The organism is Nonlabens sp., from assembly GCF_051251825.1.
Lineage (GTDB): Bacteria > Bacteroidota > Bacteroidia > Flavobacteriales > Flavobacteriaceae > Nonlabens.
On the sequence record NZ_JBPOGG010000003.1, the window covers coordinates 173,014 to 283,689 of the forward strand.

Genomic DNA, 110,676 nt, shown 5'->3' on the forward strand with positions numbered 1-110,676 from the left:
TCGCTTAACTCATAGGAATTGATTTGTCCTAATATAGGGTCACCAGCGCTATGACTAGGTTCTCCATCATCATTTGCTCGGTAATTATTATCGTCTGCGCCCAGTTTCCATGCATAACAGTGATGTCCAGCCTTAGGATGTTTATTGCGCAACGGTGCAATGAGGTCATTAACATCTTCATCATTTATTAATGGAAAAGCATAGCCGTAGAATTTGCTTCCTCGGTCTTTATAGAGGATTTCTTCGGTAGGCGATATGATGGTTTTATAGGAGTCTTTCATTTTTTTACGCTTTCGCGAAAGCGATCATAACAATAGCTAAAATCGCAACCACAATCCCGATATAATTCTTAGGAATCAGCTTTTCTTTAAAAATTAAAACGCCTAATAATGAGGTGAATAGAACAGTTCCTACGTGGTTAAGTGGATAAACTACGCTGCTTTCCATTCCGTTTTTAAGTGCTTTAATAATAAAGTAAATCGAAAAATAATTAGGAACTCCTAGTATTATTCCGGCAACTATTGATCGCAAATTAAGAAAACGTTTTTGAGTGGCTTCATATATAAGGACAAGAATTCCTATGATAAACGCGGTGGCAAAACACATGGCGCTAAACAATGGTTCTTCACCACTAGGAATTTGAGTTTTCTCTGCATATTTGAGAGTCGTGTCTATTACACCACTACCTATGAATAGTAGAATGGGTAGAAATAGTAGTTTTTTATCAAATTTTAATCCATCTCTAGACTTTACTGAAGTGAGATAAACGGAAACCAGAGCAAGCAAAATCCCCACGATCTTCATCCATCCTACTGATTCTTCATAAAGCCAAAAACCAGCAATAACAGGAATAACCAGCGACATTTTTCCAGCAACTGCAGCGACAGAAAGTCCATTTCTCTGACTCGTGAGCGCCATGATATTAAAAATAGAAATGAATAAGGATCCTAAGAATATGGCATAAAAGAGCCAGTCGGCTGCAATTATTTTTTCAACACTGGGAACACTGCCATAAGCTATAAAACCTGTGGTAAACGCAACGACATAATTTACAATAATCGCATGGAGCGTGTTTACTTTATAAACTTGAAAATACTTGAAAATTACATACAGCAAACTGGATGTTGCAATACTTAAAACTAACCAAATCATAGACTTTTATAGATTTTAAGTACGTCATTTTTAATAATCAATCGGTCTTTAATTATGCAATCTCCTTTAAGCTTAGGAGCTTTTAAACCTTTATGAAACAACATTTCGGTTCCCGTAAATTGGTGTGCTTCATCCCATATTCCTGAATCTATGAAAGATTGAATCGTACGAGCGCCACCTTCAATAATGACTGATTGTATGTTGTTTTTATAAAGTTCTTCTAGAATTTCATCAGTTTGGTCAGCACTCCATTTCAGTTTTAAAGTAGGAGCTTTATGATTCATTACTTGAAAATCTCTAGTGATGCTGTTTCTAGAATCGAGAACAACTCTAGTGGGATGATCTCCATTCCAGTCGCGACATGTAAGCGATGGATTATCATCGAGAACCGTTTTGGCACCTACTAGAATAGCGTGTTCTTCGGCACGCAATTTATGTGAGAGTTGCCTAGAATTTTTATTAGTAATCCAGACAGGTTTTTGTTCGTTTTTAGTTTCAGGAGCCATAAATCCGTCAGCTGTTTCGGCCCATTTTAAAATGATATAAGGACGTCGTTTTCTATGAAATGTGAAGAATCGTTTATTGAGTTCGTCACAATCGTTTTCTAAAACTCCTACCACGACTTCGATTCCAGCTTCTCTTAGTAATGCAACTCCTTTTCCAGCCACTTTTTCATGTGGATCCAGCGTTCCTACGACTACTTTTTTAAAACCTTTTTGCACGATCATAGATGCACAAGGTGGTGTTTTACCGGTATGCGAGCAAGGTTCTAGATTGACGTATAATACCGCTTTCGCGAAAGCGTCTCCATAATAACCATTCTTCTCAGCATCCAGTACTGCATTTACTTCAGCATGCGGTGCTCCAGATTTCAAATGCCATCCTTCACCAAGAATCACATCATTTTCAGACACAATAACACTTCCCACCAGCGGATTAGGATATGTGGTTCCTAAACCGTTTTTGGCCAGTTGCAAGCAACGTCGCATGTATTTCTCGTGAGTAGTCATTGAAAGCAAAGGTAACACGCTTAGAAAACTTAAACTTAAATCTAAACCTAAATTTAAAACCTATTGGCAAAGGCAAGTCGAGAATAGTTTAATGTTCTGAATTATTTAAACCTCGTAAATCATCTTTATTTCTAACTTTGTTCTATGAAAATCCGCAAAATACTTCCTGGAGATAATCAAGCTATTAAAGAAATTATACAAGCCGCTATTATGGAACACGGCGCACCTAAAATAGGAACCGCATATAGTGATGCTGCTACACAAGGCATGTATGAACATTACCAGAAACCACGCAGGACTTATTATGTCCTAGAAGTTAATGGAGTAGTGGTAGGCGGCGCAGGAATCGCACCACTGGATAATTATAATGGCAACGTGAGTGAACTTCAAAAAATGTACTTCAAACCAGAAGCACGTGGAAAAGGCTACGGCAAGAAAATGATGAAGATTTGTCTAGAACGCGCCAAAGAATTGAGGTTTGAAAGCGTTTACCTAGAAACCATGGATAATATGTACGACGCACAAGGCTTGTACAAACACGTAGGTTTTGAATTACTCGACAGTCCGCTAGGTGATACAGGTCATTTTTCTTGTCCGGTACAGATGCTTTTGAAATTTTAGACTAAATCCTAGAAGCTCCTTTCCTCAGATGAGGAAAGGTGGGCAAATTGGAGTTTACGGAAATTTGGTCGGAAAGGTTGAAAAATGTTTTTACTATCTCAAGTTTAAATCCCAATGTCAATTCAAGCGCAGGTCGAGAACAGTTTATAAATCCTTCATTCCTATCTTTACACGCTGTGTTCGAGTACAAATTCGAGTTCAATTTCAATTTCAAAGTATGACTTTAAACCAATTCAAACTCCTTTACCAAGAACAACTCGCACCATTATACCCAGATAATGAGATCCACAGTATGTTGCAAATCGTTTGTGAAGACTTATTAAACTGGTCACGCTCAGATTTCTTGATCAAAGACCGAGAAGAAATGAGTCATCTTCAAGAAGAAATATTACAGAAATCGTTAAGAGAATTGCGCACTTCAAAACCGGTACAATACATTACTGGAAAAGCACATTTCTACGGTCATGAATTTACTGTAAATGAACATACATTGATCCCACGACAGGAGACAGAAGAACTGGTCGATATGATTATTAAAGATCATAAAGCAGAATCTTATTTGAATATTATAGACATAGGAACAGGAACTGGCTGTATAGGTTTATCTCTTAAGTCTGCAAAGCCAGATTGTATTATCACACTTATGGATGTTTCAAAAGAAGCACTTGCAACTGCGCAAGCTAATGCTGATAGCTTAAAAACACCAGTAAAAACGATGTTGCAAGATGTTCTAGAACTAGAAGAATTGCCTGAGAAGTATGATATTATTGTGAGCAATCCGCCATATGTGCGGAATTTAGAAAAGGTAGAGATTCATAAAAACGTTTTAGAGAATGAACCACATCTCGCTCTATTTGTAAAGGATGATGATGCCTTAGTTTTCTATCGAAAAATTATGGAGTTGTCAAAAAATGCTTTACAACCCAACGGTAATCTGTATTTTGAAATCAATCAATATTTACCAGAAGAAATGAAAGCGCTTGCTAGGGAACTAGGTTTTCAGTCAGAAGTTTTTAAAGACTTGAATGGGAATTATAGAATGATGAAGTGTTGGAGAAGTTAGTTAATATGACGGACAAGAATTATTCAGATACATTTAAAACAGAACTTGGGGATTTTAATTTTAATTTTCTTACAGATACAATAGTTGAAAAAGAAATCTCTGAAAATCATACTATTTTCAAGACTGATGCTCATCAAATTGAGCTTTTTAAATTTGACAATTTTCAAACATTGATGAAAAATGATTTGAAAATTGATGACTCTTATGGTTGGATAGTAAGAATTACTAAAACTAGCTCTATTGAAGAAAAACTCTTAATTAGGTGTTGTTTAGAATTAAATGATGAGAATGTTTTTTGGGATTATGATTCTGGAGAATGCCTAGATGCTCTTCGGTTTTATAATAATTCTCATGTTGTTAGTATAGGAACGGAAGATGGCGAAATGATGAAATCCCGATCAGTTCAAAATGATTGGATGCCTAGGAGATTTGAGAAAATATTAGGCTTTCAAAATAATCAGGAAACTTCTTTTACAAAGTATAAGGATAATGGATTTGAAACGGAAGTCCCTAGATTATTTGATAAAGAAAAAATTTATTTTCATTATTTGGTTGCGACTAAATCTTTAAAAGTAAATGAAGAATTTGCGAATGAAGTTGATATTTCAACGCATTTAGCGATTGATATTCCTAAACGAGTATTGATTGAGAAATTGGAAATTGTAGATTGAATAAAATAATTTTTTGTTTCCGCACTCGTTGCGGAATCTGCTAATTTTAATCTCTAAACTTGTTGAATCGTTCTCGTCCTGCCTTCGCCGGCAGGCAGGCTGCGCTCGAACTGACATTTAATTTGAATTACTTGTCACACTGAACCTGCCTGCCGGCAGGCAGGTTTATTTCAGCGTCTCATCTTACAGAGTCGTTAAATCATATAGCATAATTATTTGATTCAGAATGACGGCGTTTAGTTCTCCATCAACCCATTCAATGACTTATACTTAAACTCAGGAATTACATCACTATCAGTTTCAAAAATGATGATCTTTTTAGTATTAGGTTCTAGATTAAAGAAGTTGTCTGTGAAATGGCCTTTTGTATTTGTGTGCAGGAAGACATCTTTTGCAAAAGCATTTGATTCTAGAGTTATTTTAAATCCATTTTCAACTGATTCTGTTGTTATATTTATGGTTACAGGTGGCAGAACCGTATTTTTGGGTTTCTCTAAAAAGGATATCAATTCGTTTTTACCATATTTGGTAACTACATAGACCTCATTAACATTGATATTTATTGAATTCAAGTCAATGGTGTTTACTAGTTCGCTAGAGCCAGCTTCTATAGATGCCGTGCTGCTGTCTTCAAATTCTCTATACAATACCTTACCAAAAAAATCTTTAATCAGTATTTCGTAAACACCGACTTCAGTCTCATGTTTATCATTCACCACATAAGTCTTCAAAGTATCATTCTCCACAACATTACTAATCAATACATTCTCAAAATCACGTTTTACTTGATAATGCAAGGCTTTCCAGTTACCGAAATAATCGATACTGGACCAACTCACCGCTGGCCAGCAGTCGTTCAATTGCCAGTAAAGTGTTCCCATATTGTAAGGTTGTGCACGTCGATGCGCTTGAATTCCTTTAGACATTCCATAGGCTTGCAGTAGCTGACTCACATAAACATAATCTTCATCATTAGTCGGTACAGGGAAATCACGTTCCATGTATTCCCGTATTAATTCGTTACCACGAGCGTGTTTTTGATGCGAGCCATAATCCTCAGAATGGATATTAATGCTTCCATCTTCATTGATATATCGTATTGCCTCATAAGATGGATGCGATTGAAAACCGAACTCACTCATAAATCTTGGCACATGCTCTTCAAAATGCTCAAACGGATACGCATCGTGCCACACGCGCCAGTCATGCGCATCGCCTTCAAATTCATACTGTGGATTCCCACGACCCAATTGTGGCGAGCTTTCCCAGTACGGTTCTTTGGTGAGTTCGCTCACGTATTTAGGCATCGCAATTTGAAAAACAGCACGATAATCTTCCCAAATACTATCACGTTCTGGTTGCGATCGTCCTTCTTGCCAGCCCCAATTATGCCACGCCTCACTGGTTTCATTATTACCGCACCACAGCGCAATACTGCTGTGATTACGCAATCTGGTAATTTGTTGTGTTATTTCGTTGGTTACGCTTTCGCGAAAGCGTGTATCACCAGGATACATAGCGCAAGCAAACATAAAGTCTTGCCATACTAAGATCCCTTTTTCATCACATTTCTCATAAAAGATGTCGTTCTCATAAATGCCGCCACCCCAAACGCGCAGCATATTCATATTAGCCTCTTTTACATCGCTGAGTAGGTTTTCATAATGCTGGTCTGTGACGAGATCCTGCATAGAATTTTGCGGAATATAATTAGCACCTTTCATATAAACTGGTACGTCATTTACCTTAAAGAAAAACGATGTGCCGTGCTCGTCTGGCTCGTTGACTAGTTCTATAGTACGTATTCCTGTTTTGAGCTTTTTTGAATCGATCAAATCTCCGTCTTTTGATACCAAAACTTCAATGTCATATAAATATGGCTCGCCTATGTTATGTGGCCACCAGAGTTTTGCTTCAGGAATTTCAAAGTGAATTTCATACTCATCTTCCTGTGCTTTAGGTTGGTAATCTTGTTGCCAGTACAAGCTATCATTCACTTTAATCTGAAACTGCAATAATTCGGTACGTTTTTCTGATAGCTTTATTTGAGCCGTAAGATTTGCCGTAGAATCTTTTACAAAATTTTGCTTGATATAAAGATCTTCGATTTTAAAATCATCATAGGCCTCAAGATAAACTGGTTTCCAAATTCCCATCGTGTTCAATTTAGGACCCCAATCCCAACCGTATTGATATTGTGCTTTACGTGTGTAAACTCGATTTCCTTCAGGTAGTTGATATGGATTTGCAGCTGCTTTTTGAGCCTCGATTTCTAGAGGTGATTTGATCGTCACATACAGCTCGTTCTCTTTTTCTAAATAAGGTTTTACGTCTTTTTTCCAACTCAGAAAAGAATTATTGGTTTCTAGAATCTCGTGACCGTTGAGTTCAATACTCGCATAAGTGTCTATTCCTTCAAAGTTTAAGGTGATGTGCTCTTTGGCAAGTGTTGCTGCATTGACCGTAAAAACGGTTTCATAAATCCAGTTTTCTTCAGTAATCCATTGCAAACTGTCTTCATTATTTCCTTTAAATGGATGCTTGATCAATGGCAATAATTCTTTATGAACAGTAGATGGAATAGTTACTGAATCTGAAACTAGACTATAGTCTGCTTCCTTATGAAGTGACCAATTGTTCACTAAATACTGTCGTTCTACATTAGGTGCTTTTTCCTGACAAGAGGTAATGAAAATTACTAAAATCAATAAGAAACTATATCTCATTATTCAAGTTTTTAAGGATGGCATCTATGTTCTTTTGGCTGGAAACAACTTCCACGTTTTCTTGAAGAAATTTAGCCGAATTCATCGGTACTTTTTCTTCCGTAGTTTGCACAATAATTTCTGTGGCGCTGGCGTGGATTTCTTTGAAAACAGCTTGACTAAAAGCGGTCTTCGAGTGCACTTCGACAGGCTCAGCGTGACACCTCAGACCTCGATTATGCACATGGTTTGAGCATTGAGGTTCTCGAAATGCGCTTTCTAGTTCTGTAAAAAGATGACAATTACCAGCATTTATCCCACCACCAGGTAATATGATTAGTTCATCTCCTGCTAACTTTTGATACTGTTTTAAGTTTTCTATTCCGTCAATCGCTTTAGCATGTTGACCAGAAGTAAGAATACGTTTTGCACCTAGATTCACTAAATCCACAACAGCTTGTTCTGGATTCACTACATGATCAAAAGCTCTATGAAAGGTAAAAGGTAATGGTCTAGAAAGTTCAATCAACTCACTAGTACGCTTGATGTCTATTTTAAAGTCTTCATTAAGAACGCCCGAAACAATTCCGGCACAACCAAGTTCTTTACACAACTCAATATCACGTTTCATGATGTCAAAATCAGCAGCGCTGTAAACAAAATTCCCAGAACGTGGACGGATCAAAACCATGACAGGAATGGTGAGTTCTTCCATCACTTTTTTGAGCAATCCATAACTAGGTGTAACGCCACCAGTTCCTAGCTCGCTGCATAATTCTATGCGGTGCGCTCCAACTTTTTGAGCGTTGAGAGCACTTTGATAATTTGATGCGCAGATTTCTAGAAGCATGATAAATTCAGTTTTTCAATGGATTTATTTTGCGTGTTGCTCAATAACAGCACTGCGACAGTCGCACCAATTAATGCCAATAGCATATCAGTTTGCGTGTCCCAAACATAACCTTGCATACCTAGAAAAGAATCTGCTCCATCACTTACGAGCATGGAAACAATCGCTTCAATCAATTCATAAGCCGCGCTGATGGCTAGACAAATGGAAATCACTATAAATGCGAGCCACTTTTTACCTTGAACAACATTCTTGCGCAACAATACCTCGCGCACAATTAATGCTGGTGTAAAGCCTTGAATAAAATGACCGAGCTTATCATAATTATTACGAGAATGGTCAAAATATTCTTGAATCCAATCAAACAAAGGAACCTCTGCATAAGTATATTTTCCACCTATGATCAAAATAACACAATGAACAAAAATCCAGAAATAAGTCAAATTACTCAATGGAAAACTTTTATACGTAAAAACTAAAATGAGAACACCCATCACCGCAGGCAATACTTCAAGAAACCAAGTAAACCGCTCTAGTGGATTTATTCCTGACCAAATGAGTAGTGCGGTAAGCGCAACTAGATAGATAATTAAATGTTTAGGGATGTTTTTCATATTATTTGATTATGATTTCGTCTATAAATGTCCAAGAATTATTTCCTGCGCCTTGTTGACCTTGTGGGATGACGCCGTAGTTTGGGATAACAAGGCTCAATTTAGAAAACTTAAGGTCTTCGTAACCCTTAAACCGTTCGCTGTTATAATTTGAAACTACTAGATTTTCATTTTCTTTTGGTATTGAAATTAAGTCGGATATTATACCTTTTTCAGTTTCTAAATGCAGATAATATTTCTCAGGCGCATAAATCCACTGACCAGGCGCATGATAAAACCGTAGTTCAATTTCATTCACTTCAACTTCAGTTTCAAATTCTATTTCAATCTCAATATCATCACCCCAAAATCCTAACCATTCACTATCGCCATAACGAGAATCACTTCCTTTAATTCCGTTGATTAATCCTGCGGCACCGCTTCCAGAATAGGCTTTGTGTGGCGTTTTATTAATAGTGATTATAGCGCCAACTCCTTTATGAAACAATAGCTGCTGCGTAAAAAGGTTGCCTAACAATTTGCCGTCTTTAAAAACGCCAGCTTTTATAGCTAGGTTATCTGTAAAAGGAATCGGTTGCGCGTATAGTTGGGAACCTGCGGTAGGAGCAGAGCCGTCAGTCGTGAATCTTATTTCTTTCCCTAAGGTTTTGGTGCTTAACTCGTACTGTTGCTGATCATTTAGTTTGCCTTGAATTTCATATAAATGATTGGCATAATTGAGATCCAGCGCGTCCATTCTTTTATGGAAATGCTCTAATCGGTTTAGGAAATCAGCATAATCTTTACTTTCTGCTGGACTCCAGGCAACTTCACTCATGGCAAGCATGCGTGGGAACGCCATATACTCTACCTGATCACTGGTTTTCATATATTCAGTCCAAACGTTTCCTTGCGGTCCTAAAACATGTTTAGCTTCTTCCTCAGTTAATTCTGCTGGAATAGGATTGAAATGATAGACTTTTTCTAAAGGAAGAAATCCGCCTATGGCGAGTGGTTCGTTTTCGTTTTCACTTTGGTAGTAGTCAAAATAAGCATGAGAAGTAGGTGTCATGATCACATCGTGACCAGCTTTTGCGGCCTCAACGGCACCATTTGTTCCGCGCCAGCTCATGACCGTAGCATTAGGCGCAAGTCCACCTTCTAGAATCTCGTCCCAACCAATTATTTTCTTGCCTCGAGAATTCACATGTTTCTCTATACGCTGGATAAAATAGGATTGTAATTCGTGCTCATCTTTTAATCCATTTTCTTTAATGACTTTTTGCGCAATCGCACTAGTTTTCCATTGCGTTTTAGGCGCTTCATCACCACCTATATGAATATATTCTGATGGGAAAAGCTCCATTACTTCGTCCAGAACATCTTCTAAAAAGGCAAAGGTTTTCTCACTCGGACAATAAATATTCTCAAAAACGCCCCATTTCATAGCAACTTGTACGTTTTCTCCCGTGCAACCTAATTCTGGATAAGCAGCGATAGCGGCTTGTGCGTGACCAGGTAATTCTATTTCTGGGATGATGGTGACGTGTCTCGCTTTCGCGAAAGCGATAACCTCACGAACTTCTTCCTGTGTATAAAAACCGCCGTATTTCTTGCCGTCATATTGATGTGGTGTGTCGTTATAATGCCCAAGAAGTGTGGAGTCTCGATAAGCAGAAATCTCTTGAAGACGAGGATATTTCTTGATCTCGATGCGCCAGCCTTGATCATCGGTAAGATGCCAGTGGAACGTGTTCATTTTGAGCATGGCCATCGCGTCGATGTATTTTTTAATAAATTCTACATCGTACATATGTCTTGAAACGTCTAAGTGCATACCACGATACGCAAATCGAGGTTCATCTTTAATCGTTACTGCCGGAATGTGGATTGTATTAGAGGTTTCAGGAATTTGCAATGCTGCAGGCATCAATTGGATAAGCGATTGTACGGCATAAAATGCGCCAGCGTCTGAACTGGCTTTAATCGTGATGTTTCTGTCTTTACTGATGATGCTGTAACCTTCTTTTGAGGTGATGCTGGCGTCATATTCTAGAACAATGGCGTTATTATCACTGTATTCTGTTTTCCATTTACGAGCAGTTGCTTTTTCTAAAAATGCTGTAAGAAACTTATAAGAAGCGGTAAAATCATCACCATTACTGATAGTTGTTTGGTTATTAATTGTAAAATGACCAGGATTAACTTGTAGTGATTGTGGTGCAGGAATTATGCTTGGACTCAGTAAACTCACTTTGGGTTCATCACATGAAAACAGTGTTAATATCAAACTGAGAAGAATTAGAAATCTAGCGTTCATTATTGTAATTTAGAATCTTAAAATTTGAGCAGAAGATAGCACATTTTCCATGAGTCCAAAAGAACAAATCCAATCCCTGCGTGACGAGTTGCGCGAGCATAATTATAATTACTATGTTAACGATAATCCTACGATATCTGACTTTGAGTTTGATAAAAAGCTCGAGCAATTAAAAACGCTAGAAGCAGCGCATCCTGAATTTTATGATGCTGCTAGTCCGTCAGTACGAGTAGGTGGTGAGGTGACTAAAAACTTCAATACCGTAAAGCATATCAACCGTATGTACTCGCTGGATAATTCTTATTCGCTAGAAGATTTACAGGATTGGGAAACACGTATTAAGAAGATCGTAGATGGTGATATTCAATACACTTGTGAGCTTAAGTATGACGGTGCGAGTATTTCACTTCATTATGAAAACGGAAAATTTGTCCAAGCTGTTACTCGTGGTGATGGAAATCAAGGTGATGAGGTCACTGCAAATGTGCGTACCATAAAATCGGTACCGCTACAATTAAAGAGTGATGATATTCCTGAGAAATTTGAGATACGTGGTGAGATTGTGTTGCCATGGGATGGATTTCATAAAATGAATGAAGAACGTGAGGCATTAGGTTTAGATCTCTATCGCAATCCTCGTAATACGGCTAGTGGTAGTTTAAAATTACAGGATAGTGCAGAGGTTGCTAAAAGACCGCTTGATTGTTTATTATACCAACTCGCTGGAGATAGTTTACCTATAAAAACACAGTTTGATAGTTTAACGCTTGCGAGAAAATGGGGTTTTAAAGCTCCTAAAGAATCTAAACTGGCTAACTCTATAGAAGAAGTATTTGAGTTTATTAATCAATGGGACATCGCCAGAAAAAACTTGCCTTATGAAACTGATGGAGTAGTAGTAAAGGTCAACTCATTAAGACAACAAGAAGAATTAGGCTTCACTGCCAAAGCTCCTAAATGGGCAATGGCATACAAGTTTGCGGCCGAGCAAGTTTCAACACGATTAGAAGAAATCACTTATCAAGTAGGAAGAACAGGCTCTATAACACCAGTTGCTAACCTTGAACCTGTAGAGATATCGGGAACAACCGTGCGCCGTGCGAGTTTACATAATGCCGACCAAATAGAAAAGCTAGACATAAGAGTAGGCGATGAAGTTTATGTAGAAAAAGGTGGCGAGATTATTCCTAAAATAATCGCAGTCGATTTATCAAAACGACCAGAAAATTCGGTACCTACAGTCTATGCAACGCACTGTCCAGAATGTGATAAAGAATTAATCCGTAACGAAGGAGATGCAAAACATTATTGCCCTAATGAAATGGCATGTCCGCCACAGGTGAAAGGTAGGATTGAGCATTTTATATCCCGTAAAGCCATGGATATCGATGGGATAGGAGCAGAAACCGTAGGTCAACTCGTAGAAGCTGGATTAATTCATAACTATGCTGATTTATACGACCTCACCGTAGAGCAAGTATTGCCTCTAGAACGAATGGCACAAAAAAGTGCCGAGAATATGGTAAATGGAATAGAGGCAAGTAAAAGCGTTCCTTTTGAGCGTGTGTTGTTTGGTCTAGGAATACGCTATGTAGGAGAAACAGTAGCTAAAAAACTAGCCAAGCATTATAAAAATATTGATGCCTTACTCGCCATGCCAGATGAACCAGTAAAAGAAAATTTAGATCTTTTTGCCGATGTTTCCAGTGCTGCAAACAAGAAGATAGAAGAGTTAACGGCAGTCCCAGAAATAGGAATCAGCATAGCGCAATCTATTGTAGAATTTATCCAGAATGAACAGCAAATGGAAATCATTGAGCGATTGAAAGCGTCCGGTCTCCAACTTGCACTGTCTGAAGAACAATTAGAAGGTCAAACAGACAAGTTAGTTGGTAAAAGCTTTGTGATATCTGGAGTTTTTGAAATGTCTCGTCCTGATTTAAAAAAGCTTATTGAAGATAATGGTGGTAAGGTGAGTAGTTCACTTTCTAGTAAAACAGATTATTTAGTGCGAGGAGAAAACATGGGGCCATCTAAACTTGCTAAAGCAGAGAAATTAGGTATAACGATGATTAGCGAGCAGGAATTTCTAGCAATGATATAAAATATGAAAAAGCTATTGGTAATTGTGATCTTGTTGAATTTCGCTTTCGCGAAAGCGCAAACCTATTCTTCAAAAATCATCCCTAATAACACCATGTTATTAAAAGGATATGTAGGTAAATATCCCATAACTATGTATGTGGAAAGTGTCGGCTTTTGTGAGTACGAACAAGAATTTACAGGTTGGTATAAATATGACAAAAGCACAGAGTCTATTCCTATACTTTTCTATTATTCTGTCTATCCTGAAGAAGAGTCTTTTAAAATATATGCCAAATATGATGGTGATTTTGAAACAGAAGTTGATGATGAATATGTCTGTCAAGTGTTGAGCTATGATGAAGTTTTTGAGTCAAAAACCGATACAGGGCTTTTTGTAGACCTTACTTGGCAAAAGGCAGGTTCTACAAAAACGCTCGATGTCAAATTTAATGGTAATCCGCAACAGATGTTGTGGAGTCTAGGCGATCAAAATGTGTATCTAACCTATGACGATAATGTAGTCTTAGATATAGGCGCATTAGGATATGAATACGCTTATGAAATTGATCTCCTAGGTCACAAAACAGTTGATGGAGTTGAGCATTTGTTGCTTAATATAATAGAACCTTCAAAACCAGGTAGTGCTGGTCGCGGTATGTGCGGCGCAGGAGATGAGATTTACATCTTATACTTGCAACTAGACGACCAGTTTAAACTAATATATAGCGATACAGAAAAGGAACAAAGTTGCTTTCAGTACTTAGAGGAATCACCTGTAGAGTACGACATTGCATTTCCAGAAAAAGGTTTTACTCGATTGAATTAACTCACTTCTTCTCCATGCTGGCTAGCATCGAGTCCGCGCTCTTCCTGATCGTCTCTTACTCTTATAGGAATCAAAATATCAACCAGTTTGTAGAATAACAAACTACCACCGAAGGTAAACACAGAAACTCCTATAAGCGCTATAATATGCCACATAAAGGTTTCTGTCTCGCCACTAGTTAGACCTACGTCTTTTGCAAAAACGGCTGTAAGTATCATTCCAACTATTCCACCAACTCCATGACTAGGAAAAACGTCTAATGTGTCATCGATACCTGTTTTAGAAAATAATGAAATTGCTATATTACTTGTTATTGCAGCTGTGAATCCTATAAAAATACTTTCTGAAATAGTGACAAAACCTGCTGCTGGTGTGATGGCAACAAGACCTACTATTGCTCCTATGCAAGCTCCTACAGCGCTCATTTTACGATTGCTGAATCTTTCGTAAAATACCCAAGTTATCATCGCGGTGGCACTGGCAATATTTGTGTTTGCAAACGCTATAGCAGCATCAGCATTTGCAGCTAGAGCACTACCAGCGTTGAATCCAAACCATCCAAACCAAAGAAGACCTGTTCCAAGAATAATATAGGGAACATTTGCTGGATCATGTGTGATTTTTTTACGTTTACCTAAATATACAGCTCCGGCAAGGGCTGCAAATCCAGCGCTCATATGAACTACAGTTCCGCCTGCAAAGTCTAATACTCCTAAATTGCGTAATAATCCGTCAGGATGCCACGTCATGTGAGCTAGTGGTGTGTAAATGAATAGCGTAAACAAGACCATAAATAGAATATAACTTCTAAATCGTACACGCTCGGCGAAACTTCCTGTAATTAATGCAGGCGTGATGATGGCAAATTTTAATTGAAATAAAGCAAAAACTAAAAAAGGAACGGTTCCAGCAAAGTCTGGATTAGGAGCAAGACCTACGTTTTTGAAATTAAAATAAGTCATAGGATTACCTATAATCCCATGCCAGCTCTCACCAAAGGCTAATGAAAAACCAACAATAACCCATAGTATACTTACTACTCCTAATGCTACAAAACTCTGCAACATGGTTGAAATCATAGATTTTTTATTGACCATTCCACCGTAGAAAAAAGCAAGTCCTGGAGTCATTAATAATACAAAAGCTGAAGCGATTAACATCCATGCCGTATCGCCACTATCGATGGCGCTCATGTCTCCATTTTCTGTATAAGATGTGTTAAAAACTAGGCTAATAATTACTAATAAGGCTAAGGCTATAAAGTTGACTTTTCTTCCCATTTTGAAAACATTGATTAACGATTCAAATATAGGGTATGTAAGTTTAAAAACTAATTTTTTTTATTCACCCCTATAAAAAATAGGGTATGATTATGAAAATCAATTAAATTTTGTGTGTATTGTGTAAAATTGATAGGGTTGAATTGTAAATAGTGTATACTATTTTGTTTTCAACTTATATTTAATCTTTGATAGTTTTATAAAAACGTAACTAAAAAAGAGCATGAAAAGAAAATCATTTAGCCCATATAGAGAATAGAATATGCCTGCCACAAGATCTTTGTCATAAACTTCTTGCAAGCTGTTATTAGAGAACCAATATACGTAAGCGATCACATAGCAAAGCTTTTCAATTATAAAAACACCAACGAGCCATTTTACTTGATCATATGTTCTTGCAACCGCTATAAATGCTGCGCCCCAAACCATAATCATTAATAGACCAAAGTAAGACATGACTACTGGATCGGTTTCTGGAATCACATCATTTGTGAAACACTTAGTAAAAAATAATATTCCAATGGTATTCATTAAGCCTGCAGCTATGAAACCTTTTGTGATAGTAGATTTAGTCATGAATATTATTTTAATTGAATTGTTCTATACTTCATAAACCACATCTACACCTCTATCAATTTTACCTTCTTTAAGATAAAAGTCAATACGGCCTAGATTGATTCCATAGCAACCTACTTGGTTCACCATTACATCTTTTCCAGCTGCGTTTTTCACAATTTCTGGAGCATCAAGAAAAGTATGCGTGTGACCACCTATGATGAGGTCTATTCCTGACGTAGCGGCCGCGAGTGATAAATCAGAAACTTTATCTCCATCATATTTATATCCCAAATGAGACATACAAATCACAATATCACATTTTTCTTTTTCACGTAAAATCTTGACTTGATCTTTTGCTACTTCAATAGGATCATTATAAACGGTTTCTTTAAACATTTTAGGATCTACGAGCCCTTCTAGTTTGATTCCCACGCCGAACAAACCAATGCGTACACCATCTTTTACCATTACCTTATGAGACTTAGTATGTCCGTCCATAATCGTGTTTGAGAAGTCATAATTTGAAATGACGAAGTCAAAATCAGCATGCGGTAATTGTTTGTAAAGACCTTCTATACTGTTGTCAAAATCGTGATTACCTATGGTAGCTGCATCATAACCCATCATGGTCATAAGTTTGATCTCTAACTCACCACCATAAAAATTAAAGTAAGGTGTTCCTTGAAAAATATCACCACAATCGAGCAGTAAGGTATTTGGATTTTCAGAACGCACTTTATTAATTATTGCTGCTCTGCGAGCCACACCACCACGACCATCATTACGACCGCCAGAAATGGGTTCTATATGTGAGTGCGTATCATTAGTATGGAGTATGGTAATTTTTTTTGTTCCAGGTTCAAGTTCTGGACCAGTGAAAATACCATTTGCTAGCGCATAATTAGACCATAAAGCTGCTCCAGCTACTATTCCTGCACTTGAATTGCGTATAAATTTTCTTCTTCTCATCATCTCACTCATTAGTTGATTATATCAAATCTATCGTCTCTTTCAAATTTCAAAGTATCTACTTTCTTGAAAAAATCAATCATCGCGTTACGTATTTTATAGTCTGTTTTAGTCTGCGGAGTATCTTTAAAGAAACTCATATTATCGCCTCCATTATAAAGATAATCGTTAGTCGCTACAGTATAGGTTTTATTCATGTCTAGCGGTTGGTTTTGAATAGAAACTGACTTAAGGCTGCCGTCTTTATCGAGTAGGATTTTCATTCCATCTATGGGATGCGCTCGTTTTTTTTCTACTAAGTAAGATATGAGTTGGTTCATTTGTTCTCCAGTAAGTTCAGCAACCGTGATTTCATTATCAAACGGCATGATTTCATAGGCGCGTCTCATCGTTACTGCACCAGCTGGCATGTCTGATCGTATTCCACCATGATTGAGTAGAACGATGTCTATTTCTTTTCCTGTACGTGATTTATAAACTGGAGCGCCTTGGGTTCTTACTATGGCTGCCATCATGTTCCCGATAGGTGTATTGTATTTGAAATCATTTTTATGCATAGAAACTGGATTGTAGCTCAGTTTTTCATCCATTTGTTGATCTACAGACTCTTTATAGGGCGCAATATAATCTTCAATCTCAGTGACTCCTTGAATGGTACTATCTACAACAGTCTGGCCAGCAGTAATTTTTTCTAGTTGTAAAGTACTTGATTTGCAAGAGGTTGTTATTAATAACGCTTTCGCGAAAGCGAGATAGCAAAAAGCCTTTCCCACTTGCCTAAAAATAGATGTTTTCATGTCCTATTGTACTACATTTGTATAGATAGTAAAAGTACATGATTTTTAATGGAATTAAGCGCCGCTGGCTGCGCAAAGAACTTGTAAAGTTGCAAAATGAGCAACAACGGCCATCTATAAAATGGCCTCAATCGCTCGTGGTTTTATTTGACGCACAGGAGACTAAAAATTTTGAACCTTTTTATAAATGGGCACAAGAGATAGGTATTAAAAAAGAGTCTGTAACTTTAATCGCCTATGTAAATGATAAAAAGAAGTCGACGATTAAGGGTGCACACTTGATAGATCGTAAACTCATTAAATGGTCCGGTGGTATTACAGATCTAGAGACTAAAAAACTCATAGAACAATCATTTGATCTTCAGGTAAATCATTTTAAAACTCAAAACGATTTGCTGGAATACCTTAGTCTAGCTTTACCTTCTAGTTTAAAAGCAGCTTATGGGAATGGTGAACAGACTTCGTTTGATCTCGCGATAGGAGTGAAACTTAATGATTATAACGGTTTTATACAGGAATTAAAAAAGTATTTAAAAATATTAACTCAATAAGATGCAAGAATTAATAGGAACAGGTGTCGCTTTAATTACACCTTTTAAAACTACCGGAGAAGTAGATCATACTGCACTTGAAAAAGTGGTGAATTTTCAAATTGAAAATGGAATTGACTACCTCGTTGTGTTAGGTACTACTGGAGAAAGTACTACACTTACTCTAGAAGAAAAAGCTGCTGTAAAAGCAACTATCACAAAGGTAAATGATGGTAGATTGCCTATGGTGTTAGGAATAGGTGGTAGTAATACTGCTGCCGTTGTAGAAGAAATTGAATCTACAGATTTAAGTGATTATATAGCTGTTCTATCAGTGTCTCCTGCATATAATAAACCTACTCAAGAAGGGATTTATCAGCATTTTAAAGCTGTTGCTGCTGCGACTACAAAACCTATTTTGTTATATAATGTACCAGGAAGAACGGCTTCAAACATGGCTGTAGAAACAGTGGTGCGATTAGCTCATGAATGTGAGAATATTATAGGTATTAAGGAAGCTGCTGGTGATCTAGTTCAAGCAATGAAATTGATACAATATTCACCTAAAGAATTCTTGGTCATCTCTGGAGATGATATGATTACGTTACCTATGGTTCTTGCCGGTGGCGCTGGTGTAATCTCTGTGATAGGTCAAGGATTACCGCAGGATTTTAGTGATATGGTGCGTTATGGGCTTAATGGAGATGTGGAAGAGGCTTATGAGTTACATTACAAACTTGCAGCAAGTATAGATTTAATTTTTGAACAAGGTAATCCTGGTGGAATAAAAGCAATGTTGAACTATTTAGGTCTCATAGAAGATGTTTTAAGATTACCTTTAGTTCCTGTGGATAGTGATTTAAGATCTAGGATTGCTGCATTTATGGAGCAATATGATTCTTAAATAAGGTTAAATTAAGATCAGTTTATACCACAATTGTTTTACAAACGTTAGTTGCAAAAGGAGCACAGAAATTATGTTTAAAAATTGTACTTTTGCAAACCATTTAAAATTGAGTATGAAAAATTATTTTGTTTTACTTCTTCTAGCTATTATGGCAGTAAGTTGTGGACCTTATCAAAGTGCGTTAAAGTCCACAGATAATGAGGTTAAACTAGCTATGATTGATACACTTCTTAAAAAAGAGAAGTATGGGAAAGCGGTGAACCTTTTTGACCAAATCATTCCTCAGTATAGAGGTACTGATAAAGCCGAAGAACTTTCTATCAAGTATGCAAAAGCACTCTATGAATCTGGTGATTACTTGAATAGTTCTTATCAATACGAGCGTTTTGTACAATCTCACCCAGCAAGTGAAGACAGAGAATATGCAGCATATATGGGAGCAAAGAGTCATTACAAAATGTCATCTATTTATTCCAAAAGTCAAGTGAATACAGATCGTGCTCTAGCAAAATTACAGGATTATATCAACACTTTTCCTAATGGAAAGCATGCTGATGAGGCAAATGGATTAGTAAGCGAGCTGAGATATAAGTTAGATAGAAAGGCTTATGAAATCGCAAAAAATTATCACCACCGTAATAGATTTATTCCTGCTGTAAAGAGTTTTGAAAACTTTATCATACAGCATCCAGGTTCAGAATTTATGGATGACGCTCAGTTTTACTTACTAGATTCTCAGTTCTTGTATGCAATGAAGAGTAGAGATGAATTGATACCAGAGCGACTAGAGTCTGCTACAAAATATTATAATACCTTTGTATCTCGTTTTCCGACTAGTGAGTACCGTGAAGAAGCAGACGAGATAATGGAAAAGATTACAGAATATAAATCAGATAATAATATCTAATTAAAGTTATGGATACTAAGAATATAAAAGCACCATCTACTACTATTACTTATAATAGGGACAATTTAACTAACCCTACTGGTAACATGTATGAGGCGATTTCTATTATCGCAAAACGTGCTGAGCAAATTAATACAGACGTTAAAGAAGAGCTTATTGAAAAGCTTGAAGAGTTTGCTACATTCAATGATTCTCTTGAAGAGATTTTTGAGAATAAGGAGCAAATTGAAGTTTCTAAATTCTATGAGCGTTTACCTAAGCCTCACCAGATTGCAGTGCAAGAATGGTTAGATGGTAAAATCTACTTTAGAGATACTTCTAAATCAGAAGAAATATAATTAAATGATGTCCGTTTTAAGTGGTAAAAATGTATTGCTAGGTGTTACTGGTGGTATTGCTGCTTATAAAACAACTTACCTTGTGCGCCTGCTTATTAAAGCAGGCGCCACTGTTAAGGTAGTGATGACTCCAGCTTCTAGAGAGTTTGTCACGCCATTAACACTTTCCACACTTTCTAAAAATCCTGTGTTATCTTCTTTTACAAATGAAGATGATGAAAATGACACATGGAACAATCATGTAGATCTAGGCCTGTGGGCAGATTATATGATTATAGCTCCTGCAACTGCAAATACCATGAGCAAAATGGTAGCAGGAAATATCGATAACTTTCTACTAGCTGTGTACTGCAGTGCAAAATGTCCTGTTTACTTTGCTCCAGCGATGGATTTGGACATGTTTAAACATCCGTCCACACAACATAATTTTGAGCAGTTAGCAAGCTATGGTAATAAGATGATTCCTGCAGGAACTGGTGAGCTAGCCAGTGGATTGAGTGGTGAAGGACGCATGGCAGAGCCTGAAGAGATCGTTGATTTTATTGAAAAAGATATCGCTTCTCAATTACCGTTGAAGGGAAAAATATGCCTTATTACAGCAGGTCCTACTTATGAACCTATTGATCCAGTGCGTTTTATAGGGAATCGAAGTAGTGGAAAAATGGGTGCAGCTCTAGCTCTAGAAATGGCTACAAATGGTGCGCAAGTAATTCTAGTTATGGGTCCTAGTCATGTAAGTTCAGACCATCATTTAATAGATAGGGTTAATGTAGAAACTGCACAAGAAATGTATGATACGGTTCACGAGCACATTCATAAAGCAGATTATGCTATATTTAGTGCAGCTGTTGCAGACTACAAACCCATTAATGCTGCTGACCAGAAAATAAAAAAGAAGTCAGATACGTTAACTATTGAGCTTACTAAAAATCCAGACATTCTGGCGAGTGTAGGTGCAATGGATAAAAGACCGTTTCTAGTAGGATTTGCTCTAGAAACAGAGAATGAATTGGAATACGCTTTCGCGAAAGCAAAAAAGAAAAACACAGACTTGCTCGTATTGAACTCTACGAGAGACAAAGGAGCAGGTTTTGGAGTTGATACAAATAAAATAACGCTCATCGATAGAGATAGGAACACGACAGAATTTGAAGTAAAACCTAAATCTGAAGTAGCAAAAGATATTATAAATGAAATTATTAATAGGACTATTTAAAGTCGTTCCACTAGTAGCTTTCTTAATTGTTAGCGCTGCAAGCGCTCAAGAATTTGACGCTGTGGTTCAGGTAAATGCGCAAAATGTTGCGCAACCTAACCAAACTATATTTAGAACCTTAGAAACTTCTATGCAGGAGTTTATCAATAATACTGAGTGGACCGACCAGGATTACAGAGATGAGGAAAAAATAAATTGTTCCATCGTTTTTGTGGTGACAGATTATAATAATGATCGATTTAAAGGAAATATTCAAATTTCACTTTCTAGACCAGTTTATAATTCTTCTTATACAACACCTATTTTCAATTATAAGGATACAAACGTAGAGTTTGAGTACGTTGAATATGCACCATTCTTTTATAACGCAAACCAATTTGAAAATAATTTGACTTCGCTCATTTCCTTTTACATGTACACGATGCTGGGAATAGATGGAGATACGTTTGAACTGAACGGTGGACAAGAGCATCATATCGAGGCTCAACGCATAGTAAGTCTAGCGCAGCAAAGTAATTCTATAGGATGGAAAGCAACTGATGGGCAGGGAACTCGTTTCCAGCTCAATGATGATATGTTATCACAAACCTTTAAAGAGTATAGAGAGGTGATGTATAACTATCACAGAAATGGGATGGACATTTTTGCCGAAGATCAGAAAAAAGCCAAAACCTTTCTTAGTAATGAAATAGTTAAGCTTAAAGTCCTTAACAGTCGCAGACCTAACAGTTTGATACAGCGATTATTCTTTGATGCCAAAGCAGACGAAATAGTAAGTATTTTTACGGGTGGACCTGCCGTGGATATTAGAGAACTTAAAACTGCACTACAGCAACTGGCGCCTAATCAGTCTTCAAAATGGCGCAATATTAAGGTCTAGAACTTTGGTAAGACCTTGAAATTATCTAGATTTAAGTTTTAATTTACAGTATAGTTATTATGCTTGTTAATGCCTTAAAATCAATTGCTTAAACATATTCACATTGAAAATTTTGCTCTTATCGATAGTCTCGATTTAGAGTTGAACAATGGTCTAACCATGATAACTGGTGAGACTGGTGCTGGTAAATCGATTTTACTGGGTGCACTAGGATTAGTTCAAGGTAAAAGAGCAGATTTAAGTGCTGTACGAGATACTTCACGTAAATGTGTGGTTGAGGCTCAAGTTGATATGTCTAATCTATCACTAGATCAACTCTTAGAACAGCATAACCTTGATGTAGAGCCAGTCTGTTTTTTAAGACGTGAAATCCTGCCATCTGGAAAAAGCCGAGCTTTTATAAATGATACTCCTGTAACTCTCGCGACTATGAGTGAAATAGGATATCAACTTATTGATATTCATTCGCAACACCAGACTTTACAACTAGCGTCTGACGATTTTCAAATAGATGTACTTCAGGCTTTTGTTAATAAGGTTACAGAAAATGATAAGGAGCCTGCTGCTGATTTGTTAGAGTCATTCCGCAAAGAGTGGAGTACTTATAAGGCTGTTCAATCACAATTAAAAAAGTGGAAAGAAGAAGAGATTGCTCTAGAAAAAGAAGCCGATTATAATAATTTTCTTCTTGAAGAACTAGATGCTGCAGGCCTTGATCAACTTGATATAGCGGCATTAGAACAAGAGAATGAGCAGCTCAGCAATGTAGAAGAGATCCAGCAAGTTCTTCAAGAGTTTCAATCTATAATGGATGAAGATGATAATGGGCTGCTAGATCAACTAAGATTATTGAAGAATAAGTTTTCTCAAATCTCAAGTTATAATAAGGAATATGATGGTGCAAAAGATAGGTTAAATGCGACTTTATTAGAATTAGAGGACTTAAGTATAGAAGTGTCTCGCAATAGTGAGAATGTAGAAGCAAATCCAGAAAGACTAGAGCTTATTAATGAACGCTTGAGTTTAGTGGAACAATTATTTAAGAAACATCATAAAGAAGATGTTGCTGAATTGATAATCTTTAGAGATGAGCTCGCAGATAAGGTATTTGCGACACAAAACATTTCTAGGAAAATTAAACAAGCGCAGCAACAGCTAGATGATTTAAATAAAAAAATACAATCACTGGGCATAAAGATTCATGAACAACGTATTGCTCAAGCTTCTTTGTTAGAAAAAGAGATGCTATCCACCATTCATTTGTTAGGAATGCCAGACGCGTCATTTAAAGTTCATATCGATAAATCTTCAAATTTCAACTCTTATGGGATGGATGACGTAGAGTTTAGGTTCACTGCAAATAAAGGCTCGGCATTGCTACCTTTAAATAAAGCTGCATCTGGTGGAGAATTATCGCGATTAATGCTAGCGATTAAAGCGTTGCTGTCGAGTTATAAAAATCTACCTACGATAATTTTTGATGAAATAGATACAGGTGTAAGTGGTGCTATTGCAGAGAAGATGGCGCTTATTATGAAAAAGATGAGTGCTAGTTTACAAGTAATAACTATCACACATCTACCACAGATCGCCAGTGCAGGAAATGATCATTTAATGGTGAGAAAAGCGGTGAAAGATGATCAAACTATTTCTAATATTCATAGATTAAACGCTCAAGAAAGAGTAGAGGAAATCGCTCAAATGTTGAGTGGTGGAAAAGTTTCTGACGCTGCAAGAGAAAATGCACGTGTATTACTCAATTAAGAATTTTATATTTGTCACTTATAAATAAGATATGTCACACAACTTACTAAAAGGAAAAAGAGGAATTATATTTGGCGCACTAGATGAAAAATCTATCGCTTGGAAAACCGCAGAACTTGCACATGCAGAAGGTGCAACCTTTGTGCTCACTAATGCTCCTATCGCTATGCGTATGGGAACCATCAACGAGCTAGCAGAAAAAACAGGAAGTCAAATAATTCCTGCCGATGCTACGAGTCTTGAAGATTTAGAGAATCTGGTTTCACAATCTGTTGAAATTCTAGGAGGAAAAATAGACTTTGTACTTCACTCGATAGGTATGTCTGTGAACGTGAGAAAAGGAAAAGCTTATACAGATCAAAATTACGACTGGACTCATAAAGGTTGGGACGTAAGTGCTGTTTCTTTTCATAAAGTAATGCAAACTCTATACAAGCAAGACGCAATGAGTGAATGGGGAAGCATACTTGCTCTTACATACATGGCTGCACAAAGAACTTTTCCAGACTATAATGATATGGCAGATAATAAAGCATATCTAGAATCTATCGCGAGAAGTTTTGGATACTTCTTTGGAAAAGATAAAAAGGTGCGTGTAAATACAATTTCGCAATCTCCTACGCCTACGACTGCTGGTCAAGGTGTAAAAGGATTTGATGGATTTATAAGTTATGCAGAAAAAATGAGTCCTTTAGGAAATGCAACGGCTCAAGAATGTGCAGAGTATTCTATCACATTATTCTCTGACTATACTAAAAAGGTAACTATGCAAAATCTTTTCCATGATGGAGGATTTTCAAATACTGGAGTAAGTCAGGAAGTTATCGAGAAGTTCTAGGAATAAATCATCTCATTATTTTATAAAGCCACTGTATATAGCAGTGGCTTTTTTTGTTCTCGCTTTCGCGAAAGCGAGATTAATAATCTACTTATAAAGACTTTTTAACAACTGTATTTTTAACAGTTAATATTTCATTAAAATTATTACCTTGTCTCCTATAAAATAAACCAAATATTCCTATGTTAAAAAAACTACTTTCAATTGCATTGTTGTTTGCTGCCACTATTGCGGCAGCTCAATGTAATTACTCTCTAGAATTGAGAGACGCATTTATGGATGGATGGGGAAATGGAGCGCAAATGACGGTTACCATTAACGGTAACGCATCAGTGTACACAGTTCCTAATCCGCCAGGAAACATCAATACGGTTACTTTAACCGTTAATGATGGTGATACATTACTCCTTGATTACATTGCCGATGCAGTGACGCCTGGAGATAATGAGTTTACCTTATTTGATTCTGAAGGAATCGTGGTTGTTGATTCTGGTTTCTCACCTTCAACAGGGAATTACTTCAACGGTACAGCTTCATGTCCTACATGTCCTGCTGTAACAAATATTACTTCAAACAACATTACCGCAAACTCTGCTGATATAGGTTGGACTAGCGTAGGTACTGAAACAGAATGGGAGATAGAAGTAGGTCCTACTGGATTTACAATTGGAACTGGTCAGGTAACTACAGTAACTACTAATCCAGGAAATGTAATGGGTTTAAGTGCAATTACTACTTATGATGTATATGTAAGAGCAAAATGTTCTGCAACTGACATTAGTAATTCTCAAGGACCAATCAGTATTACAACAACTGAATCTTGTCCTACGCCTTCAAATTTTGTACCTGTAACTCAAACTGCAACAAGTGCACAGTTTACTTGGGATGCAAATGGAAATCCTAATCCAACATTTGAGGTTGAATATGGAATTTCACCATATACTCAAGGTGGTGGTGGAACAGTAGTGCAGCAATTTACAGCACCTTTTGCTGATGTGACTGGTCTAGCGGCAAATACGACTTATGACTTTTTTATTAGAATCGATTGTGGAATGGGAGATTTCAGTCTTTGGGCTGGACCTTATACTGCAACGACTTCTCAATCTTGTCCAGATATTTCAGGAATTTCATTTGCTAACGTAAGTATGACATCAGTAGATGTTTCATGGGCAGCAGGAAGTACAGAAACAGAATGGAGTATAGAATACGGACCTGCTGGATTTGCTGCAGGGACTGGAACAACAGTAGCAAACATTACTACAAACAATCCATATACATTGACTGGTTTAATGTCTGGTGTAAATTATGACGTTTGTGTAACTGCAGTTTGTGGTCCTATGGATTTATCGACTCCAGTATGTGCAAGTGTTCTAACACCTGCAGATTATTGTAATGGAGATCCGTTAGTGGATTCAGGTGGAGTATCAGGAGATTATGGCGCAAATGAGAATTTTACTTATACAGTATGTCCAGATAACGCAGGTGATGTGGTCTATGTGGATTTCACAGCTTTTGCTTTAGAAACTTCTTTTGCGGGATGTTGGGATAGTTTAACGGTTTATGATGGTCCAGATACATCTTCACCTACTATTAATCCTCCAGGTGGTGGAACTGAATGGTGTTGGGATAATGGAGCAGGAACTGGAGATTTAGTTCAAGAGTTGTTAATAGCAAAATTACCTTCAGGATGTTTCACATTTGTGTTTGAATCTGACGGTGGTGGGCAAAGAGCTGGTTTTGAGGCTGCAGTAACATGTGCCGCTCCACCAACTTGTCCAGTTATTTATGATGAAATGGTTGATTTAACATCTGCTACTTCTTTAGATATTTCATGGACTGCTGGTGGAACTGAGCCAGAATGGAGAGTAGAATACGGTGCTCCTGGATTTACAATAGGTACTGGGACAGTTGTTGCTCCTAATCCTACAGTAACTAATGTTTCTATCCCAGGATTAACGAGTGATACAGAATATGAAATATATATTACAGCTGTTTGTGCTCCTGGTGATGAATCTATCCCAGTTTCATTAACCGCTTCTACTACTAAAGATTATTGTGCAGGTGATGTGTTTACAGATTCAGGAGGAACTGCTGCTGGATATAGCGCAAGTGAGAACACTACTTATACAATTTGTCCAGATAATGCTGGTGATGTAGTTTATGTAGATTTTACAGCATTTGATGCTGAAGAGAATAGTTTTTCAATGAACTGTTATGATGGTTTAACGATCTACGCAGGTTCAGATACTACTTTCCCGATTATAAGTCCTCCTAATGGTACAGGTGATGTTTGGTGCTGGGATCCAGCAAGTACAAATGCTTTCCAAGGTACTGGTGATTTAACTACGATGATGTTGATAGGAAGTTTGCCTTCAGGTTGTATCACATTTGTGTTTACTTCTGACGGATCTGTTCAAGAAGATGGTTGGGAAGCTGCAGTTACATGTGGTCCACCACCAGCTTGTCCAGTTCCTAGTGCATTTGCGGTAGATTCTAGTACAAGTGATACAATTAATTTATCATGGACTGCAGGTTCTACTGAAACAGAATGGGATATTGAATATGGTCCAGTTGGTTTCGTGCCAGGAACGGGAACTGTTATTACAGTTACTACTAATCCTTATTCACTTTCTGGATTAACTGATAATACTGAGTTTGATTTTTATATCACTGCAAACTGTAGTGCAACAAGTGTTAGTTCTCAAGTAGGACCACTAGTGGGAAGAACAACTTGTCTTGCTTTTACAGTTCCATTTAGTGAAGGATTTAATTCTACGAGTTCCACACAAGATTGTTGGACTGTGCTGGATGAAAACGGAGATGGAGATGCATGGGATTTAAATTATGCTTTTAACACAAGTGAAGGAGATCAAGTAGCGGCTATCAATACCGATTTTAATGGTGGAGCAGATGATGACTATTTAATATCTCCAGCAATTACTTTAACAGGTAATGATCGAGTGCGTTATGATTATAGAGTGCAAAGTGCTGGTGAGCCTAATGAAATGGAAGTTTTAATCTCTACAACCACTAATAGTGCTGCAGACTTTACAACTCAGTTATTGCCAGTAACAAGTTATTCTAATGTCGCTTATGTGACTGAAACTATCGATTTATCAGCTTATACAGGTGATGTTTATGTTGCATGGAGAATTCCACCTGGAACAGTTGATGGATGGAGAATGTATATTGATAATGTAAGATTTGAAGCAATTCCTGATTGTGATGAGCCTTTAATGTTAATGACGTCTAACATTACAACCACATCTGCCGATATTTCATGGACGGAACAAGGTACTTCTACATCTTGGGAAATTGAATATGGACCTGTAGGTTTCTTACCTAGTACTGGAGCTGGAACAGTTGTAACTGCTGCAACTAATCCTTTCACCTTAACAGGTCTGATAGCAAATCAATGTTATGATTACTATGTAAGATCTGATTGTGGAACTGGAGGATTTAGCCCTTGGTCTGTAAAAGGAGAATTTTGTACTGCGTGTGTAGCTTTTGATGTTCCTTTCCAAGAAGGCTTTAACTCTGCAAGTACAACTGAGCAATGTTGGTCTGTACTGGATGCAAATAGTGATGGAGTTCAGTGGAATATTGATTATTCTACTAATCCTTTTGAAGGAGATCAAGTAGCTGCTATTACTACAGATTTCAATGGAGGAGCTGATGATGATTATTTAATATCACCACAATTAAACTTAACAGGTGCACAAAGATTAAAGTATCAGTATAGAGTTCAAAGTGCTGGAGAACCTAATAATTTAGAAGTTCTACTTTCTACCACAGGTTCAAATGCTGCTGATTTTACTAATTCTTTATTGCCAGTAACATTGTTGAGTAATACGACTTATGCTGAGCAAATCATAGATTTATCTGCTTATACAGGTCCTGTATATATCGCATTTAGAATTCCACCATCAACAACTGATGGATGGAGAATGTATATAGATGACGTGGTTGTAGAAGATCAGCCTGCGTGTCCAGATCCATTAATGACGGCAATAGACTCATTTGCAAATGATTCAGCTGTTGTTTCTTGGACTACTGAACCATTAGCGACAGCGGTTAATGTAGAGTATGGACCATGTGGATTTACTCCAGGATCAGGTACTACCGTTGTTGCAACTAGCAATCCTTTTACTATCACAGGATTAACAGATAATACTTGTTACGATGTTTATGTAACCTTTGACTGTTCAGGAACAGCAAGTGTGCCATCTGATGTATTGACGTTTACTACCGTATGTAATCCGTTGACAGCTCCTTATAATGAGGATTTTGAAACGTTTACTACTACTACCAATACTTTCCCTGGAGCTGCAGATTTCTTCACCATTGAAAATTGTTGGTCTGCTGTTAATACATCTAACCTTGGTTGGGTTGCTGCACCTGCAACTTTAACAGCTTCTACTGGAACAGGTCCAGCACCGGCTATTAATACAGGAAACTATATGTATCTAGAATCTTCAAGTGGTGTACTAGGTGATATTGCTGAGCTTTATGCTCCTATTGTAGACATATCAGCATTGACTAATCCTGCCTTAACTTTCTCTTATCACATGTTTGGTGTGAATATGGGTAATTTACATGTAGATGTAAATGATGGTACTGGGTTTGTTAATGATGTTCTTGTGATTTCTGGACAACAGCAAGCTACTGAAGGTGATGCATATGCAACTTCAACTTTAGGATTAACTCCTTATGCTGGTGGTACAGTTCAAATAAGATTTAGAGGTGAACGTGGAAACGGATTTGAGTCTGATATAGCTATCGATAATTTCATTATTGAAGAATTTACAGGATGTCTTGCTCCTAACACCTTAGTTCTTAATTCTTTAACAGCAACTACTGCAGATTTCTCATGGAATGCTGGTGGAACTGAAACAGCTTGGGAATATGTAATTCAGGCTGCTGGAACAGGTGTTCCTACTGCTGCAGGTACTGCGGCTACTGCAACTAATGTTATGGAGTCTGGATTAACTGCGGTTACAGCTTATGAAGTTTATGTAAGAGCAGATTGTGGAATGAGTAACTTTAGCGATTGGGTTGGGCCACTAAACTTTACAACACTTTGTGATGTAATACCAGCACCTTATGGAAATGCCACAACACCTGGAAATGACTTTACAACTTTCCCTGGAACATGTTGGGAAGAAGGAAATAGTACAGATGTGGCAACTGGTCCTAACGGTAACAACGGTGACTGGCAAACAGATGATTTTGCAAACGATACAGCAAGTACAAATGGACAAGCTGCAAAAATCAACATCTGGTCAAATGGAGGAGATGCAGACTGGTTAGTGACGCCTGACTTTGATTTAGGTGCTGCTGGACATGGAATGAGTGCATTATTTGATATTGCTTTAACTGAATTCGGTGATAGCACTGGTGTCCAGGCTACACTAGGGTCAGATGATCAAATACTATTCTTAATCTCGACTGATAGTGGTGTAACATGGACCGCAATTGAAACTTGGGACGCTACTACAGTAGTTTCACCGACTGGAGATGATGTGGTTGTTGATCTAGCTGCATATTCTGGTGTAGTGAGAATGGCGTTCTGGGGAACTAATGGTGCCGTTACAGATGCTGCAGATAACGACTTCTTTGTCGATAACTTCACTATCGACACTACGGCTAGTAATGGAGACGCTTTCGCGAAAGCGGATTTACAAATTTATCCTAACCCTTCAAACGGTTTAGTAAATGTTAAAAGCTCTATCACCATAGATAACGTGACGATTACAAACCTTTTAGGTCAACAATTGAAGACTATAGAAGTAAGTAGTAACAATGTAGTCGTGGATATGACTGAATTTGCTACTGGTATTTATTTACTTGAAATCGATTCAAACGGAAACAAAATTACAGAGCGAGTAATCATGAAGTAATATTGTTTATACATTTGATTAAAGGCTGCCTACGGGCAGTCTTTTTTTTGTCTAAATTTTATGGTTTTCGTCGATTATTATAATCCTTCTGTTGTTAATGCTTCCTTAATGCGTATCTTCAAAAACTTAATAAAAACTTAAAATAAAATTATGAAACATTTTTATGCTACAATTCTAGCATTATTTACGGTTTCTTTGATGGCTGCCCAGTGTAACTATTCATTAGAAATGGTAGATAATTTTATGGATGGATGGGGTAACGGATCTCAGATTTCTGTTACTATAAACAGTGGGACACCTACAGTTTATACGGTTCCTAATCCACCAGGAAACATTAACACAGTTAGTATCGCTGTAAATGATGGAGACGTTGTTTCTCTGGACTACATCGCAGATTCTGTGACTCCAGGAGATAATGAGTTTACATTATTTGACTCTGAAGGGATAATCGTTGTCAACTCTGGATTCTCTCCAGCGACAGGTAATTATTACAACAGTGCGGTTACATGTCCTACATGTCCTACGGTTTCGGCAATTACGACAAACAACGTACTTGCAAACTCAGCAGATATTGCTTGGACTGTTGGTGGATCTGAAACTGAATGGGAAATAGAATATGGAGTTAGTCCATATACTGTAGGCTCTGGAGGAACGGTTGTAACGACTATGAATAATCCAGAAACAATTACGGGATTATCATCAGTTACTACTTATGACGTATTCGTTAGAGCTAAGTGTAGTGCTACTGATATCAGTGCATCTCAAGGTCCTGTTAGTTTTACAACTACAGAGTCTTGTCCTTCACCTGGAGTTTTTACTCCTGTAACTCAAACAGCAAATAGTGTTCAATTTACGTGGGATGCAAATGGTAACCCAAATCCAACATTTGAAGTTGAATATGGACCTACGCCATATACACAAGGTAGTGGTGGAACGGTAGTTCAACAATTTACAGCTCCTTTTGCTGATGTTACAGGTTTAGCGTCAGACACGAGTTATGATTTCTTTATTAGAATAGATTGTGGAATGGGAGACTTCAGTCTTTGGGTTGGTCCTTATACTGCACAAACTGCGATTTCATGTCCGGTGATTACTGCATTACAAGCTACAAATATTTCATTTGATAGTATGGATGTAGATTGGGCAGCTGGTAGTACAGAAACTCAATGGGAACTTGAATATGCTCCAGTAGGAACAATTACCACTCCATTTGCTGCTACGCCTCAAGGTACAGTTGTGAATGTTATGACTACACCATCTGTGTCTTTATCAGGATTGACTGCGGCAACAAAGTATGATATATATGTAAGAGGTTTATGTGATCCTGCATTACCAGACTATAGTTCTGCGACTCAAATAGAAGCGACGACTTTATGTACAGCCTTTGCGCCTACTAGTGCAGCTCCATATATAGAGGATTTTGAAAATTTTGCAACTACTACAACTTTTATAGAAGAATTATGTTGGTCTGGAACTGCAGTTGATGCTTATGACTGGAATGTAAGTGGAGCTGGTACTCCTTCTACAGGAACTGGTCCACTTTCTGCATTTTCAGGAACTAATTATTTCTATACTGAAGCAAGTTCAGGTTCTGCAGGTACAAGTGTTGCGACACTAAATGGACCTCAGTTTGATCTTTCAGGTTTAACAAATCCTTCTGTTCAATTCTATTACCACATGTTTGGTAATCAAATAGGAGATTTAATTCTTGAAGTGAATGATTTAAGTGGTGCAGGTTGGGTTGCTGTTAATACCATTTCTGGCGCTCAACAAACAGCACAAGCTGACGCATTTTTATTACAAATAGTAAACATGGCAGCTTATGCTGGTCAAACGGTACAAATTAGATTCAGAGCCGTTTCAGGTGGTACTTTTGAAGGAGATATCGCTATTGATGATGTGATAGTAGGTGAATTACCTCCATGTCCAGATCCTAATTTATTAGCTACAGATGCTATTCTTGATACAAGTGCTATACTGAGCTGGTCTGAAAATGGACTTGCAACATCATGGGAAGTAGAAGTACAGCCTACAGGAGTTGCTCAAGGAACTGCTGGTGCAGCATATGAAAACCTTACAGCTTCAAATCCTGAAACAGCAACTGGATTAATGCCAGAGACTACTTATGATTTTTATGTACGTTCTGATTGTGGAACAGATGGATTTAGTGGATGGGCTGGTCCTTTCACATTTACTACAAAGTGTGCTCCACTAGCAGCACCAATTACTGAAGACTTTGAAATGTTTACAGCAGCAGTTGATTTTACATCAGGAGACTGTTGGGAAGGATCATGGAATTCAACGACTGGTACAGAATGGAATTGGAATGTGGATGGTGCAGGAAGTACTCCTACAGCAAACACTGGTCCTGACTCGGCAAGTAGTGGTTCTAATTACTTCTATGTAGAAGGAAATGGAGGAGTTGCTGGTAATGAAGCTATTTTATTAGCGCCTATCGTTGATATATCTGCTTTAACAGCACCTGCAATGCAGTTCTCTTCACATATGTTTGGAGCAGCAACAGGAATATTACATGTAGATGTAAATGATGGTTCTGGTTTTACTAACGATGTATTAGTTCTTACTGGTGAACAGCAAACTAGTGGTAATGCACCATGGGATGTTCAAGTGGTAGATTTATTACCATTTAATACTTCAGGAACTGTTCAAGTAAGATTTAGAGCAGAAAGAACAGAAACGGCTTTCACAGGTCTTTCTGATATAGCAATAGATGATGTCGTATTTGATGAAATTCCAGCTTGTCCTCAGCCTTCAGCTTTAACTGCTGGTACTCTTACAGATACTACTGCTGAGATTCTTTGGAATGAAAATGGCTCAGCAACAGCTTGGAATATAGAATATGGTCCATGTGGATTTACTCCAGGAAGTGGAACAACAGTAGCTGCTACGATGAATCCATTCACAATTACTGGTCTTACAGCATTTACATGTTATGAATACTATATAACTGCAGACTGTGGAATGGGTACGTTGAGTGCCGCTACAGGTCCTGCTACCTTTACAACAGAATGTGCAACATTTACTGCGCCTTATGTAGATAATTTTGAAGCGTTTACAGCTACTTTATTATTTGTTGAAGAAAATTGTTGGGCAGCAACAGCTGTTGGAGCATATGATTGGAATGTAGATAATAACGCATCTACTCCATCTTCTGGTACTGGTCCGACTGGGGCTTTCAGTGGAACAAACTATTTCTATGTTGAAGCTTCTTCTGGTACAGCTGGTGATGAAGCATTATTAGTGTCGCCTTTAATTGACATTGCAGGACTTACTACTCCTTCTATCCAATTTATGTACCACATGTTTGGTGGAGATATGGGAACTTTGCACGTAGATGTAAACGATGGAACAGGATGGATCAATGACGTAGATATGATCGTAGGTCAACAACAAACTGCGCAAGCAGATGATTGGTTGCCAAGAATAATTGACTTATCTACGGTAACGTTAACAGGAACTGTTATTCAAACAAGATTAAGAGCTGAAAAAGCTGCTGGATCTTGGGAAGGTGATATTTCTATTGACGACTTTAGAGTAGATGAGATTCCTACATGTCCGGCACCTACTATGGTTGCAGTTGATGATACATCTATTACAATTACAGATGCAACTTTTGATTGGACTGAAAATGGTACAGCTACAACTTATGATGTAGAATGGGGACCAGTAGGTTATACGCAAGGAACGCCTCCTGCAGCTCCACTTGGTGGAACAGCATCGGCAGTGACTAAGCCTTACACTGTAACTGGATTACAAGGTAGTACTCAATATGACTTTTATGTAAGAGCTATTTGTGGTGCTAGTGATACTTCTGTTTGGGTTGGTCCAGTGACTTTCCAAACATTATGTGATGCAATATCAGCACCTTACTTTGAAGACTATGAAACTTTTGCTCCATCTACTACCTTTGTAGAAGAATTATGTTGGACGGCAAGTGCTACTTCAGGTTTTGATTGGAATGTGGATGGTGCAGCTAGCACACCATCAACAGGAACAGGTCCTGCAGGTGCAAATAGTGGTGTTAATTACTTCTATACTGAGGCATCAGGTGCTGCAGCAGGAGCGACAGCAACTTTAGTTAGTCCTTTAATTGACTTATCTCCATTAACTACACCTTCAGTAGAATTTTTCTACCACATGTTTGGTGCTCAAATAGGTTCTTTAGATCTTGAGATTAATGATGGTACAGGTTGGGTTAATGTAGTTACATTAGGACCTGGAGCAATTCAAACAGCACAAGCTGATCCTTTTATTGCACAGATTAATGACTTAACTGCTTATGCAGGAGCTACTGTTCAATTCAGATTTATTGCAACAGCAAACGGATCTTTTGAAGGTGATATTAGTTTAGATGACTTTAGAGTAGATGAGCTACCAGCTTGTCCTAATCCTAATTTCTTAACCGCGACTAACATTACAGACTCTACAGCTGATTTAGCTTGGACTGAGAATGGTGCATCAACAGTTTGGTCTGTAGAAGTACAGCCTCAAGGTGTTGCTCAAGGAACTATGCCAGCAGCATATTCTAATGCTGCAGCTACTAATCCTGAAACTGCTACTGGTTTAATGCCAGATACACTTTATGATTTCTATGTGACTTCAGATTGTGGTGGTGGTGCGTTTAGTAACACGATAGGTCCATTCACGTTTAAAACGGAATGTTTACCACTTACGGCTCCTTATCTAGAAGACTTTGAAACGTTTACAGCTAGTTTAGACGTTACAGAAGAAAATTGTTGGAAAGCTACTTTCAATAGTACCAGTTTCACACCATATGACTGGAACCTTGATAATGCAGGTAGCACTCCATCTGCAAATACAGGACCTGACGCGGCATTCAATGGTACTAACTATTTCTATGTTGAAGCAAATGGTGGAGTAGCAGGTAGTGAAGCTGTCCTTACATCACCTTTAGTTGATGTTTCAGCTCTTACTAATCCTTCTGTTCAGTTTAATTATCACATGTTTGGTGCTGGAATAGGTAATTTACATGTAGATGTAAATGACGGATCAGGATATGTTAATGATGTTGTTTTAATACAAGGTCAACAACAAGCAAGTGGTAGTGCGCCATGGGAACTAAGTGTAATAGACTTATCTGCTTTCACTGGTACTACGGTACAAGTAAGATTTAGAGCTGAAAAGGTAGGAACTAACACACTTGGTGATACTTCAATTGATAACGTAGTATTTGATGAGTTACCTGCTTGTGCACAACCTTCTATACTTTCATCAGCAAACGTTACTGATACAACTGCTGATTTATCATGGAATGAAAACGGAATGGCTACTTCATGGAATGTAGAATATGGACCATGTGGATTTACACCAGGAGCAGGTACTACAGTTGTAGCTACTACTAATAGTGGTTTCCAAATCACTGGTTTAACAGGTGAAACATGTTATGATTTCTATATCACAGCAGATTGTGGAATGGGTACTTTAAGTAGCACAGCAGGTCCAGCAACATTCACAACTGAATGTTCTGCGATTGTAGCTCCTTATAATGAAGGTTTTGAAACGTTTACAGTTACAACTGCATTTACTGACCAAAACTGTTGGAGTACACCTCAAACAACTGGTTATACTTGGGATGTGAGTACTGGTGGAACAGGTTCTACTAATACAGGTCCTACAGCTGCGGCTTCAGGAGCTAATTACTTCTTTACTGAGGCTTCTAGTGGAGCTTTAGGTGATGAAGCAGAATTACTTTCTCCATTAATTGATATGTCAGCATTAACTAATCCAGCGTTGACGTTCTCTTATCACATGTGGGGTCCTGATTTTGATACATTACATGTAGATGTAAATGATGGAACTGGTTGGACTGCAGATGTATTTACATTAGTAGGACAACAACAAGCTAATCAGGCTGACGCATGGCAAACTACCATTGTAGGTTTAAGTGCATTTAACGGTAGTACAATTCAAATCCGATTTAGAGGTACTCGTGGTGCTTCATTTGGAGGTGATATTTCTCTAGATGATGTAATTGTAGATGACTTTAATGGTTGTTTGCCTCCTACAAATCTTGCTGCTGCAAATATTACGGCAACTTCGGTTGATATTTCATGGGTAGCTGGTGGATCTGAAACAGTATGGGAATACGCAGTACTTCCTTCAGGATCAGGAGCACCAAGTGGTGCGGGAACTTCTACTATGAATACAGCAGAGTCTGTAAGTGGTCTTGCTTCTTCTTCAAGTTTTGAATTATATGTAAGAGCAGATTGTGGTATGGGTAACTTTAGTTCATGGGTTGGTCCATTAAACTTCTCTACAGATTGTGCGCCTATTCTAGCGCCTTATGGTGGAGCAGTTGCAGGAGCACCAGGAAATGATTTTGCTGCTTATCCAGGAGTATGTTGGTCAGAAGGTGATGATACTTTAGTAGCTGCAGGTCCTAACGGAGCTGATGGTGCTTGGGTAACTGATAACTTTGGAAATGATGTAGCAAGTGCAAATGGGCAATCTGCCAAAATTAATATTTGGAATACAGCAGCTATTAATGACTGGTTAGTAACTCCAGAATTTGATTTAGGTACTACTACTTTTGAAGCGATATTTGATATTGCTCATACAGGTTTTGCTAACTCTAACGCTACAGCCTTTGCCGGTGATCAACAAGTACAGTTACTTATCACTGATGATGCAGGTGTAACGTGGACAGCACTACAGACTTGGGATTCTACAACAACAATCTCTAATACGGGACAAAATGTTGTAGTTGATTTAAGTGCTTATTCTGGAATTGTACAGTTAGCATTCTGGGGAACAAACGGTACTACTGGTGCTACACCAGACACTGAGTTCTTTGTAGATAACTTTACAATTGATACAACAGCTAGTATCAATTCAATAGAATCATTAGGATTCAGTTTCTATCCTAATCCAGTAAAAGATGTATTGAACATTAATGGTGTTCAAAACATTGAAACTGCTACTGTATTAAACATGCTAGGTCAGCAAGTGTTAACTGTTAATCCTACAGTTGCAAATGCTCAAATTGACATGTCCACTCTTAGAACTGGAGTTTATCTAGTTCAAGTAACTACAGACGGTCGTACTTCTACGATCAGAGTTATTAAAGAGTAGATTAGTTTAAATAACTTTTTCAAAAAGGCTGTTCTTAATAGAACAGCCTTTTTTTTATTGCCTATTTTTACCTAATGGATGGTTTGATGTTTTCATTTATAGTTCCCGTTTTTAATCGCCCTGAAGAGGTGGAGAAGCTGCTATTGAGTATCTCAAAATTAGATTTTCAAGATGATTTTGAAGTTGTCATCATTGAAGACGGTTCTACTAGAGACTGTAAGTCTGTTTGTTCTCGCTTTCGCGAAAGCGTAAATATATCCTACTTTTTCAAGCCTAATTCTGGACCAGGAGATTCTCGTAATTATGGGATGCAGCGTGCACAAGGAAACTATTATATCATTTTAGATAGTGACTGTATCCTGCCACAATCCTATCTGAAATCTGCTCAAGCGGCATTAAAAGCTAATTATGTAGATTGTTATGGAGGACCTGATGCTGCACATGAAAGTTTTAGCTCTTTACAAAAAGCTATCAACTATTCCATGACTTCATTTTTTACTACAGGTGGAATACGTGGTGGTGGAGAGAAACTAGATAAATTTCAACCGCGTAGTTTTAATATGGGATTGAGTAAAAAAGCATTTGAAATGACTGGTGGATTTGGTAAGATACATCCAGGAGAAGATCCCGATTTAAGCATAAGATTATGGCAAGCCGGTTTTAAAACACGTTTGATTAAAGAGGCTTATGTATATCATGAAAGACGTATATCCTGGAAGCTGTTTTATAAGCAAGTGAAAAAATTTGGTATGGTGAGAGTTATTTTGAATAAATGGCATCCTCAAACTAAAAAGCTGATTTACCTATTGCCTAGTTTATTTATAACAACTTTCTGCGTTTCTATAATCCTATTGTTAGTAGGTTTTCCGTGGTTATTCTCAATATTTGGGTTATACTTTTTAATGATATTTATTCATAGCTCCATTCTCAACGGAATTAAGATTGGTTTCATGTCCGTCTTTGCGGTATTCATTCAGTTTACAGGTTATGGCCATGGATTTTTAAAATCTTTTTTTCATTTAAAAGTTTTGAGGAAAAAAGAGCAAAAACAATTTCCTTATTTATTTTTTAACTAATCTCGATGATGGAATATAGAAAGTGGTTGACATTTTTGTTTTTTTTGATTGCAGCGGCATTATTGTGGTTTGTTTTTAAATACAATCAAACCTACTCACAACATATTCCGGTAGAAGTGGAGTGGAGTAATATTCCTGCGCGTATTCAAGTAAAAGAATCACAGGATATCCACATAGATGTTGAACTTACTGGAAATGGTTTTAAATTGCTGAATGCAACATTCTTTTCTCCTTCAGTAGTTCTTGATTTTCAAGATTATGTAACTCAAGAAAATGGGCGGTATTATTTTATACCTTCTATAGCAACGGGTAGTATTAAGGAGTATTTAAGTAATGATTTTAAAGTTGACTATGTTACAACTTCTAAAATGGAAATTCAAGTAGTCGAATTTAGCGCAAAGCAAGTTCCATTAATTGCAGATTTTGAAATTAAATATGAAGAGAATTTACAATCTATTTCTACGCCTTATTTTAATCCAGACTCTGTTTTAATCACAGGCAATGACAAACTGATAAGTGAAGTCAAAGAACTTAAAATAAAAATCCCGACGGTAAATATTATAGATACAGTAACTGTAAAACAAATAAATCTCAGTACTATTTTCACAGAATTTAAAACAGCACCTCAAACTATAGATTATGTGGTGAATGCCGCTGTAATGACTGAAGGAAATTTTCAAATTCCAGTAAACGTACTCAATGTACCATCAAATGTGACTCTTAAGATCATTCCGTCTGAGGTGGACGTGGTTTTTAATTGTCAACTTAAGGATTATGATAAGATCTCTGCAGCAGATTTTAAAGTGGAGATCGATTATTTAGAACTGGAAAATGATTTTAACACTGTAGTGCCTCAAGTTATTTATAAAGAAGGTATTATAAGTGCAGTAAGACATGCTCCTAAACAAATTCAATTACTTTCTATACAATGAGAATCATAGGACTAACAGGAGGAATAGGTAGTGGTAAAACCACAGTTGCTAGGGAATTTGAAAAACTAGGGATTCCACTTTATATCGCAGATGATCGATCTAAGGAATTACTTTCTTGTGATAATGAAGTTAAAAAGGCAGTAAAAAATCTATTAGGACCAGATTCTTATATTACTGAAGGAGATCGAGAAGTTGCTAATCGACCTTTTATTGCATCTAAGGTATTTAACGATAAATCCTTGCTAGAAGGATTGAACGCTATTTTACACCCAGCAGTACGATTAGATTTTAAACAATTCTGTAAGACACAGAGTAATGCGCCTTTTATTATCTATGAAGCAGCGATACTTTTTGAATCAGGTGGTTATTTAAATTGTGATGAAGTCATTCTTGTGACCGCGCCAATTGAAGAACGCATTAAAAGAGTAATGGCTCGAGATGGTGTAAAGCGAGAAGAAGTAATTGCCCGTATGAATCACCAATGGGATGAAATTAAAAAACTACAAGGCTCTAATTTTGTAATTATTAATGATAATCTAGAATCAATCCCTTGTAAGGTTAATAATGTTTATCAGTTTTTGTTAATTAATGATTAATTGATAATTCAGCTATTCTTGTTAACATTTGGTTAAACGCTTTTTAACACTTTGCGATAGTGTTAAATTTGTTCATGCAGCAACGCTTACTTTACTTTCTTATTGGGATAATGAGTATTTCTCTAGCAGGAATTATTGCGGTTCAAATTTATTGGATTGTAGATAGTATCAATGGTAGACAGGATCAATTTGATTTTGCTGTGCGTCAATCACTTGTAAATGTTGCAGATGAAATAGAGAACCAAGAGGTTGAATACTATTATAAAGAAGTCAATCGTGCTGTAGATAGTTTAGGTGTGGCACCTGAATCTGTAAACATGAGCTCACTTTTATTAAGATTAAGAGACGCAAATCTCGATGAGTCCATAACGTACTCCAGTAGTGTTTTAGGTCAGAATTATAAACTTAATCCTCAATTACTAGACATTGAGATGGACAGCCTGCTATTTACTAAACTTCTCAATCGTAAGGTTAAAACAATCAAGCAGTCTCAATCCTTAGATGGGAATTCTATCAACAGTGAAGAATCATTTGAGCAGATTAATAAATGGGATGTTTTGGAGCGCAAATTCCTAATGGAATCTATCGCTGGAATATCGTCTAGTTTGCCTATTACTCAGCGAGTCACAAATGAACAAGTGAAAGCGTTAATTACAAGAGAATTAAAACAACGACAAATTAATTCAACATTTGAATTTGCCATCTATCAAGATAATTTCCCAACTCGTATTCAATCTTCAAATTTTGATTTTAGCACAGATAAAAGTTGGGGCGAGCCTCTATTTGAAACAGAGAATAACGATGAACAATCCTATAAACTTTATTTAAACTTACCTGGTCGTCAAAAATTTATCATCTCATCCATTATGGGAATGGCTGGTCTATCCCTAGTTTTTACATTAATAATTGTTATCGCATATTCTAGTGCTATTACCCAACTATTTAGACAACGTCAAATTTCTCAAATTAAGACAGACTTTATTAATAATATGACGCATGAGTTTAAAACACCTATTGCAACTATTAACCTAGCGCTAGACTCGTTAAAACATCCTAAAATAAACTCTGATCCAGACAAAGTAGCTAACTACTTGCGAATGATTAGAGAAGAGAATAAAAGAATGCATGCACAAGTTGAAAATGTATTGCGTATCTCTAAGTTAGAGAAAAATGATTTAGATATTGAAAAGGAACCTCACGACCTTAATGACGTACTTGAAGATAGTATTTCTCATATCATGCTCATACTAGAACAACGTGGTGGTGAATTGCATACTCATTTTGGAGCCTTGAGAACTTTAGTAAATGCAAATGAGAGTCATCTAAGCAATGTGTTTGTTAACGTTCTTGAAAATGCGATTAAGTATACAGATGAGATGGAAGCTCCAGTGATAGATGTATATACTGAAAATATAAAAGACAAAATTGTCATTAAAGTAAGAGATCAAGGAATAGGAATGAGTAAAGCAGCTCAACGTAAAATATTCCAGAAATTTTTTAGAGAACACACTGGTGACATTCACAATGTAAAAGGACACGGATTAGGACTCGCTTATGCATCACGCATAATTGAAGATCATGGTGGAGAAATTTACGTGGAGAGTGTAAAAGGCCAGGGAAGCACATTTATAATTAAATTACCTATAATAACTTAAACTTATGGAAACTATAAACAAAAAAATTCTTCTAGTAGAAGATGACCCGAATTTCGGAACTGTATTAAAAGATTACTTGATGATGAACGACTTTGATGTAGTTCATGCCAAGAATGGAATGGAAGGTTTTGAGAAATTCAAAAAAGACAACTATGATCTTTGTATCCTAGACGTGATGATGCCATATAAAGATGGTTTTACTCTAGCTAAAGAGATCAGAGAAAAAAATGAAGAAGTGCCTATTATTTTCCTAACTGCCAAAGCAATGAAGGAAGATGTTTTAAGAGGTTACAAAGTAGGAGCAGACGACTACTTGAATAAGCCATTTGACAGTGAGGTGCTACTTATGAAAATAAGAGCTATCATTCAGCGTAAAGGTGCTGATAGTGTTGCAGACTCTAAGGAATTTGAATTCCAAATAGGGAATTTCCACTTGAATTCAAAGTTAAGATTCTTAACTCTTGCAAATCAAGATCCTATCAAATTATCACCTAAGGAAAATGAATTGTTGAGATTGCTAGCATTACACCTTAATGATTTAATGCCTCGTGAACTAGCGCTTACTAAAATATGGAGAGATGATAACTACTTTACATCTCGTAGTATGGACGTGTATATTGCAAAACTACGTAAGTACTTAAAAGCTGACGAAAACGTAGAAATCGTTAATATTCATGGTGAAGGTTTCCGTTTGCTTGTAAAAGATCAAGTAGATTTTTAAACCTTAAAACTCCATAAGTTTTTCACTAACTCGCTGCACAATATCAGTGTGGCGAGTTTTATAGTGGAACCACGTCACGCTGTCATCTTTGCGATACCAGGTCATCTGGCGTTTTGCAAACCTGCGAGAGTTGCGTTTCACTAACCTTATGGCTTCCTCTAAGTCATACTCGTTTTCAAAATAAGGCATGAATTCTTGATAGCCTACTGTTTTGAGACTCACTAAATTTTTGTACGATTTTAACTGTTCTACTTCGTTTAAGAGTCCACTTTCCAGCATGACATTTACTCTCGAGTTAATGCGATCATACAATTCCTCTCTAGGTGCATCCAGACCTACTTTTATAATATTGAAATCACGTTGTTTTCTACTTCCTGAACGCAATTCAGTAAATGTTTTACCGGTCGCTCTACATATAGCAATTGCTCTTGTTAATCTTCTCGGGTTTTGGAGATCCACGATATCATAGTAGGACTTATCTAGTAGTTTTAATTCACTCTGCAACGCTTCTATTCCTTCTTGTTCATATAATTGCTCTACAGCTTCATTTATAGAATCTGGAATTTCAGGTAAATCATCAAGTCCATGAGTAACCGCTTTTTCATATAAGGCGCTGCCGCCTACCATAATAACTACATCTTTTTCTGCAAATAATTTTTCTAATATAGAAACCGCATCTCTTTCAAAGTCTCCTACTGAGTATGAATCGTGGATACTTAGGTTTTGAATAAAATGATGTGGTGCCGCAGCAAGTTCTTCCATGTCTGGAACTGCAGTTCCTAAGGTCATTTCTTTGAAGAATTGTCTAGAGTCGCAGGAAATGATTTCTGTTTGATACGCTTTCGCGAAAGCGATACTTAAAGAAGTTTTTCCCACCGCAGTAGGACCTACTATTACGATAAGTGTTTTACTAGACATCTAGAGAGTATCCACATTTATGACAATATTTAGCAGTGTCTTGATGTTTTCTGGCCATGCAATTTTGGCACACTTGAGTATTTACATGTCTATAATTAGGGTCATTTTCAGGAGTCCTTTCCTTTCCTTTTAGTAAATCTTGGGAATACTCTGCGCTTACTATTCCGGTAGGAACTGCGATAATTCCATAACCCATAATCATGATAATGGTAGCTAGAAACTGACCAAGAGGAGTTTGCGGTGCGATATCACCAAAACCTACTGTGGTTAATGTAACGATACACCAGTAAATGGATTTAGGAATACTGTCAAATCCATGCTCAGGACCTTCAACGAGGTACATGAGCGTTCCAAAAATGATAGAAACTATCATTACTGCAAATAAGAATACCGCAATTTTAGGTCCGCTGGCTTTAATCGCCTTACTCAACTTATCTGCGGCGCCTATATATCTCGTAATTTTTAAAATCCTGAAAACTCTTAATAGTCTTAAAGAACGTACAGCTAATAATGCGTTAAGGCCACCAAAGAAGAACGTGAGATATAATGGAACTGTAGATAGGAAATCTATGATTCCATAAAAGCTGAAAATATACTTGGTAGGTTTATTTATAGAAATTATTCTAAGAATGTATTCAATGGTAAAGAATATCGTGACAATCCACTCAGCTGTAATGAACTCATCTGCATATTTAGCTCCTAATCCTGGAACACTTTCCAGCATCACAAGTATAAGACTGATTATGATGATTACTAATAAAACAACATCAAATAACTTTCCTGCAGGAGTGTCTGCTTCATAGATAACTTCATGAAGTTTACGTTTCCAGGCTGGTGCAGTTTTGATAGGTGACATTATGCGTTTTTAGGATACTTAACAGGATTTGCCTCGTTCATAATTTCATAAACTTTATCAAACACATCATCTACACTAGGTTTAGAGAAGTAATCACCATCTGTTCCATATGCTGGTCTGTGTGCTTGTGCAGTAAGAGTTTGTGGCTTACTATCTAAATGCCTCCATGCATTTTGAATATCTACAACTTGCTGTAAAATAAAAGCGCTTGCTCCACCAGGAACATCTTCATCTACTACAAGTAATCTGTTTGTTTTTGCAATACTAGAACTGATTTCATGACTGATGTCAAATGGTAATAAAGATTGAACATCTATTAATTCTATATCTATTCCAGCTCTTTCTAGTTCTACTGCAGCATCTTCAATGATACGTAAAGTTGAACCATAAGAAAGTACCGTAATGTCTTTTCCTTCCTTAAGAACCTCAATCTTTCCTATAGGAGTTCTGAATGATCCTAGGTTGGTCGGTAGTTTTTCTTTTAATCGATAACCGTTCAAGCATTCTATAATTAATGCTGGATCATCACTTTCTAACATGGTGTTGTAAAAACCAGCCGCTTGAGTCATATTACGTGGAACTAGAACGTGGATACCGCGTACGTTATTGATGATTCCACCCATAGGTGAACCACTATGCCATATTCCTTCTAATCTATGACCACGAGTTCTTATGATTAATGGAGCTTTTTGTCTTCCTGCGGTTCTATATTGAACGGTTGCAAGATCATCACTCATGATTTGTAAACAGTAGAGTAGGTAGTCTAAGTATTGAATCTCTGCAATAGGTCTTAATCCACGCAAAGCGAGACCTATTCCTTGACCTAGTATCGTTGCTTCACGTATTCCTGTATCAGAAACGCGCAATTCACCATACTTCTCCTGCATTCCTTCCAGACCTTGATTTACATCGCCTATCTCACCAGCATCTTCACCAAAGATCATCGTATTTGGGCGAGAAGCAAAAATCGCATCAAAATTATCACGCATAATTACACGTGCATCAACTTCCTCAGAATCATCGTTATAACTAGGTGCAACAGCATCAATTTTAGTTGCCGCTTGATCAGATTCACTATATAAATAACTACTGTATTTTCTTTGTATTTCTTTGCTGTAACGGTCTAACCAGTTATTGAGAGCAGTTATGGAATCACTTTTTTCTTTAAGCGTATAACGTAATGTTTTACGCACCGTTTCCAGTATTTCTTTGCGTATAGGTTCTTTAGTAGATCTTAACTTCTCTACCATAGGTTTAATAAAAACACCATCAGCAGATTGATTTGCAACAGCATCTAATAATGGTAAAACTGCGTCACGTTCCTGAACCATAGGTTGAACAAAAGAAGACCAAGCTGCTTTCTTTCCATCACGCACTTGCTTCTTTATATCATTTTCTATCTCAGAAAGTTCATCGTCTGTCGCAAAGTCATTATCAATCAACCACTTGCGGAACTGAACATTACAATCATAAGTGCGTTCCCATTCTAATCGATCTTCATTCTTATAACGCTCATGAGAACCACTGGTACTATGACCTTGTGGTTGTGTTAATTCTTGAACATGAATCATTATAGGTACATGTTCTTCTCGAGCTATTTTGCTAGCATTTTCATAAGTCTCCACAAGAGCAACATAATCCCAACCTTTTACAGTCATGATTTCGTAACCTTTATCATCATTATCACGCTGGAAACCTGCTTGAATTTTTGATATACTTTCTTTAGTAGTTTGATGTCTTGCGTGAACAGAGATTCCATATTCATCATCCCACACACTTATAACCATGGGGACTTGAAGAACTCCAGCAGCATTAAATGTTTCCCAAAAATGTCCTTCACTCGTACTCGCATTACCTATCGTTCCCCAAGCTACTTCATTTCCTTTATTAGAGAAGCCGTTATCCTCAGGGATTAAATCGTTATGTCTATAAACTTTTGAAGCTTGAGCAAGACCTAGTAAACGCGGCATTTGTCCAGCGGTAGGAGAGATGTCAGCACTAGAGTTTTTCTGATCTATGAGTCGCTTCCAACTTCCATTTTCATTTAAACTATGTGTAGCAAAGTGTCCACCCATCTGGCGACCAGCGCTCATAGGTTCTTCTTTAATATCAGTGTTTGCATAAAGACCTGCAAAAAACTGCTCAATAGTTAGTTCTCCTATGGCCATCATAAAGGTTTGATCACGATAATATCCACTACGGAAATCACCATTCTCAAATGCACGTGCCCAAGCCAGTTGTGGCACTTCTTTACCATCACCAAAGATTCCAAACTTTGCTTTACCCGTAAGAACTTCACGACGTCCTAAAAGGCTACATTCACGGCTAGTAACCGCAATTTTATAGTCTTTTATAACTTCATCTTTAAAGTCAGATTTAGCTAGTTTTTGATCTTGGATTTCTTCTGTGTGCATAGGTCTTTTCTATTACTGCAAAGGTAAGGATTACGTGTTGTAGATGCAACAGGTGTAACGGCAATGCTGTACTATAATTAAGTTAAGATAGTTAACTTGCCGGAATGATTAAAGAATTGTTATTGAGCTTAACTAGTTGACAGATTTTTTAATTCACTAAACAAGACTGCCTACTCAATCACTGCCTACTGTTTACTAATCTAATACCATCTTCTAGTAAACAGACCAGTAAGTGTGTTTAAGTCGAGCGTAATTATAAATCTAATACGTTCATCATAATCGCCTTGACCTACTTCCCAGCCATTGCTGCTGTAAACAGGTAAATAGACCTCAAAATAATCTTGCAGTAAATTCAATCGCAATCCAGAGTCATAAACGCCTGCAAGTGGTGTGTTTTTATTCTTCACAAGACCTACGTCTGCATAAGCAAATACATATTTCCAAATGCTGTATGAAGTATTAATAGTGCTTATAAATTGGTTGGCATAAGGTGTTTCTAGTTGGGATTTAAATCCACCTTCGGCAATGATAAGTTGTTGTGAGAAGAAACCACTTTCATCTGAACGACCATAGTAGTTGTAATCAAATAGATAATCAGTAGGTCGATCAAGTGCAAACGAGAAGAAGTTCCCATCATTTTGAGTTTCATTATGTAAAAATGCACCAGTAAAAAACCTGATGTTTAACTGCCTGTTATCTTTAAATAGCTTGCGCCATTGCGTTCTGAAAGTTGCTTTACTGAAACGGGCAGAAATTTCTGTCCCGACATCATAACTAAAATAACGCTTAAAATTACGGTCCTGACTGCTGTAGTTGATGGCAAAAACGTTGTAATCTGGCTCTGCAACTGGATTAGATGGATCTCTATCGCGATTTACGAGCACGTTTCTAAACGTCAAGAAATCACGCTTATTACTACGCAAGTTCTTTGGCCTGAAACCTAGGTTAAGCCATGTACTAGCTCTATTATACAACAAGTCTGGAGCATAAGAGAATCTATTTGCAGATATTCCATACCTCACAAAGTATATATTTTCATCATGCTGTTCCAGGTTGTGCGTGTAAGATAAACCTATAGAGCCTACAACTTTTTTTGAATTTAATCCATAGGTAGGTTTAATAGTATACCTGAACGGTTTAGGCAGCAATGTTCCATTAGAAAATCGACCACCTATAGTAAGACCATCATATACATTAAAGCCCACATCGGGCATTAAAAATACTTGAGCTCGTTCAGGATCTTCTATATCTTTTAATAATCTAAATTCTATAGGGCGATTCTGAGCAAAAGACTTTAAGGTTTTATAGTTGTCATGCATGGTAAACTCAGGAATGAGCTTTTCATAGTTTAATGAGATTCTGTTAGCATGCTTTCGCGAAAGCGTAATTACAGTATCATTCACAACATGATTAATCCATGTTTTTTCAACTATGCTATCGTTGTTCAAGCTATAAAGTGGCACTGGTATATCACGATCTGATTTGTTCTTAAGATACACTTTTACCGAATCGCCCACATTTTTAACTCGCTTGATTTTCCAATCCATGCGAGTACGTTTTGATATATAATCATCAAAGAACCAGTCCGTAGATTTAGAGCTTTTTTCTTCTATAAGTTCTTTAAAGTCTTTGACATGTGCTGTTTGGAGTTTTTTATCATTGTAAAGATCTTTAATGCTCAAGTCAACGGCGTCGTTCTCAACATAATTTTGTAAATATTTTAAACCTACAGCAGCTTTGTTGATGATTCCTAATTGCTGGTTAAATTTTACCAGTGAGTCAGATGGAGTAGTGATACTCTGGTCGAGATTCAAGCGCACACTATTGAGATATAGAAAACTATACTGGTCATTAAAATCCAGCTGTGTTAAATTAAAACTTCTTATTCCCCAAACGTCACTTAATTTTCCAGCGATTTTCAAGTCAGGATAATAAGTGTCGTGATATTGCTGTAATAAATACACCATCATACCATCTTGTAACCAGTTCTCATCTCGTGGATGCAGTCGTGCGCCACTTTCTAACCACTTGCGCGTCATTGTTTTAACCACTTTTATCTCATAAGTGAAACCAGCAGGAAAAGGATTCATAAAACTAGGTAGTGAGCTCAAGCCATAGACTGGATCTTCCCTATAATAGCGTTCTGTCACCAGCATATTAGGATAAGCATAAGGTCCTAGTTTTTTATTCAGAAAACCTGCGATGCGGTCGACAAATAACGCCTTCATCTCTGGTGGTAAATCCGTGTCCTCAAGGTCTGTTACTACATCAAGTTGTGGAACACCATAATTCTTAAAGGTGCTTAAATCTTTTTTAATATAGAGTTCTATTCCAGCTTGTTGGGTTCCTTTAAGCAAATAACTATTTCTAGTACTAGTGAGTGCGGCAGTAGAAATCGGCAAGTTTGAGACTACCTTGTGAGAAGTAGGTAAGTGCAGTGAAATGGAATAATCTGCCAGTGCTGGGTAATAATCGTTGAGGTTTTTATGGGAGAAGTACTGCCATTCACCAGCATCATAAACAGCTGGAGTTAAATACCAGTATCTCAAAGCATAATTACCAGTGCTACTTTTACCATATCCTGTGAAATCGTCTTCGGGAATAATGACCTCATATTCCCAAACGATAGTTTTAGAATCTCCTGGTAATAAAGGAGTTTGTAATACAAGCTCAACAATATCCTGGTGTCCAGCTAATCGTTTTATGGAAAAATCCAAGTTATCAGTTCCTGACTTAAAAACGGTTTTACCACGGTGATCATCAGGTGCAAACTGAAATTTATTCTTGAAATCTTCAGCAAAGCGATTTGCAAGTGGTGTATCTTTTGAGCTAAAAGCATGTGCCCAATCCAACATGATAATTTTATCCCATGAATGATCACTTGTATTCCTCACAACCATAGAATCTCTAACCTGTAAAATGTCAGACTCTGGTTTTAAATGAGCAATGATGTTATGAGAGTGCTGTCCATATGACAGAGCACTTATCATTAAAAGCAAAATAAACGCAAGTTTTTTCAAATCGTTATGTGTTTTGCTTTGGTAGGTTAGTGGTGATACAATGATTAACGAATAAATATATGCTTTGGTTTGCTTAAGTCTAGAAATTAGGACTTAAGTCATATTTCTTGTAGAATTCATTGATGATATCTACAGCTTCATCTGCGGTATCTACCACGTGCAGTAAGTCGATATCTTCAGGACTTATGGTAAAGAATTTTTTATCTAGTGTGCTTTTAATCCAGTCCATCAAACCACTCCAGAATTCAGTTCCTACAAGTATGATAGGGAATTTACCAATTTTATTAGTCTGTATTAAAGTAATCGCCTCAAATAATTCATCTAGTGTTCCAAAACCACCTGGCATTACTACAAATCCTTGAGAATACTTTACAAACATTACTTTACGAGCAAAGAAATAGTCAAAGTCTAAACTTTTATCGTGATCGATATAAGGATTATCGTGTTGCTCAAAAGGTAAAGCAATATTCAAACCTACTGATGTACCACCATTTAAATGTGCTCCTTTATTACCAGCTTCCATAATTCCAGGTCCACCACCAGTGATGACTCCATAACCGTTATCAACTATTTTACCTGCAATCTCAGTAGCTAGTTTATAATACTCATTGTCTGGCTTTAAACGTGCGCTCCCAAAAATAGACACACATGGACCGATACGACTCATGCGCTCAAATCCCATTACAAATTCAGATAATATTTTAAAAGTTGCCCAACTGTCGTTAGTCTTCTTCTCATTCCATCCTTTTTCTCTTGCTTCTTTTCTCATAACTTATTTAAAATTGTTACTATTCATACCAGCAGACTAAAGTCTGCCTCTGTGAATTTAAAGTGTCGCCTGCGGCGTTCTTTTTATTTACGCCGACTGAAGTCGGCTTTTTACATATAAAATTAAAACCATATCTCGACTTTCGCTCGATATTACATTTTATAAATTAAATTTCTCTTAACTCTTAACTCTTAACTCTTAACTCTTAACTCCTAACTACTTCATCCCTAACTCTTTCTTCAAGAATCGTGCTGTATGACTTGTTTTATGTTTTGCAACTTTCTCAGGTGATCCTACTGCTAGAATCTCGCCACCACCGCGTCCACCTTCAGGACCTACATCTATAATATGGTCGGCAATTTTAATCACGTCCATATTATGCTCAATAATTAATACGGTATTTCCTTTATCTACTAATTTATTAAGAACTAACAATAATACTCTAATATCTTCAAAGTGCAATCCTGTCGTAGGTTCATCAAGGATATAAAATGTGTTACCGGTATCACGTTTCGATAATTCGCTCGCAAGCTTGATACGTTGCGCTTCTCCACCAGATAGGGTAGTGGATTGTTGTCCCAATGTTATGTAGCCTAAACCTACATCCTTAATCGTTTTTAACTTGCGATATATTTTTGGAATAGGTTCAAAGAAATCGGTCGCTTCATTAATGGTCATGTTAAGCACGTCGCTAATTGACTTTCCTTTATAACGTATTTCCAGCGTTTCTCTATTGAAACGTTTTCCTTGACAGGTCTCACAGGTTACATAAACATCTGGTAAAAAGTTCATTTCTATAACGCGCAATCCGCCACCTTTACAGGTTTCACAACGACCACCGACTACGTTGAAGCTGAATCTTCCTGGTTTATAACCACGTATTAATGCTTCGGGAGTTTTTGCAAACAAGCTTCTTACTTCGTCAAAAGTCTTGGTGTAAGTTGCTGGATTTGAGCGTGGTGTTCTACCTATAGGACTTTGATTAATGTCAATTACTTTATCAACCGCATCTATATTTTTAATGCTTTTATAAGGCATGGGTTTTTTAACGCCATTAAAGAAATGAGCATTCATAATAGGGTAGAGCGTCTCATTAATCATGGTAGACTTTCCACTACCAGAAACACCAGTCACCACAATCATTTGGCCTAGTGGTAAGTCGATAGAAACGTTCTTCAAATTATTTCCAGTACAGCCTTTTAAAGATATCTTCTCGCCATTTCCTTTACGACGTTTTTTAGGAACAGCTATTTCCATTTTACCATTCATGTACTGAGCAGTAAGCGTGTCGTGTTTTAAAATCTCTTGAGGTGTTCCTTGAGAGATAATTTCACCACCATATTTCCCGGCTCGCGGACCTATATCTATCACGTGGTCAGCACGTTCAATCATGTCCTTATCATGCTCCACAACTATGACACTATTTCCAGTATCGCGCAAAGATTCTAAAGAGTTGATCAACTTCTCATTATCACGTTGATGCAATCCTATACTAGGTTCATCGAGGATATAAAGCACACCTACAAGTTGCGAACCTATTTGCGTGGCCAGTCTTATGCGTTGTGCTTCTCCACCAGAAAGTGATTTTGCACTTCTATTTAAGGATAAATAATCCAGCCCTACATCGAGCAGGAACTGTAATCGTACGCGTATTTCTTTAAGTAGTTCAGTTGCTATTTGTTCTTGCTTTCGCGAAAGCGTGTTCCCCAAACCATCAAACCACTCCACAAGTTCTGCAATGTCCATATTTGCTAACTGCGCTATGTTCATCTCGTTCACCTTGAAGTACAATGATTCTTTACGTAATCGAGCGCCTTCACAAGATGGACAGTCGATATGATCCATAAATTCCTTTGCCCAGCGCTGTAATGATGTACTATCATTATTTGTAAAAGTTTGATCTATGAAGTTTGCAATTCCTTCAAAATCAATTTTATACTTACGCTTAACGCCTAGATCTTTGGAATCTACTTCTAGCGATTCACTGCCACCATAGAGAATCATCTTAATAGCTTCGGCAGGGATTTTATCTAGAGGATCTGTAAGTTTAAAGTCAAATTTTTGAGCGATTAAATCGAGTTGCTTAAAAATCCAATCCTTTTTCATGGTAGGATAAGGAGCAAGTCCACCTTTTGAAATGGACAGGCTTTTATTAGGCATGATCTTATCTGGATTCACCTGATATAGTTTGCCTATTCCGTTACATTTTGGACAGGCACCTTTAGGCGAATTGAAAGAGAAATTATTAGGCTCAGGTTCAGGATAAGAAATACCAGTCTCGGGACACATTAAAGTTCGCGAGAAATAACGTCCTTCCTTTTCACCAGCTTTTACAAGCATTAAGATGTCATTACCATGATACATAGCGGTGTTAATAGACGCATCAAGTCGCTTGATATCTTCTTCGCTATCTCCTGGAACAATACGGTCTATGACTATTTCTATATCGTGCGTTTTATAACGGTCCAGTTTCATTCCTTTTTGAATGTCTAGAATAACGCCGTCCACACGCACTTTTACAAAACCTTGCTTTGCAATAGATTCAAATAGCTCGCGATAATGTCCTTTACGGGAATTAATAACTGGTGCAAGTATGTTGATGCGTTCTCCTTTATATTCTTCTATGATCAGGTCACGTATTTGCTCATCACTGTAGCTCACCATTTTCTTACCAGTATTGTACGAGTAAGCATCACTGGCACGAGCAAATAGTAATCTCAAAAAGTCATAAATCTCTGTAATTGTCCCAACCGTACTACGCGGACTTTTACTCGTCGTTTTTTGCTCAATGGCAATTACAGGAGAAAGGCCATCGATTTTATCTACATCTGGTCGCTCAAGTCCACCGAGAAATTGTCTAGCATAAGCGCTAAAGGTTTCTATGTAACGACGTTGCCCTTCGGCATATATGGTGTCAAAAGCCAGCGACGATTTCCCAGAACCAGAAAGCCCAGTGATCACCACGAGTTTCTCACGCGGTATATCAATATCTATATTCTTAAGATTATGGACTCTAGCTCCTTTTACTTCAATAAATTCTTGGGGTCTCGACATAGTTTTTTGCAATCTTGCGAAGTTACTTAAAGGACATCTAAAATAGAATTAAAGTGAGCTTAAAATTGTGAGGAAGGTTTGGGTTGTTTATGGAGTCTCAAGATAAGAGAATCAAGAAACAAGTTACAAGAGTTAAGACAAAAGACGAAAGACGCTCGCGTTTGCTTGGCAAACTCTCGTGACTTAAGACAAACGACGCTTGTGTTCACTTAGTGAATTCTAATGACAAAAGATATAAGACTTTTATAATTTAAATCCGGTCATTTAGTTGCTAATTATAGAGTTACAACAATAAGATGATGCAATACCTGAAGTACTGTCTTCCTTTGAGGCCTGCCTACCGAAAGGTATGGGAAGATAAGAGATGGGTGTTTGCAGAGTTTGTGGAATAAGAGATATTGGTCAAGAAACAAGAGTCAAAATAAAAGACGCTTGCGTTTGCTTCGCATACTCTCGTGATTAATAAAAATGTAATTCTTAATATTTTGAATTTAATTTCAAAATAAATTAAAATACTTAGTTTGTTTTCCATAATGTAAAGTATATTTGTCATTATTATAAATAAACTTTACGATATGAAAGATTCTAATCAATCAATATGGTGGAAACTAAAAAATGATAAAAGTTTCTTTTTTTTGCTTCCGTCTTATTTCAAATTAGCGGGAATAGCACTAGCCGTCATTTCAATACTTACTGTGGTTTTATTGAATAATTTAGATCATAAATTTCAAAGAATTGAACTCCTCAATGAAATTCTATACAGTCTCGTTTTGGTAGGTTTAACTTTTATTTCTTTTTCAAAAGATAAAGATGAAGACGAGCGAATTACTAATTTGCGATTTAGGTCTTTTAGTTTTGCTTTTGGATTGATGGTGCTATTATTTGTGTTCCAACCACTAATTGAATTATTGTCTGATTTTGCCTTCACAGATTTAAATCACGAAGAAGGCTACTATAGCGGTTTTTCAAATCACATATTTATAGCCTTAGTAATAATCGCTCAACTAATGTATTTCTATAAGTTTAAAAAAGAACTATAATGAAAAACACCGTCCATGTACAGCGTGCCATTCATAACATGAATCAGTCTGAACTGGCCGATGCTATAGGCGTTTCTAGGCAAACTATAAGCTCCATTGAGAAAAATCGATACGTTCCGTCTACAGTGTTGGCCTTGAAAATCGCAAGACTTTTTAAAGTTCCTGTAGAAGATATTTTTGAGTTAGAAGCGAGTGATGAGTAAGGCGTGAACTCTCGCGACATAGAACAAAAGACTTTTAAACTTGAGTACTATTGAATTACTCTCGAGATATCCAGCTACAGCAATAACATAATGCAATACTCAAGAACCGTCTTCCTTTGAGGGAAGATAAGAGATGGGTGTTCGTAGAGAATCAAGACTTATAACAACCACTTAACTAAGAACCTCAAACCTAAAGCTTTAAACTTTGAACTAAAAGCTTTGAACTAGGAACTACTTCACCACCTTAACATCACTCACCGGAATCTCAATCCCATACATACTACGTGATGTAGCCATAGGGAAACCACCAGCGGTCATTTTCCAGTCGTTCCATTCGGCTTTTATGCCGTCTAATGGAATAATACTTACCCACATTTTAAAAGATGTAGGTCTGTTGTTTTCATCTACTTCCCAGACATAAACATCTCCTGGAGTTGTTCCACCAGATTTGTAGCGCACGAGTAGTTTCTTTTTTCCGTCTTCTTCGATGAGTTCGCGCTCTGTTCCTATGTCCATAATCTTGTGCGGCGCAATTAACCAAAAGCTATCATTGTTAAAGCTCTTTCTAGCATGATCTATAGCTTCTTGAAGCTCTTCACCTTCTAACTTTACTCCATTTTCCCAGGCAAAGCTGATTTGCGGATAAGTGGTCACATAAGCGACTTTATAGTCATCCCAAAAAACATCAACCGCATTTTGCTGTGGTTTCCACACATAGCGGTTGATACCTGCAAAAGTCCAGTGGATTTCTTTTACCTCGGTAAATTGTTTATGATTGATGGCTTCTAAAATTTCGTATCCTAGCGCATCGGATGGAGCGCCTTTTTGTCCTTGAGGTATGTCTTCACTAAAAACTATTTTTAAAACTATAAAACCGACCAATAGCAGTGCAAGAAGCCCGAGGACGATTTTCAGTAAAATCTTAAATATTTTTTTCAAAGCTGGATGTTTTTATAGAAATTAGGCTCAAAGATAATCAAGCAAATTTTACACAAATGAAATTATTAGGAATAGGTTCAAGAATTAATCATGCAAACTATGGTTTTGGCGTAGTGACTAACGTTACTGCAAAACATTATTGGGTCACTTTTCAAAAAGATGGTTTAGAAACTATAGATATAGACGAAGAAATGGAAGTTATAGAAGCGTGCGAAGATGACGTGGATACCATAAGTTTTTATGAAGTAGAAAAAAGCCTCAAGGAAATTCTACAGCGCTACTCAGACGTTACGCAAATCGTTCCCATTGCAGAGAAGTATAAGAATGGAACCTTAGTTTTAAAACCAGCAGACCCTAATCTGTCTGAAAAAGAAATTCCTATCAATACCTTTTGGCATAAAATAGTCATGCTTCGTGATCGACTGCGTGTCATGGAACAAAAAATTAATAGCTCAGACCTTGATGACCAGACTAAGGTTGACTTACAGCAGTACATCACCAGAATTTATGGAAGCCTGACTACTTTTAATGTACTTTTTGCAAGTAAAGACCAACAGTTTAAAGGAAGCGGCAAGTAGTTCTTCTCATACGAATTTATTGATCTAACGGTACCGAGCATTGAGGCTCTCGAAATGCGATTTATATCAAGTAGGCAGTCTTTTAGTCCTCAGTTTTTAAGTTGAGCATGCCTAAGTAAGGTTGCCTTTTTACTAGAACTCTTACCCTTTAAGGATTGGGAAAAGATTTCATTTCAATAGTAATTCACGATTCTAAACTCACATTCACAGGTGCGGACTTAAGTCCGCACCTAAGAATAAAATAGTTTAAACCAAAAAATCCAGCTCTACAAAGAGCTGGATTTTTTAAATATGGACTGCAGACTGTGGACTAAAAGACTGATTACTAAAACCAGACTGCCTACTATCGTTTTTAAGCGAAGCGCATAAAACGAACCTGCCTACTGCCTACTAGTTCTTAGGGAACTTCTTCTTATAATCCTCAATAGCTTGTTGAACGATTTCCATAGCTTTTTTACGACCTTGGAATTCTTCAACTTCTACCGTTTTCTTTTCTAGTTTTTTATAATCTTGGAAGAAATTACGCATCTCTTTTTTCCAGTATTCTGGTAACTCGCTTACATCGTTAACGTGAGCTACAGACATATCGTTTGCAGCAACAGCGATAATTTTATCATCCATCTCTCCACCATCCAGCATTTGCATCACACCTATCACTTTACACTCTACCAGACACATAGGGACAATCTCGATTTGAGATAATACCAGTATATCTAGTGGATCATTATCATCACAATAGGTTTGTGGTATAAATCCATAATTAGTAGGGTAGTACATTGATGAATAGATCACACGATCAAGTAATAACATTCCAGACTCTTTGTCCAGCTCATACTTTGCTCTTGTGTTTTTTGGGATTTCTATAATTCCCATTACTTTCTCCGGCGCATCGTCGCCATAACTTACATCATGCCATGGATGTTGTCTCATAATTCCTTTTTTTACAGGGCTGCAAAAATAGTGTGGTTTACGCTTTCGCGAAAGCAAAAACCTATTAACTTATTGCTAAATTCCCTACTATATCGTTTTCAGTCACTCATTTAAATGTTTTAATGCATTAAAGCGATGTTAAATAGCACTTTTAAGGAAGGAAATGCGATTCTTCACGACTATCTTTAACCTATGATGCAAGAAAGAGCTGGTTATAAATTTGAATTTTTCAATCCTGAGGACGTAGATCCATTTGATAAACTATTTGGGATTTTTAAGGAACTGATTACACACACATCGGGAGATTTTGATGAAGCGATTGACTGGTTGCGTGAGTTAGATAAGGAATATAAACTGACCACGCCAGACTATACCATTGAAGATTTTATCAATGACTTGCTGGAGCGCGGTTTTATCAAACAAGAAATAGATCCAGATGCTGGTGGCGACGGAACAGGAGATGATGAAAATCCATCGAGCTTTTCCATCACTGCCAAAACGGAGCAATTACTCCGTAAACACGCCCTGGAACAAATCTTCGGGAACATGCGTAAGGGAAATTCTGGGAATCATAAAACCGGCAAACTAGGTCAAGGAGACGAGCATAGTGGAGATTACAGACCGTATCGTTTTGGCGATGGACTAGATCGCATTTCTATGACTGAGAGTTTGCGTAATGCCCATATCAATCATGGGATGGATAATTTTAACCTGACTGAAGATGATTTAGTTGTCGAGGACACGCAGTTTAAAGCACAAATGTCCACGGTATTAATGATAGATATTTCGCATTCCATGATTTTATATGGAGAAGATCGTATCACACCTGCCAAAAAAGTAGCCATGGCGCTGGCAGAATTAATCACTACGCGTTACCCTAAGGATACACTGGATATTATCGTCTTCGGGAATGATGCATGGCCCATAAAAATAGCCGATTTGCCTTATCTCAAAGTAGGTCCATATCATACTAATACAGTGGCAGGATTGCAACTTGCGATGGATATTTTGCGTCGCAAGCGTAATACAAACAAGCAAATCTTTATGATCACAGACGGAAAACCGAGCTGTTTAAGATTAAAAGATGGACGATATTATAAAAACAGTAATGGACTCGATGAGCATATTGTAGAGAAATGCTACACCATGGCATCACAAGCAAGAAGATTACATATTCCTATTACGACATTTATGATTGCAAACGATCCGTATTTGCAACGATTTGTAGATGAGTTTACCGAGGCTAATCAGGGAAAAGCATTTTTCACAGGACTGCAAGGTCTAGGTGAAATGATTTTTACAGATTATGAAGCAAATAGGAAGAAACGGTTGAAATGATGAACTTGAACTCGAACTCGAACTTGAACTCGAAATTGAACATGTATAATATGGAAGAAAATCTTTCAAAAACAAAAACAAAAACAAAAACAAGCTTTTAAATGTGAATTCAGATTTTTTTGATACAAAAACAACTCAATGACTCACAAACTCACAGCTCACAGACTCACAAACTAATAACATGAACATAGAAAAAATAAACACTTTAGGCCAACTCAAAAAAGCAGGATGGAAATCCAAATCTATTAAAGATGAATTGAGAGATAACCTAATTGAAAATATTAAAAACGGAGTCGACTCTTTCACAGGAATTCATGGTTATGAAAATACGGTGATACCAGAGCTAGAAAGAGCCATTTTATCCAGACATAACATCAACCTTCTAGGATTGCGTGGTCAGGCAAAAACCCGACTTGCGAGATTAATGACTGGATTACTAGATGAATACATTCCTTATGTGACAGAAAGTGAAATCCATGATGATCCACTGGCACCACTATCAAGAACAGCTCGCGAACTTATCTCAGCACATGGAGATAAAACACCTATCTCATGGTTACATAGAGATGATCGATTTTATGAAAAACTCGCCACACCAGATGTTACCGTCGCAGATTTAATAGGAGACATCGATCCTATAAAAGCCGCAAATCTTAAACTTAGCTATGCAGACGATCGAGTGATTCATTATGGAATGATACCACGTGCTAATCGTTGCATATTTGTAATCAATGAATTGCCCGATTTACAAGCACGTATTCAAGTTGCCTTATTTAATATTTTACAAGAAGGCGATATTCAAATACGTGGCTTTAAGTTGAGGTTGGAACTTGATATGCAGTTTTTATTCACTGCAAATCCTGAAGATTATACCAATCGTGGTAGTATCGTGACACCATTAAAAGATCGTATAGGTTCACAAATCTTAACGCACTATCCTGAGACTATAGAAATTGCCAAAACTATTACCCAGCAAGAAGCACTTAAAGATGAACGTACAGCAAACACAGTTGCTGTTCCAGAACTTGCCAAAGACTTGTTAGAACAAATCAGCTTCTGCGCTCGTGATAGTGAATATGTAGATGAGAAAAGTGGAGTGAGTGCACGTATGAGTATTACGGCTTATGAAAATCTATTGAGTACCGCTGAGCGTCGCGCTTTAATGAATGGAGATGAGAAAACCACATTGCGTTTTTCTGATTTTACAGGAGTTATTCCTGCCATTACAGGTAAGATAGAATTGGTTTATGAAGGTGAGCAAGAAGGAGCAGCATTTGTAGCAAACGAGCTATTAGGTGATGCGACTAAAAAGTTGTTCCCAGAATATTTTCCAGAGATTAAGAAACTGGTCAAACCAGACGAAGAAACACCTTATGATATACTTGTAGAGTGGTTCTTTAATAATGATGGGCTGGAACTACTAGACGAGCTCAATGACGTAGATTATAAAGCACTGATTGATCAAGTAACACCATTAACAGATCTCGTTGAAAAGTATCAACCGGAGTTCCCTATGGAAGATCGTTATTTCCTAAAAGAATTTATCCTATGGTCACTCGTAGAATTTGATAAACTGAGTAAAAAACGATTTACTGAAGGTTATCAATTTAATGATTTATATAGTAGTTTTATAAAAGGGATTTAATCGGCATTTAACAGAGTGATTAATTCCTCGATAATCCCAGTAAACTCATTATTTTTCTCAGCTCTCCTTTTTGCTTTTTTGGCAATTTTGAGAGCTTTTTTATGGTCACCATTTTTTGCAAGTAAATGAGCATAAGTCTCTAGATTTGAGGTAAATTCTTCTAGCTCTATGGAACGCTGGATTAAAATTAAAGCACATTCTATGTCCTTAGGATCATTTAATTGCTGGTACACTTTCCAGGATATCGCATTTAATATATGTGCGTCATACCATGCGCTTTCTAGGTTTTTAACGCTTAATTTATTGTGAGCTCCTGCAACGATTTCAAACTTTGAAGGTTTACCACGATAAGCTAGCAAATCACTTTTTATGGTCATTTTATCATGTCGCTCAATCATTTTAACCATTTCGTCACGGCGCATGGTGCTACCTGTACGACCTAATAAGCGACCGTTTTTAAGGAAAAAATAAGCTGGAATAGAATTTACTTTAAGAATATCATCAGCAACATTAAGGTCAGTATCCATAAAATATACAGTCACATCTAGACTTTCATCTTTATCTATATCCTGCATGATTGGTTTCATGTAACGGCATGGACCACACCAGGACGCTGTGAAGTAAAGCACTTTAATTTGGTCATCTTCCAGCATTACAGTGTCTTCCATGGTTTCATCAGTGACCCAAATTTGAGCCATTGCAGGAATGGTTATAACAAGTGCAAAAAAGCTTAAAAGTATCTGTCGCATATCTGGTTCTTTGTAAGAATAGGAACTAATTTTATAGCACAATTATTGTGTGAGTGATGAGGTGTTATTACGCTTTCGCGAAAGCGATACAAATATAATCTCTACCCTTCACAAATAAATCACGTTATAGACCTACAATCGATGAATAATAGAAAAGAACAACTTGCGTCACTGGATCGTTTACTGACCATTATGGATGAATTGCGTGAAGGTTGCCCGTGGGATCGCAAGCAAACACTTGAGTCATTGCGTCATTTGACTATTGAAGAAACCTACGAGTTAGGCGATGCAATTCTCGATAATGATCGCGAAGAAATCCCTAAAGAGATAGGAGATTTATTATTACACATCGTTTTTTATTCTAAAATAGGATCTGAAACTGAGGAATGGGATATAGGCACGGTTGCAAACGGGATTTGTGATAAGCTCGTTTCTAGGCATCCGCATATTTATGGGGACGTTGAGGTAGCAAACGAGGAAGAAGTCAAGCAAAACTGGGAAGCACTCAAACTTAAAGAAGGAAAAAAGAGTGTTCTTGAAGGAGTTCCTAAATCATTGCCAGCACTCGTGAAAAGTTCACGTATTCAGGATAAAGTGGCTGGAGTAGGTTTTGACTGGGAAAAACCAGAACAGGTAAAAGAAAAACTTGAAGAAGAACTAGCAGAACTGCAAGTTGAGGTAGATAAAGGCGATAAAGACGCAATGGAAGCAGAGTTTGGCGATGTTTTATTTTCATTAGTCAATTATGGAAAACACCTAGGTGTAAATCCAGAAGATGCCCTAGAAAGAACTAATAAAAAATTCATCAAAAGATTTCAATACCTAGAATCCAAAGCCAAAGAAATAGGCAAACAGCTCAGCGATATGACACTGGCAGAGATGGATGTATATTGGGATGAAGCAAAAAAAGCCTCACTTTAAAGTGAGGCCTTTTTCTAATTTGTAACTCTAATATTATTTTGAAGTCACGTAAAATGCGTGAATGACTCCAGGAACAAAAAATAATAGGGTTAAGATTAAATTGATAATAAAATCTTTACCGATTCCTTTGTTCATAGCTACACCTACTGGTGGAAGAAAAATATTGAGTATAATGGTAAGAATTGACATTTGGTTAGGTTTTTAAATTCATACAAAAATAACAGAATCGTCAAGTGATTTTCTTAAAATTCTTCCAAATTATCTGTGTATCGTTATAATTTTAACATTTGTTGTAATTCTGAACTATTTGAGATAAAAAAAATGCACTTCGTTAAGAAGTGCATTTTTTTTGATTTGTATGATAACTGAGTCTTATAATAATAATCTAATAAGCTTGATTCCTTTGAGCGGTTATATAAAACGCATGAAGTACTCCCGGTATATAAAATGCCAAACAACATAAAAGGTTAATAGCAAAATCGTTTCCTATTCCTCTTCTCATAAGAATAGCAACTGGTGGCGCAAATATGTTTAATAAAATTGTAGATGTCTTCATGGCTGTTTATTTCTTTTTCCTACAAATTTAGAGATGCTTTATCTTAACTTATGTTAATATTTTACAAATAATAAGTCAATTAGTTAATGCGTTGTATTTATTGGTTCAATAACAGTTTTTTGTGGAATTGTTTAACTTTGGTAAGAAGAATTATCCCTTCAAATATGCAGAAAAATCAATATTTAGATGGATTCGTTGAGTTATTCTAAAAAAAATAAAAGTAAATTATATATATGTCGTTAGTAGCAAACATTAAAAAATGGGATATATGGAACGACAAAAGGTATTTTCTACTGAAGGACAAAAGAAGTAAACCTGTTATTGGATCTCCATTACTAACTGCATTAATGGCAATTGTAGTTGTATTCTACTTTTGGCACGACATGGATATAACTAAGATGGTACTTGTTTATGTAGGTATAAACGCGTTATTCACCATTTATGATAAAATGACTTATGAGGAGCCATATAATATCGAGGAATTTATAGTTCAAATTGATGATGAGAATGAAAAATATAAATGGTGGCAAATTTTAATGAGGTTTACATCACCTGCTATTATCTTATTTATGGCGGTTTATTTTTATTATTTGACCTATGAGCGATGGTTAAATGATGAGATAGGCAGTTATGAAATATGGATATATATTATTCCTGTTATCGTTTTCATAATAAGTTTGCTTGCTCCTTCAAGACCTATTAGATTAATATATTTTCAAGGTGGATTTTTAAAATTCACACATCAATCGATTACTTTTTATGAACGTATCGATCGTTTTCAAGAGATAAGAATCAGTAATGAAATGATCAGTATGAAATCCACTACAGGAAAAGTAGATCGACTTTTTGGTTATGATTGGACAGATTCTCAAATGGAACAATTCAAAGCTTTTATAAACAAAAAAGCACCTCAAATAGAAGTGCTTATTTTAGAATAAAATGAAAGATTTAAATTCCAGTAAAAGTAGCTGGCGTGATGGCTTTCATTTCTGTTTTAAGAGCATCGCTTACATCAAGTCCATCGATAAATCTTGAAATACTGTCGCCTGTGATTTTCTCATTTGTTCTAGTAAGTTCTTTCAGTGCTTCATAAGGATTAGGATATGCTTCACGTCTTAAGATAGTCTGAATAGCCTCGGCCACAACAGCCCAATTGTTTTCAAGGTCTTGAGCAATTTTTGCCTCATTTAATAAAAGCTTACTCAATCCTTTCATAGTTGCTTTAATCGCAATGATCGTATGTGCAAATGGAACTCCTACATTTCTTAGAACAGTAGAATCTGTTAAGTCACGTTGCAATCTAGAGATAGGCAACTTTGCAGATAGGTGTTCAAAAATTGCGTTTGCAATCCCTAAGTTTCCTTCACTGTTTTCAAAGTCTATAGGATTTACTTTGTGTGGCATAGCACTAGATCCTATTTCTCCTTTTTTAATTTTTTGCTTGAAATAATCCATGGAAATGTACGTCCATATATCTCTATCTAGATCTATAAGAATGGTATTGATACGTTTTAACACATCAAATAATGATGCCATGTGATCATAGTGCTCGATTTGCGTCGTCGGGAAACTGTGCGTTAAACCTAGTCTGCTTTCCACAAAATCTTCACCGAAGTTTCTCCAGTCTATTTGAGGAAACGCCACGTGATGTGCATTATAATTACCCGTTGCTCCACCAAATTTTGCTGCGTGCTGCACTTGATCCAGCATGTTTAATTGCTCATCGATACGCACCGCAAACACATAAAACTCTTTTCCTAAACGAGTAGGAGATGCTGGTTGTCCATGAGTACGCGCCAGCATAGGGATATTTGCCCAGTCTGCAGATAGTTTTTCAAGGTTTTCCTTAAGTGATTCAATCTCTGGACGGTAGATTTCTTCTACAGCGTCTTTAATAGATAATGGTATTGCCGTGTTATTGATATCTTGAGAAGTCAGTCCAAAGTGGATGAATTCTTTATGTGCTTGCAAACCTAGTTTATCAAATTCTTCTTTAATAAAATATTCTACAGCTTTTACGTCGTGATTTGTAACTTTCTCGATGTCTTTAATCTTCTGAGCGTGCTCATCATTAAAGTTGCGGTAAAGGCTTCTTAATTGTTCTTGAGTTTCTTCAGGAAAAGGTTGGAGTTGTTTGATTCCGCTTTCGCTTAAAGCGATAAAATACTCAATCTCAACCAGTACACGATAACGTATCAATGCAGATTCTGAGAAGAATGGAGCGAGTGTATCGACTTTTGAACGGTAACGACCGTCTATAGGAGAAATAGCTTGTAAAGCACTAGGCATAATTATGTCTTTAAAGCGCGCTAAATTACGATTTTAAAAGCTGATTAGCTTAAAATTTGCTGTCTAATTTAGCAATGATGCGACGAGCGCTAGACTTAAAACCGTTTCCGTAATCTTCATCTAGTTTTTGGGAAAGTATAGGTTGCAGCTCTGGATAAATCCAGTCAAATTCTTTTCCAAATTCAAAAAGGGAATACACGGCATAAGCCATGTTTGCTGTTTTATCAGTAGAAATAAATTCTTCAAAACAGCCTTCTACCATGCTTTCTCTCATAGAAGTGGTGAGGAGTTTTTGAACAGTAGATGGTTTTTTGCTGTAATATTTTTTAGAGAGTATGGATGACATTTTTAATAAGGAACGCATTCCAGATGAATTGATATTCAGTTCATGCAACGCGCAAATTTCTTCCAGAAAAGGATAACAAGATTCCTCGTGCAGTAGAAAGGATTGCTCGAGACTCCAGCAAGCTTGATGAGAAACACCACTTTCTGGGCGGCATAACTCGATAAGCTCAGGTAGTAATTGATACTCAACGGTAGCAACGCCTAGTCGTACTCTTTCGGCTTTATAAGCTTTGAGGTTTTTAAGGTCTGATTTGAGTTGGGTTAAGTTCAAACTACTTTATGGCTTCTTTAAAAATAGGATATTCTGTTAAGTGATGTGGGAATTTAGTTAATGACGATATTCCATAAATCGCATCTTCATTACCACAGGCGATGTCTAGGATTTGTCTAGCCTTTATAGTTGTAACATCTTTATCTCTAGTAGACCATACGGGTTTTTCAATAGTGTGGTCGTTGCGTGAGAATTCTTTGTATGCTGTTTCACTAATTAAACTAGATCCATTGCATAGTGAATCTTTATCATCACTGTTAGTTAAAAATATGTATCTAGTTTGTGTCATATCACTGGCATTTTCTTGTATGCCATTTGATATAACTACCGTCCACATGTATGGTTCTGTGGTTATCGTTTTTTCTGATATCTCACTTTTTGGTTTGCAAGAAATGAAACTTAATATTACTATAAAAATGATAAGAGGTTTCATGTTTTATGATTTTTATAAAGCTAAGAAATAAAATTTATTCAAATCCCAACAAATCCGCCACCTTTTGAACACCAGTACTCGCGTTCTCTGCATATACTTTTAATCTTCCATGACTTTCTAGCGATGGATGTGGATCTACAAAGTAAATAGGGCAGTGCTGTGGTGCATAGTCTTTTAAACCAGCTGCTGGATAAACTTGAAGTGATGTTCCTACTATGAGTAACACGTCTGCTTTTGCGGTGATTTCTATGGCTTGATCCATCGCTGGAACTTCCTCGCCAAACCATACAATATGTGGTCGCAACTGTGAACCGGCATCACATAAATCGCCTAAATGGATATCATCTTCCCAGTGTTTCTGGTCGTTATAGTTTTTACTACTACGTACTTTGCGCAACTCACCGTGTAGATGTATCACGTTTGATGAGCCAGCGCGCTCGTGTAAATCATCTACATTTTGAGTGATGACATGAACGTTAAAATTGCGTTCTAGACCAGCGATACAGTGATGAGCAGCGTTAGGTTCAACTTCTTTTAATTGTGCTCTACGCAAGTTATAAAAGTTGAGCACTAACTCTGGATTTGCGGCAAAACCTTGTGGTGAAGCAACTTCCATCACATCATGTCCTTCCCATAAACCACCAGAATCTCTGAAAGTTGAAATACCGCTTTCTGCACTTACTCCAGCGCCAGTTAATACTACTAAGTTTTTCATGTTAGAAATTTAAAGCTTTTTAGCTTCTATCACAATAGATTTCCCCATAGAACTAGTGAAGAATAAGTAATCAGTCTCGTGTTCTTTGAGTTGGTATTTCTGTCTTAGTTGGTGTACGCTTTCGCGAAAGTTTCTCGTCACAACACCTCGATGACTCTTGCCGTAGGAACGTTTAATATCTTTGGGCTTGTAGGCTTTAATGTCTTCGATACGAAATATTCTTCCCGGAAAATCGATGCGTTCATCGCTCGTGAAAAGATGTGCGTCATGGTCTATTTTTGAAATACCATATTGCTCACATATAAATCCAAAACCTTGTGATTTCATTACAGCAGCGTTAGGTTCATAGAGATAGGTGAGTGGTTCACTGAGCTTTACATCACTTGACTTATTCCATTTAAATGCAAGTTCTGGTTGCTCGGTTTCTAGATTGATACAATTAATAGTGACTTTGCTAGCTTCTTTTTCTAGAATCCACAATAGTTCTTTTACTTCGTTTTTTACAGCAACTACATGAATGGCGCTCACATTTGTAAGCTGTTTTAATCCTGCAGTAATATCCAGCATGGGCGATGTTTTTATCATCACACGATGGGACTTTTCTAGTAATACATCGAGATTTTTAATCACATTAGGCTCATAATCTTCCAGCAGTACCGCTTTATTACTGGCTGCCGTTTTACGACTGGGATCTAGGTAGATAAGGTCAAAATGCTGGTCTGTGCTATTCAAGAATTCCATGCCGTCGCCACAATAACTTATTGTGGATAGTTCTTGAGCTTTAAAAGATTGAGCAGCGAGCTGTTGTAAATCGGGATTTAATTCTATGTGTGTGGTTGTTGAGTACGCTTTCGCGAAAGCGGATACATCAATACCGAATCCACCAGTCAAATCCACCATGTTTTTACCAGGATACATACTAGCTTTATGTTGAGCAGTAATCCAAGAACTGGTTTGCTCTAAATTGATTTTGGGCGGGAAAACGATGTTTTTGTTTTCAAAAAGCTCAGGAAATTTTAAACGCGATTTTTGAAAGCCTATAAGTTGTTGTGTTAATTCTTGCGCAGTGATATCTTGAAAAGGATGCGATTTCATTAAAAATGAGGCCGCATTTTCATGAATATGCTCCATGAGGTAATCGCGCACAGCTTGCTGTAACAGCAGTAAATTCATCTATAAATTGCGTGTGAGTTTCTGGACGATTTTATACTCGCTTAAAAACTCTTTGGAAATTACTTTAATTGCCGTGTAAGTAGGAATGGCAAGCACCAGCCCAAATATTCCAAACAGCAATCCTGCAATTAAAATAATAATAAAAATCTCTAACGGATGCGATTTTACACTAGCTCCAAAAATGAGCGGTTGATTCACAAAATTATCAATGAGTTGAACGATAGAATAACCTATGGCAACTATGATCAATTTAGGTAAAATGATATCTGTAAAATCTGCTTGAAGGTTATCGCTTATTACAAAACCCATCATTAAAAAGGCACCTATTGCTGGTCCTAAATAAGGTACGAGGTTCAATAATGCACAGAAAAAAGCAATGAGTATAGCGTTTTCAACACCTACTATTAAAAGGATAATACTATAAAGAACAAATAAAATAAAAACTTGAAATACTAAACCGATGAAATAACGAGAAAGTAATTTTTTAATTTTATTAAATGCTCTAAGAAACTGACCTTCAGTACCTTTTTTAGAGAAGACGAGAACGCCTTCTACGAGTAATCTACTGTCCTTGAGGAGAAAGAAGGCTATGAATACTATTGAAAATACTCCAATTAATATATTACCTAAAGTTCCAAAAATCCCATTCACAAATTGAGGGATCAACTCCATACTGAAATTCTGTACATATTCAAGTTCTTGAACACGTTCATAAAGATTGATTCTCTCTATGCCTAAAAATTCACTGATTTGCGTATTTAAAACTTCAATATTTCCTTTTACCTCTTCAATCTCTATTTTACCTAGATTCTCACTTTGCTCAAGTACAATAGGAATGATCATATAAGTAACACCAGTGAGTACTATCAACAACAATACTATTGTAATAATTACTGCGAGTGTGTTGTGAAATTTTAATCGATCTCTCAAGAAAAGAACTATAGGTCTTCCTATTAATGAGATAACAGCTGCAATGCCTACGTAAAGGATTACAGATTGAATTTGCCATAAAAACCAGAGCAACACAAAAACACCACCTATAATAAGTAGGGCTCTTAATATTCCATATGCGATGGACTTAGAATTTAGTTCTGAATTAGTCATTAATTAGTTCGTAAAAACGTATTTGATAATATTTGCTCCCATGTCAAGTGCTTTCTTGCGCACTGCTGGTGGATCATTATGTACTTCTGGACTTTCCCAGCCGTCACCTAAATCTGCTTCAAAGGTAAATAATAAGACCAGTCTTCCTTCATGAAAAATACCAAGTGCTTGAGGTCTTTCTCCATCGTGCTCATGTATTTTAGGCAATCCTTGCGGGAATTGAGCAAAATTGTTGAATATCTCATGATTTGCAGGTAATTCTATGAGTTCTTTATCTGGAAATAGTTTGATTAATTCCTTTTCTAGATATGGACGCATACCATAATTATCATCTATATGTAGAAAACCACCACTAAGCATATAGTTCTTGAGGTTTTCCATATCATCTTCACTGAAAACTACGTTTCCATGGCCAGTCATGTGTACAAAAGGATATTGAAATATATCAACACTATTTGCCTCTACAGTTGCGATGTCTTCATTAAGCGTGGTTCCTATTTCTTCATTGCAGTAAGTGACCAGATTAGGTAATGCAGTGGGATTTGAATACCAGTCGCCACCGCCATTATATTTTAAAACGGCGATTTCTTGTGCGGTCATCAGGTATCCAAAACAAAAAAATATAAAAAGAAGCTGCTTCATAAAATCAAATATCACACAAACTTAGTAAGTCTAGTTCTACTATTAACAATTAATTGTTACTTAATGTTTAAATAAATATTAAAAAGTTACGTTAAATTATATATATTTCAGTCCCCTTAAATCAATAATCATGCAAATCAACAACACTCTAAGAAAGGTCATTCCTATATGTTCCATGTTACTAGCCCTAGGAACAGTTGCCTTTCAAACTTCAGAGTATTCTTCTAAGAAAGAGAAAGAGCAGGAAACTGAAAAAATTGAAATTCAAAAAGTCAAGAGTGATCATCAAGTTATAGATCTAAAAAAGTCATAGAGATAAACGCAATCGGTTTTTATCTCTTCTAACTATTCAACATATTTAAAACTGCCACGGTGTAAATCCCAGCGGTTTCTGTACGCAATCTAGTATTTCCTAAGCTTACTGGAGTGAAATTATTTTCAATAGCTAGATTTATTTCTTTATTTGAAAAATCACCTTCTGGCCCTATAAGAATCACTGCTGATTCTTGAGGATTTACTACATCTTTAAGATGTCTTTTATCTAATTCCTCGCAGTGAGCGATGCATTTAGTTGCTGCTATATCCAGTCCTATAAAGTCATTAAAAGTCATCAAATCATCTAGTTGCGGTTTGTGAAACTGTAAAGATTGTTTCATGGCGCTCACTATTATTCTGTCAAATCGTTCCAAATTTATTTTTTTACGCTCGCTGTGATCGCATATAATAGGAGTGATGCGTGTGATTCCCATTTCAGTAGCTTTTTCAAGAAATAGCTCCATGCGATCATTCATCTTTGTGGGCGCTATGGCTATGTGAAGTTGGTAGGGTAGTGGTGGATACGCTTTCGCGAAAGCGATATCTAAATCACATCTATTACTCGTCACATGATTGATAGTTCCTGTATAAAGATTTCCACGACCGTCAGTTAGTGAGATGGTATCTCCTATGTTCTTGCGTAGCACTTTAAAGACGTGCTTGCTTTCCTCACGATCAAGTGTGAAACTCGATGAGTCTTGTGTAAGTTGAGAATTGTAAAATAATTGCATTACATGTGAATTCTAGGTGCAGCTGTTACTTCTAGACCAGCAAAATCCTTTTCTAAATACTTGAAATATCCTGCGATTCCTATCATCGCTGCATTATCTGTAGTGTACTCAAATGGTGGAATAAATGTTTTCCAACCTTTTGCTTCCATGGATTTAAGATGTGCTCTTATTCCAGAGTTTGCACTCACGCCACCACCTATCGCCACTTGTTTTATACCAGTTTGTTTGACTGCTTTCTCAAGTTTTTTAAATAGTATTTTAATAAGTGTGTATTGTACACTAGCGCAAATGTCTTTTAGATTGTTTTCTATGAAATTTTCATCTTTTTTAGTTTCTCGTTGCAGGAAATAAAGCACGGCAGTTTTAAATCCGCTGAAACTGTAGTTGAGATCTGGAGCTTTAGGTACGGGAAATTCAAAGGCTCGTGGATTTCCCTGTTGAGCCAGTTTGTCCAATTGAGGTCCTGCAGGATAGCCTAATCCTAGCAGTTTTCCTGTTTTATCAAAAGCCTCACCTACGGCATCATCTTGAGTAGTACCTAACACTTTCATATCACTCGCGCTGTTTAATTGAACAATTTGAGTATGTCCACCACTTATAGTGAGCGCAAGAAAAGGAAATGTAGGTTTCGCCTGGCCATCATCTATAAAATGAGCGAGAATATGGCCGTGCATGTGATGTACGTCTATTAAAGGAATGTTTAAAGAAAGCGCCAGTGATTTTGCAAAACTGGAACCTACTAATAAACTTCCCATAAGTCCAGGACCTTTAGTAAAGGCAATGGCACTTAATTGATTTTTGGTGATATTTGCCTGGGCAAGTGCTTCATGAACAACCGGAATAATATTAGACTGATGAGCTCTAGAAGCTAGTTCTGGAACAACACCACCGTATTTTTCGTGGATTTTTTGATTTGCGATAAAGTTAGATAGTACACGATCATTTTCTAATACGGCACATGCGGTATCATCGCAGGAGGACTCAATTGCAAGAATGTAAGTATTTTGTGGACTCATTATGATACTAAGGCATAAAAATTGGTGACATTTGCAAAAGTAAATTATCTACCGCTATTAAAAGGATTTTAAAAATATTACTCAGGATACTGCTAGTACTGCTAGTACTATTTGTCATTCTAGTAATCGCATTTAGTTTTCCTTCTGTACAAACTAAAGCAGCACAGTGGACCACATCTTATCTTAACGATACCTATGATACTGATATCTCCATTGAAAAAATTCATGTAAGCTATTCAGGAAATGTGGTACTAGAAAATGCTCTTGCACTAGACCATAGGAAAGACACTGTTATTTATGTCAAAAATCTTGAAACTTCTATCCTTAGTTTTGGAGATTTAATTGATGGTCAACCCGATTTAGGTGATGTTGCTCTAGATGGATTATACCTGAATATACATAGATACAAAGAAGATGCTAGAGATAACTTGAGTTTGTTCATTGATAAATTTGGTAGTAGTGATTCTAGCAGTTCTGCGCCGTTTATACTTGAAGCTGACGAGCTAGATGTGACTAATTCTCGCATCATGGTTTATGATGAGACGTTAAAGTATCCTGAATCCTTCAATGCTAGGAATCTTAATATGGTTGCTAGTGATTTTAAGATTGATGGATCAGTCATTACAGCAGATATTGAAAAATCTGACTTCTTAATGCATACTGGTGTTATGAAAGAGGAAAATGGAGTGGTGGATTTAATCGTCAAAAATTTATCGACTCAATTTAAATATTCACCTACTCAAATTCATGCGGCAAATCTGGAAATAGAAACTGCTGGTTCTATGTTAAATGGAGATTTAAAATTGAATTATGAGATTAAGGATTTTGCTGATTTTACTAATAAAGTAAATTGGGATTTTCAAATCGATGAATCTTCCATCGCGACTAACGAGTTAAGATTGTTTTACAATGAACTCGTGAAAAATGAAACCGTAGATTTAAGCGGTCACATGACTGGGAATCTCAATGATTTCAGGGTTGAAAATATGAATGCCACAGCTTTAAGTGATATCGCTATTGATGGTGATATGCATTTTGTAAATGTGGTAGATAATCTTGATGACTTCTTTATAGAAGGAACATTTAATAAACTGCGAGTAAGTAATAAAGACCTCAAGACCTTTTTACCTAATGTGCTTAATGCTTTACCAGGAGAGATAAATGCGTTAGGAACCATAAATGCCAGTGGTTATGCATCAGTAAATGCAAATACAGTGGTCTCTAGATTGAAAGGTACAACTCGTAAAGGAGCATTTGACACTAACCTAGTACTTACTGAAATTCAAAGCGCTCGACCTGGTTATAAAGGTAAAATCATTGTAGAAAATCTTGATATAGGTTCGCTTCTAGGTGTTGCCTCATTAGGAAAAACAACACTCAATTTAAATGTCAACGGTCGAGGTTTTAATCCTGAAGATTTAAATACAAACATTAACGGTGGCGTAATCAATATAGAGTTCAACGGTTATACTTATCGCAATATAAAAATCGACGGAACACTTAAAAAGCCTTTGTTTGACGGTAAATTATCTATTAATGACCCTAACATTAAACTGACCTTTAATGGACTAGCAGACTTATCTAAGCAAATCAATAAATACGACTTTAAAGCAAGTATAGAATATGCAGATTTAAATGCAATCAATATTTTTAAAAGAGATTCTACGGCTATTCTTAAGGGTGATGTGCAAATGGCCATGCAAGGAACTAACATAAATGATGCTTATGGTTTTATAGAGTTTAAAGACGCTAGCTATAAGAATGATAATAATGAATACGTCTTTGAAGATTTTAAAGTCGTTTCTTCTTCTGATAATGAGGTTCGCAAAATCACCATTAACAGTAAAGACATCATAGAAGGTGAGTTGTCAGGTGTTTTTAAAGTAGAAGAAATACCTGAGCTGTTTAAAAACGCAATTGGGAATGTTTACACTAATTATCGCTCAAATACGGTTACAAAAGATCAATATTTAGATTATGAATTTCAAATCTATGATAAGATTGTAGATCTTGTTTTTCCTGATATCGCTCTAGGCGAAAACACAACTCTTAAAGGCCAGGTTGCTTCAAACGAAGCTCAATTTAAAATGACCTTTAGGACACCAGAAATTAAATTATTTGATGATATTAAGTTAGATAAAGTAAATGTTCAAATAGATAATCAAAACCCATTATTCAACACTTTTATTAAAATTGATAATGTAAAGAATGGTGTGTATGATGTGAATGATTTTAAACTTATTAATATAACAAATAGGGATACTTTATTTTTCAGGACTGAGTTTAAAAGTGAACAACGAGAAAGTGATAAATATAACTTGAGTTTTTACCATACGGTAAATGACAGCAGTCAGTCTGTGGTGGGAATAAGAAAAAGTGATGTAAGATTTCAAGGAAAAAAATGGTTTTTAAATAATGATGATAAAAAAGTACAACTCACTTTTAATCATGATTTCAAGAAATTCAGTTTAGACACCTTAGTAATTAAGCATGCTCAAGAATCCATAACTCTTGCAGGAGATATAAGCGGTAAGGATAATAAAGATTTACACCTGGATTTTAAAGATGTTCGTATTTCTAGTTTAACATCGCCCATAGATAGTCTTAAAATGCGAGGACTCATTAATGGTTCCCTTGAATTGAGTCAAAAAGACGGGAATTATGCACCTACCAGTGATTTCACCGTATCAGATTTTGAAGTAAATGATACACCGCTTGGAGATTTTGAAATGATCATTGCTGGTAATGAGAACCTCACTAAGTATAAAGTAAATGCTCAATTAAAGGACGACATTAAAAGAACCTTATGGGCAAACGGAACTGTTAACACCTCTGGAGAGCAGTCGAGAATAAATGTTGATGTGAATTTCAATGATTTCAATCTTGTTGCTTTGAGTCCGCTGGGTGGAGAAGTCATAGATAATATAAGAGGATTTGCGACAGGTGAAATAGGTTTAACAGGATTACTTGTAGAACCCAACTTGAGTGGTGGATTACGATTGAAAGATGGTGGTTTAAACATTCCATATCTGAATACTGATTTTGACTTTGAACAAAATAGCGAGATTACCATTGCCACAGATCTATTTGATTTCAATACCATTGAACTCACAGATACTAAATATGGCACTAAAGGAAACCTTTCTGGAGTCATTAAACATAAGAACTTTGGATTTTGGGAACTGGATCTTAATCTAGATTCAAATCGATTACTCGTTTTGGATACAGAGTTGACAAATGAGTCCTTGTACTATGGAACGGCTTTCATAGATGGTAAAGCAAGAATTTCTGGACCTACAGATGAGTTGTTCATAGATGTTAACGCAACCACTGGTGAGGATACAATATTTAAAGTACCACTTAATGATGCAGAAAGTATAGGAGACAATTCAGTGATTTACTTTTTAAGTCCTGAAGAGAAAGCTGCACGTTTATCTGGAGAGAATATTGAAATTGAGAATATCTCAGGACTTGAGTTACGATTTAACTTAAAAGTTACTCCAGCCGCTGAGGTAGAAATTACCGTTGATCAAGAAAACGGAAGTTATTTAAGAGGTCGTGGAGCTGGTAATTTGTTACTTGAAATAAATACCTTGGGTAAGTTCAACATGTATGGAGATTTCATCGCTTATGAAGGAATTTATAACTTTAAATATGCAGGAATAGTAAATAAGGAATTTACCATTCAACCAGGAGGAACCGTGGACTGGAATGGTAGCCCGACTGAGGCAAGCATAGATGTAGGAGCAACTTATCAAACACAAGCAAATCCGGCAATATTGTTAGATAACCCTAATATTAATTCCCAAATACCTGTTGAAGTTGTTACTTCACTACAAGGTAAACTGTCTTATTTTGATCCTGAATTTGAGATTAATTTCCCTAATGCAAACTCTGTAGTAACCTCAGAGTTACAATATCGATTAGAGGATAAAGCGCAGCGTTATTTGCAAGCCATGTCACTGATAACTACTGGAACCTTTTATAATCCTAACAGTATAGGTCAAAATGCTGTGACAGGAAATCTAGTAGAGAGTCTTTCTGGTCTAGTAAATGATATCGTAGGAAACAGTGATGGTGATATTCAATTTGGAATAGACTATGATGCTTCTGAACGTAATCCTAATAGTGATTTACAACGCTCAGACCGATTTGGTGTTACAGTAAGTACCCAAATTACAGATCGTGTTTTAATCAATGGGAAACTAGGAGTTCCTGTGGGAAGCACCAGCGCAACAGAACGAGCAGTTATAGGTAATGTTCAAATAGAGTTTTTACTTAATGAAGATGGCTCGCTAAGGCTTAAGATATTTAATCGTGAAGATAATTTACAGCAAATAGGGCAAGAAGGATATGCTCAAGGAGTAGGACTTTCTTGGTCTGTTGACTTTGATACTATTAAAGAATTATATCAAAAGGTTTTCAAGAAAAAAATGGAGATAGAAACTAAGGTGGAGAAAAAAGCCGAAACTGAAGAACTCAATAAAGGACCAGTAAGCTTTTAGGTAATTTCGTTAATATAAATAATAAGAGTTTTTAATTCCTACTTATAAAAATCTACTACAATTATCTCAATACTAATTTCTCAATCATCTCACTACCTAGATAATCGTTAAGGTTCTTTAAAATTTTAGTTCTCCCATAAAGCAATTCTTCTCTCAATACAGAAGAAGAAAGACTTATAAAAAGTGTGGTACCACTATATTTTACTTGAGTAGTATAAGCCATAATTCCAGCGCCCATAACTTCTTTCCATGCGTTATCTACATCCACACGAGCAAAACCTTTTTGCAGTTTGTTTTGAGCTTTAAAATCATTTAAAGCCTCGCTCATGTTTAGGAAATCGTCCTTTTTATTCTTGCGCATTCTCGTGAGCTTTATAAATGTATTCTGTTCCGTTTTCATGTAATAAAACTAGTGTGCTTTCATTACATTTTTTTAAGGTTTGCTGGTGTCTACCTTCACCATCTTTAAATGTTAAAACGACCTTACCATCTACTGTTTCCCATGTAAATGGAACTGGACTACCATAATTAACAAACTGACCATCATAAGTAGGGCTTACTCTATTTTTCACACCCATAGAACCTTCTATTTCAAAATGATCCATGTGATTAGAAAACGGAAATTCTCGTTCAGTCCCATCGGGTAACGTAACCGTTTCTATATTCCAGTAACCTTCCATGGAATTCACCATTTCAGTAGCATTATTGCTGCATGAAGTGATGGTGATAAATGCTATTAATAGAATGAGTTTTCTCATAACTTAAATATTTTATACGATTGATGTATCTCTTTAACAACTTGCTCGGTACGATCGGGATGCGTATCACTTATAAATAACTGACCAAATTGCTCATCATTTACCATATTAATGATTTGAGAAACTCGATTTTCGTCTAGCTTATCAAATATATCATCGAGCAATAAAATAGGAACCGTACCGCTTTGTTCCTTTATAAATTCAAACTGCGCTAATTTAAGAGCGGTGAGATAGCTTTTTTGTTGCCCTTGACTTCCATATTTTTTAATCGCATGATCGTCCAGTAAAAAGTACAGATCGTCTTTATGAGTTCCAGCACTGCTATACTGCAATTGCATATCTTTTTGTAGAGCATTTTCAAACACTTCTTTAGCAGGCGTATCGTTTAAATCAGACTTATAATAAATGTTTACATCTTCTTCACTTTGAGATATGTAAGCATAATATTTTTTAAAAATAGGAGTGAAGACTTTAAGAAAATCTACACGAGTTTTATGAATAAAGGTTGCGAGTATCACGAGTTGCTCATCATACACTTCAAGTCCAGCTCTATCAAAAGTACGATTTGCCTGGAAGTATTTTAACAACGCATTGCGCTGTTGAATCAGCTTATTATATGTGACTAGTTTGTTGAGATATTGCTGGTTATCTAGCGATATAACGCTGTCCATAAAACGCCGACGAGTATCACTACCTTCAATAATTAAATCACGATCTGCAGGAGAAATTATTACCAGCGGTATGAGCCCTATATGTTCACTTAGTTTTTCATAAGCTTTACCATTACGTTTAATGACGCGTTTATTACCACGTTTTGCACTTACGACTACTTTCTCGCTATTTTCATTTTTGGTAAAATTTCCATTTATTACAAAAAAGTCTTCATCGTGCTTGATATTTTGCACCGTGATAGGATTAAAGTAACTTTTTGCAAAGGCAAGGTGATAAATCGCATCCAGAACATTGGTTTTTCCTACACCATTGTTCCCGACAAAGCAATTTATCTTCTCATCCAGCTCAAATTCCGCTGTAGAGAAACTTTTATAATTTACTAAGCTCAAAAAATTCAGGTGCATAGATTTACTTTAATGTTTTGTATAGCAGTTAGTTGTGGTTATTTCGCTTTCGCGAAAGCGAGATAAAGACACCTCTTTTTCACTCTTCACAAAGGTATGGTTTGAAACTAAGAAGAATAAAGCTTTAAACACATTTTTAATTATGGATAAATATTATATTTTTGCGCGTTCAATAAAGAAACTATGGCAACCTATAATAAACGAGGATACAAACCTAAAACGAAAAAAGAGAAAGAAGAAGTAGAAGAGATTCTAGATTCTGAATCAACTACCGCTGAGGTGTTTAGCTCACTAGATGAAGGAGCAAATAAAACAGAGGAATGGGTAAGTAGAAATCAAAACACCATTCTATATATCATAGGTGGACTTGCTGTTATCGCTTTACTGTGGTGGGCTTACACTCAATTTATCTTAGGTCCTAAGTCTGAAGAGGCTGTGGCAGAGATGACACAATCAAACATTTATTATAACGAGGCAATCACTGCAACAGGTGAAGCGCAAGATTCATTATACACTCTTGCACTTGAAGGTGGAGAAGGAAAATTTGGTTTATTAAAAATCATAGATGAATATTCTGGAACTGATGCTGCAAACCTTGCAAACTATCAAGCTGGAATGGCTTACCTAAATCTAGGTGGAACAAATTACCAGAAAGCAATCGATCACTTAACAGCTTATAAAGGTGGTGACTCTGTACTTGAGTCTATTTCACTTGCTGGAATAGGTGATGCTCTTGTTCAAGTAAATCAAACTGGTGATGCAGTTTCTTATTACATGCAAGCTGCTGAAACTAATCCTAACGATTTTACTTCTCCTAAGTATTTATTAAAAGCGGCAAACGCTGCTCTTGCAAGTGGAGATAAATCTACAGCTGTAAAAGCTCTAGAAACTATCGAATCTAAATATGCAGATGCTGATGAAGCTAAAACTGCGATGGTTCTTTTAGGTCAAGCACAGGCTGCAGGAAACTAATTCTATGGCGACACAAGGAAAAGACTTATCACATTACGATAAAAACGATATTCCCGATGCTGCAGCGATGCGCATCGGGATTGTTGTTTCTGAATGGAATGATGATATTACAGAAAACCTTTTTAAAGGTGCTCTAGACACTTTAAAAGATTGTGGTGTAGCAACTGCAAATATTCATAGAATGAACGTTCCTGGATCATTTGAATTGATCTATGGATGTAGAACTATGCAATTGAGAAACTATCCAGTGGCAAGTAGAAGAACTAAAAAACCACTTGATGCTATTATTGCTATAGGTAATGTAATACGTGGTGAGACAGCTCATTTTGACTTTGTATGTCAAGGAGTAACTCAAGGAATAAAAGATCTTAACATTAACAAGACTCGCATACCTGTAATCTTTTGTGTCTTAACAGATGATACTCATGCACAGTCTGTAGCTCGTAGTGGAGGAATCCATGGTAATAAAGGAGCTGAGGCGGCAATAGCAGCAATAAAAATGGCCGCTATTAAAAATAGCGACCACTAGATATATTCCTATATTTTAAGAACTTACTAAAAGCTGATTATTTAATAATCAGCTTTTTTGTTGTTTGTAAATTTCCTGATTGGATAGATACAAAGTATAAACCGGTGCTATAATCATTCACATCAACTTTGATAAGATTATCGTTCTTTCTAGCCTCAAGATTATGGATTACTTGACCTAGGCTATTCATTATTTGAATATTTAAATCCTCCTGAAGGTTAGAATTATCTATTTCTAAGTATACCATATCACTCGCTGGATTAGGATATAAAGAAATTGCTTGAGCTAGTTTGTTTTCTTTACTCGATAATGTGCTAGTTAATGCTATATTATCTATAAAAGTACTGTTGCTATAATCATTCTGATTATTAAATTTTAATAGAATATCGTTTCCTACGTAGGCAGTTAAATCGATAGTCTCTGTTCTCCAGTCTGCAGCAGAACTAGGTACAAATGTAGAAGCCGTGTATCCTACAGTAGCAAGCGTAAGTCCATCTTTAAAATAAATTTCAGTAAACGTAGCACCACAGTCTGTAGAAATATCTACACTCAATCCGTCATTATAAGAAGCAGACCACTGAGCTTTTGAAAGATCAAAGGTTAATACAGCAGTGCCATTAAAATTTAAATCATAATAATTTGTCGTAAAACTATCCACTTGTCCACGTGCACTGTACGCAACACCATCAAGGAACACCACTGTAGTAGGTGAGCCATTAATCCCGATGATATTTGTTTGTTCTACCCAAGTTCGAGCACCATCTGGATTGCTGACATTCCATCCTTCTGGTACAAACCCATTAATGTCAAATGGCTCAGCAACATCCAAAACTACTGCACTTACAGCCGCATAGAAATCAAGTTCTTTTTCATCATTCACAATTTGTTCATCACCATTTATACTTACCCAAACTTTGAGAGTATCAGCTCCGTTTGTAGTGACTGTGACAGGCGTTGAAAAATTGTAGATGATGGAGCCTCCAGAATTAAGAGTTCCATTATAAGTTTCTTGAACAACAGCATTATTTCCTATTTGATAAGATACCATAAAATTAGATTGTGCTTGAGAACCTAAATTTTCAATATTTGCTGATATAACTATGGGACCTGAATTACAAATCGTTTGAAAATCAGATGCAGTATTTAGAATACTCGAAACTGAAAGGTCGTCACTTAGAGAACAGTTGAGCAATCCACTACCATCATATTCAATAGCATTTGAGCGTAAACTGGTCCAGCCACTTCCTCCTTTTGCTTGCACGGCAATCCATTGTACATCGCTAGGATTTGTAATAGGAATGCTATAGCTCAAAGTATTACTTGTCCCCACAACTTCCATGAATTTTTGCCCCAAAGTATAAATATCATAAGAGGTTGCTCCAGCCACTGGGTTCCAGGATATCGTTATGTAAGTAGGACAAACTTGTGATATGGTTATTCCATTAACTCTTTCGGCAATAGAAAAAAGAGCGTCACTAGTGTCACTCATTCCACTGCTATTTGATATTCTAACTAAACATTTTCCAGAAACATCATTAGGAACTGTCCATTCATATAGACGATCATTGCTACCTACAATTGCAATCGTATTCCACGATGCACCATCATTTGAACTGTATTCTAAGGTGTGATTTCCAACAGTGTTCACCGCATCCCATTGTATAAATTCTGTACTACCAGGAGTAAATGACTCGCCTCCATCTGGAAAGGTGATTGTTAAGTTATCTTGAATTACTTCATATACTATAAAATAATTTTGAGCACCCATAGGAATATTAAAACCATTTACGTTAATGTTATAATTTCCAGCCGCAGGATTATTAATAAGGACTTGTTCCATGTTGTTAAGTCGATCTACACCTGTTGTTGCTGGTTGATTTAAGGTAATGGTACTGGCATTACTGTTAAGAACCCATGGATTATTTGTTGTTCCATCAGGCTGAGTGACTGTTAAATCTAGATCATTAACTAAGGCAGTAGTAGCTCCTGCAGTAGCTGCTGGATCATTCCAGTATAACATTACTTTTAATTGAGTCGTATTTGCTGGAATAGCAATCATTCTATTTTGAGTAACACCTTGACTTATCGATCTATTAAAAAACCTTCCATCTTCAAGCAACTTAACTGCTCTTAGACCATTTACTATTCCCCAGCCATATCTAAAATCGGGACCTATATTACCTGCATCATTTGCAGTGTTCAACATTATAGCCTTTATTAAAGCAGACTCTGGAGCGACAGCAAACTGCCCACCTAAACTTATGTAAGCGCTATATAATTGTGCAGCTACACCAGCAATTCCTGGAGCAGCACCTGATGTACCTCCAAATGATAGATAATCATTATCCTCATCAGTCGAGATATGACCTTGCCCGTGTGCCGTAATATCTGGTTTTATCCTTCCATCAGTAGCAGGACCTTTACTGCTGCTTGTTGCAAGTGTTCCATCTTCGTTCACGTTTGCTGTTGCAATAACATTTTTACCTTGTTTATGACCACCCGTAATATTTCCCCATCCACTAACTCCATAACCACAATCAGCAGTACCTGAGTTACCTGCAGAGAATACATGTAATAAACTCGTGTTAGAGTTAATTTGGGAATCGACGGTTTGTGCTGTTGTTGTATAACCACCGTTACAGCCATTTCCATAGGAAGAGTTTGTAATTTGAACACTTCCGTTTGCTATGAGTGAAGTAGTTGGTAAATCCAGAAACGACGATGCATAATTTGATACAAATACATTTGATCCAGCCGCCATTCCTCGATTCTCTGGATTTAAATTTCCAGCTCCAGCAAGTATTCCAGCAACTCCATCACCGTGAGTTTGACCAGTTCCATTTGCTTGAGAGTTATCTATTCTACCTTCAAAATCTATGTGCGGACCTACAATACCATCATCTCTAACCAGAACACCTATTCCAGCGCCAGTATAATTTCTTCCACCTACTTGCTGCGTATCTAGATTGCTAGATCTGTGTAAACCTCTACCATCAGTATCTTCCTTAACAGATGGTGGCGTGATTACTTCCATGTATTGTACAAAATTTTGAGAAGCTATATGTTGAATGCGGTCATTTTCTATGGCTGCTATCGCAAGCTGTCCGGTAGAAAAAATTTCTATCACTTCTACATTATTATTTTTAAGAATAAGATGGATATTCTCAGGAGTAAGCATGTCAAAGTAACGTATCTGAACGAGTGTTTTATTTCCTCGTGATGCCCAGTCACCTATAGTTTCATTTTTTAATTCATGCGACATTTTCATGCTTGTGTCATATGGAGCAATCGTAATAACACCTTTTTGTTTTAAAAACGTTGGGCTTATTCCTTGTGGCGCAGTAAACGCATAGGTTCTATGTGGAATATATGCATCGAGCGTGATTCCAGCAGCTTTTAATTCTTCTTGAATCGCTAGAGTAGGAGTTTGAGCAAATTGCATCCAGCCTGTATAGCGATTATTAAGAACGCTATTTGACGGATATTCGCTCCACTGAAAATTATCAATGTTTGAATTCATTGCAATGACATCACCTTGAAAGTCGATTGGGTAGGCGTCTTGTGCATTACTCATTAAACTTATAAGTAGCACATTAACAGCTATTAGTAGTTTAATTTTACTTAAAATTTGTAACTTAGAATTCATCTTGTTTTATTTATAATAAATAATAGGCTTTAAATATAGGCCCTAAACTTCACAATTAGATAACAGTTCTATAGAATCTATTTATGGTTTAAGATCACGCTTTCGCGAAAGCGTTTTCATTAAACAAAACAAGAGTTCAAACTGGCTTTTTAAATTTTAATCACATTGTTAATAGTCGGTATAGTGTTTGCGATAAGTACTTGAGCATATTTATTAACTTTGTATTAAACCATAATTATGGGAATTCTATCACGTCGCAAAAACAAAAAGTACAGTTACGAGCCTCGCTATTTTAAGCAAGAGGAAGGAAGACGACCGTTTGAGATGAAAAATAAATTTGATGAACACCGCACTACTATTGATGCTGGTGGCATTAAAAATAGATTTCATACGGCAATGAATGATTATAAACAAGGTATCGATGCTGCTGTTAAAATGCGTCTATATATAATAATTGCGATTTTATTGCTGGTATTCTTATGGTTGATTGACTTTGATTTATCCATTTTTAAAATCTAGATTGACTGCATGTCTGACATTATAAGATTACTGCCCGACCATGTGGCAAATCAGATTGCTGCTGGAGAAGTAGTACAACGACCAGCTAGTGTAGTAAAAGAATTACTAGAAAATGCGATCGACGCAGGAGCTAGCCAGATTACGCTCATTATTAAAGACGCTGGTAAAACGGTAATCCAAGTCATAGATAATGGTAAAGGAATGAGCATGACTGATGCTCGCATGGCGTTTGAAAGACACGCTACTTCCAAGATTACAAACGCAAACGATCTTTTTAATCTACACACTAAAGGTTTCCGTGGAGAAGCACTTGCCTCAGTAGCGGCGATTGCTCATGTTACTTTGAAAACGTGTAGGGAAGAAGACGATTTAGGTACCATACTGGAAATAGAAGGAAGTAAAGTTACTAATCAAGAACCTGTGGTCACGCCTAAAGGAACCATGATAAGCGTGCGCAACTTATTCTTTAATGTTCCGGCACGTCGCAAATTCTTAAAGTCAGATAATGTGGAACTACGTAACATCACTGACGAGTTTCATAGAGTTGCCATGGCGCATCCTCAGGTAGGATTGAAATTTACAAGTAATGATACAGAGCTTTTCAATTTACCTATTTCAAATTATCGACAGCGTATCGTTAACATAATGGGCGCAAAGACTAACGAGAAGCTTGTTCCTGTTGAAGAAGAAACGGAATTAGTAACTATTACAGGATTTGTAGGCAAGCCAGAGTTTGCCCGTAAAACTAAAGGATTACAATACTTTTTTGTGAACGATCGCTTTATCAAGCACAATTATTTGCATCATGCGGTAACGAGTGCGTTTGATGGTTTACTTAAGGATAAAAATAATCCAACCTATTTTTTATTTCTAGACGTTCCTAAGGATAGTGTAGATATCAATATTCACCCTACTAAAACGGAAGTCAAGTTTGACGATGAGCACAGTCTGTACGCCATAGTAAGAGCAAGCGTGAAGCACGCGCTTGGACAGTTTAGTATTAATGCCATAGACTTTGATAAAGAACCACAATATGAGGTTCCTTATGAATATACTAAGAAGAACTCGAGCTCACCAAAGATTGAAGTCAATCCTGATTTCAATCCGTTTTCTAGTAATAACAGTAGTTCTAGAAAGGAAACACCATCTTATTCTAAGCCAGCTCCACAAGCCTGGGAATCACTTTATGCAGGTTTAGAAGATTCATCTGAGCTTATAGATGAGACCGAGGAAACTTCTATGTCACCTTCTTTATTTGAAGATGATCATGCGTCACGCAATATTTTTCAATTGCAACGCAAGTTCATTATAAGCACCTTAAAAAGTGGTATGCTCGTCATTCATCAAAATCGTGCTCACGAGCGTATTCTTTATGAGCAATTATTAAAACACATCACGGTTCAACGAGGAACGAGTCAGCAATTGCTTTTTCCATTACGATTAAATTTACCAGTAGATGAGGTTGCTATTTTAACACAATTACAAGAACAGCTGGAGCAGACTGGTTTTATCTTTAAAACTTTGGAAAACAATCTCGTTGAAATCGACGGATTGCCTATCCAACTAAAAGAAAAAGATGTTCCTCAAGTCCTGGAAGCAGTGATAAGAGATAGTGAGCTGGATTTACCAGAAGAAAGTTTTTCCCAGTCCGATAGACTTGCAGCTACCATGGCGCGAGGAATGGCAATTAAATCAGGAGAGTCTATGAGTCAAGAGGCGATGGAGCATCTCGTAGATGAGTTGTTTGCTTGTAAGGAATGTGAGCTTACGGCTCAGGGAAAAAAGGTTTTTATAAATATTACAGGCGACAGCCTCAATTTAAAGTTTAATTAAAAATGTTTAATAACATCACGCCTGTAGTAAAAGGCATTATCATACTTAACGTAGTATTCTATATAGGAACTGTTTTTATAGCTCCTGATTTATACGATACGTTTGCACTTCACTTCTTCAATGATCCTAGATTTCATTTTTGGCAACCTATCACGCACATGTTCATGCATGATGATAGTAATTTGCTGCACTTAATTATGAATATGTATGTGTTGATGATTTTTGGTCCACCGTTAGAAAAATGGATGGGAAATAATAAATTCATTTTCTTTTATTTAAGTTCTGGAATAGGAGCTTACTTGTTAACCACGGGAATAGATTATTATCATTATATATCCATGTCGCAAGAATGGATAGAAGCAGGAATGTCTCAAGAAATGGTGTCTGAACGTTTATATGGAACGGCTATAGATCCTAATTTTTGGGGTGTGATGGTAGGAGCCAGTGGTTGTACCTTTGGTGTACTTGCTGGTTTTGCTTACTTATATCCTAATATTAAATTACAAATCTTATTTATACCATTTCCTATCGCCGCAAAATGGTTAATAGGTGCTTACTTCCTTTATGAAACTATAGCAACACTTGGCCTTACAGGAGTTCAAGATAATATAGGTCATGCTGCTCACGTAGGTGGCGCCATCATAGGATTTATAATAACATGGTACTGGAAAAGAAATAGCATGGATCAATACCGCTGGGATTAATGAACTTTATAGATGATTTAAAAAGAAAGTACGCTACTCAATCTGCTTTAGGGCAATTGATTGTAATTATAGTTGCGGTAACTTTGGGAACTTGGTTGCTAGGCTGGATTGTTCCTGCGGCTTATAAATGGTTTTCATTACCTGCAGGATTATGGGCAACATTGCTGCAACCATGGTCTATTTTAACTTATGGATTCCTGCATTCAGATATTATTCATTTGTTTTTTAATATGTTGATTCTGTGGAGTTTTGGTGGTATGATGCTTAATTTTTTCAACACTCGACAGCTCTTTACTTTATTCTTTGCTGGTATTTTAAGTGGTGCTGCGTTTTTTCTACTTGGTGTAAGTTTATTTCCAAGTTTTGTAGGTCTAGCATCATTAATAGGTGCTAGTGCTGGAGTCTATGCCGTTGTGATTTTTATGTGCGCTTACCAGCCAGAAACTGAAGTGAGATTGATTTTTTTCAATTTAAAACTTAAGTATATAGGTTATGCTTTAATCGTTATTTCACTTGCAGGAATTTTTGGAAGATTGAATGTAGGTGGAAACCTTGCTCATCTAGGTGGAGCAGCTATAGGATACTATGCAGCGATTAAAATGAAAGAAGGAATCGATATTCTTAAAGGTTTAGCTTCCATGGGTGATTCTTTTATGGGCTTGTTCAAGTCTTCTCCTAAGAAGGAGAAAAAGGCCAAAATGAAAACCGTTTATCGCAACAAGAACACAAAGAAAAGCACACCTTCAAATAAATCTGAGCAGCAAGTTAAAATAGATAGTATTCTCGATAAGATTTCGGCAAGTGGTTATGAGAGTCTTACGAAAGCAGAGAAAGATTTCTTATTTAAGGCTGGAAAGGACTAGATTATCATTGTTAATGACGCTTTCGCGAAAGCGTATTAAAAAGTAGTCTTCTCATCATCCTCTGGCAAGTATGGTCGTGGTAATTGCCATTTAAACCTTACAGCGAGTAATCTTATAGCTATAACGCAAGATCCTGCGATAACAAAAATTAAGTTCTCAAGAATTTGAAATTCCATTAATATAAAATAAACAGATCCACCAGCAATACATGCTGTGGCATAAATATTCTTGCGGAATATTACTGGAATCTCGTTGACTAGAATATCTCTTATCACACCACCGAAACATGCTGTAATACAACCTAGTGTGATGCAAACTAATGGATGTAATCCTGCCACAAGTCCCATTTCTAGACCTACTACAGTATAAAGACCTATTCCTATGGTGTCAAAAAGGAATAACGTTTTACGTAATTTGAGTAGTCTTTTACTGAATATAAAGGTGACCAATACACAAACTAGAATCGTATAAACTAAATTCATATTTGTCATCCAGGAAACGGGACTTACTCCTAGAAGTATGTCTCTTAATGTACCACCGCCAGCAGCGGTGACAAATGCTATAATGGCAACACCAAATGCGTCTAACTTTTTATTAATTCCCGCTAGCGCTCCAGAAATAGCAAAGGCTATAGTTCCAAGAAAATCAACTACTTGTATAAAATCCATCTAGTGTCCTTGAGTAAGATAAGTGTAGTCTTTTAAAACTGTACGTATAAAAATACCATCGCGTAGCTCTGATTTTATATGAAGTAATTCTTCTACCTTATCACGCAATTGATTGAGCGCTTTAAAATCACGACTCTCTGCAGCAAGTCTGTAGATTTCTTTAATCTCATTCACGTCGTTATCACTTAAATTGTTAACCATTAAAAAAGTAGGTTCATAATGTTCATCTACATCTTCAAGAATGGTATGGCTTATTTTAGTTTTCTTGCGAGCATCAATCACTATAGTGTCTGATGCTGAGTCGCCCAAACGCTGTTTTTTCTCTGTAAAAATAATAGACATGATTCCTACACTACCTGAGGTAAACCATATATCAATAGGTCTTAACAACCAAGAAACTAAATAATCGGACCAGCGCGCTGGAGAACCGTCTATTTTTACCACTTTCATTTTCATGATAAACTTACCTGGTGTACGACCACCAAAAACGATATTAAAGAACAAACTATAGAAAGCTATAGGTAATAATAGAAATTGTGACACTCCAAAAAACGTATTATCATTTACCATAGATTCAAATCCTAAGCCTATATAATTGATAATGGTTTGATATAAACCCATGATTACTAGGTCTATCAATAACGCAACTATGCGATGTCCCAGACTGGATACATTATAGTTGATATTAACATTTTGAGCAGTATTTACATTTGTGTTGGACATGCTGAATTTAGTTTTTATCTTAGCCAAAAATCGTGCTATGCGTGAAGCAGCTTTTGTGAAGCAAAATAAAGAAAAATGGATGGCTTTTGAGAAGGCTCTTGACTCAAATTCAAAAATAGATCCAGATTATCTCGCAGAACTTTACATACAATTAACTAACGATTTATCGTTTGCCCAAACTTATTACAAAAAAAGCAAAACTCTGTTGTATTTAAATTCTTTGGCAAGTCAAGCGCATCAAAAAATTTATATCAATAAAAAAGAAAGTGGGAACACGATTCTTGAATTTTGGAGAAAGGATTTTCCGCTCTTTTTTGCAGATCATCAACGTACTATGTTTTATGCATTTTCCATATTTATGATCGCTGTCGCAATAGGAGCTATAAGTACCATTTATGATGATTCATTTACACGATTGATTTTAGGAGATGCTTATGTAAATAAAACACTTCAAAATATAAGAGAAGGAAATCCAGCAGGAATTTATCAGTCTGAAGGTGCACTGGGAATGTCTTTATGGATTACCATTAATAACATAAGAGTAGGAATGATTTGCTTTGCCGCAGGATTGCTTACCTCTGTAGGATCGGGATATATCTTATTTAATAATGGAGTAATGGTGGGAACCTTTTTTGCTATGTTCTCAAATGAAGACGTGGCCTTAGAATCCTGGAGCGTGATTATGCTTCATGGAACGATTGAGCTTTCTGTTATTGTAATTTGTGGAGCGGCAGGAATGATTATGGGAAATTCTATTTTATTTCCAGGCACTTATTCCAGGCGAGTTTCTTTTGTTAAAGGCGCAAAAAAAGGTCTCAAAGTTTTAATCAGCACCATACCTTTGTTTATTGTAGCTGGTTTTATAGAAGGTTTTGTAACGCGATATGCGTTCATGCCAGCTATTTTAAAGTACAGCATCGTGTTAGTGAGTGCTGCGATTATCATAGGATATTACGTTATTTATCCTATCCATTTAAAAAGAAAGAATGAAGAAATACATAGAACCCAGACTGCGTAGGGATTTTGGTGGGATCATATCTGCTTACTTTGATTTTCTGAAAGGAAATGTCAAGGAAATCGTGAATATGTTCATAGGGTACAATGGTGTTTTTGTCATTTTCCTATTGATAAGTACTTACATGGTTGTTACTGGAGCAGTAGCTTTAACCGTTGCACAGAATAATACGAGTTTTGGATCTTCAAATCCAGAGGAATCGGCAGCTGTTTTAACTGGACTAGGATTTATATTCTGGATCATTATTATTTTAATTGCGACCTTACTCAATTATAGTTTATCGAGTGCTTATGTAAGTCTATATGAGCAGCGCAAGATGAATAATATCCCACGTAAAGACGCGTGGCATAAAGCAAAACGTCATTTAGGTGGTTTGTTTCTTGTGGCGCTTACTGCAGTAGGATTGTATTTTATATATGTCATCGTGCAGCTCGTTCTAGCATTTATCCCATTATTAGGATCTATAGCGAGTATTTTTATAGGACTAGGATTTAATGCGTGGATCAGTTTGACCATATTCAGTTATGTGCATAATGAAGATTCTACGGTTTTTGCAGCTTTTGGAGAAGCTTGGGAATTACTCTTCAGCTCTTTCTGGAAAGCTATAGGCGTGAATTTTGTACTAGGATTGATTATTCAGGTATGCTTATTTGCTATTAACATTGTACCATCTATACTAGTAGGAGTTTATATTTTCCATACCATAGACACTGGAACTGGATTGGATGAGAGCGTTTTTGGCCAGATTCTTATCGTAGTACTCATTACACTTTTTTCATTAATCATTATGTTTATACAACTGCTATCACAAACCATTAATGCATTTGTATATTTCAATCTACACGAGTTTAAAAATAATACCTTCTTGCGTTCCCGTATTGAGAAATTAGGTGATACCGCATGAGAAAATTAATAATATTATTAGTTGTTCTTGGTTCCGCTTTCGCGAAAGCGCAATCCATACAAGATCTCATTCCCAAAATAGAAGAACGTCCTCGAGAAATCACAGACACTCTTAATAGGGATTATGACGATCGCAGTCTTACTGTGCCAGATCTGGGCGAGGATTTAAGAGAGACTTATACAGGAAATGACTACTATTATTACCAAGTAAATGATGATGGAGAGAATTTTTTCACTCGTTTCTTAAATGGAATATTTAACTGGATCGGTGATGTATTTGGGATAGAAGTAAGTCCATTCTGGGCTCAAGTATTGAAAATCTTAGTCTTTATATTAATGGCAGCAGTTGGTATTTACTTTTTAGTACGATTGCTTTCTAATGAAAGTCCGCAGGCATTACTGAGTCGCAATTCTCGCATGGCAGCATCTGTAAACATGGAAGAAACCCATATCGAGCAAATAGATCTAGGACAATTGATTAAGGATAGTATCGCTACTGGAAATTATAGAAATGCGGTGCGTTATCTATATCTCGATTCCTTAAAATGGCTCAGTACAAATGATAAAATAGATTGGGATTTTCAAAAAACAAATTCCGATTACTATCGTGAACTTAAAGAACCAGGTTTAAAGGAACACTTTAAAAAGATCTCCTATTTATATGACTATGTCTGGTACGGCGAGTTTGAGCTGCAAGAAAACAGTTTTCAAGATGCTAGAAACCAGTTTGAATCTCTTAAAAATCACGCGTCATGATAGATAAGAGAGCAAAAACGATTCTATACATATTGCTAGGAGTAATCGTATTACTGTTTGCATTTGAAAGCAGCAGACCACGACCCTTAAACTGGGAAATGAGTTTTACTAGTGGTGATAAAATCCCTTTTGGTTCTTATGTATTGTATGACCAGCTGGATGAGATGTTTCAAGGAAATAAGGTGCAATCTGTGGATCAAGTTCCTGTAGATTTTTTATTAGAAAATGATTCTATCACAGACGCAAACTACATTTTTATTAATGACTATCTCAGTTTTGACAGTGTTGAGACCGATTACTTAATGGAGTTTGTTGCTCGTGGTAATAAGGTCTTTATTGCTAGCGCAGGAGCTTATGGTGAACTGGCAGACACCTTAGGACTGGAGTCTAACTCTACGGGATATTACACCTATTCTAAAAGAGATACTATAAGAACCCGATTAGTAAATAAGAAATTTAAAGATCGCAGTTATGTTTATGACATAGGCGGCGATTATAAATACTTTGAAGAATACGATACACTGCGTACTAAAGTGCTAGGAGAAATTCTTGCCTTTGAACCATCTAAAGGCTACATCGCAGATTATCTCAACGAAACACTCGGTGATGATGAGGTAGAAGAAGCTTCTCAAAATAATGATGTTGATATCGAGGAAACTGATGATGAATATTATGAACAAATAGAAGACTTTGAGGAACCTACTAAAGAGGAAAAAAGATTAACTCGTGAAACACCTCAAGTTAATTTCATAGAAGTGAAAGTAGGTGATGGTGCTTTTTATTACAATTTGAATCCTATAGCGTTTACTAATTATTACATGCTCAAGGATGGAAAACATCAGTACGTAGTAGAGTCTCTGGCTTATATGAATGATGGGCCTGTTTTCTTTGATGATTATGGAAAGCGTGGTCGTAAAGTTATAACTTCTCCTATGCGATTTGTATTATCGCAGCCAGCGTTAAAATGGGCTTATTACATTGCCTTACTAGCGGTGGTTTTATATATGATATTTGCCAGTAAAAGACGCCAGCGTATCATTCCTATTGTAAAACCACTGGCAAATAGTAGTGTAGAATTTACTAAAACCATAGGTAGTTTATATTATCAAACTGGTGATTACAGTAGTATAATAGATAAGAAAATTAGTTACTTCTTAGAAAGATTACGATCGCAATACTTTGTGGATACACAAAAACTAGACGATAGATTTATTAAACGACTGGCCGTTAAATCTGGAAAGTCACAAAATTTCACTGAGGATGTCATTCTTTACGTGAATAAATTGCGTGCAAAATCTGTACACAATGAATATGAATTAAAACAACTCAATAAAAGGATAGAAGCCTTTTTAAAGGAATAGATATGGAAGAAAATAAAGATCAGCTCCAGCCACAAGACAACCAGCCGCAAACTGGTAATGAGAATAACTCTCAACCAGTTCAAGAACCTGCACAGGAACAATTTGTTCACACTCCAGATTCAGATTCTGGTGCGTCTGCATTTGTTCCAGATCAACCGCAAGTAGTACAACCACCACAACCCGATGGTTTAGCTTTTAAGAATCGTATTGATTTAACCGAGTTATCTGCAGCGGTGGCACAAATCAAAGAGCAACTCAGTAAAGTAATTATAGGTCAAGAAGAAATGATTGATTTATTGATCGTATCTATTCTTGCAAATGGACATTCATTAATAGAAGGAGTTCCTGGTGTAGCAAAAACAGTTACTGCAAAACTGCTCGCCAAAACTATGCAAATAGGTTTTTCACGTATCCAGTTTACACCAGACTTAATGCCTAGTGATATTCTAGGAACTAGCGTTTTCAGTATGAAGAATAATGATTTTGAATTTAAGGCTGGTCCTATATTTTCAAATATTATTCTTATTGATGAGATCAACCGTGCGCCTGCAAAAACGCAAGCAGCACTTTTTGAAGCAATGGCAGAGCGTCAAGTAACCATCGATGGACATGAGTACAATCTTGAAGCTCCGTTTTTAGTATTTGCTACTCAAAATCCGGTGGAACAAGAAGGAACTTATAGATTGCCTGAGGCACAGTTAGACCGTTTCTTGTTTAAAATCAATGTAGATTATCCTAATCTAGAAGAAGAAATTAAAATTCTAGAAGGAAATCACGCTAGAAAAAATGCAGATCCAGAGTCTTTAATAGAAGGAGTACTGTCTGCAGCACAAATAAAGAAGTATCAAACGACGATTAAGGATATCATCATAGAAGATAACTTGATTAAATACATCGCGCAGATTGTATTAAATACGCGTAATAATGCCAACCTATATTTAGGAGCATCACCTCGTGCATCTATTGCTATTATGAATGGATCAAAGGCTTATGCAGCTATCATGGGACGTGATTTTGTTACACCAGATGATATCAAGTATATCGCAAAATCTGTGATGAGACATAGAATCATCCTTACACCAGAACGTGAGATGGAAGGTTTCACTGCAGATAGAGCCGTGGCACAAATTCTAGAAACGATAGAGATACCTAGATAGTGAAGAAAAAGCTCCATAAATTTTATAAGAGTATCTATTTCTCTAAGCGCTTTTTTCAAGTGCTTATTGCGCTTGCGCTGTTATTAATAGTTGCTTTTTTATTTCCTTGGCTTTTTAGTTATTTAAAGTTTGGGTTCTACATATTGATAGCACTAACAGTTTTAGATATATTTCTTGTTTACAGACTTAAAGAAGGAATAAAAGCAAAACGCAACTTGCCGGATAAGCTCTCTAACGGTGATGATAATCCTGTGAATATCGCAGTAGCAAATCAAAATCCTTATAAAATTGCTGTAAAGCTCATAGATGAATTACCTGTTCAGTTTCAAAAACGAGATTTTAAGATTGAAGCAACGATTGCATCTGGAATGACGCAGGAGTATAATTATACGGTGCGACCTGTGGAAAGAGGAGAATATCATTTTGGTTCTTTAAATGTTTATGTATCCAGTTTTCTTGGTTTTATAGAACGCCGCTACCTTTTTGATGCCGATGCGATGGCGCCAACCTATCCGTCGTTTTTACAAATGCGCAAGTATGAGCTTATGGCATTTACTAATAAACTTAAAGACTACGGACTTAAAAAAATACGTAGGATAGGGCACACCATGGAATTTGAACAAATTAAAGATTATGTTCCAGGTGATGATGTACGCAATATTAACTGGAAAGCTAGTGCTAAGCGTGGCGAACTCATGCTCAACCAGTATCAAGATGAGAAATCACAACCAGTTTATTCTGTTATAGATAAAGGTCGTGTGATGAAAATGCCGTTTGAAGGAATGAAACTTATAGACTACGCAATTAATGCGACACTGGTTATAAGTAACATTGCTTTGAAAAAAGGAGATAAAGCAGGAATGTTTGGTTTCTCGGACCGCATTTCAAATCAAGTCGTCGCTCAAAAAAGAGCTTCACAAATGAATTTGATTCTAGAAACGCTCTATAACGTTGATACCGATTTTAAAGAAAGCGATTTCTCAAGATTGTATATAGACGTCAAACGCAAGATTACTAACCGTAGTTTACTATTGCTGTATACTAATTTTGAAACGCTCGATGCGCTTCATAGACAATTACCTTATCTACAAGCCATTGCCAAAAATCACTTACTTGTCGTGATCTTCTTTGAAAACACAGAGCTCAAAAAGATGCTTACTGAAGAAGTAGATACTACACGAGAGATTTTTGACAAGACCATTGCTGAGAAGTTCATCTATGAGAAAAAACTCATCGTGAACGAGTTGAATAAGTACGGTATTCAAACCATACTTACAGAACCACAGCATCTTACGGTAAATACGATTAATAAATATCTAGAGATTAAAGCGAGAGGATTATTGTAATTCAATTTTATGAAAAAGAAGAAATTGTACTTTTTTAGTATTTCCTGGCGCAATTATCCTACTTGGTTAATCATAGTATTCACAATCATTATATGTTTTACATATATTTCACTGAGGTTTCTAGCGGAAGATACTATAGTAGACGATATTATAGGAGCCGTGTTTTGGCTTTCTTTTTATGGTTATTTTATATTTCAGTGGACCTGTAAAAACGCAGTTTTTTACAAACATGCAGATCATTACAGTATAAAAATCAATGGAAAGAAATTAGATTTTGATTTAAAATTTCTAAGTGAAGCCTGGATAGAAGATAATCAACTCCACATACGCCGTATTAATAGAGTAGATTCTTTTCCTCTAAATCATTTACGTCAAGAAGATGTCGATAAGTTGATGGGCATTTTAAAAGAGTATGAGCCGCAGGAGGCGTAGTGATTAATTCAATTGATCTTTTTTTACAAACACTGTAAACACCCAACTCTTATCTTCCCATACCTATCGGTAGGCAGGCCTCGTAGGGAAGACGGTAATTTTGGAATACATGAATTAATCGATTAATGTTATAGGTTAGGCTTTCCCTTGAGGGAAATGTCCGCAGGACAATGGGTGTGGCGCTTGAGTGAAGAACATCCATGTAAACCCTAAGATAATTTATTCTGCTAGGCTTAAATCCTTATTATTACGGCCATTTTACACTTCAGTATCAATTTATGACAGTTGGGTAGTTTTGAATTCGCTTTCGCGAAAGCGTGATGCATATTTGTATCATCAAACAACAAAAACCTTACTATTATGAAAACTGTAATCACAACCATCGCATTATTTATTTCTTTATTAAGCTTTGCACAAGAAGCAACACACACCTTAAAAGTAACTGTGCCTAACGCAACCAGCGACAAAGGCGAAATGGTATTTGCACTCAATACAGAGGCAACATTCATGAAAACAGAACCTATTCAAAGTGCAGCTATCAAAATAGTAGATGGAGTAGCAACGGTAACTTTTGAAAACGTACCAGCTGGAGAATACTCGGTAATAGTGCTTCACGATCTGAATGGTAATCAAAGAATGGATTTTGAAAACGGTATGCCTACTGAAAACTATAGCGTGAGCGGTGGACAAATAAGCTATGGTCCACCAAATTTTGGAGATTCTAAGTTTACTTTAAAAGAAGATATGGAAATGAGTATCAGACTGTAATACAAACTCACTTTTTCTAAACTCATTATTGACATCTAGTCGGTAATGAGTTTTTTTATGAATTCCAGTTTGAACTCGAACTCGAACTTGAAATTGAATCTAAATTTGAATCAGTATTCCAACAAGCAGGTCTAGAAAAGTCAATGCTATTGTGAAATGTCATCAACTTCCGCTCCGTTTAGGCGTTCTACTGAGCTTGTCGAAGTGACTGGGGAACGGTAACTCAAGAAGGTTAAAATAAAAAGTCACACTACGTACTTTCGTCACAATAAAAAAAGCATTTCCCTTTGCAAAGGGAAAACAGGTGGACGACGAGCTCAGCAACGCTGAGTGAGCCACCAAAAGGGTTTGGCTGTTGAAAAACTGAATTTCAACTCAACTGAAAAAAGAAATATTGTGATTGTCTTGAATTTCCGCACTTGATGCGGAATCTTTTTGAAATCGAAATCGAAATCGAACTCGAACTCGAACCCGAACTTGAACTCGAACTCAAAACTGATTTTTAGCTTAAATACCAAGTTTTAGTTTGAGCGTGATCTGCTTGTTAGTAAAGAAATAAGGACGAGAATGTTATAGTTTTAAAATGTAATGAGCATTATTATATTCTATATGTAATTTTACCTCATTCCTCATTCCTCATTCCTCATACCACATTCCTAATACCTCACATCTAGATAAAATAGTTAATTCTATACAAAACCTCTTCAATCACAACATTCCAGCAACTAACTTTACTACTATGAAAGTATTAATCACAGGTGCAACAGGTTTAGTAGGCTCTCAAATAGCCGATTTATACATATCAAAAGGACACAGCGTTCATTATCTTACCACGCGTTCTAGCGCTATAAAGAATGAAGCCAACTATAAAGGTTTTTTATGGAACGTAAAAGATATGACTATCGACGCAGCATGTATCGATGGAATAGATACAGTAATTCATCTCGCAGGAGCATCAGTCTTTCAACGATGGACTGATGAGGCTAAAGAAGCCATCATGTCCAGCCGTATAGACAGCACACAATTGCTGGTGAACTTACTTAAAGATAATGAGCATAATGTGAAGCAAGTCATTACTGCTAGCGCCATAGGAATCTATCCCGACGATCAAGATGCCGAGGCTTTTAAAGAAAATGAAATTCCGCCCTATGCAGATAATTTTCTTGCTGAGGTATGTATCGCGTGGGAAAGTATTGCTCAACAATTTAAAGAAACAGGTGTAAAACTAGCAATTGTAAGAATAGGAATTGTCCTTGCTACAAATGGTGGCGCACTAGAACAAATGGCACAACCGGTGAAGTTTTATGCTGGAGCAGGTTTTGGAAACGGTAAAATGTGGCAAAGTTGGATTGCCGTAGATGATCTCGCTGGAATATTTTATCACGTTTCTGAGAACAGATTAGAAGGCGTTTATAATGGTGTAGCTCCTCATCCTGTAAGAAACAGACCTATGATGGAAGCAATAGGAAAAGCGATGGGAAAACCGGTGTTTTTACCTAATGTTCCCAAGTTTGTCATGAAATTAATGCTGGGTGAAATGGCAGCTGTCGTATTGTCTAGTCAGCATGTGAGCAGTTCTCGTATAGAAGAAGCTGGTTATGAGTTTCAATATCCACAGTTAGATCAAGCGCTTGAAAAATATATTTAAAGGTTAAGGGCTAATTATTATAACGATCAAACTCGTCTTGTTCTTTTTTTCTTTTGCGTTTTTGAATATTGATAATTATAAGTACAACTCCGCCTATCATTAAAATAACAAATCCCATACAAAGAAATGGAGCAATCATTCGTCCTATTTCATAGCCACTATTAAATGCAGGCGATTGTTCTACATTGTCATAATTTAAGTCTTTGCCATTACAGCGCATGAATTGGTTTTTACCTTGATACTTTTCATTTAAGTGAGCAAACTGAAAAATATCATAGGAAAGCATAGGATCCATAAAGTTACTTTCCTTTAAGTTAATGACTAGAACTTGATAGGTATAATCTGGTGTGAAATAGAAACGGCATCTACCTATAGAGTTTAATCCTTCTATGATTCCATCATATTCTATATCGGCAACCCAAGTATCACGTTGGTTAGAGATCTCCTTAAAAGTAATTGTGGCATCTTTATCAAGTGATTTTTTAAAACCTATGAAGTTACCCTTGTAAAAACTTTTGAGAGTAAATAGGTTATTGATGCACATGTCCTCCTGAGCAGCATTTTCAAGATCACGATTAGCAACTTTAACGACTACTACAACACCAGCCTCACTGCTATATCTGTATCCGGTAGCAGGTAATCCTTTTACTTCATATTCTATTTCAAATAAATCTTCAACATCACCTCTTATCTGAAATGAAAAATTAGAATCTAATTCTATCGTTTTACGAGGTTGGGCAGAGATTGAAATTGTACTAAATAAAGTAATGAGGATTAAAAGTAAACGCAACATAGATAGAATTAAACCTCAAAAATACCCAAATAAAAAAATCCCTGAGCAACAGCTCAAGGATTTCCCTCTTAAAATCTACACTCAAATCTTAATTACTTAGTAGCAACAAGACTTACAGTAAGTTTAATATCGTCTGCAATTGCGCTGTCTAGAACTTTATCACTAAACGCCTGAGAACCATATTTGATTCCCCAATCTGTACGGTTGATAGTAAATTCTTCACTATTCAACATCATTTTATCACCATCATAAGAAACAGTTACAGGAAAAGATACGTTCTTAGTCACATCCTTCATTGTTAAGTTTCCAGATAACATTTTACCGTTTAATCCAGTAACTACAAACTTAGCAGTAGGATACTTATTTACATTAAAGAAATCAGTTTCAGTTCCTTCTACAATTCCTGATAAGTGATTTTTTAATTTCATCGCTTTTTCACCTTCTAGATCAGTAACTTCCATTGAATTCATGTCTATAGTGAATTCTCCACTTTCTAGAGCTTCACCATTTACCATTACCATACCGCTAGATAGAGCAAGAGTTCCTGTGTGGTCTGCTGTAGGTTTAGAACCTACCCATGCAATACTAGAAGCTGCAGTATCTACTTTATAAGTAACTGCTTCCATTGTTGCTTCAGCTTCGGCAGCGGCTGCTGTAGCCTCTACTTCGTTTTGTGCGTCTTTACAAGACATAGTGAATGCTACTATCGCAGCCATTCCCATTAATTTTATTGATTTTGTGTTCATGGTTTGTGTTTTATTTATTTGAATTGTAAAATTACATGTACCTACAAATATCTAAGTTAAAACTATATTAAATATTCCAGTGACATTTTGACATTGAAATTGAAATGGCAGTCTTTTTGACTATTGGATTGAGAATAAGTAATAAAGATGGTGTTATCACGCTTTCGCGAAAGCGTAAAACAACAGCCTCATCACATTATAAATAACCATTAATTCCTAACATAAATAGGAGACCAGTTATGGCAAAGAATAAAAAAGAAGAACAAGAAGTGAAAGATCAAGAAGCACAAACTGTTGAAAAACAAGATGATGTAAATGAGACGATGGAGCAAGAAGTGCAAGAGCAAAAAGATCCTATAGAAGATTTACAAGAACAATTACAAGTTGAAAAAGACAAGTTCTTGAGGATATTTGCAGAGTTTGAAAACTTTAAAAAACGTACTGCTAAAGAACGTATAGAGCTTTTCAAAACTGCTGGTGAAGGAGTTTTAAAAGACATGTTGCCAGTACTGGACGATTTTGACAGAGGAATGATTGAAATCAACAAGTCTGAGGATACCACTTTAACAGAAGGAGTGAATCTTATCGCAAATAAATTGCGCAATACCTTAACAAATAAAGGTCTTGAGCAAATGGAAGTGAGAGCTGGAGATACTTTTAATGCAGACTATCATGAGGCAATTACACAAATTCCAGCGCCTAGTGATGAGATGAAAGGAAAAATAATAGACGTAATTGAAAAAGGTTACAAACTGGGCGACAAGATCATACGTTACCCTAAAGTAGTGATAGGACAATAATATGGCAGATTTTTATGACATTTTAGGCATTTCAAAAGGTGCCACAGCTGCAGAGATTAAGAAAGGATATCGCAAGAAAGCCATTGAATTTCACCCAGATAAAAATCCGGGAGATGATACGGCCGAAGAGAACTTTAAAAAAGCTGCAGAGGCTTATGAAACATTAAGCGATCCTCAAAAGAAAGCACGTTACGACCAGTTAGGTCACCAGGCATACACTTCAGGTGGAGCTGGTGGTTTTGGCGGCGGCGGCGGTGGATTCGGCGGGATGGATATGGATGACATTTTCAGCCAGTTCGGAGACATTTTTGGCGGTGGAGGATTCTCTGGTGGCGGTTTTGGAGGCTTTGGCGGTGGCGGTGGTCGTCGTAGAGTTAAAGGAAAAGATTTGCGTATAAGAGTTTCATTAACACTAGAAGAAGCTGCTACAGGAGTAGAGAAGAAAGTGAAAGTGAAGCGTAAAAAGCAAGCCGCTGGCGTTACTTATAAAACATGTCCTACCTGTAATGGGTCTGGTCAGGTGACGCGTATTCAAAATACTATTCTAGGAAGAATGCAAACTAGCGCACCATGTAATGTGTGTGGTGGAGCAGGACAGACTATGGATAAAAAACCAGCTGGTGCAGACGCGCAAGGACTGGTTATAGATGAGGAAACAGTTTCTATTAAAATACCTGCTGGAGTAGAAAGCGACATGCGCTTGAAAGTAGGAGGAAAAGGAAACGAAGCTCCTGGAAATGGAATTTCTGGTGATTTACTTGTAGATATAGAAGTAAAAGAACATGCAGAGTTACAGCGTGAAGGAAATAATCTTCATTATGATTTATATGTAAGCGTTCCAGAAGCAGTGCTAGGAACGACTAAAGAAATACAAACCGTTACTGGAAAAGTACGTATTCCTATAGACGCAGGAATTCAAAGTGGTAAAATACTTAGATTGCGCGGTAAAGGAATGCCTAACGTTAACGGTTATGCAACTGGAGATTTACTTGTTCATGTTAATGTATGGACTCCACGTAATTTATCAAGAGATCAAAAAGAGTTTTTTGAATCCATGATGACCGATTCTCATTTTGAACCAGCTCCAGAAAAAGGAGATAAATCATTTTTTGAGAAGGTGAAAGACATGTTTTCTTAAAATAATCTTAATGAATTAAATTATTTTTATATATTTGAGATAACTATTGGTTAACCAACCAAAAGTTATTTTTCTTTTTCATAGCAATTTTTCCCACCTTTCTATTTTTAGGAAGGTGGGTTTTTTCATTTAATACCTAAATAAATGTAAATAGTAATAAGTTGCGGTGAGATATTTTTAAATTAGCAAGCTTTAGAACAAATATGGAAAACACGCTTGAAGCTAGACACATTGTTAAACGTTATGGAGACTTTACGGCGCTCAATGATGTGAACATAGCAGTTCCTAAGGGAAGCGTTTATGGTTTGTTAGGACCTAACGGTGCTGGTAAAACTTCTTTAATAAGAATAATCAATCAAATCACTATGCCAGACTCTGGTAGTATTTTACTAAATGGTGAACCGCTTGAACAAAAACACATTGCGCAGATAGGTTACATGCCTGAGGAACGTGGATTATATAAATCCATGAAAGTAGGTGAGCAGTGCATCTACCTAGCCATGTTAAAAGGACTATCTAAGTCTGAGGCAAAAACGAAGCTTGAATACTGGTTCGATCGTTTAGGAATGCAAGGCTGGTGGAATAAAAAATTACAAGAACTTTCTAAAGGAATGGCGCAAAAGGTACAGTTTATCGTAACCGTGATGCATGAGCCAGATTTGCTGATTTTTGATGAGCCATTTTCTGGTTTTGATCCAGTAAATGCAAATCTTATAAAAGATGAAATTTTAAAGTTGAGAGATGATGGCGCTACAATCATTTTCTCTACACACCGTATGGAAAGTGTGGAAGAAATGTGTGATCACATCGCATTAATAAATAAATCTAATGTGGTGTTGAGTGGAAAACTCAATGAAGTGAAACAGCAATTCCGTAATAGGGAATATACCGTTTCTCTCATCACGCCAGATAATGATAAGGTGATCGCAGCTATTCCAGCTTTTTATAAAGCACAATCTATCCAGCTATCTGGTTTAGATAATACGCTTGATTTTAAAATCACTTTGCCAGAAGATGTTACCATTGCACAATCGCTTAGTGATTTAACAAGTCTAGGAGAGTTGACCCATTTTAGTGAAATTATACCTAGTGTAAATGATATCTTTATTAAAACCGTGAAGCAAGATGGATAAGTTGTGGCTCATTATAAAGAGAGAATACCTGAATAAGGTAAGGAATAGAACATTCATCATCATGACTTTTGTGAGTCCGTTGATATTTGTAGGTGTTGCGGTATTGATAGGCTTTTTAACTAACCTCAATAATGATACGGTTAGAAAAATTGCCATACTAGATGAAACTGGAGTATATGCACCGTTATTTGAAGACACAGATCAAACAGACTATATCTTAATAGAAAATAATGATCTGCAAGCGGCAATAACGGCTAGCGATACAGCTGGTTATTATGGACTTATCTATATAAATCGAGATAGTGATGATCTTGAAAATGCTACTTTCTATTCTGACGATTCACCTTCCTTAGGATTTATAGAAAGTATAGAAGAGAAGATAAGTAAAAAAGCTACTGAAGATCGACTGGTTCTTAAAGGAATCAATTTAAAAACCATTCAAGAATCAAAAGTTGAGGCCGAACTGCAATTGCAAAGTTACACAGGTGTGCAAACCAGTAAGGCAAACGGCTGGGTGAAGATGGCTTTTGGTGGAGGCGCAGGATATTTATTAATGATGTTTATCATTATCTACGGTAATATGGTGATGAGATCTGTGATAGAAGAAAAGACCAATCGCATCATTGAGATAATCATAAGCTCTGTAAAACCTATTTATTTAATGATAGGAAAGATAACAGGAACTTCACTGGCAGGAATAACACAATTCTTGATATGGGTAGTTATAGGAGGAATATTATTTACGGTAGTAACTACATTACTAGGTCCCGAAGCTATGCAAAGTCCAGGTAACGATATGGCCATGTCACAACTTGAGAACATGGATAAAATGCAGTTGATAATTAATGACATACTCCAGTTACCGTTATTAAAACTAGTTATTTGTTTCTTCATTTACTTTATAGGTGGTTATTTCTTATACGCTGCTATTTATACAGCGATAGGAGCTGCAGTAGATAATGAGACAGACACACAACAATTCATGTTACCGGTAATTCTACCTTTGATTTTATCGATCTACGTTGGATTCTTTTCTGTAATGGATAATCCACATGGAACGGTTGCAGTTATTTTCTCATACATTCCATTAACATCACCTATAGTCATGTTGATGCGTATTCCTTTTGGAGATATTGCATATTGGGAAATAGGATTGAGTATGTTACTTTTATATGTCAGTATATTTGGTGTAGCATGGTTTGCTGCAAAAATTTATCGAGTAGGTATTTTAATGTATGGCAAAAAGACAAATTGGAAAGAATTGTATAAATGGCTTAGATACTAATGGATTTATCGTGGAGTAAGATTAAGGAGTTCCTTACCTTTCAAATAATAGAGGCAGATAAAGATGGAGATTTTCATCTGGATACATGGCATTTTATACTTGCTATTACAGCTATTGTTGTTGCATCATTAATTCTTAGAGGTGTAAAAAAGATCCTTACTCGTAAAATGGACGAGACTGATAAACTCAAGTTTGACAGTGTTTTTAAGTTTTTCAATTACCTAGTGTACATCATTGTAATCATAATTGTACTCAACAGCTCAGGAGTTGACTTAACAGCAATATTGACAGCAAGTGCCGCTTTATTCATCGGTATAGGATTTGCATTGCAAGACTTTTTTAAAGACATCATTGCGGGAATTACTATTCTAGTAGATAAGTCACTACTCGTAAATGATATTATAGAGATGGAAGGAAAGGTAGGACGTGTGTTTGAAATAAAATTACGCACTACAAGAGCATTAACACGCGATGATAAAGTTCTTGTGGTTCCTAATCACTTGTTTCTCACTCAAACAATTTATAATTATACTCAAAACCATCCCAAAACTCGAGAAAACATTAACGTAGGTGTAGCTTATGGAAGTGATACAGAGCTGGTAAAAGCTACATTATTGGAATGTGCAGCAAAGCAGAGCGGTTTGCTCAAAAGTCCACAGCCATTTGTTCTGTTTAACAACTTTGGAGATAGTGCTTTGGAATTTGGGTTGTATTTCTTTGTAAGAGATAGTTTTGTAGATCCTAGGATTAAGAGTGAATTGAGATTTGCCATTGATAAAGCATTTAGAGCTCAAAACATTACAATACCATTTCCGCAGCGCGATGTACACATTTTTCAAGCCTCTAATAAGAATGATTAGACTTGAGCACAGTAGTCGGTGTTTTTAAGCTTTCGCGAAAGCGTATTAAAATTAACACTATCATTAAATAAACATTGAGGAACCTATAGTTTTTATGAAAAACATATTTAGAATTGTATTGCTAGTATTAACAGGGAATTTGTTTGCAAATGCGCAAACTACTGACCTGGCTAGAATTGAATATATGGAAATTCCATTTTCAAAATCTGATAATTCTATAAAACGATACAGAGCTTTTCTTCAAGCACCTATTCCTTTAGATAAAGACTTTAATAAAATTATAGTAGTAGGACTGGACTATAGATATGTAGATATAAATTTAAAAGATGCAGTTCCTTTTAATCCTGCAATAATCTCTTCTACACAATTGATGGAACTAAGCGTAGGGTATGTGGTGAAACCTCAATCTATGCAAAATTGGAGATTTGGTGCTCGAGGTATTGCTAGAATTGCTTCAAATTTTAATGGAAAGTTAGGAAGTGATGATTACATATTTGGTGCAGCCGTCTATGGGATTTATGATAGAACAGATGAAGACGTTGAAAAACCACATCGATTAATTCTAGGGTTACAATATACTACCACACCAGGTCGTGATTTCCCGCTTCCTATCATTAATTTTTATAAAGAGTTTGCGCCTAACTGGACGTACACGCTAGGAGTTCCTAAAACAAATGTGCGTCGCTATTTTAATGAGGAACGTAAAGATGCAGTTCAAGCATTTGTGACGCTAGACAATTTTTTTGGTAATATTCAACAAGATATTGTAGTCGATGGTGATACAGCACAAAATATTTCAATGACTCTAGTATTGGGTGGTTTAGGATACGAGCATTGTTTTACAGATCATTTTTTATTCTATGCTTATGGAGCTTATACCATAAGTAATGATTTCAGACTAAGAGATAACGATAGAAACGATATATATACTATTAATGATGACCCTAGTTTTTATATGAGAACTGGTTTAAAATTCAAATTCTAATGACTTCAAAAATATTAATAATAGAAGATGAGGCTGCGATAAGACGTGTGCTAAGCAAAATCCTTTCAGAGGAAAATAGTAACTACAAGGTCACAGAAGCTACAGATGGACTCGAGGGAATAGAACTCATAAAAGATAATGATTACGATCTTGTGTTGTGTGATATTAAAATGCCCAAGATGGATGGAGTTGAGGTACTTGAAGCAATGAAGAAAATCAAACCTGAGATTCCTGTAGTAATGATTTCTGGGCACGGTGATCTTGACACGGCTGTAAATACCATGCGTCTAGGAGCATTTGATTATATATCTAAGCCGCCAGATTTAAATCGTTTGTTAAATACAGTGCGCAATGCGCTGGACCGTAAAAGTCTTGTGGTAGAAAATAAACGACTTAAAAAGAAAGTAAGTAAGAATTATGAAATGATAGGTGATAGTGAGCTAATCGTTATCATTAAAAACATCATAGAAAAAGTCGCACCTACTGATGCACGAGTACTTATCACAGGAGGAAATGGTACAGGAAAAGAACTAGTTGCTCACTGGCTGCATGAAAAAAGTCATCGTTCTGCAGCTCCATTTATAGAAGTGAATTGTGCTGCTATTCCAGGAGAGTTGATTGAAAGTGAACTTTTTGGTCATGTAAAAGGAAGTTTTACAGGTGCAAATAAAGATAGAGCTGGAAAATTTGAAGCCGCAAACGGTGGAACGATATTTCTAGATGAAATAGGAGATATGAGTTTAAACGCTCAGGCAAAAGTGTTGCGCGCCTTGCAAGAGAATAAAATTCAGCGTGTAGGAAGTGATAAGGATATAAAGGTAGATGTGCGCATTCTTGCCGCAACTAACAAAGATTTAAAAACAGAAATCGCCGAAAACAGATTTAGAGAAGATCTCTACCACAGACTTGCAGTAATCCTGGTAAACGTACCATCATTGAATGATAGGAGAGAAGACATTCCATTACTGATCAATCATTTTGCTGCAAAAATTGCTAAAGAACACGGCGGAACTTCCAAAGAATTTGCAGATAAGGCGGTGGCTAAATTGCAAAACTATGACTGGACTGGTAATATAAGAGAACTGCGTAATGTTGTAGAGCGTCTCATTATATTAGGCGGTGATAAAATAAGTGAAGGTGATGTAAACGCATTTGCAAGTAAATAACATACAATGAAAACTAATCCTACTGACTACAAAGCTTCAAAATCAACTAAACTATCCGTTCTAGAAACAGTACCTAAAGAACGACTGACTAAGAAAGAGGCAAAAGCCGCTCTTGCAAAATCACGCAGGAAACTTGCAGAATTTCAAACTAAACTCTTTGCTCACGATAAGCATGCAGTTCTAGTTTGTTTTCAGGGAATGGATACGTCAGGTAAAGACAGTCTGGTAAGAGAAGTCTTTAAGGATTTTAATGTTAGAGGAGTAATCCAGCATAGTTTCAAGGTTCCTACAGAGTTAGAATTATCACATGGATATTTATGGAGACATTATATAGCGTTACCCAGTAAAGGTCATTTTGGGATTTTTAATCGCACACATTATGAGAACGTATTGGTGACAAGAGTGCATCCAGAATATTTATTGAGTGAGCATTTACCAGATATCAATAGTGTAGATGATGTAACCCAAGAGTTTTGGGACATGCGATTTGAACAAATTAATAATTTTGAAAAGGAACTGGTGCAGAATGGTACATACGTATTCAAGTTTTTCTTGAATCTTTCCAAAGAAGAACAGAAAAACAGATTATTGCGCAGGCTGCGTTTACCAGAGAAAAACTGGAAATTCTCTAGTTCAGATTTAAAAGAACGCGCTCTTTGGGATAGGTATCAAGAATGTTATGAAGAAGCAATTTCTAGAACCACAACTGATTTTGCACCGTGGTACATCGTTCCAGCAGATGATAAGCCCATGGCTCGCAAAATAGTTTGTGATATCTTGTTACAAGAATTAGAAACTAAAAAACACATTGTTATGCCTCAGCTCGATGATGACACTGCAGGTAAATTAGAAGAGTATAAAAGCATGTTAGTAAATGAGAAATAGAGTTCTTTTAGTATTTATTTTTTTAGGTTTCGCTTTCGCGAAAGCGCAATTACAACAATCTACCGAGTCTGATTCCTTGATGTTGCGTAGTATCTACGATTATAATTTAACACAGTCCAAAAGTTATGATTGGTTAGACCATCTTTCAAATCAAATAGGTGGAAGACTATCAGGAAGTGTGCAGGCTCAACAAGCCGTAGATTTCACACTAGACGAGTTAAAAAAAGTAGCCGATACAGCATGGTTACAACCAGTACAAGTTCCTAAGTGGACTCGAGGTACTCCAGAATATGCTTATTTCCAGTTAGCCGATGATACAAAGGTGAAAGTTAATATATGTGCGCTTGGTGGATCTATAGCTACACCTGAAACTGGTTTGAAGGCAAAAGTGATTGAAGTTCAAGGTTTAGCAGAATTAAAAGAACTTGGAGAATCTAAAATTAAAGGGAACATAGTTTTTTATAATAGACCCATGGAGCCTACAAACATCCAAACATTTGAGGCTTATGGAGGATGTGTGGACCAGCGATACAGTGGAGCTGCCGAGGCTGCAAAATATGGTGCTGTCGCCGTGATTGTAAGATCCATGAATTTAAGAATGGATGATTTGCCACATACAGGAGCTATGAGTTACGGTGATTTATCAATAACAGATTATATTCCAGCTGCGGCTATAAGCACTAATGATGCAGATAAACTACATAGCGCTTTAAATAAAGATAGCAGTTTGGAATTCTTCTTTGAACAAAATTGTAAGAATTGGGGAGAAGTGACTTCTTATAATGTTATTGCTCAAATTAAAGGAAGTACCTACCCAGATGAGGTAATCGTTGTAGGTGGTCATTTGGATTCCTGGGATTTAGGAGATGGTAGTCATGATGATGGAGCAGGAGTTGTGCAATCTATGCAGGTGCTAGAATCATTTAAATCTATGAACTATAAGCCTAAACGCACTATTAGAGTAGTTCTATTTATGAATGAGGAAAACGGGTTACGTGGTGCAAGAGCTTATGCTCGCGACATGAAGGATAAGGATAATCATATTGTAGCACTAGAAAGCGATGCTGGTGGTTTCTCTCCTCGAGGATTTAGCTTTGATGCAAGTGACGCGCAAATGGTCCAAGTAAATAACTGGCGACAGTTGTTCAAACCATATTTAATCCATTACTTAGAAAAAGGAGGCAGTGGAGCAGATGTAGGCCCTTTAAAAGGAAACAATACCGTTCTCATTGGTCTTAGACCAGACTCTCAAAGATATTTTGACCATCATCATGCTGCAAATGACACTTTTGATGCAGTAAATAAGCGCGAACTAGAATTAGGAGCAGCTACTATGACTAGTTTACTGTATCTGTATGATAAATACGGAGTATTAGTTCAAAAACTAGATTAAAAATATCTGATGTCTTTGTAGTTATCTTTGGCCACTTTTAAAATAGCATGGCGTTACAAGATTATACTAGAGAATTTGGTAAGAATTTAAGCATTGCTTATCCTATCATGGCAGGGCAAATTGCACATCTTCTTGTAGCATTTGCAGATAATGTTATGGTCGGTAAGTTAGGAGATGCGTCGCTTGCTGCTGTTTCTTTAGGAAACACACTCATTTTTATTGCATTAAGTATTGGAATCGGGTTTTCGTTTGCTATCACACCTCTTGTCGCTGAGGCTGATGCACAAGGGAATTATAAAAGGGTAAAACAACTATTCCATAACGGAGTACTCGTTTCTACAGCTAACGGTGTCTTGCTATGCATTTTGCTGTTTCTCGCTGAGCCTATTTTATATGCTCTTGATCAACCAGATGAGGTAATCGTACTGGCAATTCCTTATATGAGAATTGTGGCTTTATCTATGATACCTTTAATGCTGTTTCAAGCCATAAAGCAATTCTCAGACGGTCTGTCTCGAACCGTTTTTGCAATGCAAGCAACCATAATTGCAAATATTATTAATGTCATATTAAATTATCTGCTGATTTATGGCGAATTTGGTTTTCCAAGATTAGAAGTTGAAGGTGCTGCATACGGTACATTAGCGGCGCGTGTAATAATGGTTCCTGTACTGATATTTTTGCTTTCGCGAAAAGTAGAAATGAAAAAGTACTTTGATTCTATGGAATCCTTTTCAATTGAGATATTTAAAAAGTTGTTGAATCTTGGTTTCCCGACTGCTTTGCAAATGTTTTTTGAGGTAAGCTTATTCACTGCAGCTATTATAATGAGCGGAGTTTTAGGGACAAAGAGCCAAGCCGCAAATCAGATCGCGCTTAATCTTTCAGCTTTAACCTTTATGGTTGGAGTAGGACTGAGTGTTACGGCAACGATTAGAGTTGGTAATCAATTAGGTAATAACAATATTAGCGAACTAAGGAGAATTGCCAAGTCGATTTTTTTATTAACGATACTCTTTGATATTGCATTTGCATTAATGTTTTATTTACTGAAAGACCGATTACCTTGGATTTATATACAAGATTATGAAGTAGTTCGATTAGCTTCAGGTTTATTAATTGTTGCAGCCTTTTTTCAAATTAGTGACGGGCTTCAAGTAGTTTTCTTAGGAGCGTTGAGAGGATTGCAAGATGTATGGATACCTAGTGTTATTTGTTTTATAGCCTATTGGTTGGTTGGTTTTCCTATATCGTATTATCTAGGTATCATAAATAATTATGGTGGGAAAGGTATATGGGTAGGACTATTAGTTGGTTTAAGTGTGTCTTCATTATTAATGTACATGCGATATCGTTACTTAGTAAATAAAATTTCCAAATAATCCAGATTTTTTTTAGGGTGTAAGTAATTGTTAATATGGTTGTTGCGATTTTTTTCTATTTTTTTTCTATTTTTTATTGAAATAAGTTTGG

93 protein-coding genes (1 of these 93 only partly in view) are annotated in these 110,676 nt (G+C 36.6%); 54 read left to right on the top strand and 39 right to left on the bottom strand.

All coding sequences use genetic code 11. The features are described 5' to 3' along the window. The 3 genes in view from ACSHWW_RS05840 to ribD are tightly spaced (at most 4 nt apart) and all read right to left on the bottom strand, a layout consistent with a single transcriptional unit that may run on beyond the window. Positions 1–281, bottom strand: partial view of an IMPACT family protein gene (locus ACSHWW_RS05840; protein WP_435681485.1) — the 5' end (the start) only. It extends 325 nt beyond the left edge of the window; the window shows 281 of its 606 coding nt (coding positions 1–281); the start codon lies at positions 279–281; its stop codon lies off the left edge, out of view. Between the two features lie 4 nt (positions 282–285). Continuing rightward, positions 286–1,152 carry an EamA family transporter gene (locus ACSHWW_RS05845; protein ID WP_435681486.1) on the bottom strand — a complete coding sequence of 289 codons (867 nt, stop codon included), beginning with the start codon at positions 1,150–1,152 and terminating at the stop codon, positions 286–288. Further along, positions 1,149–2,162, bottom strand: coding sequence for a bifunctional diaminohydroxyphosphoribosylaminopyrimidine deaminase/5-amino-6-(5-phosphoribosylamino)uracil reductase RibD (gene ribD, locus ACSHWW_RS05850; protein ID WP_435681487.1), 1,014 nt, complete (start codon positions 2,160–2,162; stop codon positions 1,149–1,151). The genes ACSHWW_RS05845 and ribD overlap by 4 nt, the downstream gene beginning before the upstream one ends. Before the next feature lie 144 nt (positions 2,163–2,306). On the opposite strand from ribD, the gene ACSHWW_RS05855 reads away from it, so the two are divergent. From ACSHWW_RS05855 to ACSHWW_RS05865, 3 genes are all read left to right on the top strand, one after another. Next, positions 2,307–2,783, top strand: a complete 477-nt coding sequence (locus ACSHWW_RS05855; RefSeq protein WP_435681488.1) for a GNAT family N-acetyltransferase — start codon at positions 2,307–2,309, stop codon at positions 2,781–2,783. Between the two features lie 217 nt (positions 2,784–3,000). After that, the gene (gene prmC / locus ACSHWW_RS05860) at positions 3,001–3,846 is read left to right on the top strand and encodes a peptide chain release factor N(5)-glutamine methyltransferase (RefSeq protein WP_435681489.1); all 846 of its coding nucleotides are present in this window, start codon (positions 3,001–3,003) and stop codon (positions 3,844–3,846) included. Positions 3,847–3,851: 5 nt separating this feature from the next. Continuing rightward, positions 3,852–4,517 (top strand): hypothetical protein, encoded by a 666-nt coding sequence (locus tag ACSHWW_RS05865; protein WP_435681490.1) that lies wholly within the window; start codon positions 3,852–3,854, stop codon positions 4,515–4,517. A gap of 236 nt (positions 4,518–4,753) precedes the next feature. On the opposite strand, the gene ACSHWW_RS05870 is transcribed toward ACSHWW_RS05865, so the two are convergent. From ACSHWW_RS05870 to ACSHWW_RS05885, 4 genes are read right to left on the bottom strand one after another with little or no spacing between them, the layout of a single operon-like run. After that, positions 4,754–7,243 (bottom strand): glycosyl hydrolase 2 galactose-binding domain-containing protein, encoded by a 2,490-nt coding sequence (locus ACSHWW_RS05870; RefSeq protein WP_435681491.1) that lies wholly within the window; start codon positions 7,241–7,243, stop codon positions 4,754–4,756. Continuing rightward, the gene (locus ACSHWW_RS05875) at positions 7,233–8,072 is read right to left on the bottom strand and encodes a copper homeostasis protein CutC (protein WP_435681492.1); all 840 of its coding nucleotides are present in this window, start codon (positions 8,070–8,072) and stop codon (positions 7,233–7,235) included. Before ACSHWW_RS05875 ends, ACSHWW_RS05870 begins: the two co-directional genes overlap by 11 nt. Continuing rightward, complete coding sequence (locus ACSHWW_RS05880) at positions 8,063–8,686, bottom strand: DUF2238 domain-containing protein (protein ID WP_435681493.1); 624 nt, start codon at positions 8,684–8,686, stop codon at positions 8,063–8,065. Before ACSHWW_RS05880 ends, ACSHWW_RS05875 begins: the two co-directional genes overlap by 10 nt. 1 nt (position 8,687) lies before the next feature. Further along, the gene (locus tag ACSHWW_RS05885) at positions 8,688–10,985 is read right to left on the bottom strand and encodes a beta-N-acetylhexosaminidase (RefSeq protein WP_435681494.1); all 2,298 of its coding nucleotides are present in this window, start codon (positions 10,983–10,985) and stop codon (positions 8,688–8,690) included. Between the two features lie 49 nt (positions 10,986–11,034). Here ACSHWW_RS05885 and ligA point away from each other — a divergent pair, with 49 nt between their 5' ends. Beyond that, positions 11,035–13,089 carry an NAD-dependent DNA ligase LigA gene (gene ligA, locus ACSHWW_RS05890; protein ID WP_435681495.1) on the top strand — a complete coding sequence of 685 codons (2,055 nt, stop codon included), beginning with the start codon at positions 11,035–11,037 and terminating at the stop codon, positions 13,087–13,089. Positions 13,090–13,092: 3 nt separating this feature from the next. Next, a complete protein-coding gene (locus ACSHWW_RS05895) occupies positions 13,093–13,896 on the top strand; it encodes a hypothetical protein (RefSeq protein ID WP_435681496.1) in 804 nt (267 codons plus the stop codon). Here the strand turns inward: ACSHWW_RS05895 and ACSHWW_RS05900 are convergent. From ACSHWW_RS05900 to ACSHWW_RS05915, 4 genes are all read right to left on the bottom strand, one after another. Further along, positions 13,893–15,176, bottom strand: a complete 1,284-nt coding sequence (locus ACSHWW_RS05900) for an ammonium transporter (protein ID WP_435681497.1) — start codon at positions 15,174–15,176, stop codon at positions 13,893–13,895. The genes ACSHWW_RS05895 and ACSHWW_RS05900 overlap by 4 nt on opposite strands. A gap of 159 nt (positions 15,177–15,335) precedes the next feature. After that, positions 15,336–15,752 carry a hypothetical protein gene (locus tag ACSHWW_RS05905; protein WP_435681498.1) on the bottom strand — a complete coding sequence of 139 codons (417 nt, stop codon included), beginning with the start codon at positions 15,750–15,752 and terminating at the stop codon, positions 15,336–15,338. Positions 15,753–15,776: 24 nt separating this feature from the next. Then, entirely contained in the window at positions 15,777–16,703 is a 927-nt protein-coding gene (locus ACSHWW_RS05910) for a bifunctional metallophosphatase/5'-nucleotidase (protein ID WP_435681499.1), read from the bottom strand. An 11-nt stretch (positions 16,704–16,714) separates the two neighbouring features. Further along, positions 16,715–17,500 (bottom strand): 5'-nucleotidase C-terminal domain-containing protein, encoded by a 786-nt coding sequence (locus tag ACSHWW_RS05915; RefSeq protein ID WP_435681500.1) that lies wholly within the window; start codon positions 17,498–17,500, stop codon positions 16,715–16,717. A 38-nt stretch (positions 17,501–17,538) separates the two neighbouring features. On the opposite strand from ACSHWW_RS05915, the gene ACSHWW_RS05920 reads away from it, so the two are divergent. From ACSHWW_RS05920 to ACSHWW_RS05990, 15 genes are all read left to right on the top strand, one after another. Continuing rightward, complete coding sequence (locus ACSHWW_RS05920; RefSeq protein ID WP_435681501.1) at positions 17,539–18,051, top strand: DUF6913 domain-containing protein; 513 nt, start codon at positions 17,539–17,541, stop codon at positions 18,049–18,051. Between the two features lies 1 nt (position 18,052). Further along, a complete protein-coding gene (gene dapA, locus ACSHWW_RS05925) occupies positions 18,053–18,934 on the top strand; it encodes a 4-hydroxy-tetrahydrodipicolinate synthase (RefSeq protein WP_435681502.1) in 882 nt (293 codons plus the stop codon). A gap of 115 nt (positions 18,935–19,049) precedes the next feature. Continuing rightward, entirely contained in the window at positions 19,050–19,844 is a 795-nt protein-coding gene (locus ACSHWW_RS05930; RefSeq protein ID WP_435681503.1) for an outer membrane protein assembly factor BamD, read from the top strand. Positions 19,845–19,852: 8 nt separating this feature from the next. After that, positions 19,853–20,182, top strand: coding sequence for a DNA-directed RNA polymerase subunit omega (locus ACSHWW_RS05935; RefSeq protein ID WP_435681504.1), 330 nt, complete (start codon positions 19,853–19,855; stop codon positions 20,180–20,182). 7 nt (positions 20,183–20,189) lie between these two features. Next, a complete protein-coding gene (gene coaBC / locus ACSHWW_RS05940; RefSeq protein ID WP_435681580.1) occupies positions 20,190–21,398 on the top strand; it encodes a bifunctional phosphopantothenoylcysteine decarboxylase/phosphopantothenate--cysteine ligase CoaBC in 1,209 nt (402 codons plus the stop codon). Then, positions 21,373–22,278 carry a DUF4835 family protein gene (locus ACSHWW_RS05945; RefSeq protein ID WP_435681505.1) on the top strand — a complete coding sequence of 302 codons (906 nt, stop codon included), beginning with the start codon at positions 21,373–21,375 and terminating at the stop codon, positions 22,276–22,278. The genes coaBC and ACSHWW_RS05945 overlap by 26 nt, the downstream gene beginning before the upstream one ends. Positions 22,279–22,362: 84 nt before the next feature. Next, positions 22,363–24,042: a DNA repair protein RecN gene (gene recN / locus ACSHWW_RS05950; protein WP_435681506.1), complete on the top strand. Its 1,680-nt coding sequence runs from the start codon at positions 22,363–22,365 to the stop codon at positions 24,040–24,042. A 31-nt stretch (positions 24,043–24,073) separates the two neighbouring features. After that, a complete protein-coding gene (locus ACSHWW_RS05955; protein ID WP_435681507.1) occupies positions 24,074–24,880 on the top strand; it encodes an enoyl-ACP reductase FabI in 807 nt (268 codons plus the stop codon). Between the two features lie 182 nt (positions 24,881–25,062). Then, positions 25,063–30,780: a choice-of-anchor J domain-containing protein gene (locus tag ACSHWW_RS05960; RefSeq protein ID WP_435681508.1), complete on the top strand. Its 5,718-nt coding sequence runs from the start codon at positions 25,063–25,065 to the stop codon at positions 30,778–30,780. A gap of 150 nt (positions 30,781–30,930) precedes the next feature. Beyond that, a complete protein-coding gene (locus ACSHWW_RS05965) occupies positions 30,931–37,893 on the top strand; it encodes a fibronectin type III domain-containing protein (protein WP_435681509.1) in 6,963 nt (2,320 codons plus the stop codon). Between the two features lie 86 nt (positions 37,894–37,979). After that, on the top strand, positions 37,980–38,969 hold the full coding sequence (locus ACSHWW_RS05970) for a glycosyltransferase (RefSeq protein ID WP_435681510.1): 990 nt from the start codon (positions 37,980–37,982) through the stop codon (positions 38,967–38,969). Positions 38,970–38,974: 5 nt separating this feature from the next. Beyond that, complete coding sequence (locus ACSHWW_RS05975) at positions 38,975–39,901, top strand: hypothetical protein (RefSeq protein ID WP_435681511.1); 927 nt, start codon at positions 38,975–38,977, stop codon at positions 39,899–39,901. Then, positions 39,898–40,497: a dephospho-CoA kinase gene (gene coaE / locus ACSHWW_RS05980; protein WP_435681512.1), complete on the top strand. Its 600-nt coding sequence runs from the start codon at positions 39,898–39,900 to the stop codon at positions 40,495–40,497. The genes ACSHWW_RS05975 and coaE overlap by 4 nt, the downstream gene beginning before the upstream one ends. 74 nt (positions 40,498–40,571) lie before the next feature. Next, entirely contained in the window at positions 40,572–42,152 is a 1,581-nt protein-coding gene (locus ACSHWW_RS05985; RefSeq protein ID WP_435681513.1) for a sensor histidine kinase, read from the top strand. Positions 42,153–42,156: 4 nt separating this feature from the next. Continuing rightward, positions 42,157–42,873, top strand: coding sequence for a response regulator transcription factor (locus ACSHWW_RS05990; protein WP_435681514.1), 717 nt, complete (start codon positions 42,157–42,159; stop codon positions 42,871–42,873). A 3-nt stretch (positions 42,874–42,876) separates the two neighbouring features. Here ACSHWW_RS05990 and miaA read toward each other — a convergent pair whose 3' ends face one another. The 6 genes from miaA to uvrA form a co-directional block, all read right to left on the bottom strand. Then, on the bottom strand, positions 42,877–43,791 hold the full coding sequence (miaA, locus tag ACSHWW_RS05995) for a tRNA (adenosine(37)-N6)-dimethylallyltransferase MiaA (RefSeq protein ID WP_435681515.1): 915 nt from the start codon (positions 43,789–43,791) through the stop codon (positions 42,877–42,879). Then, positions 43,784–44,647, bottom strand: coding sequence for an ion transporter (locus ACSHWW_RS06000; RefSeq protein ID WP_435681516.1), 864 nt, complete (start codon positions 44,645–44,647; stop codon positions 43,784–43,786). Before ACSHWW_RS06000 ends, miaA begins: the two co-directional genes overlap by 8 nt. Then, positions 44,647–47,061: an alpha-ketoacid dehydrogenase subunit alpha/beta gene (locus ACSHWW_RS06005; RefSeq protein WP_435681517.1), complete on the bottom strand. Its 2,415-nt coding sequence runs from the start codon at positions 47,059–47,061 to the stop codon at positions 44,647–44,649. Before ACSHWW_RS06005 ends, ACSHWW_RS06000 begins: the two co-directional genes overlap by 1 nt. A 200-nt stretch (positions 47,062–47,261) precedes the next feature. After that, the gene (locus tag ACSHWW_RS06010) at positions 47,262–50,051 is read right to left on the bottom strand and encodes an aminopeptidase (protein WP_435681518.1); all 2,790 of its coding nucleotides are present in this window, start codon (positions 50,049–50,051) and stop codon (positions 47,262–47,264) included. Between the two features lie 109 nt (positions 50,052–50,160). Then, on the bottom strand, positions 50,161–50,850 hold the full coding sequence (locus ACSHWW_RS06015) for a TIGR00730 family Rossman fold protein (protein WP_435681519.1): 690 nt from the start codon (positions 50,848–50,850) through the stop codon (positions 50,161–50,163). 216 nt (positions 50,851–51,066) lie between these two features. After that, entirely contained in the window at positions 51,067–53,904 is a 2,838-nt protein-coding gene (uvrA, locus tag ACSHWW_RS06020) for an excinuclease ABC subunit UvrA (RefSeq protein WP_435681520.1), read from the bottom strand. Between the two features lie 575 nt (positions 53,905–54,479). Here uvrA and ACSHWW_RS06025 point away from each other — a divergent pair. Together ACSHWW_RS06025 and ACSHWW_RS06030 are read left to right on the top strand one after the other, a co-directional pair. Beyond that, positions 54,480–54,944, top strand: coding sequence for a hypothetical protein (locus ACSHWW_RS06025; protein ID WP_435681521.1), 465 nt, complete (start codon positions 54,480–54,482; stop codon positions 54,942–54,944). Next, positions 54,944–55,147 carry a helix-turn-helix transcriptional regulator gene (locus tag ACSHWW_RS06030; protein WP_435681522.1) on the top strand — a complete coding sequence of 68 codons (204 nt, stop codon included), beginning with the start codon at positions 54,944–54,946 and terminating at the stop codon, positions 55,145–55,147. The genes ACSHWW_RS06025 and ACSHWW_RS06030 overlap by 1 nt, the downstream gene beginning before the upstream one ends. Positions 55,148–55,378: 231 nt before the next feature. Here the strand turns inward: ACSHWW_RS06030 and ACSHWW_RS06035 are convergent, their stop codons facing one another. Further along, positions 55,379–56,086, bottom strand: a complete 708-nt coding sequence (locus ACSHWW_RS06035; RefSeq protein ID WP_435681523.1) for a hypothetical protein — start codon at positions 56,084–56,086, stop codon at positions 55,379–55,381. A gap of 56 nt (positions 56,087–56,142) precedes the next feature. Here ACSHWW_RS06035 and ACSHWW_RS06040 point away from each other — a divergent pair, with 56 nt between their 5' ends. Further along, positions 56,143–56,664 carry a hypothetical protein gene (locus tag ACSHWW_RS06040; RefSeq protein WP_435681524.1) on the top strand — a complete coding sequence of 174 codons (522 nt, stop codon included), beginning with the start codon at positions 56,143–56,145 and terminating at the stop codon, positions 56,662–56,664. A 390-nt stretch (positions 56,665–57,054) separates the two neighbouring features. Here the strand turns inward: ACSHWW_RS06040 and ACSHWW_RS06045 are convergent, their stop codons facing one another. Further along, positions 57,055–57,594 (bottom strand): inorganic diphosphatase, encoded by a 540-nt coding sequence (locus tag ACSHWW_RS06045; RefSeq protein ID WP_435681525.1) that lies wholly within the window; start codon positions 57,592–57,594, stop codon positions 57,055–57,057. 192 nt (positions 57,595–57,786) lie between these two features. Between ACSHWW_RS06045 and ACSHWW_RS06050 the strand changes: the two genes are divergently transcribed. Next, a complete protein-coding gene (locus ACSHWW_RS06050; RefSeq protein WP_435681526.1) occupies positions 57,787–58,932 on the top strand; it encodes a vWA domain-containing protein in 1,146 nt (381 codons plus the stop codon). Between the two features lie 181 nt (positions 58,933–59,113). Then, positions 59,114–60,577 (top strand): magnesium chelatase, encoded by a 1,464-nt coding sequence (locus ACSHWW_RS06055; RefSeq protein ID WP_435681527.1) that lies wholly within the window; start codon positions 59,114–59,116, stop codon positions 60,575–60,577. Here the strand turns inward: ACSHWW_RS06055 and ACSHWW_RS06060 are convergent. Continuing rightward, positions 60,574–61,326, bottom strand: coding sequence for a thioredoxin family protein (locus ACSHWW_RS06060; RefSeq protein WP_435681528.1), 753 nt, complete (start codon positions 61,324–61,326; stop codon positions 60,574–60,576). The two genes, ACSHWW_RS06055 and ACSHWW_RS06060, sit on opposite strands and share 4 nt — an antisense overlap. 141 nt (positions 61,327–61,467) lie before the next feature. Between ACSHWW_RS06060 and mazG the strand changes: the two genes are divergently transcribed. Next, the gene (gene mazG / locus ACSHWW_RS06065) at positions 61,468–62,247 is read left to right on the top strand and encodes a nucleoside triphosphate pyrophosphohydrolase (RefSeq protein WP_435681529.1); all 780 of its coding nucleotides are present in this window, start codon (positions 61,468–61,470) and stop codon (positions 62,245–62,247) included. 33 nt (positions 62,248–62,280) lie between these two features. On the opposite strand, the gene ACSHWW_RS06070 is transcribed toward mazG, so the two are convergent. Together ACSHWW_RS06070 and ACSHWW_RS06075 are read right to left on the bottom strand one after the other, a co-directional pair. Further along, entirely contained in the window at positions 62,281–62,436 is a 156-nt protein-coding gene (locus ACSHWW_RS06070) for a YqaE/Pmp3 family membrane protein (RefSeq protein WP_435681530.1), read from the bottom strand. 196 nt (positions 62,437–62,632) lie between these two features. Next, positions 62,633–62,803 carry a YqaE/Pmp3 family membrane protein gene (locus ACSHWW_RS06075; protein WP_435681531.1) on the bottom strand — a complete coding sequence of 57 codons (171 nt, stop codon included), beginning with the start codon at positions 62,801–62,803 and terminating at the stop codon, positions 62,633–62,635. Positions 62,804–63,036: 233 nt separating this feature from the next. Between ACSHWW_RS06075 and ACSHWW_RS06080 the strand changes: the two genes are divergently transcribed. Continuing rightward, complete coding sequence (locus tag ACSHWW_RS06080) at positions 63,037–63,741, top strand: hypothetical protein (RefSeq protein ID WP_435681532.1); 705 nt, start codon at positions 63,037–63,039, stop codon at positions 63,739–63,741. A gap of 10 nt (positions 63,742–63,751) precedes the next feature. Here the strand turns inward: ACSHWW_RS06080 and purB are convergent, their stop codons facing one another. From purB to ACSHWW_RS06115, 7 genes are read right to left on the bottom strand one after another with little or no spacing between them, the layout of a single operon-like run. Then, complete coding sequence (gene purB, locus ACSHWW_RS06085; RefSeq protein WP_435681533.1) at positions 63,752–65,092, bottom strand: adenylosuccinate lyase; 1,341 nt, start codon at positions 65,090–65,092, stop codon at positions 63,752–63,754. Between the two features lie 49 nt (positions 65,093–65,141). Continuing rightward, positions 65,142–65,708 carry an adenylosuccinate lyase gene (locus tag ACSHWW_RS06090; RefSeq protein ID WP_435681534.1) on the bottom strand — a complete coding sequence of 189 codons (567 nt, stop codon included), beginning with the start codon at positions 65,706–65,708 and terminating at the stop codon, positions 65,142–65,144. Between the two features lies 1 nt (position 65,709). Then, entirely contained in the window at positions 65,710–66,141 is a 432-nt protein-coding gene (locus ACSHWW_RS06095; RefSeq protein ID WP_435681535.1) for a hypothetical protein, read from the bottom strand. A gap of 34 nt (positions 66,142–66,175) precedes the next feature. Then, positions 66,176–66,856, bottom strand: coding sequence for an SIR2 family NAD-dependent protein deacylase (locus ACSHWW_RS06100; protein ID WP_435681536.1), 681 nt, complete (start codon positions 66,854–66,856; stop codon positions 66,176–66,178). Positions 66,857–66,865: 9 nt separating this feature from the next. Beyond that, positions 66,866–68,029 carry a THUMP-like domain-containing protein gene (locus tag ACSHWW_RS06105; RefSeq protein ID WP_435681537.1) on the bottom strand — a complete coding sequence of 388 codons (1,164 nt, stop codon included), beginning with the start codon at positions 68,027–68,029 and terminating at the stop codon, positions 66,866–66,868. Further along, a complete protein-coding gene (locus tag ACSHWW_RS06110; protein WP_435681538.1) occupies positions 68,030–69,133 on the bottom strand; it encodes an AI-2E family transporter in 1,104 nt (367 codons plus the stop codon). A 3-nt stretch (positions 69,134–69,136) separates the two neighbouring features. Continuing rightward, on the bottom strand, positions 69,137–69,775 hold the full coding sequence (locus ACSHWW_RS06115; protein WP_435681539.1) for a DUF4159 domain-containing protein: 639 nt from the start codon (positions 69,773–69,775) through the stop codon (positions 69,137–69,139). Between the two features lie 130 nt (positions 69,776–69,905). On the opposite strand from ACSHWW_RS06115, the gene ACSHWW_RS06120 reads away from it, so the two are divergent. Beyond that, entirely contained in the window at positions 69,906–70,088 is a 183-nt protein-coding gene (locus tag ACSHWW_RS06120) for a hypothetical protein (RefSeq protein WP_435681540.1), read from the top strand. A gap of 28 nt (positions 70,089–70,116) precedes the next feature. On the opposite strand, the gene ACSHWW_RS06125 is transcribed toward ACSHWW_RS06120, so the two are convergent. Further along, entirely contained in the window at positions 70,117–70,821 is a 705-nt protein-coding gene (locus tag ACSHWW_RS06125; RefSeq protein ID WP_435681541.1) for a 16S rRNA (uracil(1498)-N(3))-methyltransferase, read from the bottom strand. Beyond that, complete coding sequence (gene tsaD / locus ACSHWW_RS06130; protein WP_435681542.1) at positions 70,821–71,837, bottom strand: tRNA (adenosine(37)-N6)-threonylcarbamoyltransferase complex transferase subunit TsaD; 1,017 nt, start codon at positions 71,835–71,837, stop codon at positions 70,821–70,823. Before tsaD ends, ACSHWW_RS06125 begins: the two co-directional genes overlap by 1 nt. A gap of 245 nt (positions 71,838–72,082) precedes the next feature. Between tsaD and ACSHWW_RS06135 the strand changes: the two genes are divergently transcribed. Continuing rightward, positions 72,083–76,342 (top strand): translocation/assembly module TamB domain-containing protein, encoded by a 4,260-nt coding sequence (locus tag ACSHWW_RS06135; protein ID WP_435681543.1) that lies wholly within the window; start codon positions 72,083–72,085, stop codon positions 76,340–76,342. Positions 76,343–76,403: 61 nt separating this feature from the next. On the opposite strand, the gene ACSHWW_RS06140 is transcribed toward ACSHWW_RS06135, so the two are convergent. From ACSHWW_RS06140 to recF, 3 genes are read right to left on the bottom strand one after another with little or no spacing between them, the layout of a single operon-like run. Then, positions 76,404–76,703, bottom strand: a complete 300-nt coding sequence (locus ACSHWW_RS06140; RefSeq protein ID WP_435681544.1) for a DUF721 domain-containing protein — start codon at positions 76,701–76,703, stop codon at positions 76,404–76,406. After that, positions 76,690–77,100, bottom strand: coding sequence for a lipocalin family protein (locus ACSHWW_RS06145; RefSeq protein WP_435681545.1), 411 nt, complete (start codon positions 77,098–77,100; stop codon positions 76,690–76,692). Before ACSHWW_RS06145 ends, ACSHWW_RS06140 begins: the two co-directional genes overlap by 14 nt. Continuing rightward, entirely contained in the window at positions 77,097–78,176 is a 1,080-nt protein-coding gene (gene recF, locus ACSHWW_RS06150; RefSeq protein ID WP_435681546.1) for a DNA replication/repair protein RecF, read from the bottom strand. Before recF ends, ACSHWW_RS06145 begins: the two co-directional genes overlap by 4 nt. 183 nt (positions 78,177–78,359) lie before the next feature. Here recF and ACSHWW_RS06155 point away from each other — a divergent pair, with 183 nt between their 5' ends. Further along, complete coding sequence (locus tag ACSHWW_RS06155) at positions 78,360–79,148, top strand: tetratricopeptide repeat protein (RefSeq protein ID WP_435681547.1); 789 nt, start codon at positions 78,360–78,362, stop codon at positions 79,146–79,148. Positions 79,149–79,152: 4 nt separating this feature from the next. Continuing rightward, complete coding sequence (ribH, locus tag ACSHWW_RS06160) at positions 79,153–79,677, top strand: 6,7-dimethyl-8-ribityllumazine synthase (RefSeq protein ID WP_435681548.1); 525 nt, start codon at positions 79,153–79,155, stop codon at positions 79,675–79,677. Between the two features lie 37 nt (positions 79,678–79,714). Here ribH and ACSHWW_RS06165 read toward each other — a convergent pair whose 3' ends face one another. Further along, on the bottom strand, positions 79,715–83,323 hold the full coding sequence (locus ACSHWW_RS06165; protein WP_435681549.1) for a S8 family serine peptidase: 3,609 nt from the start codon (positions 83,321–83,323) through the stop codon (positions 79,715–79,717). Between the two features lie 237 nt (positions 83,324–83,560). Between ACSHWW_RS06165 and ACSHWW_RS06170 the strand changes: the two genes are divergently transcribed. The 4 genes from ACSHWW_RS06170 to ACSHWW_RS06185 are packed head-to-tail and all read left to right on the top strand — an operon-like array spanning position 83,561 to position 87,242. Then, on the top strand, positions 83,561–83,842 hold the full coding sequence (locus ACSHWW_RS06170) for a riboflavin synthase subunit beta (RefSeq protein WP_435681550.1): 282 nt from the start codon (positions 83,561–83,563) through the stop codon (positions 83,840–83,842). Between the two features lie 9 nt (positions 83,843–83,851). After that, on the top strand, positions 83,852–85,675 hold the full coding sequence (gene mutL / locus ACSHWW_RS06175) for a DNA mismatch repair endonuclease MutL (RefSeq protein WP_435681551.1): 1,824 nt from the start codon (positions 83,852–83,854) through the stop codon (positions 85,673–85,675). Between the two features lie 2 nt (positions 85,676–85,677). Beyond that, positions 85,678–86,379, top strand: a complete 702-nt coding sequence (locus ACSHWW_RS06180; RefSeq protein ID WP_435681552.1) for a rhomboid family intramembrane serine protease — start codon at positions 85,678–85,680, stop codon at positions 86,377–86,379. Then, on the top strand, positions 86,379–87,242 hold the full coding sequence (locus ACSHWW_RS06185) for a rhomboid family intramembrane serine protease (protein WP_435681553.1): 864 nt from the start codon (positions 86,379–86,381) through the stop codon (positions 87,240–87,242). Before ACSHWW_RS06180 ends, ACSHWW_RS06185 begins: the two co-directional genes overlap by 1 nt. A 35-nt stretch (positions 87,243–87,277) precedes the next feature. On the opposite strand, the gene ACSHWW_RS06190 is transcribed toward ACSHWW_RS06185, so the two are convergent. Both ACSHWW_RS06190 and ACSHWW_RS06195 read right to left on the bottom strand, forming a co-directional pair. Next, a complete protein-coding gene (locus ACSHWW_RS06190) occupies positions 87,278–87,910 on the bottom strand; it encodes a trimeric intracellular cation channel family protein (protein ID WP_435681554.1) in 633 nt (210 codons plus the stop codon). Next, positions 87,911–88,633, bottom strand: coding sequence for an RDD family protein (locus ACSHWW_RS06195; protein ID WP_435681555.1), 723 nt, complete (start codon positions 88,631–88,633; stop codon positions 87,911–87,913). Positions 88,634–88,670: 37 nt separating this feature from the next. On the opposite strand from ACSHWW_RS06195, the gene ACSHWW_RS06200 reads away from it, so the two are divergent. The 9 genes from ACSHWW_RS06200 (at position 88,671) to ACSHWW_RS06240 (ending at position 98,019) form a co-directional block, all read left to right on the top strand. Beyond that, on the top strand, positions 88,671–89,651 hold the full coding sequence (locus tag ACSHWW_RS06200; protein WP_435681556.1) for a stage II sporulation protein M: 981 nt from the start codon (positions 88,671–88,673) through the stop codon (positions 89,649–89,651). Continuing rightward, positions 89,620–90,552 carry a hypothetical protein gene (locus tag ACSHWW_RS06205; RefSeq protein WP_435681557.1) on the top strand — a complete coding sequence of 311 codons (933 nt, stop codon included), beginning with the start codon at positions 89,620–89,622 and terminating at the stop codon, positions 90,550–90,552. The genes ACSHWW_RS06200 and ACSHWW_RS06205 overlap by 32 nt, the downstream gene beginning before the upstream one ends. Continuing rightward, the gene (locus tag ACSHWW_RS06210) at positions 90,549–91,307 is read left to right on the top strand and encodes a DUF4129 domain-containing protein (RefSeq protein WP_435681558.1); all 759 of its coding nucleotides are present in this window, start codon (positions 90,549–90,551) and stop codon (positions 91,305–91,307) included. The genes ACSHWW_RS06205 and ACSHWW_RS06210 overlap by 4 nt, the downstream gene beginning before the upstream one ends. After that, the gene (locus tag ACSHWW_RS06215) at positions 91,304–92,668 is read left to right on the top strand and encodes a DUF4350 domain-containing protein (protein ID WP_435681559.1); all 1,365 of its coding nucleotides are present in this window, start codon (positions 91,304–91,306) and stop codon (positions 92,666–92,668) included. The genes ACSHWW_RS06210 and ACSHWW_RS06215 overlap by 4 nt, the downstream gene beginning before the upstream one ends. A gap of 2 nt (positions 92,669–92,670) precedes the next feature. Beyond that, a complete protein-coding gene (locus tag ACSHWW_RS06220) occupies positions 92,671–93,825 on the top strand; it encodes an AAA family ATPase (RefSeq protein WP_435681560.1) in 1,155 nt (384 codons plus the stop codon). A 65-nt stretch (positions 93,826–93,890) separates the two neighbouring features. Continuing rightward, entirely contained in the window at positions 93,891–95,171 is a 1,281-nt protein-coding gene (locus ACSHWW_RS06225; RefSeq protein WP_435681581.1) for a DUF58 domain-containing protein, read from the top strand. A gap of 9 nt (positions 95,172–95,180) precedes the next feature. Continuing rightward, a complete protein-coding gene (locus tag ACSHWW_RS06230) occupies positions 95,181–95,603 on the top strand; it encodes a hypothetical protein (protein WP_435681561.1) in 423 nt (140 codons plus the stop codon). Positions 95,604–95,963: 360 nt separating this feature from the next. Beyond that, positions 95,964–96,371 (top strand): DUF2141 domain-containing protein, encoded by a 408-nt coding sequence (locus tag ACSHWW_RS06235; protein ID WP_435681562.1) that lies wholly within the window; start codon positions 95,964–95,966, stop codon positions 96,369–96,371. Positions 96,372–97,110: 739 nt separating this feature from the next. After that, positions 97,111–98,019, top strand: a complete 909-nt coding sequence (locus ACSHWW_RS06240; RefSeq protein WP_435681563.1) for a TIGR01777 family oxidoreductase — start codon at positions 97,111–97,113, stop codon at positions 98,017–98,019. A gap of 10 nt (positions 98,020–98,029) precedes the next feature. Here ACSHWW_RS06240 and ACSHWW_RS06245 read toward each other — a convergent pair whose 3' ends face one another. Together ACSHWW_RS06245 and ACSHWW_RS06250 are read right to left on the bottom strand one after the other, a co-directional pair. Beyond that, positions 98,030–98,812: a hypothetical protein gene (locus ACSHWW_RS06245; protein ID WP_435681564.1), complete on the bottom strand. Its 783-nt coding sequence runs from the start codon at positions 98,810–98,812 to the stop codon at positions 98,030–98,032. A gap of 92 nt (positions 98,813–98,904) precedes the next feature. Then, positions 98,905–99,558 (bottom strand): YceI family protein, encoded by a 654-nt coding sequence (locus ACSHWW_RS06250; RefSeq protein WP_435681565.1) that lies wholly within the window; start codon positions 99,556–99,558, stop codon positions 98,905–98,907. Positions 99,559–99,797: 239 nt separating this feature from the next. On the opposite strand from ACSHWW_RS06250, the gene ACSHWW_RS06255 reads away from it, so the two are divergent. From ACSHWW_RS06255 to ACSHWW_RS06300, 10 genes are all read left to right on the top strand, one after another. Next, complete coding sequence (locus ACSHWW_RS06255) at positions 99,798–100,358, top strand: nucleotide exchange factor GrpE (RefSeq protein ID WP_435681566.1); 561 nt, start codon at positions 99,798–99,800, stop codon at positions 100,356–100,358. 1 nt (position 100,359) lies between these two features. Next, complete coding sequence (gene dnaJ, locus ACSHWW_RS06260; protein ID WP_435681567.1) at positions 100,360–101,496, top strand: molecular chaperone DnaJ; 1,137 nt, start codon at positions 100,360–100,362, stop codon at positions 101,494–101,496. Positions 101,497–101,699: 203 nt separating this feature from the next. Then, complete coding sequence (locus ACSHWW_RS06265; protein ID WP_435681568.1) at positions 101,700–102,629, top strand: ABC transporter ATP-binding protein; 930 nt, start codon at positions 101,700–101,702, stop codon at positions 102,627–102,629. Continuing rightward, complete coding sequence (locus ACSHWW_RS06270) at positions 102,622–103,914, top strand: ABC transporter permease (protein WP_435681569.1); 1,293 nt, start codon at positions 102,622–102,624, stop codon at positions 103,912–103,914. The genes ACSHWW_RS06265 and ACSHWW_RS06270 overlap by 8 nt, the downstream gene beginning before the upstream one ends. Beyond that, on the top strand, positions 103,914–104,774 hold the full coding sequence (locus ACSHWW_RS06275) for a mechanosensitive ion channel family protein (protein WP_435681570.1): 861 nt from the start codon (positions 103,914–103,916) through the stop codon (positions 104,772–104,774). Before ACSHWW_RS06270 ends, ACSHWW_RS06275 begins: the two co-directional genes overlap by 1 nt. A 94-nt stretch (positions 104,775–104,868) precedes the next feature. Beyond that, positions 104,869–105,759: a hypothetical protein gene (locus ACSHWW_RS06280; protein WP_435681571.1), complete on the top strand. Its 891-nt coding sequence runs from the start codon at positions 104,869–104,871 to the stop codon at positions 105,757–105,759. Further along, positions 105,759–106,925: a sigma-54-dependent transcriptional regulator gene (locus ACSHWW_RS06285; protein WP_435681572.1), complete on the top strand. Its 1,167-nt coding sequence runs from the start codon at positions 105,759–105,761 to the stop codon at positions 106,923–106,925. Before ACSHWW_RS06280 ends, ACSHWW_RS06285 begins: the two co-directional genes overlap by 1 nt. A 6-nt stretch (positions 106,926–106,931) precedes the next feature. Next, positions 106,932–107,810: a PPK2 family polyphosphate kinase gene (locus ACSHWW_RS06290; RefSeq protein ID WP_435681573.1), complete on the top strand. Its 879-nt coding sequence runs from the start codon at positions 106,932–106,934 to the stop codon at positions 107,808–107,810. Continuing rightward, positions 107,800–109,203, top strand: a complete 1,404-nt coding sequence (locus ACSHWW_RS06295; RefSeq protein WP_435681574.1) for a M20/M25/M40 family metallo-hydrolase — start codon at positions 107,800–107,802, stop codon at positions 109,201–109,203. The genes ACSHWW_RS06290 and ACSHWW_RS06295 overlap by 11 nt, the downstream gene beginning before the upstream one ends. A 47-nt stretch (positions 109,204–109,250) precedes the next feature. Beyond that, positions 109,251–110,585 (top strand): MATE family efflux transporter, encoded by a 1,335-nt coding sequence (locus tag ACSHWW_RS06300; protein WP_435681575.1) that lies wholly within the window; start codon positions 109,251–109,253, stop codon positions 110,583–110,585. Positions 110,586–110,676: the final 91 nt, after the last annotated feature.

Bases quoted from the DNA above. Each gene is read 5' to 3' on its own strand.
- ACSHWW_RS05845 (WP_435681486.1), bottom strand. From the start codon at position 1,152: ATGATTTGGTTAGTTTTAAGTATTGCAACATCCAGTTTGCTGTATGTA.
- ribD (WP_435681487.1), bottom strand. From the start codon at position 2,162: ATGACTACTCACGAGAAATACATGCGACGTTGCTTGCAACTGGCCAAA.
- ACSHWW_RS05855 (WP_435681488.1), top strand. From the start codon at position 2,307: ATGAAAATCCGCAAAATACTTCCTGGAGATAATCAAGCTATTAAAGAA.
- prmC (WP_435681489.1), top strand. From the start codon at position 3,001: ATGACTTTAAACCAATTCAAACTCCTTTACCAAGAACAACTCGCACCA.
- ACSHWW_RS05865 (WP_435681490.1), top strand. From the start codon at position 3,852: ATGACGGACAAGAATTATTCAGATACATTTAAAACAGAACTTGGGGAT.
- ACSHWW_RS05870 (WP_435681491.1), bottom strand. From the start codon at position 7,243: ATGAGATATAGTTTCTTATTGATTTTAGTAATTTTCATTACCTCTTGT.
- ACSHWW_RS05875 (WP_435681492.1), bottom strand. From the start codon at position 8,072: ATGCTTCTAGAAATCTGCGCATCAAATTATCAAAGTGCTCTCAACGCT.
- ACSHWW_RS05880 (WP_435681493.1), bottom strand. From the start codon at position 8,686: ATGAAAAACATCCCTAAACATTTAATTATCTATCTAGTTGCGCTTACC.
- ACSHWW_RS05885 (WP_435681494.1), bottom strand. From the start codon at position 10,985: ATGAACGCTAGATTTCTAATTCTTCTCAGTTTGATATTAACACTGTTT.
- ligA (WP_435681495.1), top strand. From the start codon at position 11,035: ATGAGTCCAAAAGAACAAATCCAATCCCTGCGTGACGAGTTGCGCGAG.
- ACSHWW_RS05895 (WP_435681496.1), top strand. From the start codon at position 13,093: ATGAAAAAGCTATTGGTAATTGTGATCTTGTTGAATTTCGCTTTCGCG.
- ACSHWW_RS05900 (WP_435681497.1), bottom strand. From the start codon at position 15,176: ATGGGAAGAAAAGTCAACTTTATAGCCTTAGCCTTATTAGTAATTATT.
- ACSHWW_RS05905 (WP_435681498.1), bottom strand. From the start codon at position 15,752: ATGACTAAATCTACTATCACAAAAGGTTTCATAGCTGCAGGCTTAATG.
- ACSHWW_RS05910 (WP_435681499.1), bottom strand. From the start codon at position 16,703: ATGAGAAGAAGAAAATTTATACGCAATTCAAGTGCAGGAATAGTAGCT.
- ACSHWW_RS05915 (WP_435681500.1), bottom strand. From the start codon at position 17,500: ATGAAAACATCTATTTTTAGGCAAGTGGGAAAGGCTTTTTGCTATCTC.
- ACSHWW_RS05920 (WP_435681501.1), top strand. From the start codon at position 17,539: ATGATTTTTAATGGAATTAAGCGCCGCTGGCTGCGCAAAGAACTTGTA.
- dapA (WP_435681502.1), top strand. From the start codon at position 18,053: ATGCAAGAATTAATAGGAACAGGTGTCGCTTTAATTACACCTTTTAAA.
- ACSHWW_RS05930 (WP_435681503.1), top strand. From the start codon at position 19,050: ATGAAAAATTATTTTGTTTTACTTCTTCTAGCTATTATGGCAGTAAGT.
- ACSHWW_RS05935 (WP_435681504.1), top strand. From the start codon at position 19,853: ATGGATACTAAGAATATAAAAGCACCATCTACTACTATTACTTATAAT.
- coaBC (WP_435681580.1), top strand. From the start codon at position 20,190: ATGTCCGTTTTAAGTGGTAAAAATGTATTGCTAGGTGTTACTGGTGGT.
- ACSHWW_RS05945 (WP_435681505.1), top strand. From the start codon at position 21,373: ATGAAATTATTAATAGGACTATTTAAAGTCGTTCCACTAGTAGCTTTC.
- ACSHWW_RS05955 (WP_435681507.1), top strand. From the start codon at position 24,074: ATGTCACACAACTTACTAAAAGGAAAAAGAGGAATTATATTTGGCGCA.
- ACSHWW_RS05960 (WP_435681508.1), top strand. From the start codon at position 25,063: ATGTTAAAAAAACTACTTTCAATTGCATTGTTGTTTGCTGCCACTATT.
- ACSHWW_RS05965 (WP_435681509.1), top strand. From the start codon at position 30,931: ATGAAACATTTTTATGCTACAATTCTAGCATTATTTACGGTTTCTTTG.
- ACSHWW_RS05970 (WP_435681510.1), top strand. From the start codon at position 37,980: ATGTTTTCATTTATAGTTCCCGTTTTTAATCGCCCTGAAGAGGTGGAG.
- ACSHWW_RS05975 (WP_435681511.1), top strand. From the start codon at position 38,975: ATGATGGAATATAGAAAGTGGTTGACATTTTTGTTTTTTTTGATTGCA.
- coaE (WP_435681512.1), top strand. From the start codon at position 39,898: ATGAGAATCATAGGACTAACAGGAGGAATAGGTAGTGGTAAAACCACA.
- ACSHWW_RS05985 (WP_435681513.1), top strand. From the start codon at position 40,572: ATGCAGCAACGCTTACTTTACTTTCTTATTGGGATAATGAGTATTTCT.
- ACSHWW_RS05990 (WP_435681514.1), top strand. From the start codon at position 42,157: ATGGAAACTATAAACAAAAAAATTCTTCTAGTAGAAGATGACCCGAAT.
- miaA (WP_435681515.1), bottom strand. From the start codon at position 43,791: ATGTCTAGTAAAACACTTATCGTAATAGTAGGTCCTACTGCGGTGGGA.
- ACSHWW_RS06000 (WP_435681516.1), bottom strand. From the start codon at position 44,647: ATGTCACCTATCAAAACTGCACCAGCCTGGAAACGTAAACTTCATGAA.
- ACSHWW_RS06005 (WP_435681517.1), bottom strand. From the start codon at position 47,061: ATGCACACAGAAGAAATCCAAGATCAAAAACTAGCTAAATCTGACTTT.
- ACSHWW_RS06010 (WP_435681518.1), bottom strand. From the start codon at position 50,051: ATGATAAGTGCTCTGTCATATGGACAGCACTCTCATAACATCATTGCT.
- ACSHWW_RS06015 (WP_435681519.1), bottom strand. From the start codon at position 50,850: ATGAGAAAAGAAGCAAGAGAAAAAGGATGGAATGAGAAGAAGACTAAC.
- uvrA (WP_435681520.1), bottom strand. From the start codon at position 53,904: ATGTCGAGACCCCAAGAATTTATTGAAGTAAAAGGAGCTAGAGTCCAT.
- ACSHWW_RS06025 (WP_435681521.1), top strand. From the start codon at position 54,480: ATGAAAGATTCTAATCAATCAATATGGTGGAAACTAAAAAATGATAAA.
- ACSHWW_RS06030 (WP_435681522.1), top strand. From the start codon at position 54,944: ATGAAAAACACCGTCCATGTACAGCGTGCCATTCATAACATGAATCAG.
- ACSHWW_RS06040 (WP_435681524.1), top strand. From the start codon at position 56,143: ATGAAATTATTAGGAATAGGTTCAAGAATTAATCATGCAAACTATGGT.
- ACSHWW_RS06045 (WP_435681525.1), bottom strand. From the start codon at position 57,594: ATGAGACAACATCCATGGCATGATGTAAGTTATGGCGACGATGCGCCG.
- ACSHWW_RS06050 (WP_435681526.1), top strand. From the start codon at position 57,787: ATGATGCAAGAAAGAGCTGGTTATAAATTTGAATTTTTCAATCCTGAG.
- ACSHWW_RS06055 (WP_435681527.1), top strand. From the start codon at position 59,114: ATGAACATAGAAAAAATAAACACTTTAGGCCAACTCAAAAAAGCAGGA.
- ACSHWW_RS06060 (WP_435681528.1), bottom strand. From the start codon at position 61,326: ATGCGACAGATACTTTTAAGCTTTTTTGCACTTGTTATAACCATTCCT.
- mazG (WP_435681529.1), top strand. From the start codon at position 61,468: ATGAATAATAGAAAAGAACAACTTGCGTCACTGGATCGTTTACTGACC.
- ACSHWW_RS06070 (WP_435681530.1), bottom strand. From the start codon at position 62,436: ATGTCAATTCTTACCATTATACTCAATATTTTTCTTCCACCAGTAGGT.
- ACSHWW_RS06075 (WP_435681531.1), bottom strand. From the start codon at position 62,803: ATGAAGACATCTACAATTTTATTAAACATATTTGCGCCACCAGTTGCT.
- ACSHWW_RS06080 (WP_435681532.1), top strand. From the start codon at position 63,037: ATGTCGTTAGTAGCAAACATTAAAAAATGGGATATATGGAACGACAAA.
- purB (WP_435681533.1), bottom strand. From the start codon at position 65,092: ATGCCTAGTGCTTTACAAGCTATTTCTCCTATAGACGGTCGTTACCGT.
- ACSHWW_RS06095 (WP_435681535.1), bottom strand. From the start codon at position 66,141: ATGAAACCTCTTATCATTTTTATAGTAATATTAAGTTTCATTTCTTGC.
- ACSHWW_RS06100 (WP_435681536.1), bottom strand. From the start codon at position 66,856: ATGAAAAACTTAGTAGTATTAACTGGCGCTGGAGTAAGTGCAGAAAGC.
- ACSHWW_RS06105 (WP_435681537.1), bottom strand. From the start codon at position 68,029: ATGAATTTACTGCTGTTACAGCAAGCTGTGCGCGATTACCTCATGGAG.
- ACSHWW_RS06110 (WP_435681538.1), bottom strand. From the start codon at position 69,133: ATGACTAATTCAGAACTAAATTCTAAGTCCATCGCATATGGAATATTA.
- ACSHWW_RS06115 (WP_435681539.1), bottom strand. From the start codon at position 69,775: ATGAAGCAGCTTCTTTTTATATTTTTTTGTTTTGGATACCTGATGACC.
- ACSHWW_RS06120 (WP_435681540.1), top strand. From the start codon at position 69,906: ATGCAAATCAACAACACTCTAAGAAAGGTCATTCCTATATGTTCCATG.
- ACSHWW_RS06125 (WP_435681541.1), bottom strand. From the start codon at position 70,821: ATGCAATTATTTTACAATTCTCAACTTACACAAGACTCATCGAGTTTC.
- tsaD (WP_435681542.1), bottom strand. From the start codon at position 71,837: ATGAGTCCACAAAATACTTACATTCTTGCAATTGAGTCCTCCTGCGAT.
- ACSHWW_RS06140 (WP_435681544.1), bottom strand. From the start codon at position 76,703: ATGCGCAAGAATAAAAAGGACGATTTCCTAAACATGAGCGAGGCTTTA.
- ACSHWW_RS06145 (WP_435681545.1), bottom strand. From the start codon at position 77,100: ATGAGAAAACTCATTCTATTAATAGCATTTATCACCATCACTTCATGC.
- recF (WP_435681546.1), bottom strand. From the start codon at position 78,176: ATGCACCTGAATTTTTTGAGCTTAGTAAATTATAAAAGTTTCTCTACA.
- ACSHWW_RS06155 (WP_435681547.1), top strand. From the start codon at position 78,360: ATGGCAACCTATAATAAACGAGGATACAAACCTAAAACGAAAAAAGAG.
- ribH (WP_435681548.1), top strand. From the start codon at position 79,153: ATGGCGACACAAGGAAAAGACTTATCACATTACGATAAAAACGATATT.
- ACSHWW_RS06165 (WP_435681549.1), bottom strand. From the start codon at position 83,323: ATGAATTCTAAGTTACAAATTTTAAGTAAAATTAAACTACTAATAGCT.
- ACSHWW_RS06170 (WP_435681550.1), top strand. From the start codon at position 83,561: ATGGGAATTCTATCACGTCGCAAAAACAAAAAGTACAGTTACGAGCCT.
- mutL (WP_435681551.1), top strand. From the start codon at position 83,852: ATGTCTGACATTATAAGATTACTGCCCGACCATGTGGCAAATCAGATT.
- ACSHWW_RS06180 (WP_435681552.1), top strand. From the start codon at position 85,678: ATGTTTAATAACATCACGCCTGTAGTAAAAGGCATTATCATACTTAAC.
- ACSHWW_RS06185 (WP_435681553.1), top strand. From the start codon at position 86,379: ATGAACTTTATAGATGATTTAAAAAGAAAGTACGCTACTCAATCTGCT.
- ACSHWW_RS06190 (WP_435681554.1), bottom strand. From the start codon at position 87,910: ATGGATTTTATACAAGTAGTTGATTTTCTTGGAACTATAGCCTTTGCT.
- ACSHWW_RS06195 (WP_435681555.1), bottom strand. From the start codon at position 88,633: ATGTCCAACACAAATGTAAATACTGCTCAAAATGTTAATATCAACTAT.
- ACSHWW_RS06200 (WP_435681556.1), top strand. From the start codon at position 88,671: ATGCGTGAAGCAGCTTTTGTGAAGCAAAATAAAGAAAAATGGATGGCT.
- ACSHWW_RS06205 (WP_435681557.1), top strand. From the start codon at position 89,620: ATGAAGAAATACATAGAACCCAGACTGCGTAGGGATTTTGGTGGGATC.
- ACSHWW_RS06210 (WP_435681558.1), top strand. From the start codon at position 90,549: ATGAGAAAATTAATAATATTATTAGTTGTTCTTGGTTCCGCTTTCGCG.
- ACSHWW_RS06215 (WP_435681559.1), top strand. From the start codon at position 91,304: ATGATAGATAAGAGAGCAAAAACGATTCTATACATATTGCTAGGAGTA.
- ACSHWW_RS06220 (WP_435681560.1), top strand. From the start codon at position 92,671: ATGGAAGAAAATAAAGATCAGCTCCAGCCACAAGACAACCAGCCGCAA.
- ACSHWW_RS06230 (WP_435681561.1), top strand. From the start codon at position 95,181: ATGAAAAAGAAGAAATTGTACTTTTTTAGTATTTCCTGGCGCAATTAT.
- ACSHWW_RS06235 (WP_435681562.1), top strand. From the start codon at position 95,964: ATGAAAACTGTAATCACAACCATCGCATTATTTATTTCTTTATTAAGC.
- ACSHWW_RS06240 (WP_435681563.1), top strand. From the start codon at position 97,111: ATGAAAGTATTAATCACAGGTGCAACAGGTTTAGTAGGCTCTCAAATA.
- ACSHWW_RS06245 (WP_435681564.1), bottom strand. From the start codon at position 98,812: ATGTTGCGTTTACTTTTAATCCTCATTACTTTATTTAGTACAATTTCA.
- ACSHWW_RS06250 (WP_435681565.1), bottom strand. From the start codon at position 99,558: ATGAACACAAAATCAATAAAATTAATGGGAATGGCTGCGATAGTAGCA.
- ACSHWW_RS06255 (WP_435681566.1), top strand. From the start codon at position 99,798: ATGGCAAAGAATAAAAAAGAAGAACAAGAAGTGAAAGATCAAGAAGCA.
- dnaJ (WP_435681567.1), top strand. From the start codon at position 100,360: ATGGCAGATTTTTATGACATTTTAGGCATTTCAAAAGGTGCCACAGCT.
- ACSHWW_RS06265 (WP_435681568.1), top strand. From the start codon at position 101,700: ATGGAAAACACGCTTGAAGCTAGACACATTGTTAAACGTTATGGAGAC.
- ACSHWW_RS06270 (WP_435681569.1), top strand. From the start codon at position 102,622: ATGGATAAGTTGTGGCTCATTATAAAGAGAGAATACCTGAATAAGGTA.
- ACSHWW_RS06275 (WP_435681570.1), top strand. From the start codon at position 103,914: ATGGATTTATCGTGGAGTAAGATTAAGGAGTTCCTTACCTTTCAAATA.
- ACSHWW_RS06280 (WP_435681571.1), top strand. From the start codon at position 104,869: ATGAAAAACATATTTAGAATTGTATTGCTAGTATTAACAGGGAATTTG.
- ACSHWW_RS06285 (WP_435681572.1), top strand. From the start codon at position 105,759: ATGACTTCAAAAATATTAATAATAGAAGATGAGGCTGCGATAAGACGT.
- ACSHWW_RS06290 (WP_435681573.1), top strand. From the start codon at position 106,932: ATGAAAACTAATCCTACTGACTACAAAGCTTCAAAATCAACTAAACTA.
- ACSHWW_RS06295 (WP_435681574.1), top strand. From the start codon at position 107,800: ATGAGAAATAGAGTTCTTTTAGTATTTATTTTTTTAGGTTTCGCTTTC.
- ACSHWW_RS06300 (WP_435681575.1), top strand. From the start codon at position 109,251: ATGGCGTTACAAGATTATACTAGAGAATTTGGTAAGAATTTAAGCATT.